Consider the following 96924-nt stretch of genomic DNA (forward strand, 5'->3'; position numbering starts at 1 on the left):
CGGTCAATGGATAGTGCGTTTCGCCGTTAATTTTGAAGAAGACGTCGTCCACATGCCACTGCCATTGTGTCAAGCATCTCGACCTTTCAACTCGTTTTCTACGGATCTCTGACGCAAAGACTGGACCGAACCTATTCCACCAAAACCGGATGGTCTCATGGCTCACGTCGATGCAGCGCTCGTGCAAAAGGTCTTCAACATTACGAATGGAAAGTGGAAATCGAACATAAAGCTCACCGCAAGGCGAATGATCTATGGGCTGGTTTTGAAATAGCGAAAAGGGGAGTGTTTGGTCATCCTGCGAAGATAAGTCACCGCACTGCCCGCCTCAAGTAATTTACTCTGACATTACCATGTTCGAGGCTTAATCCAACCTAGAAACCAAGGTTCCTACAAACCTTGACGCTGCCTGCTTTTGAAAGCAAGCAGCGATAGATATTGGAGGCTTTGACGTCACTAGACCTCAATGTCCCCGTTCAATCAGCTTCCTCGAAATGTCCACGAGCCAATCGAACACCACGTGCGTCACGCACCATGCTCAAATCGCTGTCGATCATTTCTTCAAAAGGAACCGGAGCCTCAACACCGATTAAGGTCGGTGCAACGTGGGTGTTTTGGTCTTGCATATTGAAGGAGGTAATCTGTTTCCAGCATCGTTGACTGTTGTCGCCGAAGATCATGACCAGGTCACCCAGTTCTGCCATTTTCAAACCCGCTGCAACTGCGTCCTCTTCATTTGGAATTATGAATATCTGATTGTCCGGGACGCCATTTTTGAGAAACTGCGATTTTAGCAGTTGCGGTATCTCATCGTAGCCGCGAGAGCGTCTATCATCATCTGCTTTGCAAATGTAATGGTCGAAATGTCCCGCCAGAATATGTGCAGCATCAGCAACATCGAGGTCGCGGCGGTCCCCCGGCATCGACACCACAACAATACGACGACCTTGTACGTCTAGTCGATCCGCAAGCCCAGCCATTGCAGCCAAAGCTGCAGGATTGTGGCCATAGTCCAGAATAACCTTGAAGGGGTGTTCATCAAATACATTCATGCGGCCAGGGGCTTGAAAGTAGCTGGTGTCGAAGGTGCGCAAACCGTTGCGAATGTTATCAAGATCAACGCCAAAACTATAAGCCATTGCGGCCGCAAACATAGCATTCTGAACATTGTGCACGGCCTTGCCTTCAAGGGTGGCTGGTATCAGATGCGACCACAGGACGGGCAAGTGCAATCCTTTGTCGTAGATTGTCAGCATGTCCCCACTCATGCCCTGTTCGAGCACGATAGCTTTACCACCTGCCTTGATATGCTCTTTTACCAATGTATGGCCAGGATCGATGGTTACGTAGAAAATTGATTCAACATCCGCGTAGTCTGCCATTTTCAGGCACTCGATATCATCAGCATTGAGGACAGCGGTATTTGTGGCGCTTTCTATGACCACACGTTTCACAACAGCCAACTGCTCTACTGTTTCAATTCCGCTCATACCAAGGTGATCGGCGGTTACGTTTAAACAAGCCGCAACGTCTGAATGTCGGTACCCAAGTCCACTACGCGCCAACCCACCGCGTGCGGCTTCCATAACGGCAAAATCCACCGCAGGATCCCGCAACACCATCAGAGCCGACTTAGGTCCAGTCATATCGCCTTTAACGCTAAGCTTGCCATCTACATATACGCCGTCGGTGGACGTCATGCCTACAATTTTGCCACTGGTCTTCATAATGTGGCCCAACATACGCGAAGTCGTTGTCTTACCGTTTGTACCTGTGATTGTCGCAATCGGGATTCTGCTCTGGCGCCCTAGCGGGAACAGCATGTCGATCACCTTGCCCGCAACATCGCGCGGCAGACCTTCGGATGGGGCAACGTGCATACGAAACCCGGGGGCCGCGTTCACTTCGACGATCGCACCGCCAATGTCTTTGTAGGATTTGGTGATGTCGTCAATGAGAAAATCAACACCTCCAACATCCAAACCAACCGCAATGATTGCTCGTTCTGCCATTTCGCGATTATCAGGATGCGCAACGTCCGTCAGGTCGATTGCAGTGCCACCGGTGGACAGGTTGGCCGTTGTCCGTAGATAAAACGTCACCCCAATCGGCAAAACCGTATCGGTAGTGTGCCCTGCATCCGCAATCAGTCGCTTAGCCTGATTGTCGATCTCAAGGTTGGTGAGTACTTTTTGGTGCCCAATGCCGCGGCGCGGATCCTGATTTACAATATCGACAAGTTCGGTAATCGTGTGTTTGCCGTCTCCGACGACGTGGCCAGGCACGCGTTTGGCCACTGCAATTAGCTTGTTGTTCACGACCAACATTCGATGGTCAAAGCCTGTGACGAAGCTCTCGACGAGTATAGCCGAGCTTTTTGAATGTTCCTTGGCTTCCGCAAAACCGGCTTCGACTTCCTCATCTTTGTTCAGATTGATCGATACGCCTCGCCCATGGTTGGCATCCAAAGGTTTGACCACAACGGGAAACCCCATCATGCGGGCAGCCTCTATGGCTTCGTTAGCACTGTAGACAATGCGTTGCTGCGGCACGGGTAGCCCAAGGTCATTCAACAGGTTATGTGTATCTTCCTTGTCGCAGGAGATTTCAACTGCGATGTGTCTGGTTTCGGACGTGATCGTGGCTTGAATGCGCCGCTGATTTTTTCCATATCCAAATTGCACCAAGGATCCTTCGTTCAGTCGAATCCAGGGTATGTCGCGCTCTTGGGCCGCTTTTACCAGAGACCCAGTTGAGGGGCCAAGTTCCTTGCTTTGTGCATCCAGAACGAAATCACGCAATTCCGTTTGCCAGTCAAAGGCCGGATCGAACGCATGCTCGACCTGATCCTGCAATGACTGTGGCAAAAGGTACATCAAGAGTCGGAGTGCCAGCTCGCCTGCGGCCAACCCTACTTCGCGCTGACGATAGGCATAGACCATGTTGTACTTGCCCAGTTCTCCGGTGCCGCGTGTGCGGCCAAAGCTCACATCCGTGCCAGCGACATTTTGCACTTCGATAGCACAATGCTCCAGAATGTGCCCCATCCAGGTGCCGTCATCTTCGCGCAGTCGGCGCAAAAATCCCCCGGCTTCGCCATAGGAACATCCATGGCTAGCAAGTCCTGGCAACGCAAAAATCAGTCCTTCGACAAATTCTGATCCGATTTTTGCTGAAGGCCAAGATTCCAGTATTCCCAAATCAATAACATGTCGGATTACAGGGAAACCTGACCAGATATTCGGGCCGACAAAAACATTGGTTGAGACTATTTTCACATGCCTACCTCGTTGATTGAAGATGATCCGCGCCAGTGCGGGGTTTTAGGAGAGCGGGGCTGGCAATGTCGAAACCAAAAGATGATCTTCTGGTGGAAATCCTATGCGCGTGTTCAGATCGTAGCGACACCCTTCGCCCAAAATGTCAAGGCGAAGACCAAGCAGGCTCAAAGCCTCACCCGGTTTGGCAGCCCATATCGACGAGTGGGTTATTCGGCTAGCGTCAACCATCGTAACCGTGCCGCTCCCGACCACTTCCAACACGTTGTCGGGTCCGATGAAGGCCGCCGTGTCTTCATCTATGCCCAAACCAATCAGAGAGGGATTAAAGGACGAGGCAGTCAGTAAACGCCCCAATCTATTCCGTTGGGTGAAGTGTTGATCAATGATGACCGTATTGATCAGCCCAATGCCAGGAGCCAAAGTAACAGCCCCCTCAGCCGGAGGCTCATTGCCCTGCCCGCCGGTTACCATGTGTTCTGACATGATTGAGGCCCCAGCTGACGTGCCTGCAACAGGCACCCCTTCGGCGTTGCGTTGCATGATCTTTGTTGCGACAAACGTACCGCCCAGAATCGCTGAGAGGCGCAACTGATTTCCGCCCGTAATGAATATGCCGGTAGCATTGTCCAGCATCTTGGAATACTCAGGATTTTCACAATCTGAGCGGCGCGAAATCGGAAGAAACTCAACCTTGCCTGCGCCCAGATTGGAAAAAATGCGATTATAATCCGGCCCTGTCTTATCTAGCATTGACGCCGTGGGGATTACCACAATATCGGCATTTTCACCGCCAGAAAGCTCAACAAACCTGCGATGGATTTGCATTTCCTTGAGGCGATCCTCGCCTCCACCAATGGGAATAATAAACCCTCGGTCGCGCTCATCGGCCAACGAATTTGGGCCCATATTGCAATTATATCCTTCGACTGCCTTAGCCAGATCAAGCTTTGCGATCTGCGTGCCTGCTTGTTATGGCGTATGCGTCACAAATATACTACGCTTAAGTCGAGTATTTGCGTTTATCTGGCATTGTCATGTGTGGACGCCCCCGGTTTTGCGAGAATTTATTTGGGCTAACAACGATCTCGACAGTTTTCGATCATGTGTCCGGCCTTTTTGCGCGGCACGCTTGATCGATGACCCTCCTTCTTGGGCCATTGCTGTGCAATGGGTAGTGTCGGAGGAAAATATTATACTTGGCTCGAACACCTAATAGAAATTTCATCGCCATTGAAATTCCACAGCTTTTCAGATCGCACCAATCGAACCCAAAGCCAGTTTAAGTATTTTGAATTTGGCTTTGTCACATTAAGCAACACTAGGTTGAATTTACTAGAAAATCAACAAGCTAAAACGGCAAATTTATGCCGCTCAAATCTCTCGTATAGATTGCATAGAATAATAATGTGACAATACCTCCCACCCGCACAATGGTTTGCAGCGAGAATCGTTTTTGCACTCGGCTGCTTGCATCGTTGGCCCATGAACGACCTTTGCCATAACACTCACGGCATGACGGTCCACAACGAACACACTGTTTATTTTAGGGGGGTAGGATAAGGGGTTGCAAAATTCCCTATTGCAAATAACCATTGTTTTTCAAAGTTTTAAGAAAAAACAATGGTCGGAGCGAGAGGATTCGAACCTCCGACCCTCTGGTCCCAAACCAGATGCGCTACCAGGCTGCGCTACGCTCCGACATCATTCACTCGGACAATCCAAAAGATCGCCCTGCAGCGGAATGTTGCTTAGATAGCAATAGCTTGGGACCGGAGCAAGGACAAAAGCACTAATGACGTCTATTTAGATGATTTGGGTGTGAACAATTGATGCAATAGCTGATCGCCGGGTTTGACGCCGGTTCTTTCGACGGTGCCTTTGTTGACTTCAAGAACGTATCTCACCGGCCCACCTGACCCGATAATTGATTGAGATAGTGGGGTAGTCGACTTCACCAGATGATGGATGGTTCCATCTTGTCGTACAAACAGCATATCTAGGGATATATAGGTGTTTTTCATCCACATATTGATCTGACGGCTTTCACCAAAATCGAATAGCATACCAGCATTTTCGGCCATTTTGGTGCGATACATCAACCCTTTGGTGCGCGAAGAATCGTCGTCGGCTAACTCGATTATAAAGGGGTGCTTTCTATCGGCTGTCTGAATAACGAGATGTGATGGGTCTGCAAGAAAGTCTTTCACGGCAGCATCTGTCGACATGTCGACCAATTGTGATTCCGAGTTTAAGGTAATTTGTTCTGCTTGACCCTTGGCGGGAGCCAGAGTGCTAATAGCAACAACGCAAAACAATAATGTGCAAGAAAATGACGCAACAAATTTCACGAGGTGACCAACCATATATTTCGCTCCTCACATTTCATCAATGACGCGATTGCCCGTGGAACAATGCATTAAGTCAAGTGGTTGACCGGACTCTGTCCTAACTCACACTCGCACCATAATATGACATTAGTGGGAAGACGGGATATGCGCACCGGTTGAAGGACGGATCTCTGTTGCCATTTTGCCCTTAGGACCAGGACCATAGCGGACCTGAACTTCCTGATTGGGACGCAATTCCGTCAAGCCATACAAGCGGAGGGTTTCCATGTGAACGAAAATATCATCGGTGCCCTCACCTTGCGTGAGAAATCCGAAGCCTTTTTCACGATTGAACCACTTCACTGTCGCCGTTTCCAGTTCACTGGTGGGCGTCACTTGCACATGGGTATTAGCAGGAGGGAGCTGAGAAGGATGGATTGCCGTGCTTTCATCCATAGAAAGAATGCGTAGTGCCTGCAATCCCCGGGGGCCTTGAAGAACTTCACAGACGAGACGCGCCCCTTCATAGGCGGTCCTATATCCGTCACGTCTTAAACAGGTGACATGCAACAAAATGTCTGAGCTTTCATCATCAGGAACGATAAAGCCAAAACCCTTGGCTACGTCGAACCATTTGATCTTCCCGGCAATCTGAGTGACATCTACCGCTGCGTCTTCGGTTGCATCACTTTCAAAGGGTTGCCGCTCTGGTGCAATTTTCACCCCCATTATAGTGCCTCAATACTCTGCGTAGCCTCGTTCCCGACTCAATACTATGGTCGATTCTCAACCGGAGGATAGCATTTGGAACGATCTCTGCATCAATAAAATTTTAACTTTTTCATTGCCTATCCATACATCATCATTTGCGGCGTTTTGGGAATCGAAGGATTGGTTCAATTTAGCGCCTAATGAGACCTGCGATGTCTTGATGACAGCCAATCACAAAATACTTTGCATTACCGAACCAATTTCATCCCGGATATACAGATCGGCCATCTGGTTCAGCGGGGTTGGCTCCCTGTTTATAATTACAAGCTCTGCACCGTTTTGTTTGGCTATTTGAGGCAAATCTGCTGCGGGATAAACCACCAGGGATGAGCCCAGCACGATAAAGAGGTCGCAGCTTTTGGCTAGCTGGGCTGCACGTAATAGCTCCGGCTCGGGCATTGGTTGACCGAATGAGATGGTGGCAGCCTTGATCAATCCTCCACACAGTGAACAGCGTGGTGCTTTTCCTGTTTCAGCAATCACCCTCTCTGCTTCTAAAAGGCTGGATTTTGCCGAGCAAGACAAACAAGCCCCATAGGTACTGTTTCCATGTATCTCAATAACCTGATCGGCGGGAAGTCCACTCTTTTGGTGCAGTCCATCAATATTTTGTGTGATGGTGCCGGCGAGTTTGCCGCTCCGGTTGAGACGCAGAAGCGCCTTGTGCCCCTCATTTGGTTTGGCGGCAGAAAACTCCCGGTTCATGATAAACCGGCGACGCCAGTCTTCTAGCCGGGCCGTTTCAGAAGAGACAAACTCATCAAATTGTATAGGTACCATTTTCGACCATAAACCGGTTGGTGAGCGAAAATCAGGGATGCCACTTTCGGTGCTGATGCCAGCGCCGGTGAATATTGTAATGTTGGATGCATTGTTGACCATGCTGCAAAGTGTGGTCCTTGCAGAATGTTGACTATTGTAATCCATCAATCCTTCCTTATACTTTCGTCAAACTGATACGGATGGCAGCTTCAAGGGATGATACTATGAAATTTCTCCATACTATGGTGCGCGTGAGCGATATTGACGAGTCTCTGGATTTTTATTGCAACAAGCTTGGACTGAAAGAAGTCCGTCGCAATGAGTATCCACAAGGTCGCTTTACTCTCATTTTTCTTTCTGCAGATGGTGAAGATGAAAATTGTGTCGAATTGACCTACAATTGGGACCCAGAGACCTATGACGAAGGCCGGAACTTTGGTCACCTCGCCTATCGGGTGGAAAATATTTATGCCCTTTGTCAGAAATTGATGGAAAATGGTGTGGTGATCAATCGCCCGCCTCGTGATGGTCACATGGCATTTGTCCGTTCACCAGACAATATTTCAATTGAGCTTTTGCAAGAGGGAGACCCCTTACCCCCTGCAGAACCTTGGGCATCTATGGCCAATACAGGTAAATGGTAATAATAAATCTGTAGTCCTTACAAACGGGCAGAATAATGAGCCCCTTCCAGCGCATCTATCTGGGAGGGGCTTTCTTTTTGCATAGCAGAAATGCGCTCATCTTGGCTCACTGTTATGCGCGATTGTCATAATGCCGCCAAAATTCAACTTCATTCGTTCCACACCACAGCAACAGGCATGCGTGATGCTGTTTCTTGCTGGCCTCAATATTTGGTGTTATGCGATCCAGATCATCTTAGAGAATGGTGTTGTTGCCTTCTGAGTGTCGGATCCCAAAATGGAACCCGGGCTGCTGGTGCCTGTCGACCTCTGAGTTAGAGCGGCTAAAATCCGGTTATCTTTTTAAATTTTTGTTCAATTGGTTTGGACTCTCTCTTGCCTCCTATGGGCGATGATGGAGGGCACGAACCTGATGAGTACGGCCTTTTTTCTTTGGTTTTCACCATAGGAAAATTGGCCCAATAGGGCGCAGGGCTCGTTGCCGCTGCGATAACGGAATGATGAGATTTTTGCGCTTTGGCGTTTTGGTCGGACTTACAGGTCTAATTGCCGGATGCAACACAACGGGATCAAATGGAGTCAGTAGCTCCGTCAGCACCCATATCGACATGTCCCAACGTTCTGTAATGGCCTATGCCAATGGTCTTGAAACTAAACCGGTTAAGAACAGCAAATCACGATTTCTGGTGGCGCACTCAAAAGTACAATTGGGATGTTTGAAACCAGAATTGACGAAACTCCTAGGCAAAGTAGAAAAGCACTATGGCAAGCCGGTTATTATCACATCGGGTTACCGGTCCAAGGCTTATAATCGCCGCGTGAAAGGCGCAAAAAACTCTCAACACATGAACTGTAAAGCCGCCGATATCCGGGTGCCAGGGGTGAGCAAAAATGCGCTTGCCAAATACGCACGGACCATTTCGGGAATCGGTGGGGTTGGCATTTACTGTCGGTCGTCCTATGTCCATGTGGATGTCGGTTCGAGACGTGACTGGAGCTGGGGATGTGGCAAGTCCAAAAGACGAAAAACAGCCCGCCGCTAATCCCCATACCTTCCGATCAACGAACGCCCGCCGCGATTTAATCTCGGTGGGCTTTCGTTTTTTTGACGAGCCGCCCTTCGGTTGTATCAAACCATGCCAACCTTCAGTTTGATATCCAGCGATCTTGCGTCGGTCTATAATGAAAATAGAATCAGTGTTTTCGCTGAGGGTAGTCCCGTTTTGGGCACCCCAAATTTACAAGGTTCATTTGATGTCCTCTGCAGCAGCGCCTGCTTTTTTTACTGAATCTATCGTATTTTTGAGTGCTGCTGTAATAGCGGTCCCCATAGCAAAACGATTGGGTGTCGGGTCGATCATCGGATACTTGTTCGCGGGCATGGTTATCGGGCCGTTCGGCCTTTCATTTATCCAATCTGTTGATGCCATTCGTCCCGTGGCCGAGCTTGGCGTCGTGCTGTTGCTGTTTGTATTAGGGCTGGAGCTCAAACCCGAGCGATTGTGGCGCATGAAAAGCGATATTTTTGGTTTGGGAACCAGCCAGATTATTCTCACCGGACTTGCTTTGGCAGGCGTGATGACGCTTTTGGGGTTGCCTAAACCATTACCTCTGATCGGTGGTTTTGGTATGGCGCTATCTTCAACCGCGTTCGCCGTTCAAATTTTGAATGAACGCGGGCACTTTTCTTCAGCCTATGGCCAACGGGCCTTTGGCATTTTGTTGATGCAAGATATAGCGATTGTGCCTCTATTAGCGATGGTTGATATTATGGCACCAACCGCGCATGAAGCAGCGCCAGAAAGCATAATCGAACAGATAGGTATAACGGTTGCGGCCGTTTTGGTCGTGATTATTGTCGGGCGCTATTTCCTCTCGACGGTGTTTACAATCCTATCCAATACAAAAGCCCGCGAAATTATGCTGGCTGCGGCTCTTTTGGTCGCGCTGGGCAGTGCCGAGATTATGCATTTGGCGGGGCTATCTATGGCGTTGGGTGCCTTTTTGGCTGGTATTATGTTGGCTGAATCGAGTTTCCGCCATGCATTGGAAGCTGATATTTATCCCTTTCGTTCGCTGCTCATGGGTTTGTTTTTTATGACGGTTGGTATGACTTTGGATCTGCCTGTCACGCTCTCTAATCTACCCATCATTCTAGTCGGCGTGGTTGCTGTCATGATGATCAAAGGTACCATTTTATGGCTGCTGGCAAAGGTAACCGGGTCACCCAATGTTGACGCAATCCAGATTGCCATCGCTTTGCCTCAAGCGGGTGAGTTTACATTTGTTTTGTTTGCAGCGGCAGCGGCTGCTGGTTTACAACGACCCGAATTTACCATTATGTCGGCGGTGGTGATTTTATCGATGGTTATGACGCCGTTGGTTGTTAAAGGACACGACGCGCTTGCGGCCTATTTACATAGTCGGCATCCTGATGACCCAGAGCCCGAAATTGCCAAATTCAGTGACAATAAACCACAAGTAGTCGTAATCGGATTTGGTCGATTTGGCATGGTCGTGTCTCAAATGCTAATGGCAGAAGGGCTGAATATAGTTGCAATTGACAACAATGCCCGCCGGATAGCGACTGCACGTAAATTGGGGCTGCCTGTTTATTATGGCGATGCGACACGCGAGGATATATTGCGCGCATCGGGGGCTGAGGATGCAATCATCATCGCGTTATGCGTTGAAAACGAACAAGTTATGGCTCGAGCTATCGATGTAGTGAAAGAGAATTTCCCCAAAGCTGCCATCTATTGCCGCGCGACGGATCGGGCTCACGCAATGGAATTGGCCCAGCGGCAAGTGGATTATCACATCAGGGAAACCTTCGAAAGTGGCATTACATTTGGTCGCGCTGCGTTGGATCATTTGGGTATTTCAACAGATCGTGTGCAGGACATCGAAGTTGATGTTCGTGAACAGGATTTTGAAAGACTGGTCCAGCAAGCTAATATTGATGGAGTCGAAGGCAAACATCTGCATAGGGTCACGCCCCATAAGCCGCCCGCCTCTAACTCTACACCCGACAAGTCTTGAAACGGACTAAGAGAAGTCTGTTATTCTATTTAGGAATGCTGATGGGATAGTCAGGCTGTTTGCTCCATTCGGCCATAGAACCATCATAAAGCAGCGCTTCCTTGTTGCCTAGAATCTCATGAGAGACAAACCAAGCTAAAGATGCCCTGTGACCGGAGTTGCAGAAACCGATTGCGGGGCCAGATGTGTTAATATTACGGGATTGAAAAAGAGTTTTCAGCTTGTTCACCGGCAAGAACCGGCCACCTTGGCCTTGTTCAAGAAGAAGGTCATAAGGGAGGTTTTTGGCTCCGGTTATTGTTCCGAGGCGCGTGCCTCCAACCTTGCCAAAATACTCTGCCTCGCTGCGGTAGTCTACAAGCGGTGTACCCTTTTTCCATTCTGAGAGAACATCCATGGCAGAAGGAGCCATGGCTAGGTTTGGGACAGCTGTGTAAGGAACGGATCGGACAGGAGTTTTTGCTTGGGTAAAGCTGGCCTTCGGCAGTTTACTATAGGCAATGAGGCCTCCATCCAATATGGAAACAGCCTTGTGCCCCAGAACTTTCATGCTCCAATAAATGCGGGTGGCGATTGCTATTTCGCTGGGATTGGCACCAACAGGTGTCAAAATGACATGGGTGTTATTGGAAATCCCCAGAGAACCCATCAGTTTTTCCAAATATGCAATGTCAGGAAGGGCCTGACCCTGCATTGGTTTATTCTGCCGCCAAATATTATATTGGCTGTTAATAGCGCCAGGAAGGTGGACGCGCTCATAGCCACTGGTGGGCTGCAGATCCAAGATCCGGATGTTGGGCTGAGAAAGATTTTCTTGCAGCCACTGCGCTGATACCAATGGAGCCGCTGCCTGAGCCTGCTGGCCAAATGTAATGAAGATGAACAAGAGCAAGAGGCCGAGCCGCCGAACTGACGAGAATTTGTTCTTAAGGCCAAGTTTACAACAATATAGCATCTGGTTCATCGCACTTTCATTTTAATTTACAGCATCTTGGGTGCTTAAGTCTGGGCTCTGGCCTTTGGATTAACGAAAGAAAACAAGCAGCACGAGCGCCAATATCGCCACAGCGATCCAGCCCCACATTTGTGCTCCACCTAAGAAGCCTGTAGCCGCCGCTTCTTCTGCTTCAAGCTCCAATTCAACCACAGCATTTTCAGTTTTGTTTATAGCGTCGTCCAGTTTGGAATCAGTTTTGGTCATAGCTTTGTCCTTTGGTTGAAGGGTGTCAGCGACATTATCGAAAATCTCGCTTGCCTTTGAGAAAATCTTGCTCGGATCAACAGCGCTTTCTCTGCCCATTTTACTCAATTCTATGGTCGAATGGTACGTCAGAATTGTGGCCCCCTGATCAGGTTTCAGGTATATTATGTGTCTTCCACTCAAAACGAGAGCTTCCGGTTCAACGCCCTTGAAACTCACCACGAATTGGTTGTTGTTTTCTCCTCGAGAGAAACGAAAGTGGTACTGGATTTGTTGATCTCTATTGGTCAATCGATCCATTGTCGCCAAGAACAGGTTAGTCTCCAACTCAACCATAGAATGGCAGTTCGGAACCACCTTTTCCAATAGTTTGGGATCCTGGAATTGTTGTCTAATTTTGTCCGGTGTCGATTGTATTCGGAACTCACCAGATAGATTCATAAGACCCTTCTCCCCAAAAGACCCTTTCAACTGACGTTAGCGCCATTATGTTTGTTTATTCGAACAGTATAACACAGGCTCATAGAACTGACACGTGTTCCGTTCAAACCACAGCGTAAAAACGTTGCGTTTGATAACAATTTTTGCATACGTGTAAGTGACTGGTCATTGGTCGTTTGTTTTGCTATCACTCACGCTTCATATCGTTCCAGGAGATCCCCATGACCGTCGTTTCCACCCTTCCGAGCAACAAAGCCAAATCTGAGCGCGCTCATCCAATACGCCCTGCTCGATCTGAGCTGTTGATGCCTGCCGGCAATCTCGAAAAGTTGAAAATGGCGGTACTATATGGTGCTGATGCCATTTATCTTGGTACGCCAGATATGTCCCTACGGACCAAGTCCCAAATGACTCTGGAAGATGTGGTTGAGGGTATCGAATTTGCCCATGCACATGGCAAACGGGTCTACCTGACACTCAACCTGTTTTCACATAACAAAGATATCGACAAATTGCCGCAGTATGTCGAGACCGTGCGGAAGGTGAAACCAGACGGGCTGATCGTTGCTGATCCCGGTGTTTTCATGTTCGTAAAGGAGCAAGCGCCCGAGCTGGAGCTGCATGTTTCAACGCAAGCCAATGTGTGCTCTTGGCAGTCGGTGAAATTTTGGGAAAGTCAGGGTGCCAAACTTGTGGTCATGGGGCGCGAAGTGTCTTTTGCTGAGCTGGCCGAAGTGCGTGAAAAATGTGAAGACATCAAACTAGAAGCCTTTGTGCATGGCTCGATGTGCATGACCTATTCTGGTCGCTGCCTGCTTTCCAATTTCATGTCCGAACGAGGCGCCAACCAAGGGTCCTGTTCGAACAGCTGCCGTTGGAAGTATAAAGTGCATATGAAGCTACGCGACGGCACCGTGCGCGAGTTGAAATTATCCGAAGAGAATCTCGAACTGTTTGACTTCTTTTTGGAAGAAGAGCAGCGTCCTGGCGAATTGATGCAAATTGTCGAGGATGAGCGTGGCTCTTACATTCTCAATAGTCGCGATTTGTGCATCATGCCTAAGCTAACCGATTATCTCTCCATCGGCATTGACAGTCTGAAGGTCGAAGGCCGTGGCAAGAGCCCCTATTATGTGGCGGTGGTGGCCAAGGCTTACCGCATGGCAATTGATGATTGGTATGACGATCCGGACAATTGGGATCCTGAAGCCTATATGGAAGAGCTTGCAACGGTACCAAACCGTGGCTACACCCTCGCCTTTCATGATGGTCGCCTCACCAATTATGCTCATGGTTTTGAACATACGGCGACATTTGCAGAATGGGAATTTGCAGGTGTGGTGCGAGAAGTCCGTGCGGATTGTTTCATTGTTGATGTTAAAAACAAGCTTGAAGCAGGCGACGTGATCGAATTTGTGTCACCCTATTTGCGCGCGCCAATCCCCATCCGCCTTTATGAATTTGAAGATGCCAAAAATGGCAAAATACTGGATGTGGTTAATCCCGGCACCAAGCCGGTCATTCGCATTCCCTTCTCGCTGTTTGATCATGAAGACCCGAAAACCCTGATTGAACATGTGCCTGAAATGACAGTGTTGCGCAAAGAACGCGCTCTAACACCGGCTCAATGGGAACGCCTCAAGCATGATGCCGAAGCGCACGATCTGGAGTTGGGTCGCGGTGATGAAGGGCTTTATGAACGTAAGAATGTAAAGCTTCAGGCGGCGATTGATGCCGACCAGAACAAACGGTCAATTAAAAGCCCTCGATTGGGCAAAGAAGGGTGCTGTGGTCGTGGCTGTAACGGCTGTACGATTTTCTGGTACGACGACAAATATGCCAATGCCCGCGAAAAGTTAGCAAGCAACGAACAAGGCAAATTGCTAACCAAGCAGCAGGCGCGGCAAGAAGTGATTAAACAAGTTTCCTAAATCAGATCATAGAATGGGACTGCCAACCAAGGGCAGTCCCATTTTTCATTATTCAGCCGCTTCCAGCTTTGCGGTCATGCAATGGTCGGTGTGATAGATCATATCTCCATGTTCCGCGATAGTTTCCAGCCAAGCGCGGATCATACCGGGATCATTGGGTGCGGCTTGAACCCCCGCATTTAGTTGGCCTTTCAAAATTGCTTCGGCTGCTAGACTAACTGGGATGGAAACCAAGCGGGCCATCGCGCTGTTTTGTGCAGTGCCATAACTGTCGAGACTTTTGGTCTTGTGCCAGACGACACGTCCGTCATGGGATACTTTTAAATCCACCGACAAGACAACCCGGTCCATCTCGCCTTCTTGATAGGAATGATCTGCCCACAATCGGTCGCTCAATGCTGCCAGTTCTTTATCATCGTTATCTGTGGTTTCGATGGTGTCGAACACCGACTTCCATGCATCAGACCAACCATCTAGCCGCAAAGTGCCTCTTACAAATCGGGCGATGGTCCAATCTGTTCCAAATCCATAATCCTGCATAAAGGGCAAGGAATCTCGATTGGGATAGGACTGGAACATTTCCGTCTGGTGCGGCAAGTTCAAGACGTATGGTTCAACTGCATCCCATGGCTTTTCAATTGTGACGATATGATCTTCCAAAATCGCTTTGGCGGGGCTTTTTAGAGCCTTAAGCACTCCCAACGGCGACCAACTAAATTTGTATTTAAAATCGTTAGCAACGGCAGGGAATCCTCCACAATAGGAACGAAAATCGTGGGTATTGTGAGGATCGAAATAAGGGCTTGATCGATAATCATCCATCAAAAGGTGAGCCAGTAAATGATCAACGCCGGGATCAAGGCCGACTTCATTGATGAAGGTGAGATTTTTGTCTTTCGCTTGCTGGTTAAGTGCGGCCATTTCGGAATTGATGTAGGATGACGACACAAAATGCGCGTCTTTTTCCAAACAAAGGCGGGCCATGCTGGTGTGCATATGCGTAGGCAGCATTGATATCACAATATCACCGGGGTGAATTGCGGCTTGCATTGCACCGTCGGTCGCCGCGCAAACGTCAAAATTTCCCGAAAGTCCCTTGGTTGCCAAATATGCTTTGCTTACATCTCGCTCCCAGATTTTGAGAGTATGTTCCTTGGCAATCAATCGCTTTATACCGGGGACAGAAGCGAGACCCGCCCCGACCCAGTGAAATGTCTTGGATTCCGCTTTCATACAGTATTCTCCGGCAATATGTGATCACAGGACAGCTTAAAAACTGTCTTCTAATCAAAGCTTTGCTGGATGTTGGCATGATGGCAAGTGGGTGTAGCACCGTGTTCGGCAGATTGCTGGAGACCGTCCGGTAATTTGAATTTGGTTGGCTTGCCACGAGACACAATGCTGGGCAAACTTGTGTATGACGTGGCTCGACATCTTGGCAGGCATTAAAAAAGCCCGGCAAAACCGGGCCCTTTTGATTTGGTCAAATAAAGGATATCACCAATTTGAGCTGAAGGCCTATCATTCAGCGTGAATTGTCAGATGAAACTGATCACCAATTTTTGTCAGCTCTTTGAACCATGGCAAGATGATTTCAGGGTCGGACGGGGCAGCCTGAACCCCTGGCAACAATTTATCATCCAGAATAGATTCGACTGCGAGACTAACCGGAATCGAAACAAGGCGGGCCATTGCGGAGAAGTCTTCGCTCCCTCTGGCGTCCAGCGCGTAATTTTTATGCCAAACGGTTTGTCCGTCATGGTTGACTTTCAAATCAACAACCAGCACCACCCGATCAGGCTCTTCTTCATCATAAGCATGATCAGTCCAGAGCTGTTCGCTCATTTTGGCCAACTTAGCTTCGCCGTCTTCCCCTGATACTTCATGCTCTACAAAATGGAAAATATCGGCCCATGCATCGGACCAGCCATCCAGTCGCAAGGTTCCGCGTACGAATGTGTGCATGTTCCAATCACTGCCAAAACCGTAGTGCGACATGAAAGGCAAAGAATCGCGGTTTGGATAGGATTGGAAGGTTTCGGCTCCACCGGGCAATGTGACGGAGTAATCTGAAATGGCGTCCCAAGGTTTTTGGGTTTCAACCACTTTGCCATCCAGAATGGCTTTGGCAGGACTCTTGAGGGCCTTCAAAACGCCCAAAGGTGACCAGCTGAATTTGTACCGGAAGGCGTTTGCCACAGCGGGGAACCCACCGCAATAGGACCGGAATTCGTGGCTGTTGTTTGGATCGAAAGCATCACTTTTTTTGTAGTCGGCCATCAACAAATGAGCAAGCAAGTGGTCCAACCCTGGGTCGAGTCCAACCTCGTTAACGAAACAAAGACCGGATGCTTTCGCTTCTTCGTTGAGTCCAGCCATTTCTGGACTGACATAGGAAGAAGAGACAAAATGCGCTTTTGCCTCGAGGCACAATTGGGCGATTTCCAAGTGCATCGTTGCAGGTAGCATGGAAACAACCACATCGCCTGCTTTCAATTCGGCCTTCAGGGCATCGATTGAAAAAGTTCTTACGTAGAAATCACCCAAAAGCCCAACGGTGGCTGCTTCTGCTTTTCTCAGGGTTCTGTTCCACAATGTGACGGGACGTTCGTTATTGATCAGGCGGCGAATACCAGGGACAGAGGACAGCCCAGCGCCAAGCCAATGAATATGTGCCATGTTTATGCTTCCTTTTGTTGATCCTCATATACCAGCATTTGGGCATCAAACAAGGCCGGAATGTATCGTGTTTCCTGTGGTTGGCTGGTTTTTTCTTTTCATTTTGGTGTTATGCACGAGGTAAGGTCTATTTCCTTGTTATGAAGATCAATATCATTAAACATCAATCCATTAGACAGTACGAGTTGAAGGCAGGAAAACAGATGGCGACGGATATAGAAATTGCGCGAGCAGCCACGCTAAAACCGATTGTGGAAATTGGCGCATCCCTGGGCATTCCTGCCACTCATCTTGTTCCCTACGGTCACGACAAAGCAAAATTATCAGCTGGGTTTCTCAAGAGCCTTGCTGATCGTCCTGATGGAAAGCTGATATTAGTAACGGCCATTACACCAACCAGCGCAGGCGAAGGTAAAACCACCACCACAGTGGGGCTGGGAGATGCTCTTAACGCCATTGGCAAAAAGGCATCGATTTGCATTCGCGAAGCTTCTCTAGGGCCCTGCTTTGGCATGAAGGGTGGAGCTGCTGGTGGTGGCTATGCCCAGATTGTACCGATGGAAGACATGAATCTGCATTTTACTGGTGATTTTCATGCAGTCACTTCCGCCAACAATCTGCTTGCAGCAATGATAGACAATCATATTTACTGGGAGAATACACAGAATATTGATGTCCGTCGGATTGTCTGGCGTCGTGTGGCCGACATGAATGATCGCTCGTTGCGACAAATCACCACCTCTCTAGGTGGCGTTAGCAATGGGTTTCCGGCAGAAACCGGCTTCGATATAACCGTTGCATCCGAGGTTATGGCTATTCTCTGCTTATCTGAGGATCTCACCGATCTTCAAAAGAGATTGGGTGATATTATCATTGCCTATCGACGCGATCGCAGCCCCGTCTTCTGCCGCGATATCGGAGCGGATGGTGCGATGACCGTTCTTTTAAAAAATGCCATGCAGCCCAATTTGGTTCAGACGTTGGAAAATAATCCTGCCTTTGTGCATGGTGGTCCCTTTGCCAACATCGCGCATGGCTGCAACTCGGTCGTGGCCACCAAGGCTGCGCTCAAGCTGTCGGATTATGTCGTTACCGAAGCTGGGTTTGGCGCTGATTTGGGGGCTGAGAAGTTCTTTGATATCAAATGCAGAAAAGCTGGCCTTACGCCCGATGCTGCGGTGGTTGTGGCGACCATTCGGGCACTAAAGCTCAATGGCGGAGCGGCAAAAGATCAGCTAGACCAACCCGATTTGGCAAGGCTCACATCGGGCTGTGCCAATTTGGGCCGTCACATCGAGAATGTAAAACAGTTTGGCGTGCCGGTTGTGGTGGCCATCAATCACTTCACCTCTGACAGCGAGGAGGAAATCGCGGCGATCAAAGCCTATGTGGAGGCGACCGGCACAGAGGTTGTGGTTTGCACACATTGGGCTGACGGCTCCAAGGGTGCCTTGGAATTGGCTGAAAAAGTCGTCACGTTGGCAAATGAAGGCAATTCACAATTTGCCCCGCTCTATTCGGATGATCTTGGTCTGTTTGACAAGATCGAAACCATTGCCAAACGGATCTATCGTGCTGAAGATGTTTTGGCTGACACGAAAATTCGCTCACAATTGGACCAATGGGAGCAACAGGGTTATGGCCATTTGCCCATTTGCATCGCCAAGACCCCTTATAGTTTTTCCGCGGATCCTGAGTTGCGAGGAGCCCCCAATGGCCACTCAATCCCGATCCGGGAGGTTCGTCTAAGTGCCGGAGCTGGATTTATTGTGGTTATTTGCGGGGAAATCATGACCATGCCGGGCTTGCCGAGCAAGCCAGCGGCGTTATCAATCCACCTTAATGAAAAGGGTGAGATTGAAGGCCTGTTCTAACCGGTTTATAGGTGTTGTCAGAATCGCAACAAAACGCCCTCAAAATTGCTCCTATCACGACAAGGGAAACACATGACCGCAACAAGAATTGACGGAAAGGCCATTGCTGGAGAACTCAGAGCCAAAATTGCAGTGGAAGCCGAAAAACTTATCAATGAAACAAAGGTTGTACCTGGACTTGCTGTGATAATCGTTGGCGAAGACCCGGCCAGTCAGGTTTATGTGGCATCCAAAGGCCGTGCTGCTAATGAGTGCAATTTTCATTCTGTTCAGCACACATTGGCAGTGGATACCAGTGAAGAGGCTCTGTTGTCTCTTGTCGACGAGCTGAACAATGACATCGCCATTCATGGCATTCTTGTTCAGTTGCCCCTGCCCGATCACATTGACGAGTCCAAAGTACTCAACTTGATTCGTCCTGATAAGGATGTCGATGGCTTCCATCCGATCAACGTTGGTCTATTGACCGCGGGCGAACGGGATAAAGCGATGGTGCCGTGCACACCGGCTGGATCGCTCATTTTGACAAAACGTGTTCTTGGCGATTTGTCGGGCAAGACGGCCGTTGTGGTTGGTCGCTCTAACATCGTCGGCAAACCAATGGCGGCATTGCTTTTAGCGGAGAGTTGCACTGTAACAATCGCTCACAGCCGCACCAAGGATTTGCCTGCCGTGGTGCGCGGTGCTGATATCGTGGTTGCAGCTGTTGGACGACCGCAAATGGTCAAAGGCGATTGGATCAAGGAAGGTGCTTGTGTGATCGATGTGGGGATCAACCGCATTCCTGCGCCAGAACGGGGCGAAGGCAAAACGCGTTTGGTCGGTGATGTTGACTATGACAGTGCAGTTGAACGCGCCGGATTTATTACGCCCGTACCCGGTGGCGTCGGCCCCATGACCATTGCCCTCTTGATGGCAAACACACTGACGGCTGCACGTAGAACTGCTGGTTTGGATGATCTGGACTATGCTTCCCTGTTGGGATGATGTTGGAATTGTGTTGATTGAAATTTGCAAGCTTTGATCCTATAATAATAGAAGGATCAAACCGGTCTGATGGAGTGAATTATGTCCAAGAACGATGTCACTGAATATCTTATCGCCAAGATTAAAACTGATGGTCTGCTAGACGGCTATAAACGGGCTCGCAAGCCCAAACCACCCAAACAGAGCGATGACACCTTCATGAAAGCCGGTTACAGAATTTTGGAAGAAACCGGTGCTCTTCCGCGTGAAATCGAGCTGAAAAAAGCGATTGCCGAACAGTATGAAGCTCTGCATGCGGCTCAAACCGCAGAAGAAAAAGAAGAGCAGTTCCGTAAGCTTGCTGAATTGCAAATGGTGCTTGGCGTTGAACAGGATGCCCGCCGTAAATTTTACACGGACTAGACTTTCTCGCACTGTATCTATTTTTGACCCCGCCTTTTTACAAAAGGCGGGGTTTCTTTTATGCTTGTTCGTCTGTGCTGATAAATTCCCTCATCGCGTCAAGTATATAAGAGGCGCAATAGTCCGCAAATGAGCTGCGTACAAACAGGTAAAACTCCGGCTGTTTGGATCTTTGCCAAAAGATCACTTGGCAGCGACCATACAGTGAGGAAGCGCATTGGCCCTTATGCCAATGACGCGGGTGGAAGTCCAGCATGGCCCCTTTGTTCAGAACTGCCCAGCTATCAGCTCCCGACAAAGACAGGACTGTTCGGTTGTCCGAAACATCAACAACCGTGAACACCACATCTGACAGCATAACTTTCAACGTGGATATAAGACGGTGAGACTCTGTTTCTTTTGAAACAATCAGCCACTCATCAGGCCCTAGCCACAAAGCGGCGATATCACCTTTTTCAGCAACGCTGTTTGGTTTGGTTGGTAAGGCAATGCCGATTGCTTTTTTGGTGCCAGCCAGAAAAGCCTTGTCGTTGCCATCGCCGCGTAAATTCAATTGCGTGAGGTTTGGTATCTCGGCCAGCAAAATACGATCGCTCGAGGCGGCCAAAAAATCTTGCGCTTTATGCTGCAGCGGAGACTGTGCCGTCAATATTTCTGTCGTGGGCTCAGCCATCGCGCTGCACTCCTTCTTTGTCGTAAAAGATCGGGTCGACCACTGTCACTTTTTGCCAGTTGCCTAGAGAATAGCTGTGCAATTGTTCGCCCTTACGTTTGAAGCCATCTTTGATGACAGCCAACGCGATTGAATGACCAAGAGCGGCACTCCAGTAGCTGGATGTGACATGGCCGAGCATCGGAATGGGTGTTGCTGCGTCCGGATTTAATAAAATTTGCGCGCCTTCATCGAGCACAAAAGTGGGATCTTCGGTCATCAAGCCCACGAGCTGTTTTCGATCGGTGCGCACAGTGTCTGGGCGTGAATGAGATCGCTTGCCAATGAAGTCTTTTTTCTTTTTGGATACGATCCAATCCATGTCCATATCTTGTGGCGTCATCGAGCCATCGGTGTCTTGACCAACGATGATAAACCCTTTTTCTGCCCGAAGAACATGCATCGCCTCGGTACCATAGGGCGTGATGTCAAATGGTTTGCCAGCTTGGAGAACCCTATGCCAAAGAGCCAGCCCGAAACGGGCGGGTACGTTGATCTCAAACGCCAACTCTCCGGTGAAGGAAATGCGGAATATTCTCGCTTCGATGCCACATATAGTCATCTGCCTGAAGGCCATAAAGGGGAAAGCTTCCGATGACCAGTCGGCATCGGGCTTGAGCGCCTTCATAACATCACGCGCCATTGGACCATTGATAGCGATTGTCGCCCATTGTTCCGTCACCGATGTGCAATAGACTTCAAGCTCGGGCCATTCTGTCTGAAGATAGTCCTCCAGATGGTCCATCACATGGGCTGCGCCACCGGTTGTTGTGGTCATGTGGAAATGATGATCGGCAAGGCGTGCCGTGACGCCATCATCCATGATCATGCCATCCTCACCGCACATAATGCCATAACGGCACTTGCCAACACCGAGTTGTAAAAAGGCATTTGTATAGAGGCGATTGATGAACTCGGCAGCGTCTGGCCCTTGGATATCGATTTTGCCCAAGGTTGACGCGTCCATCATGCCAACACCATTGCGCACTGCAAGGCATTCTCGATTAACGGCAGCCTTCATGTCTTCCTCGCCTTGAGCATAGAACCAAGGTCGTTTCCATTGGCCGACATTTTCAAATGTGGCACCCATTGACACATGGGCCTTGTGAAGGGGTGTTGTGCGCACGGGGTCAGACAATTCACCAATATTGCGACCGGCAAGAGCGCCGAAGGTGACAGGTGTATAGGGAGGACGGAAAGTGGTGGTGCCTGTTTCCGGTATGGTCGCGTTGGCGGTGTGTGCCAAAATTGCGAGACCGTTGATGTTGCTGGTTTTGCCTTGATCAGTCCCAAACCCTGTCAGCGTATAGCGCTTCATATGTTCGACGGATTCAAAGCCCTCACGGGCTGCAAGTTGAATATCGGAGGCAGTTGTATCGTTTTGGAAGTCGACAAAGTGCTTTTCTTTGCCCTGCCCCACCGGCATTTCGGATGGCACCAGCCAGCAGGCTTGGGGCAAGTCGAGTTGTGGTTCAACGACAGCATAGCGACGCGCAGATTTGCGCGTTGCAAAACCGGTTTCTAGCGCCGCCTTGACGCCTTCCCGACTGGCCGAACGCAGTGTTTCAGCAAGGGAAAACTCCCCATTGGCAGCGCCAATGCAAACGCTGTCTTTCTGCGTATAACGATCAGGAATGAATGCCGCTTTATCATCACTAAATTCCAGTTTTCCACCTGATTGGCTAAACAGATGAACCACGGGGCTCCAACCACCAGACATCATCAGGATATCGGCTTCAAGTCGCTGGGGTTTTCCGGTCAATAGTTCACCGTCCCAAGTGGCAACATCGACACCCTTAAAGTGTTTTGCTCCGTGGGTTTTGGTGACAACGCAGCCTGAGAGCAATCGAATGCCTGCTTCATAGACCTCACGCACCAATGGCCCTTCTGGGGATTGTCGCGTGTCTATAACTGCGACCAAATCTCCTCCGGCCTTACGGTAATCAAGTGCGGCTTCATACGCTGCGTCGTTGTTAGCAAACAGAATGGCGCTCTTTCCCGGCAAAACAGCATACCGATTGACATAGGTCTGCACTGCTCCCGCCAACATAATTCCGGGGCGATCATTATCTGCAAAGACCAAGGGGCGCTCGTGCGCTCCTGTTGCCAAAATGACCTTTGAGGCACGGATGTGCCAAAGACGTTGGCGCGTGTTGGATGGACTGGAGGCATCTGACAGATGATCCAGTCGTTTTTCAATCGCCATCAGGTAATTTTGATCAAAATAGCCGAACACAGTGGTGTTTGGCAAAAGCGTAGTCTCTTTGTTCTGGGCAAGCTCTGCACCCACATCCTGTAGCCATGCTGCCGATTGTTTGCCATTTATGGCCCTGTTGTGGCTAAGCAGTGATCCACCCATTTCACTTTGTGCATCAGCGAGGAGGACGCGTGCCCCGTTGGCGGCAGCGTCCCGCGCAGCAGCTAGTCCTGCAGGACCGGCACCAACCACAAGCACATCAACATGTTTGTGAATATGGTCATAGTGATCGGGATCTGGTGCCGTTGGTGCTTTGCCTAGGCCCGCCGCGTTGCGGATCAGTGGCTCAAAAAAATGGTGCCAGAGAGTTCGGGATCCGAACATGGTTTTATAATAAAAGCCCGCCGCCATAAATCGATTCAAAAGACCATTGATTGATTTTAAATCATAATTCAGCGACGGCCAGGCATTGACAGAATGGGCAATCAGCCCGGGATGCAGCACAACTTCGGTTGCTTTTGGGTTTGGTTCAGTCCTATTCGCGACATGGAGCTGCACAATTGCGTTTGGCTCTTCTGGGCCCGCCGTCATGATGCCACGCGGTCGTGCATATTTAAACGATCTGGCTACCAAGTGAATGTCATTGGCCAACATCGCCGATGCCAGAGTGTCCCCTTCATATCCATAATAATAGGAACCATCGAAGCGAAAACGTATGGGACGTTCACGGTTGATGCGGCCACCCTTTGGAAGTCGATTGATAGTCATATGTCACGGCCTCCGGATTTTCGCTTCTTGAGATCGTTCAACGTGGGTTGTTCGCCGACTTTATAGGAGCCAAGAATGGTGTGATCGGCGGTGTTGCGCACGACGTTAAACCAACGCCTGCAGCCTTGAGCATGCAACCAGCGTTCGCGCGATGCCCCCTTTTTGTTTGAACGCATAAAAAGGAAATCGGCCCATTGCTCATCAGACAGAGCATGAGGGTCTTCCGGTCTGGCGCGGTGCGCCTCGCCACCGTAAGAAAACTCGGTCTCGTCACGTTCGCCGCAATAAGGACATTTGATCTTCAGCATTTAAATCCCTTTCCTAATGTGCGACGCCAGCTGCGCCATGCTCGTCGATCAGATGGCCGGTGGTGAAACGATCGATTGAGAATGCGGCATTTAATGGGTGCGGCTCGTCCTTTGCTATTGTGTGTGCATAGACGAGGCCTGAAGCTGGAATAGCCTTGAAGCCGCCTGTTCCCCAGCCGCCATTGAGATAGAGGTTTTGCACTGGCGTTTTAGAGATGATGGGGCAGGCATCAGGACATGTATCGACAATGCCACCCCAAGTACGCATCAGCTTAAGCCTTGAGAAGATGGGAAATAATTCTAAAAGTGCCCCGATTTGATGCTCGATGACGTGGAATGACCCTCGCTGGGCATAGGAATGATAGGCGTCGATGCCAGCACCGAGCACCAGCTCGCCTTTGTCGGATTGACTGACATAAACATGCACGGCATTGGACATAACCACCGTATCTAGCACGGGCTTGATTGGCTCTGACACCATGGCTTGCAACGGATGGCTCTCGATAGGCAATCGCAAACCGGCCATATCGGCTAACACAGAAGAATGGCCAGCCACGCAAATGGCTACTTTTCCTGCGTTGATTGTGCCTTTGGTGGTTTCGACTCCGGTGACGCGGCCTTTATCTCGGTTGATACCTGTCACTTCGCAATTCTGGATGATATCGACACCTTTGGTATCAGCTGCTCTTGCATAGGCCCAAGCAATGGCATCATGCCGGGCGGTTCCGCCGCGTTTTTGCAAAGATGCGCCCAGAACAGGATAGCGGGTGTCTTTGGATGTGTTAATGATAGGACAAAAGTCTTTGACCTCATCGGCGTCAAGCCAGTCAGCGTCAATGCCGTTTAGCTTGTTGGCATTGATGCGCCTTTTTGTGTCCCTGACATCCTGAAGCGTGTGCGCCAAATTCATCACACCGCGTTGGCTGAGCATAATGTTGTAATTGAGGTCTTTGGACAGGCCTTCATAAAGTTGAAGCGATTTTTCATATAGGTGGGCGGCTTCATCCCATAGATAATTGGAGCGTATAATCGTGGTGTTTCGACCGGTATTGCCTCCCCCTAACCAGCCTTTTTCTAAAACAGCAACATTTGTAATGCCGTGTTCCTTTGCCAGATAGTAGGCCGTGGCAAGTCCATGGCCACCACCTCCAATGACAATGACATCATACTGTTTCTTCGGCGCGGGGCTGCGCCATTGGCGGGGCCAGTCGCGATTGAAATTTAGGGCATTTCTGGCAAGGGAGACAACAGAAAATCGCATAATTACTTCCACGGGTTGATTGCAGAACCGTCTTTGGGCGGTTTTATGTAGAATCGCATATTGAGCATGTTCAATATCCACTATCGAAACGGAGCATAGCGACAAAATCAAGTCAGTCTGTACCGAATTCAGCTCTTTTGGTTGATACTGCAAAGCTAGATTGACAAGCGAGATGCAATCGCGCACAAATGTGGCTCGATTGGTTCTGCTCTGACAAGCTGTTGGAGAAGATGAAAAGGGAACATGGTGCGGATGACCCAACTCGGGGCCAAAACCATGGCTGCCCCCGCAACTGTAAGCGGATTGCCTCTTTGATTGACCACTGAACATACTGTTCGGGAAGGTGAAGAGGTGTCAAACCGTGAGCCAGGAGACCTGCCAAGCGACAATTTTCACGACCGGTCGGGGTGTATCGGAAGGTGTTGCAAGCTTATTTGCTTCCCCTATTGCTATGCTCCCACCGCACTGTCATTTGCAGAAGGCCCAACATAGGCCGCTTTCTGTTCAGGGAGATTTCATGGTTGAAAAGACTGGTGTTCTACAGGTTTGTGTAACATGCAAACGAGTCCCCCTTCCCGGCCAAGAGGTTCCAGATGGCCCGCCTGATGGACAAGCCTTGTTTGAAGCCCTACAAGACGCCTGCGCCAAACGCCCCGACCTTGATGGGCAAATCGCAATCACTCCCGTTGAATGCATGAATGGCTGTCAGTTGGCCTGCACCGTGGCAATCCGAGCCGATAACAAATATAATTTTGTTATCGGAAAACTGGATTCAAGTGCAGAAAAAATTGATGACCTGCTGAACTTTGCACAAAGCTTTGTAGACTCAGAAAATGGCTTGCCCCCTTGGCGCGACAGGCCCGTACACATCCGAAAAAACACGTTGGTGCGCCTGCATCCCGTTTCCTCCCAATCCATCATCCAAGACTAAGGCTTGTCATGACTTTTACTCCTCCCTCCGTTGGTAAAAAAATTCCGGCAACTGTGGTGACCGGCTTTTTAGGTGCTGGTAAAACAACGCTCATTCGTAATCTTATCGCGCAGGCCGGTGACAAGAAAATCGCCCTCATCGTCAATGAATTTGGCGATATGGGATTTGACGGTGACTTGCTAAGCGATTGTGGCAATCCTAACTGCACCGAAGACGATGTTGTTGAACTTAAAAATGGCTGTATTTGTTGTACTGTGGCGGATGAGTTTTTGCCAACGATGGAAATGCTGATCGCTCGTGAACCTCGTCCGGATCACATTGTCATTGAAACCTCAGGCCTTGCGCTGCCTCAACCTCTGGTTCAGGCTTTCCAGTGGCCCAGTGTGCGTGCGTCCGTTACAGTGGACGGTGTGGTGACGATTGCCGATGCATCGGCGTTGAGCGAAGGGCATTATAGCCAAAATGAAGATGCCATCGCCAAACAACGCGCGCTGGATGACAATTTAGACCATGAAAGCCCCATTGATGAATTGTTTGCTGATCAACTAAAATGTGCTGACATGGTTGTTATCTCCAAAGCAGACTTGGTCGATGCAGATGGCATTGCCCGCGTTGAAGCACTGATTGGTGAACATGCGCGTAAAGGCGTCAAGCTGATCCATTCCAGCAATGGTAATGTGTCCGCAGCCGTCCTTCTGGGGTTAGACTCTGAAGCGGAACAAGATTTAGATAGTCGCAAAGCAGCCCATGACCACCATCATCACGACGATGAGGAAGACGATCACGACCATGACCATAATCACCACCATGATGATTTTCATTCGGTTGTGGTAATGCCACGTATCTTTGCTTCTATGGATGAAATGAAATCTTCAGTCGAATCCTGTCTGGCACAAGCAGGTATTTTACGTGTCAAAGGGTATGCGGCGATCGAAGGCAAAAAGGCACGCGTCGTGGTGCAAGCCGTGGGCCGTCGTGTGGACTGTTGGTTTGACACCGCTAGCAATGATGCAACGGGGCTTGTTGTGATTGGCCTGAAGGATTTTGATCAGTCCGCCGTTGAATACAAACTGGTGTAACAGAGCAAGGTCTCTCTTTTTCATGCACATTCTCGCTCCACAAGCTGGCAGGATAGACGACGGACAAGAAGCGATTGATTTGGGGCAATCCCCCGGAGATATTTTAATCTTGTCGGCCGCAGATAGTGAGCTTTCTGCGCTTTCAGCGTCAGCCCGCGCGCGAAAACCAACTGATACCAGTTTGCGTCTTGCAAACCTAATGGGGCTCAATCACCCCTATTCGGTTGACCTCTATGTTGAGCAGACAGCCCGCCACGCAAAATTGATAATCTTGCGAATTTTGGGCGGGGTCGAATATTGGCAATATGGCTTGGAGCAGATGAAAAAGCTGTCCCGCGGGTTTGGCATCAAGCTGCTTGTAATGCCAGGGGACGACAAATGGGACGAAACGCTGGCGGCATGGTCCAGTGAGGACCTGTCTATTGTGCGCAGGGTATGGCGGTATTTTGTCGAAGGTGGTCAGGAGAATTTGACCAACGCCCTGAATTATGCCGGCTCGCTTGTCGGCGAAGATACAGGTGAGGTTCCGCAACCATTGCCTTTGCCTCGCGTCGGCATTCTGCATGAAGGCCAAAGCTTTAGCGACGAAGGAGCCATCAACGACTATCTTACCACGTGTGTACCGCGCCCTGCCCGTCCCATTGTTCCGATCTTTTTTTATCGTTCTTATGTACAAAGTGCGATGACCGCACCCATCGATGCGCTCTGTGCTTCATTGGAACAACGGGGCCTGCATCCGGTTGCTGTCTTTCTTCCCAGCCTTAAAGATGCAGAAGCCCAAGCTTTTATCACGTCACTTTTTGCTAGACTTTCCCCTTCTGTTTTCCTCAATTGTACAGCCTTTGCGTTGTCCAAAGCCGGGCACGCCTATGAAGCAACCATACTAGATCCTTACGATTGCCCGATATTGCAAGTAATCCTGTCCGGTTCCAGCCGCGAAGCCTGGGACGAGAGCCCGCGTGGTTTGTCGGCCCGTGACTTGGCGATGCATGTGGTGCTGCCGGAACTAGATGGGCGGATATTGAGCCGCGCCATTGCCTTCAAGGAAGAAGGGCAATTGGATGCAGCAACCGAATATAAACCAGTACGGCTAGAGCCATCCCTTGATCGTGTGGATTTTGTTGCATCCCTTGCTGACGGCTGGGCCAAATTGCGACAAGCCCCGTCAGAGCAACGCAAACTTGCGATTGTCCTGGCCAATTATCCCAACAAGGATGGCCGTATTGCAAATGGTGTTGGGTTGGACAGTCCAGCGTCAGTGGTGGGCATGCTCAACGCATTGCGTGATGAGGGATATCAAACTGGATCTATTCCTGCGGACTCAGATGCCCTCATGCAGGCGGTTTTGGCTGGACCAACCAACGCTTTGGGTGTTGCGGAGCGCAAAAGCGACATACAGCTTGATGTCTCATTCTATGAACAAATGTTTGCTGACCTGCCAAAGGCATTGCGCAACCAAGTAACCGAGCGTTGGGGGGCTCCGAACTCCGATCCGATGGTACGCGAGGATGCGTTCCAACTCGCAGTTTTGACATTTGGCAATGTAGCCATTGGGGTTCAACCTGCGCGTGGCTATAACATTGACCCTAAAGCCACTTATCACGATCCCGCTTTGGTGCCGCCACACAATTATTTTGCCTTCTATTTTTGGCTGCGCAAAAGCTTTGGCATACACGCCATCATTCACGCAGGTAAACATGGCAATTTGGAGTGGCTACCGGGTAAAGCGCTAGCGCTGAGCAATAGCTGTTATCCGGAAGCCGCGTTGGGTCCTGTGCCACATCTCTATCCCTTCATTGTCAATGATCCCGGTGAAGGCTGTCAGGCCAAGCGCCGAACGGGTGCTGTTATTATCGACCATTTAACACCGCCTCTCGCGCGGGCAGAAAGTCATGGAGCCGGTGAAGAGCTGGAATCCTTGGTCGATGAATTTTATACCGCGCAAGGTGTCGATCCACGTCGCTCGGCCAAATTGCTCGAAGAAATCCGGTTCTTGGCCAGCCGCACTGGTCTGGATAAGGATGCAGGCGTTGGCTCTGATGATGATAATGAGCAAGCATTGCAACAGCTTGATGCACATTTATGCGATATAAAAGAGCTACAAATTCGCGATGGCTTGCACATTTTAGGGCAGTCACCTGAGGGCAGCCTGCTTGAAAATCTTTTGGTAGCAATTGCGCGCGTACCGCGTGGCAATGATGCGCGTGAGCAATCCCTGCATAGGTCCATCAGTGAAGACCTGGGACTTGTCGTTGCCAATGAAACATTCAATCCTCTGGACTGTGATTTTTCTCTTGCTTGGGATGGCGAACGCCCTGCTGAGTTGACTGACCTTTCATCTGAGCTATGGCGTCACTGCGGCGACACCGTAGAGCGCATTGAAATTGCAGCAGAAAAACTCGTTTCGCATGAGATGAAATGTCCTGTTGACTGGCCTAAAACACAGGCTGTTCTGAATTGGATTTGGCAAGATCTGCAGCCGATTGTTGAGTCTTGTGGCACAGAAGAATTCAAACATCTCCTTGCTGGTCTGGATGGTCGTTTTGTGCCTCCGGGGCCATCAGGTGCGCCAACGCGAGGTAGACCCGACGTGCTGCCTACAGGGCGGAATTTCTTTGCTGTAGATGTGCGTTCGGTTCCGTCAAAAACAGCTTGGACAATTGGAGAATTGTCAGCGCAGCGTTTGGTGGAGCGACATTTTCAAGACGAGGGAGAATGGCTGCAAGCGATCGTTTTGACCTGTTGGGGCACGGCCAATATGCGCACTGGTGGTGATGACATCGCGCAGGCACTAGCGCTGCTTGGTGTCCGACCTGTTTGGGAGACAGCCTCCGGTCGCGTGACTGGTATTGAGGTCATCCGGTTGTCCGATTTGCAACGCCCCCGCGTTGATGTCACTTTGCGGATTTCGGGGTTTTTTCGCGATGCATTTCCGCATCAAATTGACCTGTTTGATGCTGCGGTACGACAAGTGGCAGAACTGGATGAACCCCAAGACGCCAATCCACTGGCGGCTCGGGTTCGAGCAGAAAGAGCAAAAGCAGAAGAACAGGGCTTGTCCACTGAAATGGCACAAAGACAAGCAACATTTCGTGTATTTGGTTCCATGCCAGGAGCCTATGGTGCAGGCCTACAAGCCTTGATCGATGAAAAAATCTGGGACAAACGCTCTGACTTTGCCGAGGCATTTGTGGCTTGGGGCGGGTTTGCCTATGGTGCAGGACAATATGGCGATAAGGCAACGGACAGCCTAAAAACACGCCTTTCTCACGTCGATGCTGTGGTTCAAAACCAGGACAACCGTGAGCATGACTTGCTCGATTCAGATGACTATTACCAATTTGAAGGCGGGCTAGCAGCCAGCGTCGAAACCTTGAAGGGTACCGCACCCAAGGTCTACCACAACGACCATTCCCGCGCAGAACGGCCTGTTATTCGCACGTTGGATGAAGAAATCGCGCGTGTCGTGCGTGGTCGTGCAGCCAACCCCAAATGGATCGCAGGTGTAATGCGGCATGGTTACAAGGGTGCGTTTGAGATGGCTGCGACGTTGGATTATCTGTTTGCCTTTGCTGCCACGACCAATGCCGTTGGAGATCACCATTTTGACCAGCTTTATGAAGCTTATCTGGAAGACAAAACTGTATCGGATTTTCTGAAAGACAAAAACAAACCCGCCTATGATGATATGGTGGACCGGTTTATCGAAGCCATTGACCGTGGGCTTTGGGCCCCAAGGTCCAACAGCGCAGCCTTTCACTTGAAAGAAAGTCAGCAGAATCGCAGCAATCATAATGAGGAGATGATTTCATGACTAAAGACATGAATGAAGAGGCGCAAAACGCCCGTCATGCCGAAAAGATGAAGAAAAAGAAAGTGGCACGCGACAAGATACTTGCTACCAAAACCATAGAAAAAGGCCTGATCATTGTCCATACAGGCAAAGGCAAGGGAAAATCTACCGCTGCCTTTGGAATGGCCTTTCGATCCCTTGGTCATGGCCACAAAATCGCAATCATCCAATTTGTCAAAGGCGCATGGAACTCGGGTGAAAAGCAAGTGCTTGAAAAATTCCCCGAGCTTGTAACCATTCGTTCGATGGGTGAAGGGTTTACCTGGGAAACGCAGGATCGTCAGAAAGATATCGATAACGCCCGATCTGCTTGGGAAACGGCAAAAGAGCTCATTCTGGACCCCAGTATTCGTTTCGTATTGATGGATGAATTGAACATCGTCTTGCGTTACGACTATCTGCCTATCGAAGAAGTGGTTGCCTTCTTGAAAGATGAAAAACCAGATGACACCCATGTTGTCATTACCGGTCGCAACGCCAAAGAAGAATTGATCGAAATTGCCGATTTGGTAACAGATATGACTCAGATCAAGCATCCGTTCCGTTCTGGTGTTAAAGCTCAGGAAGGCATTGAATTCTAATTCCAAAAGAAACATCAAATTTGCCAAATTTGAGCTGAAATCTCTCTGCATCATTTTGGCAAGTTGACTTGTGAAACTCTAGTCCTTATGGACTATAAGCATGATGGTTTTCCTCGCACGAGCGTTGCGGGGAAATGAAAAGGGAACATGGTGTGGTGTACCCATCAGGGACCGAATCCATGGCTGCCCCCGCAACTGTAGTCGGCGAGCTGCCGTCCTTAATAGACCACTGGTTTCTTGTATGAAATCGGGAAGGTGTGGACGGATAAGTGATGACCCGTGAGCCAGGAGACCTGCCATCAGGCCGTTAGACGCATGACTTTCATGCGGATGACACCTCTAAACAAGACGCCGGGGTGTGCGTTTGGTGGAGAGAGGACTGGCGGCTCGTGATAAAGTTTGTCAGACGTCCCTTCCCAATATTCACAATTCCTTATGCGTCTCCAGCATTGGCAGAGTTTGCCATAGGAGATAATAAGTGACTAATTTTCTAACAAAAGTCGTCGTGGCGAGCAGTTTGCTGCTTTCAACGGCAGCGCAAGCCCATTTTCAATTGGTTTTTACACCGCAGGTCATTTTTGAACGCACCAGCGACGTTCCGCTAAAATTGCTTTTTTGGCATCCTTTTGAAAATGGCCACGTCATGGATATGGTGACGCCCCAATCCTTTTATGCCGTTCATAAAGGCAAAAAAATTGACCTGATGAACAGCCTGAAGCCAATGCGCTTCAAAGGATCGAGCAACGAAGGCGATGGCTTTGACGCCTCAATCAAACTCAAGCGCAATGGTGACTATATTCTCGTTGTTGAGCCGACTCCCTATTTTGAGGGCAGTGAAGACATGTTTATTCAGCAGATCACCAAGAGCTATTTGAATAAGGGTGGTGTTCCTTCTGGCTGGGAAGAGCCTGTGGGACTCGTCGCTGAAATTATACCCCTCAATAAACCAACCAATGTTATCGCCGGTTCAACCTTTACGGGGCGCGTGCTGTCTGAAGGCAAACCAGTCGCGGGTGCCGAGATTGAAGTCGAATATCTCGCAGCTACCCCAGACATGGACACCAATTCCCCAACCTCCACCACCGCTACTCCCCCAGCTGGCGGTACGATTGTCGCTTTGTCCGATGCCAATGGCTATTTCACATTTGGCATCCCAAAAGCTGGTTTTTGGGGTTTTGCTGCCTTGGGTGTTGGGCCTGCAACCGAATATGAAGGCAAGGCGCTTTCGCAGGACGCGGTGATATGGATAAAAGCACATGACATCGACTAGACAAAGCCTATCGCTCCAAGCGAGGTGCTTACATGCATATTATTGATGGTGCTCTGAGCAATGAAGTTGCGATTGCCGGGGTTGTTATGACCGTTGGTGGATTGGCAATAGGGTTACGCAAACTCGACATGGAGCTGATTCCTGCCGCCGGTGTACTCAGCGCCACCTTTTTTGTTGCGTCTCTCATTCATGTGCCGCTTGGTGTTTCAAGTGTGCATTTGATCATGAATGGCCTAGCCGGGATTATTCTCGGCTGGGCGGCTTTCCCTGCGTTGTTTGTGGGGTTGTTGTTGCAAGCGATCTTTTTTGCGTTTGGTGGAATTTCGGTACTGGGTGTCAACGCCGTCAATATCGCCGGTCCTGCCGTGATCGTCGGCCTTATAGCACGCCCCTTCATAGTAAATTCCACATCCACACGAAAAGTGGCAATTATTGGCGGAATCGCTGGTGGATTAGCCGTTTCTATGACGACTTTGTTTGTTGCTATCGCTTTGGCTTTGTCCGGTGAAAATTTTGTGGCCGCTGCGAAACTCGTGTTCATCGCCCACATTCCAGTCATGGTCATTGAGGGGCTTTTAACCGCTGCGGCGCTGTATCTTATCCATCGGGTTAAACCGGAGCTTTTCCATGTCATGAGCAGAAAGGTATCGCAATGAACAAGTCAATTGCTGCAATATTTAGCGGCTTGTTGCTGCTGGTTGGGTTGTCCTTGCCTGCTTACGCCCACAAGGTCATCGTGTCTGCCTATGCTGAAGGGGCACTCATTGAAGGCGAAATCGGATTTTCGGGTGGCGATGCGTCGGCCAACACCATCGTTGACGTATTGGACGATGCTGGAAATAAAATAGGAGAAACCAAAACGAATGAAGACGGTATTTTCCAATTCACTCCGACACAACACATCCCGCACACCTTTCGTGCGAACCTAGGTCAAGGTCATATCGCGATTTATCGATTAGACATTGATGAATTACCCGAAGGTTTGGCAACGAAAGATGCAAAGGGTCCCGTTGAAGAAGGCATCAAAGAACCGGTAAGAGCCCCGGCTACACGGGCCAATGAAAATCCTGTTAGCCTCGATCAAGAGGCTTTGCAGGAAATCATTCGCAACAGCGTAAAAGCGGAACTGGCGGCCTTTCAGCCCGAGATTGCTTCTGCAATTCGAAAAGAAACAAAACCTGTTTGGAAGGAAATTGCGGCCTACAAAGAAAAGAATGATTTTCAGACCATTCTTGGAGGTATTGGCTATATTTTGGGTCTGTTCGGGGTTGGCTTTTATTTTGCCGCAAGACGCGAGCGGAAGAAAGCAGAAGCAGGCAGCAACCCCGCAAAAGGAAATACCGAATGAGTGAATTGCTAGAACAGGCAGGACAAGCCCGACCCGACCGGATGTCTCAAGATGATGTCTCTGTGATTACATCAAACAAGATGTGGATCCGGATGCTTGATCCTCGGGTTCGCATTGTCAGCGTTGTTGCGTTTGCTGTGACGATCGTACAATTGTCCAGCCTGCCTCTTCTGGCCGTTTCTCTTGGGCTTGCGTTTTTTCTTATGACGCAAGCTCGCTTGCCCTTTTGGCCGACAGCCAAACGGGTTGCCATGATGGACGGATTTATCGTCTTTTTGCTTATCATGCTGCCCTTTACGACACCAGGCCAAGCCATGTTCCATATTTTGGGTTTTGCTGCCAGTTTCGAAGGGTTGCAAAAGGCAATCATCATTCTGTTCAAGGCCAATGCGATCGTCATGACCACATTGTCCCTATTAGGAACGCTCGAAGCTGTGACGCTCGGCCATGCGCTCGCTCGCCTCAAAGTTCCAGACAGTCTAGTGCATTTGTTGTTGTTCACAGTGCGCTATATAGAAGTTCTGCATGCGGAATATCGCCGTCTTAGAACTGCAATGAAATGTCGTGGCTTCAGTCCCTCCAACAGCTGGCACACCTACCGCAGTGTCGGATATCTTGTTGGTATGCTGTTGATCCGGTCCTTTGAGCGCTCAGAGCGTATTCTTCAAGCCATGAAATGTCGCGGTTTTCAGGGGCAGTTTCATATTCTCGATAGCATCGAGTTTACACGGCGCGACGCCGTTTTTTCCAGTTTTGCAAGCCTCGTCATGCTGACGCTGGTCGCACTTGAGGTTATGTATGGCCCTGTTGCTTGAAACCGAAGATCTGCATTTTTCCTATCATGGCTTTGAGCCCTGTCTGAGCGGCGTAACGATGGCGGTGAATGCAGGTGAGCGCATTGGACTGGTCGGTCATAACGGTGCGGGCAAAAGCACGCTGCTACATTTACTTGTTGGATTGAACAAGCCTTCTTCCGGGCGGATTGCTGCTTTTGGTCGCGATTATCAAAGCGAAGAGGATTTTCGCCTGTTGCGGCGGCGGGTGGGGCTTGTCTTCCAAGATCCTGACGATCAGCTTTTCTGCCCTACTGTCGCTGAAGATGTGGCGTTTGGGCCACTCAATCTAGGCTACAGCATCCAAGACGCAATGTGTATCGTTGACGAAACTCTGGCCTCGTTGGGGCTATCTGAATTCCGCGAGCGGATCACACATAAATTGTCAGGCGGGCAAAAGCGATTGGTATCGCTGGCGACCGTGTTGGCCATGAAACCGGACATATTGTTGTTGGATGAACCAACCAACGCTTTGGATGAAAAAACCACGCGCAGTTTGATCGATATCCTTGTCAACCTTCCGCAAGCCATGGTTATTGTCTCACATGATCGGGCTTTCCGAGAGGAAGTGGTAACCCGTACTATTCTGATGGAGGGTGGACAGATCCGCTAAAGCGCTTTTCCTTGGTGTGCTAGCGAGTTAGTCTCACCCTACACTATTCGCAGTGCTTCCCGATGAGACTTGTCCACCGTAGTAGGACAATGAATGATGGAAGCTGAAAACCATGTCAGTGCGGTTGATCCAATCAGGAGACCAAGACTGACCTGCAGGATTGAACAGGACGTTCTTGCCCTTGATGGTAGGCACGCCACTTTCCCCTGCTCCATTGTTATTTCACAACTGCCGATGCAGTTGCTTGAACATTTGAACCGATAGGGGATCAGACGTGACCAATTCTGGACCAAAAGAAGAAAAACTTGGCGTGATGATTTGTGGCCACGGTAGCCGCAATAAAGAGGCCGTCAATCAATTTGCCAAACTCTCAGAGAGATTGCGTCCACGCTTTCCCGACTATCCCGTTGACTATGGGTATTTGGAGTTTGCCAATCCGGTCATTTCCAATGGCCTTGATAATTTGGTGGCGCAAGGCTGCACACGCATTCTCGCTGTTCCCGGCATGTTGTTTGCTGCTGGCCATGCCAAAAACGACATTCCCTCTGTGCTCAATGCCTATCAGGCCAAAACCCCCGGCGTGACCATCGAATATGGCCGTGAGTTGGGGCTTGATTTGAAAATGATCAAGGCCGCTGGCGCACGGGTTCAAGAGGCTGTTGATGCAGCCAATGCCGAGTATGGTGACTTGCCATTGACCGAGACCATGTTGATGGTGGTTGGCCGAGGTGCCTCTGACCCTGATGCCAATTCCAACGTCAACAAACTGATGCGCCTTCTTTGGGAAGGCATGGGCTTTGGCTGGGGAGAAGTTTGTTATTCGGGCGTCACCTTTCCATTAGTGGAACCGGGTTTGGAGCACGCAGCCAAACTTGGATACAAACGCATCATCGTATTCCCTTACTTCCTGTTCACCGGCATTCTGGTGCGGCGCATCTATAACTTCACTGATGAAGTTGCTGCGCGCCATCCGGACATGCAGTTTGTTAAAGCCGGATATCTCAACGATCAGGATTATGTGATTGAAACCTTTGAAGACCGCGTGCAGGAAATCCTTGAAGGCACCAACAATATGAACTGCCAACTGTGCAAATATCGTGCGCAGGTTCTGGGGTTTGAGAAAGAAGTCGGTCTGAAGCAAGAAAGCCATCATCACCATGTTGAAGGTGTTGAAACTGCAGACTGTGAATATTGCGTGGATAACAAGTGCACAAACGAGTGCTTGAAACACAAGCCATCCACAGGTCATCAACATAATCACAGTCACGATCATGGCCATACACATGCCCACGGCGATGAACATACACATGATCACGGGCACGAACACAAACATGAGCACGGGCATTCGCACGATGACAAAGCCCATGATCACCATCATCACCCCTATCCGCATGCCGATCATCCCCACGGTCCGAACAGCATGTATAAAAAGGATTGAACGGGTTTGATTGTGCATTATGGCATTTGACTATGAGAAAGACCCCGCAGCGATTTATGCAAAATCATTTCAGATAATACGAAGTGAATCTGCTGAATCTCTGGCACAAATTCCAGAGTCAGTCGAACCCTTGGCGGTCCGATTGATGCATGCGGTTGGCATGACTGATCTGGTACCCGATCTACGGTTTAGCACACGGTGTATGGCAGCTGGCATCGCCGCCATACAGCAAGGCAATCCGATTTTGGTTGACACACAAATGGTGGCGGGCGGCATAACACGCCGCTTTCTATCAGTTGATCACGGCGGCGCGGGCAACGATGTTTTGGTGACACTCAATGATCCGTTAGTTCCGCACTTGGCGGCCGAAATAGGCACGACACGAACAGCAGCAGCGATGGAGCTTTGGCGTCCCCATTTGGACGGCGCGGTTGTGGCAATTGGCAACGCGCCGACGGCGCTTTTTCGATTGTTGGAAATGATACGAGACGGCGAAAGCAAACCGGCGTTGGTGCTCGGGTTTCCGGTTGGTTTTGTCGGGGCGGCTGAATCCAAACAATGTTTGGTCGACGAAGCAGATGCATTGGATCTGGACTATGTTGCCCTGTTGGGCCGTCGTGGCGGAACGCCTTTGGCCAGCGCTGCGGTCAATGCCTTGTCCATCGCGGCACTTGGCAAAGGGGATCAGCCTGCTGATCCAAAGCCGAATGAGAGAAATAGATGACAGACGAACTGAATGAACCGTGGCTCAATATTATCGGTATTGGTGAAGGCGGAACGGATGATGTGAGCGATCTTGGGTGGTCGTTGATTGCTCAGAGCAAGACTATTATTGGCGGACAGCGTCATTTGGCCATGATAGCTGATGATTTGACACCCGATGCGGAACGCATTGTCTGGCCATCGCCTTTTTCTAAAATTTATGCGGAACTCGAAAAAATTCGCGGACAGCAAGTCGTAATTTTGGCCAGCGGGGACCCGATGTGTTTTGGCATTGGTGGGACACTTACCCGCCATTTTGATAGGTCCGAAATGCGCGTATTGCCTGCGCCCAGTTCATTCAGTCTGGCCGCCAGTCGCCTCGGTTGGCCGCTTAACAAAACATCACAATTGACCATTCATGGGCGCAATCCGGCTTCTTTGCTCCCGCATTATACGCCCGGAGCGCGGTTATTTATTCTGTCCAAGGACAGCACATCCCCTTCATTGGTTGCAAAGCAATTATGCAATCAAGGGATTGAAAACGCTTCAATCACCGTGCTTGAGCACTTGGGTGGTGACAAAGAAAAAATCATCGAAAGTGACGCGCGCACGATCAAAAACGGCGGTGAAACTTTGCGTTTTGCGGATCTGAATGTGCTGGCTGTTGCTCTGCCCGATCAATTGCCGCATTGGCTGCCCACCATTGCAGGCTTGCCGGATGATGCTTTTGAACATGATGGCAAAATGACCAAGCGGGATATCCGCGCGAGTGCTCTGGCTAAGCTTGCCCCACACCCCAATGCCCTACTGTGGGACGTTGGTACCGGCTGCGGTTCCATTGCTATTGAATGGATGCGCAGCCACGCCAGTTGCCGCGCAGTTGGCATTGAACCACAAGAAAAGCGCAGAGTATTTGCCGAGCATAACGCACAGCAATTGGGTACTCCCGGTTTGCGATTGTTGGCAAGCCAAGCGCCAGATGGATTGCGCGGAGAGGAAGCGCCTGACGCGATCTTTATTGGCGGCGGTTTATCCGTTGATGTGGTCAATTTTTGCCTCAGGGCCCTTAAACCTCGGGGCCGTCTGGTCGCCCACGCAGTGACTTTAGGATCGGAGCGCTTGCTGCTCGAAATGTTTGAACGCCACGGCGGTGACTTGACCCGCCTGTCCATTGCCAAAGCGTCCCCTGTAGGGCCGCATTTCGGGTGGAAAACCTCGATGCCTGTCACCCAATGGGCGTTTGTAAAAGACGCATAGCCCTCACAAATTATGACTCAGAGACAAAATATGAAAACTGAAAATCAAGGCACTCTTTATGGTGTCGGTGTTGGCCCCGGAGATCCAGAACTTCTAAGCTTGAAAGCTGCGCGCCTTATTGGCAACGCCGCAGTTATTGCATATCCCGCACCGGAAGGCGGCGAAAGCTTTGCCCGATCCATCGCCAGCGCATTCATTCCCAATCAATGTATCGAAATCGCCATGCCGGTACCCATGCGCACTGAGCGTTTTGCGGCACAATCGGTTTATGATGATGGCGCAAAAGATATTGCCGACCATCTCAGGGCGGGTCGCGATGTCGTTGTGTTGTGTGAAGGCGATCCGTTCTTTTATGGCAGCTTCATGTATCTGCACAATCGCCTTGCCGATCAATTCAACGTCGAAATCGTATCAGGGGTTTCATCACTTGTTGCCTGCGCCGGTCGTTTGGCTCAACCGCTTGCCGGACGCAATGATGTGCTGACCATATTAACCGGCCCTATGGACGATGACGCATTGGAACAACGCCTTTTATTGGGCGGATCCTTTGTGATCATGAAAGTGGGGCGTCATTTGCCTCGACTTCGGGCACTTTTGGATAAATTGGGCCTGTTGTCCAATTCTGGTTATGTCGAGCGAGCAACACTGCCAACCGAGAAAGTCATGCCGTTGGCTGATGTTGATGAAAGCTGCGTTCCCTATTTTTCAATGATCCTTATTTATGACGGAGATGAAGCATGGAAGAAATGAACCGATCCATCGCGATTGTTTGCCCGTCAAAAGCAGCCATAAGACTCGCCAATCAAATCAAGTCAGTCCTCGTTGAGCATGGCCGTTCCGTTGTTGTGCATGCCAAATCCGATGTGACAGACGCGGACGTTCCATTTACGGATACCATCAGTCATATCCGCGACCTATTTACTGGCGGAAAAGACATCGTTGCACTTTGTGCTAGCGGCATCGTCATCCGCGCATTGGCTCCGGTGCTGGATAGCAAATTTAACGAACCAGCTGTTCTGGCTGTATCGCGCGACGCGTTATCTGTGGTGCCATTGCTGGGTGGGCATCATGGTGCGAATGATCTGGCCCGTTTGATCGCTAAGGGGCTGGATGCCCATGCTGCGGTGACCACGGCTGGCGACTGCCGGTTCCGGTTGGCGCTTGATAATCCTCCAGCAGGTTGGAAGCTACAAAACCCGCGTTCTGCTGGCCCTGTGATGGCGAAAATCGTCGATGGGACTGCCGTTCAGGTGGATGATAGTCTTGACTGGATCAAGGATGGCAAGCTTGTCATTTCAAATGAAGCAGATATCAAGCTCATCTCCTCAATCGAAATGGCATCTCCTGAAAAGTCTGAGACCGCACTGGTTTACAGTCCCCAACGATTGGCCGTTGGCGTTGGGTGTGAAAGAGGTGTTTCGCCCGATCACTTGATTGCCCATATTGAGGCGACCCTTGCGAGTGCCAATCTGTCTCGCGAAGCTATTGGCATGATTGCTTCTGTTGATTTGAAAATGGATGAAGCTGCCATTCATCACGCAGCAGCACATTTTGGTGTATCCGCACGGTTCTTTTCGGTGTCAGAATTAGAAGCGCAAAAAGATAAACTTCAAACCCCGTCAGACGTTGTTTTTGCTGAAGTTGGTTGCCACGGCGTTGCTGAAGGCGCTGCACTGGCCGCTGCGGGAGTGTCTGGCTCTTTGCTAGTCGCCAAGGTCAAATCCGACAAAGCCACTTGCGCAATTGGCCTTGCTGCAGAGCCTTTTTCAAGTGCCCTGCCCGGTCAAAAGCGCGGACACTTATCAGTGGTCGGCATTGGTCCGGGGCAATCGGAATGGCGTACACCAGAAGCCAGCAATCGGATTGCCGAAGCCGAGGAATTGGTCGGCTATGGTCTCTATATTGACTTGCTTGGATCTTTAGCTGACGGCAAAACCCGCAGTGACTTCCCATTGGGTGGCGAAGAAGATCGGTGCCGCTATGCGCTTGAACAAGCAGGAAAGGGACATAATGTTGCTTTGATCTGCTCGGGCGATGCTGGCATATATGCCATGGGTGCTTTGGTAATGGAGTTGCTCGATCGATCTGAAGATGCTGGAGGCGTATCCGCTGCCGCCAAACGGATCGAACTCACCCATGTGCCTGGGGTTTCTGCCTTGCAGGCCGCATCCGCAAGGTTTGGCGCTCTGCTGGGGCATGACTTCTGCACGATCTCGCTTTCAGATTTGCTGACACCTTGGGAGACCATAGTTCAACGTCTGGAAGCCGCCGCGCAAGGTGACTTTGTCGTGGCCTTTTATAATCCGGTCTCAAAAAAGAGACGAACACAACTCGCGCGTGCCAAAGAGATATTGCTGGCCCATCGCCCACCAGAAACCCCCGTCTTGCTAGCTTCCAATTTGGGCCGAGAAACCGAAAATCTGCGCATCAGGACATTGTCTGAACTGGAAGTGGATGAGGTTGATATGTTGACGGTTGTTCTGGTCGGTTCGTCTCAATCTAGGAAAATACAATCAGGTGATCGCTCTGTTGGGGACAATGGCTGGCAAGCCTACACCCCGCGCGGTTATGCGAAACGAATTGATGCCGAGAAAAGCTGAATTGAAGTGCAATAAAATGCGCTTCACCACGAGCGCGGTTACAAAGGAAATGAAATGACAGTCTATTTTATCGGCGCAGGCCCTGGTGCTCCGGATTTAATCACTGTACGCGGCCTCAAATTGATACAACGTTGCCCCGTTTGTCTTTATGCAGGATCCCTGGTGCCAGAGGCGATTGTCGTCGAGGCTCCCGAGACTGCTTTGGTCAAAGACACCGCGCCTATGCATCTTGATGAAATAATCGAGGACATCCGGATTGCCCATGAGAATGGCCATGACGTTGCACGAGTGCATTCTGGTGATCCTTCCATCTATGGTGCCATTGCTGAACAGATGCGACGCCTTAAAGTCTTGGGCATCGACTATGAAGTGGTGCCCGGCGTTCCGGCCTTTGCTGCAGCTGCCGCCGCTATTGGTGCTGAACTGACGGTTCCCGGCATTGCACAGACAATCATTTTAACGCGAACTGCGATGAAATCCTCCTCGATGCCGGAAGGCGAAAGCCTTGATATATTGGGAAGATCAGGCGCGACACTTGCCATTCATCTATCTATTCGCAACATTCCGCAAATCGAGCGAGAGCTAACACCTCATTATGGCGCAGATTGCCCCGTCGTGGTCGCCTATCGTGTTGGCTGGCCCGATCAGGCATTCATTCATGGTACGCTTTCAACCATTCGGCAAAAGGTTCGCGCCGAGAAAATCACGCGCACAGCACTCATTTTGGTGGGGCCGGCCATGGCCGCGCAAGAGTTTGAGGATTCCAAACTCTATGATTCCGAGTTTTCACATGTTTTGCGGATTGGGGCAAAAGGGGAAGTCGGGCCTGAAGCCACAGAAGTGTGAGTCCGATTAACCGCCTTACGCAGGTGCAATAATATGGGCAAAGGATCCATGGACGCTGCCGATCCTTTGTCCCATTGCACCCAAATCTTTCCCTGCGGCTGAATGAGCATTAAAGAGCGGTTCGCATATGCCCTGCCATGTGACCGTGGCATAGTGGAATTCGTGCGCAGTTAGGCTTTCGCCCCAAGGCAAAGTTGAACTATGGGTAAGTTTCCTATACCCCAATTTTAACTTAGTGTCTTGAAAGCTAGTCGTTACGGGCAGCAAATTCAGCATGGCATATTCACACCCTTGCTTTGATAGGATAGACCGGCCAAGCACCATATAACCACCGCATTCAGCAAAAATACATTTTGAACGCGCCGCTGCATCCTCCATCCGTTGCCGGAACGTAGTTGCTTGCTGTAACGCATCCAGATGCAATTCTGGATAACCTCCCGGCAAATAGATCGCATCGGCATCAAGTGATGGCGCCTCGTCTTGCAGAGGTGAGAAAAACGATAGTTCGGCCCCCTGCTCTTGCCAGTCTGATAGCAAATGCGGATAAATGAATGTAAAGGCTTCATCCCGTGCAATCGCAATGCGTTGCCCGATCGGCTTCAGTTTGAATGGGGAGTTTAATGCCCCTGAGTGGTTTTCAGTTGTATTTGTGTGAGAATTTGCCAACTGTATGATCGCATCAAGATCTACATATTGACCAACATGATCTGCAATATCATCTATTCTATCAGACAGTTCGCTGTGTTCATTCGCCTGTATCAATCCGAGATGTCGAGACGGCAGAACCAGCTTTTCTGAAGAACGCACCACACCCATTACCGGCAAATTGATTTTAGCAAATGCCTCTCGCAATAACATTTCATGCGCAACCGATCCAACCCGATTGAGAAGCACACCGCCTATAGATATATCAAAATCAAACCTGCGAAGCCCCTGAGCTATAGCCGCCGCGGTTTGGGCTTGTCCTTTGACATCCAACACCAAAAGGACAGGAAGCTTCAGTATGCGGGCAAGATTTGCCGTTGACCCCTGCCCACCGGCAGCCCCGTCAAACAACCCCATGACCCCTTCTACGAACAGGAATTCACTTTGAAATGCGTGGCTTTCACTGCGAGACAAGATATCAACTGGACGCATAGCCCATGGATCGAGATTGATAGATGTGGCACCAGATGCCACGGCGTGAAACGCTGGATCAATATAATCGGGACCACATTTTGCCGGTGCAACGACCAGCCCTCGCCGCGTTAACAAGCGCTGCAAACCCAATGAAAGCGTTGTTTTCCCCGAATTGGAGCTGCTGGCCGCCAATATCAGGCCGGTTTGCACGTGCGTGGAGGATTGAACTGCCATAATAACGTTGCGCTAACTGATCAGGAACGACTGAATGAAAGAGGATCGGAAATGAGCTTTTTGTTATGCGTGACATAGCCCAACCAATCGAGCCCTTCACGCATGCGCACAACATCGCCGACAACAAACAGGGCTGGCGGCGCGAGGCCCGACTTTTCTGTTTCTTCTGCAATGCGGTCCAGATCAGACACCAGAACCGCTTGTTTCGGCGTTGTGGCATTGCAGATGATAGCGGCGCCCTCTTTCGGATTTCGGCCGGCTTTGAGCAGTTTTTCCGTAATAGATTTCAAATGCTTCATTGCCATATACATCACAATCACTTGCGAGCCTTTGGCTATAGCATCCCAATTGAGTGCGGTCGGCATTGAGCCGGTCTGGTCGTGGCCGGTCAGGAATGTGACGGACTGATTGATGTCACGATGGGTTGCTGGAATGCCTGCATAACACAAACCTCCGATGCCCGCAGTGATGCCAGGAACGATGCGAAACGGAATGTCTGCTGCGACCAACCCCAAAGCTTCTTCACCACCACGTCCAAAAATAAACGGGTCGCCGCCTTTTAGGCGCAATACACGCTTGCCTTTTTGCGCCTGTTCGATAAGTCGCAGGTTAATGTCTTGCTGCTTGGGAGAAGGCCGCCCGCCCCGCTTGCCTGCGAACTCCACCACGACGTCGGCCTTTGCGAAGGACAGTATCGCGGCATCTACTAAGGCATCATAGACGATCAGATCGGCCTGCCGGATCGCATTGACCGCATGAAGTGTAAGCAGTCCCCGATCTCCGGGTCCACCACCAACCAACCACACCCAACCGGGAAGGAACTCGGGTAGTCCGTCAAACAGAGTTTTGCTGTAGGTGTCATCAGCCGGAATGGTAGACATGTTTTTTCCTGTTGTTACGTCTTTCGTATGGCATATCAGTCTTGTGCGTTATATATCTGACCTATGTCAGATCATACAGAAAAATCGGATAAAAATGTGCCCCTAAGGCGTGGCTGGACAACGGGAGCCTGTTCGACCGCGGCCACCAAGGCAGCGCTGACTGCGCTTGTTACCGGAGAGTTTCCAGATCCGGTGACGATTACACTACCAAAGGGACAAACTCCTGCCTTCGCACTGGCGTTTGAGCGATTGGAAGATCAGCATGCCGAAGCTGGAATCATCAAAGATGCAGGAGATGATCCCGACGTAACGCACGGTGCTTTGATCAAAGTAAAAGTAGCCTTTGGGCAACCTGAAAGCGGTGTTCGGTTCATTGCCGGAGAAGGCGTAGGAATGGTGACGCGCCCTGGTTTGCCGATTCCTGTTGGAGAACCGGCAATCAATCCTATGCCGCGCCAAATGATGCAGACTGTGGTGCAGGAGTTGTCCCGAAGCTATGGGTTTTCGCCTGATGTGGATATCACCATTTCTGTACGTAACGGTGAAAAACTAGCGCAGAAGACATGGAATCCGCGCCTCGGTATCATGGGCGGTCTATCGATTTTGGGCACGACCGGCATTGTAATCCCCTTTTCCTGTTCAGCATGGATCCATTCCATTCATCGCGGCATTGATGTAGCCCGAGCGGGCGGTCACGACCATGTCGCAGGCTGCACCGGATCAACCTCCGAAAAGCGGGTCAAGGACCTATATGGTTTGCAGGATTTCTCCATGTTGGATATGGGGGACTTTGTTGGCGGCATGCTAAAATACTTACGCAAAAACCCCGTTCCGCGTGTGACCATCGGCGGCGGTTTTGCCAAACTGTCTAAGTTGGCCCAAGGGCATATGGATCTTCACTCCGGGCGTAGTCAGGTGGACTTTGACTGGATGGCCGAGCAATTATTCGAGCTAGGCGCAGATTCGGGGCTTTTGGCCCGAGCGCGGCAAGCCAACAGTGCATTGGCCCTGCTGGAGGATGCCCAACGCGAGTGTGTAGACATCGCCGGTGCGATTGCTTCTAAAGCACAACAACAAGCCTTATTGATGCTAAGACAGGCTCCTATCAAAGTTGATGTTGTTGTTGTTGGTCGCGATGGCAAACTGCTCGCGCGCACTCAGCCTCTGAATGCCGAGGATCAATGACTGTGGGATTGCGTATTCTTCTACTGGGCGGAACACGTGAAGCGCGGTTACTGTTAGAACGACTCATCGCCCAGAAAAATCTCGACATAACCCTTTCTCTATCAGGGGCTTTGGGTAAAGACGCTACCTCTGCCTTTCGCAAAAGGATGTCGCAAAAGGATGGGATAGGCTTCAAAATCAGGACTGGCGGGTTTGGCGGTATTGATGGCTTGGTTGAGTTTATCACTGAACATAAGTTCAACTTGATCATCGACGCCACGCATCCCTTTGCAATATCTATGAGTCAGAATGCCGTTGCTGCCGCGGATAATTTGGCCTGCCCTATCATTCGCTTTGCACGTCCAGCGTGGTTTCCGCAGACCGGCGATAATTGGATCCATGTTGACAGTCTTCAAGCAAGTTCCGAAGTTCTTGCGCAAGGCGCACGCGCCTTTTTGGCTATAGGAAAGCAGTCTGCATTTCATTTTTCTCACCGTACAGACTGTCGGTTCCTCATTCGTAGCATCGAGGCCATGGATACGTCGATATTCCACAGTCCAGTTGACTGCATACAATCGATGCCTGAGGAAAGCGTGGCAGCAGAAATAGCTCTGATGAAGCGATATGAAATTGACTGTCTTGTCACAAAAAACTCTGGCGCAGCACAAGCCTACTACAAGGTTGAAGCTGCTCGTCTGCTGGGGATCGAAGTGGTCATGATCGACCGCCCTACGTTGCCACCTTGTCCTGAATTTTGCGCTTTTGATGAAACCATATCGTGGATCAATTGCCTTTCATAAAAGCTCGAACCCACTTTTATTCACCGATGAACATATGGGCAGTTTTAAGGCAACCAACGAGTGAGCAGCGCCTCATCCATAAGCAAATCGCATCAAAACGGACTTCAAACACCAATCCGCAGAGTGGTTGTCAAACAGTGAATATATCTATATTTCATAGCACTAGCTTAGTTTTTGGCATTGCCAATATAAGTGGCAATATAACAGTCATATGAAATTTCTTTAACGCAACAAATCTATTCTTTCGAATTTTATGCTTATGATGTAATCTTTTTTTGTTGGTTTTCTGAAGCGTCAGGCGCGCATGCTCTTTAAGATGGTTTCACCAATCCAGACGATGATGATGACGACCCCCTTTCGTATATGAGGTGCGGCGGGGACAAGACCCTAAAGTCAAAGGAAATTGAAGATGGCAACCGGAACTGTTAAGTGGTTTAACCCAACCAAAGGATTTGGCTTCATCGAGCCCTCCGAAGGTGGAACAGACGCTTTTGTTCATATTTCAGCGGTTGAGCGTTCTGGTCTGACGACCCTTACAGAAGGTCAGCAGGTCGAATATGAGATGGTTGAAGGCCGTAACGGCAAGGAAAATGCGGACAATCTGAAAGTTGTTGGCTGATTGCCTGTTCGTGACCATTAAAAGCTCCAATAAAAATCGAAAACCCTGGTGCACTGCATCGGGGTTTTTGCTTGCCTTTGAGGCTCTCCAATCACCTAGACCCATGATAATATGCATCGGATTGGTGAGAGCTTGGGATAAATATCAAACTATTCAAAAATCTCGACTTTGCGGCTTGCGCTTTGTTCTAAAGCTTCCTATAAACCGCTTCACCAATAGCGAGTGCCCTTCGTCTAGCGGTTAGGACGCTGCCCTTTCACGGCGGTAACACGGGTTCGAGTCCCGTAGGGCATGCCATTGGTTACTTAAAGCCCTTGCAACTTAACTAGTTGCGAGGGCTTTTGTCTAACTATTGGCGGGGTTGGACAAATTCTCGAACTTGGCCATGCCACTATCTCCCAACCTAGTCCTGTTCGCTTTCTGAACATATTTTCGCGCTTCTTGCTGTGTTCGGTGTCCCAAATAGGCCATCACAGCAGCAGATCCTTTGTCATGGTGTGTTTCGAACCTGTCAATCTCGACGTCAGTCCATGTGTGATAACCGTCCGGATTATCTTTAAACCTCGTCACGCCTTTGGTTGGGTCGTTCATGATCAGCTCTATCTTTATTGCGTACCGGCAAAGGCGTCCGATTAGTTTCAGCAGTTTGTTGGCTGCCCAAGGGGGCGCGTGCTTTTGGCCGATCAGTGCCTCTACATGCTTGAACTTGAGGCTGGCAACCTGAACCGCGCCGGGATTGCCGGAGGCTGATTTGTCTTAGTTACGCGGCCAGTTCCGATCTTTCCATTGCAGCATAGAAGTTTTCCTCTGCTTCAGCAGGCGGAATGTTGCCGATAGGTTCTAGCAAACGATGGTTGTTAAACCAATCCACCCATTCCAATGTGGCATATTCAATAGCTTCAAAGTTGCGCCATGGACCGCGGTGGTTGACCTGCTCCCCAATTCTCTACCAGTTTCAGGGAGAATCCGAGAGTTGGTTTTGGCTTTATGCCACCATCAATTTTAAGGCTGATTTGGCGGCATATTCAATTGGTGTGAGGTTACCCAAAGAAGCATGGGGTCTTTCACTATTGTAGTCGTCTTTCCATGCTTTGATCTCTGTTCTGGCCTGACCTGGCGATGAGAAAAGGGTCTCTTTCAAGCACTCATCCCTGAAGCTGCCGTTGAAGCTTTCGACAAAGCCGTTTTACATTGGCTTGCTAGGAGCTATGTAATGCCACCTGATGTCTGTTTTTTAGCACCACTTCAGGATGGCCATCGAAGTGAACTCTGTTCCATTGTCACTAACAATGGTCTTGGGCTTTCCTCTCTGTTTGATCAGTTCATCCAACTCACGGGCCACTCGGTAGCCTGACAAGGATGTATCGGCCACCAAAGCCAAACATTCGCGAGAGAAATCATCGATGACAGCCAGAACACGAAACCTGCGACTATCTGTGAAAGCATCAGAGGCAAAATCCAACGACCATAGTTCGTTCACCCGGTCTGGCACAACAATAGGCTTTCTAGTGCCCAGAGCACGTTTACGGCCACCCGTTGACCGGCAGGCAAGCGAAGCGCCGCCGAGAGGGGGGAGAATCTGATAATCGAGACACCGGCAGATGTTTCTTTAGGAAGGGACAGAGCTATTCTAAGTCAGCGAGAAATTATCAAACAGGAAACACTCGAAACAAGGCGCAAGCTTTACCGCAAAGCCGTTGCGTAATATAAAAACCAGATGAGACAAAGTCTTTATTCTTGTTAAGACACCTTGGCTCCAGTTTATTTAATGACGAACACTATACAAATTATACGCCGATCTACATTTTATTATTTAGTACAGCCATTGTAGTTTGGTTAAAAATTTGCTTCCCTAGAAAAACTTAAATTCTAAAAATGTTTATTTTGACGATTGTTGGTTCGAAACTGTCCGGATATTTATCCAATTTACGACACAACCGACCGGGTTGTGCTTGGTGGGGGAGAAAAAATTATGGAATTTGCATTGAGAAAAGCGATCGATCGCACTGGTACCGTGCTGGCCATATGTGCTTGCTCGGTTTTCGCCACGCATGCGACGCTCAGCCCGGCCTTTGCCGAAAACCGGATAATGGGTCCGGCCAAGGGTCGCTTCGCGCAACAGCTCCCCACCCCGCGTTGCGATGGTTTTGAAGACTATATGAGGGACGCTGGCAATTTTGTGGTTGACGGTGTCGAATATCTTGGCGAGAAAACCATCAAATCAACCATTGGGATGGGAAAGCTGCTTGCCGGCAATCCCTCTGCTCTGATCGATGAAATTGACGGCACTTTCAAAGATTTAGGAACAGCTGCCGCGACATTATCAAAATACACGCCGTTGGCTTTGATCAGCGTTATCGTCGATGAATTACCCCCCGGTGGCTTTACCAGTTTTTTGAAGTCCGGTGTTCGATTTCAGGATCAATTGCGAGAAGGTGTAGCCATGGGAATGGCGCAGAATCTCAATCCGCTCAAACAAGTGAGAACCATCTATAGTGATGGCACAGAAGTCTTTGGCGATATTGGCAAGGTGTTGATCAATCTCGATGACCCTTTGGCAGCGGGTAACGAGTTTTTGAAACTCAATCAGAAATGGACCGGTGCTGGTGCACTGACCTATATGTTGACCGAAAAAGACCCCATGACAGGCCTGAAAAAAGCCCTGAATGCCATGCACCGACAGATCGAGTTGGTGACCAACCACGCCGGACCAAACGGCAAGGTCGCGTCGGCTGTTTTTGACTATGCTATGGGGGAGAGCAAGAAGCTTATCAACAAGATCCCCGACCCAAAGGACAAACAGGTTGCGGCGCTTCTGGCAGCTACGTTTGCAACGACATTCAAGCAAACCCTCAAGGATCCCAATTACAAGCGCAATGGCTACAATGTCTCACGCCATCCTTTCTATTTCGCCGACATCAGAGAGCTTCCCACCGAATGGATGGGCAACGACCACAATTCAGGCGGCAAATACGATTGGGGCATGGATCGCGCCAGAGTCGAAGACTATCCCGGTTGCATAAGTCTGGGTGACTATGCATATACCGACAAACACAGGAAAACGATTCCGGCCGTTTGTGGTGTCGAAAATGGGCGCAACAAATGGTGGTCACGGCCAATAGACTACAAGCTGGTCTGGGGTGACAATTGCAGCGGCGGGACTCATGATCGAAGCGTTTGGCAACCGGTTTGCAAACAAGGTTATATAAGCGTTGGTTTTGTCGCAGGGCGTGGTTCGTGGAAAAAACCAAAACCCAACCGGATCGCTTGCGTCAAGAACGACCCGCATTTGTTCACGGTTGTGAATGGCATATCCGCGGGTCTCAAATTCACCGCGAATGACAAGAATTCTGGAGCTAAATTTGATATCACCACATATGACCGCACATTTGAAGGTCTTAAGCTAACCCACGCTGTGCCATTCGCTCGGAATAAAGGCGATCAGCGTTTCGTACAGTCGTTGCGCGTTGCTGTAGTCGTTCCCGGAATTGCTCCCAGTGGTAAAAACTCTCATTGCGCCCAGTTTTATGCTGAATCGGGTTACCGCGGACGAACAACACGGGTTTGCGCCACAGGTCGACGGAACTATAAAAAAAGCCTCGCTGGCGGCAATGGACAAATGCGTCGCGGGTTCAAGTCCTTCCATTGCGGCTTGGGTGTCGCTGCGCTGAAATTCTATAAAGGCAGCAGAGACCAGAACCCTCGCATCAGGCCTTGCGATATTTCAAACAGCAACAGGATACCGTTGGCTGATTACAGAGGGATCACCCATGTCGAAGTGTTGGCACACTATTTCGATCCGGACGATCCCAAGCGTGAGTTTTTCTCACCTGAGCATCAGCAGGTTCGTTTGGAGCTTGAAAAAGCGTGCAACACCGGCACCAATCCCCAAGCCTGTTTGAATTTGGCCCAGAGCTCAACCCGTCGTCATGATTGGACACAGGCATACGGCGCCATCGATGCGGTAAGACGATTTGGACTGGCCTGCGAAGGCAATGTCAAAGGGGCGTGCAAGGCGTATAGACAGACCGCCAGCAGTCTTTGTAAGGCAGGCGAAAGCAAAGCCTGTGGTCTCAGTCAGAATGCCGACAGGCTCACCCAATTGACCGGACTTCGTGCCGATCTGGATGCCAAACGCCTTGCCTGCAATGCAGGGTCGCCCCAGTCTTGCGCCGACTTTGGCCAAAGCCTTTTCAGGATCGGTGGGGCCTCTGTTCAAGGTGGTACAAACCAGCCGCCCGAGTGGACAGAAGGGGGCGCTGTTTATCAAAAATTGTGCGATGCCAATTTCAATGACAGTTGCCAACAGCTCAAGCAATTGGCTGGCAATATGTGCATTAGCAAAATGGGCAAGGGCTGCACAATCACCGGACAATTCCGGATCAAAGATGCGCCCAAGGGCTATGAAGCAGCCAACAGGAAGGCCGCCATCAAGGACTATGAAAAGGGCTGCAATTGGGGTGATGAAGAAGGCTGTCAGGAATTCGCCCGAACACGGGTTCAGGATGCCTACAGCGATCCTAAATCTTCCAAACGCCGGCTTGCTGCGCTACAGGGCGCCAACCAGTCAACCCTAGACGGCACGCAGTCCAAAACGCCCACGAACAATCGCGCCAAGGACAGCGCTGTTCAAACGTTGCTTGAAAGTTGTCAACGGGGAAACCAGAGATCTTGCGATATGCACGAGGGCTATTTGGGGGAATTGAATTCCGAACTACAGAGCGACTATTTCAAGTGCGTCGGATTGGGTGAGACCAAGTCTTGCACTGCATATGGCATTGCCGTTGAAGGGGCCGAGAAAGGAACCATCACCAAAAATCCGGTCTCAACAAAAGATGGAAGCTCCACCTATTTTTATAAAGAAGCGTGCCAGGGGGTGTTTGTATCCGGGGCCATGACCAAAGGAGACGGCGAAGCCTGCATGATCCTTGGCAATAAGACCCTGAGTGGCGAAGATGGAACGCCTGCCAACAAAAGGGAAGCAAACTCAATTGGCAATTTTGTATTGGGTTGCGAAACACTGGGGCATGCTGAAAGCTGTCTGATGGCTGCGAAAGTGATTGTCGGGCCAACAATGCCGCAATCGCAAAAATACTATGCGGTCATCTATGAAAGGAAGGCTTGTGAAGCTGGCAGCCAATCAGCTTGTGACATGTTGCTGGCAAGAACTGTGGACCTGAACAATGCAGGACAAAAGCCCGGAGACACCCGCGCGACCGCGGAGTCTTGTGCCCTTCGGACCACATTCACTGATTTTGATGCCTCAAGCCAGTTGGATCTGGAACCGGGCAAGCTGAAAACCAAGTTTTCAAACTCCGGATCAAGCCCGTTGACCCTGAAATTCCGTGTGAACCAGTCAACCGAGAGCGAATGGGCGATCATTCAGCCGCGTGAGTCAATCGAGATCGAGGATTATAAAAACAGGACTTACGTCTTGCTGGATGCGAACCAACAATGCGTTGGTGCGGCCAAGCTGGTCAGTGACAACCAGCACCTTACCTATGCAGCTGCCGCAGATGTCGTTCATCAGACCGCCCCCAACGGCAATTCTGGCAAATCCGCCAACAACACAGCACCGGTTAAGCCGCCCAAATCAGGGGCAATTAAGGTAACGCTGGATGCCGCACAGAATTGCCATTTGCACGGATCTCTGGCCTCAAACGACACGGGTGTTGCTGCAATGACCACGTTTGAAAACACTGGCATGGAGCCGCTGTATGTCTACTGGTTGGATGAAAAAGGCCAAGACTCCGATTACCAACGCACGGGCAATGCACTGGCCATTGTCGAGCCGGGGACAGCAACGTCAATTCAAACAGGTATAGGATTGGCTTATTCCGTGTTCTCTACTGCGAATGGACAAACCAATTGTGTGGGCATCACATCGATAGAAGATGTCAACACGCATGTCACAATGAACGGCGATAATGGCACCGTGAACGCCAACACTCCAGCCAATACGACTGGCAAGGTAGCCAATCAAAACAACCCTTCAATCACGGGCGTATCCGGCGCCCAGCAGCTTGGGTCTTGCGCACAAAACGGAACGATGGTGTCCGCCAGCACGGGAGATCCGGCGAATATGACGCTCACCAACACGGGTGCAGACGATCTTTATGTCTACTGGATCAATCAAAATGGGGATCATGGTGACTACAACGGCGACAATACGCCTATCAGTCTCGTGGCGGCGGGTCATTCGGCTGAATTGCAGGTCCAAATCGGCGATGCCTATGCGGTCTATGACGCCGCTTCCAATTGCATCGGAGTGACCCCCCAGTTGAGTGCGGCCAGTGCCTTTACAGCCAGCAGTGCTGCTGGCAGTGCCAATAGCCAGTCAAAGACTCCTCAACCGACGGCTGCCCCGCAAGACACCGCGACGCTCAACCAGACCCAGCCAACTGCCAATCAAGCGGGCAATCAAGACCAACTGACCATTGGAACGGGAAACAGCTGCAAAATGCGCGGCTCTGTTGTCTCCGAACTTTCTGGGCAAAGCGCGTCGGTGTCTTTTGCCAACAATGGTTCCGAGACGATTTATGTTTATTGGCTGGATGAAAACGGAACTGACACTGACTATGATTATTCGGGAAATCCGGTGGCGGCCATTGCACCGGGCGACAGTCAAACCCTCAAAGCAAGTGTCGGTTTTGCCTATTCGATCTTTTCAAATGTCAACGGCCAGATCGAATGTGTCGGTGTTACTCAACTAAAAAGTACTGATACGCTGGTTTCCGTGATCGCTGGCGGAAATACTCATACCGCTGATGATGACGAAATTTTGACCCCATCTCAAGATTCACAGCAAGATCAAAGTGATGCAAATATCAGTGACAACCTAGCGCACTTAACGCTGCGGTCAGGCGAGAATTGTCATTACCGTGGCAGCGTGGATTCCAGCGATGCAGGCAACGAAGCGCAAGTCTCATTTACCAATCGGGGGGCTGATGTCGCGTATGTGTATTGGGTGGATGAAAGTGGTGCCGAGACGGATTATGACTACTCGGGCAATCCACTGGCCGCCATCGAACCGGGCGGCTCACAGGCTTTTGAGTCCAGAGAAGGATTTATCTATTCGGCTTTCTCAGTGGTCAATGGCGAGACCGTTTGCATCGGGATGACTGAAGTCGAGGCTCCGTCGGTATCCATTGAAATTTATGACACTGATGGCAATTAGATTTTTTAGTGAAGCAACCAAGATAATTTCTAACAGGCAGGTGTATACCCATTTGTTATGAACGTCTGGAATTTTGTGTTGCATCGATCCGTTCTGTCCGCCCCGCATTGTTTAAGTTTGGTATGGCTCAAATGCTGCATCATTTGCGAATGGCCGGTAATGGGATGTTGCGACGCGGTGTCTATTGGTCTGCGAACGTCGGCTCAGGGCCGTCTATTCTAATTGGATTTACATCTGATTAGCCAGCATAGCATTGTCAGATAAACCTAGATCTAACCCAAGAGGTCCATCGGCACTGTCTGGTATACCGCATAAAGATCGTGGTGCCACTCAGTAAGAGTGGCGTTGTCGGTTCAACTTGAAGTTTTTCTATACCCCAAAATTAATTTTCCTGATTGCAATTAATGTAGATTGAAGAATGAATGGCAACGAATTTCTGCAAAGGTCGCATTTGACTGAAACGTATCATCGCCTATTCCCTTAGCCAGAACGGAAGGTGCAAATTCTTAGCCCTGTTGTTCCGCCAGCGACCAGTTTCCTGTCGATCAATGTTGCCTTTCTCATTCATCGCAGCGCAGTAGGATCGTAACTTGTCTGCTACTATCGAAAACGGGTACCCATGGCGTTTCATAGTTTTCTGGATGAATTTCAATGCTGCCTTGCGATCGCGGTACTTGGTCACATTGGCTTCCAGTACTTAGCCTCGTAATCAAAGTGAATAGCCCCTAGAATTGTAGACACCTTGGTGCTTCAAATTTTCTGTCGCTCGTATTCTATGGGCGACAGCATTATCATGGCAATTGCCACGTCTGCTCATGCTGTGTTCCATATTGTGTTGACGAAGGAATGCAGCCCAATCGATGTTTGTAAATTGCTCAAGGGCTGCTTCAGTCAGGAATAGAAACCAATGGGATGGATGGACAAGCACCGCTACATAGTGCGGGTTCTGGAGCATTCGGCCGATGCTGGGCGACGAAGGCGTACTTCATTTTACATCCTTTGCGAAGTTCACCGTTATCCTTTTTAGAATATCTCGCTCCTGGGTGACCCTAGCCAGTTCCTGCTTCAGGCGTCTAATCTCGATAGCTTGCGCATCGGTCGCCTTGATCTCTGGGCTTGCCATACCGCTTCTTCCACGCATAAAGCGAGCGGGTGCTATCACCGAGACGATGCGATACATATGCGACGGAGTACCCGCGTTCGGTGATTTGTTTTATCGCCTCAATCTTGAATTCTTCTGTGAAATGCAAATTGGGCATCATAGTCTCCTTGCCTCATTTTCAGGGGACAAGGTGTCTACAATTCTAGGGGCAATTCAAGGAGCCTTCATCGAGCAGGCCTTCGGCAAACTCAAGAGCTTCAAACGCGTTGCCCTCAGGCGCGAGAAAACCCAACAGAAATGCAGGTCAATCATCTCGCTCGCAGCCGTATTCATCTTGAACAAATCCGTCCACACCGCCTATGGTTTCTGAGGACTCGTGCTAGCCCACAATTATGCTTACTTACGCTTTTTGCGCATCGCCAAGATCTCTGAGCATCAGCTTTTGTCTGATGCCAATAAAAAGCAAACCATAAAGCGGCTATGCAGCTTAAAGGACATCCTCCTTCAACTGCTCGATAATTTCTCGCGCCCGCTCCAGATCCGTCTCCCACCATTTGCTTTTCAATATTGCAGCCCTTTGCACCTCATTAAACCGAAATCCGATCAAACGTGCTGGAGAACCAACCACAATGCCAAAATCAGGCACATCAGCATTCACAAAAGAGTTTGCTCCAACAACCGCCCCTATCCCTATGGAAACGCCCCGGCGAATGATGGCATCCACTCCCACCCATGCATCGCCACCCAAGATGCAGTCTCCTTGGGTTAACTCGACATAAGGATCATCATAAAACAGACTACTGGTGGAGATGTTGGTCAAATGGTGCTCACCGGAACCAATCGAAACATTATTGGCAATTGAAACATAGTTGCCAATGGTCGCCTTGGTTATGTCGCTATAGTTGCCGACATAGCAGTATTTCCCCATCTGGCTATCATCGCTTATGCGAGCACTCGCACTAACTTTGGTTGACTCGTGAAAGCGCTTGCGAGACTTCTTTTTTGATCGCCAAAAAATCATTACTGTAGGTTCCAATATCCATTCCACATCATCGCGGAAATCTTCTCTTTCGACCAGAATCCATGCTTTGATCTTATCACGCAGAACGCAATGGGCAAGCAATCCAGAGCATATTCCTCTCGACCAACCGCTAGATCAGAACGGCTTGAAGCCATACCGAAAAGCGCAGGACGGGTTGGTCTTGAGGGCAAAATGCACAGCCTTCATTGTTAGCCCGCGAAGCCTGAGTCGTTTGGCTACTTGCGTGATGTGGTGGGCAAGCACTTGCCGCACTTTGGCGCTGTCAAAGAAAGATCGACTCTTCAACCCTTTAAGCAAAGCGTCAAGATCCTGTGAGACAAGCTTCCCTATGCCCTTGCGGGTTAGTATGCGACCTATCAGATGATAATAGCGAAAGAGTGCCACCAAATCCGCCGGCGCATCCCGGTGCTGAGGCGAGCCTGTATCCCAATCGAATTCGGGCACCATACGATCGCGGACCAACGGCTTTTGGTTGCCCTTCGTGATCCAAAACCACCCGTACAGCACGCTCGCGTACCTTAGCTGAATATTTGTTCGATGTTTTGCTCGTAATGCTCCATCCTGCTCAAGAGTTGGAGCCTCCGGCAATCCCGGTGCGGCTCAATGGCAATCTTTGAATATATCAATGGCTTCCAAAATTCGCGCCGAAGGCACTCAACATTGGGATGGAAAAGTCCCTTGGCTTTCGAAAAAATGCTGCCTAAACGCGCACTCGGAGCGGCACGAAACCGTGACAGGTTCAAATGGAAAAAGCACTGCTGCAGGACGCCCTTCACGCGGCGGCGTTGAGAATCTTGTATTTTCTTCACAGGAAAATGGAACACGTAGTATCACCTACAGACATCAGGGTGAGGACTACTACATCCGCTACACACCAGCAGAGACATCCGGTTGTTTTCAGTTTGAAACAAAAACGGCCTCGCTTGCGAGACCGTCATTGTTTAACGTTTGCTGATATAACAGTCACAAATGGTGTGGCTTTGTGAACGGTAGTCTATTTGAAGAAGTTTGGTAACGTAGTCGAAATTGCAGGAACCATGGTTATCACCAACAAGGCAGCGATCAACGCCAACAAGTAGGGTGTCGTTGCTTTCATAACCTTCTCGAGTGGAACCTTGGTAATCGCGCTAGCAACAAACAAATCCAGTCCTACCGGTGGTGTTATGCAACCAATGGCAAGGTTTACCACCATAATAACACCAAAATGAATGGGATCGATTCCCATACTCAATGCAACCGGCAGGAAGATCGGCGTAAGGATCACGACGGCAGCCGAGGCGTTGACCAATGTTCCAAGCACCAGAAGCAGAACGTTCATGATCAGAAGGAAGACGACTGCTGAGCTGGTAGCATGTGTCACCGCCTCGCCGATCATATGCGGGATCTGCAGGTTGGTCATCAACCAGCCAAAGACTTTGGCCGCACCAACAAGAAACATGATCAGAGTTGTCCCAATTACAGCCTTGAAGACAATCTGCGGAAAGTCTTTGATTTCAAGCTCGCGATAAACGAACAGGCCAACAACGATGCCATAAACTGCAGCCACTGCGGCGGCTTCAGTCGGAGTAAAAATGCCGCTATAGATGCCACCAATGATAATGGCAGGAGTGAGCAGAGCCCAGAAAGCATCCTTAAGAGCTAACGCCAAACGTTTGCAGGAAAAAGAGCCATCGGGGGGGATATGACCTTTCTTGGCCAAATACCAGCCCATACCACACATCACGCCCCCCATAAGAAGGCCGGGGAATACGCCAGCCATGAATAGGTCGCCGATCGACACGTTTGCGATAACGCCATAGACGACAAAGGTAATGGATGGTGGGATTACGATGCCGACTGTACCGGCAGCTGCAACGATACCCGTTGCCATTTCGCGCTTGTAGCCCTTTCGCTCCATTTCATTGACCATGGTAGAACCAATGGCGGCGGTGGTCGCAGCTGACGACCCTGAAATGGCAGCAAAGAACATGCCTGCTACGGCTACGGCCTGAGCCAGTCCACCTGTAAATGAACCGACCATCGCTTGAGCCACATTGACAAGACGGGAGGTAACACCTCCTGCTGACATAAAGGCACCAGCCAACATGAAGAAAGGCACAGCCATGAAGGAGAAGGAATCAATGCCTGAAAACAGGTTGTTGACGATTAGAACCTGTGGCAATTCCATGTAGAAGAAAAGGATGCCAGATACGGACAGAGCCAAAGCATAAGCGACGGGAACGCCAATCAAAGCCATGACGACAAAAGAGACAATAAGTGCAGTTTCCATGAGTGTATCTCCTTTTAATCCGCCGAGATGATCGGTTGCTGGTCGACTGTTTTGGGGTCAGATCGGCCGTGAGTGAAGTGGCGGAAAATGCTGATCGTATCCTTGACGTGATACATCAGCATCAAAATGCCGGAGACTGGCATGATGGCATAAACATAGCTCATGCTTATCCCGAGGCCAGGAGATGTCTGGAAAGTCATGGTCGTGGTCATTTTCCAGCCCTGAATGATCAGGAGGAAGATGAACACATAACCACAGGCATTGATGAATAAGCTCAAAAGTATACCCGGTGTCTTGTCTTTAAGTAGGCGGGGCAACAATTCTACAGCCAAATGCCCGTCTTCACCCATAATCAGCGCTGATCCAAGGAAAACGACCCAGACGAACAAGAAGCGCGCCAACTCTTCAGTCCACTCAAACGAGAAACCGAAAATGTAGCGAGTGACCACTTGAGCAAAAATGATTGTCAACATGACAAGCATGGCGGCGACGGAAATTCCAAAAAGGAACTTTCGCAGAAATTTAAAGATGGCTTCCATGATGAGAGACCTTTTGGGGTGTGGTCTGAGAAAGCGAGCCGCAGTCGCCCAATCTCAAACCTCGAGATCACATCTCTTTATGACATGATATCAAAATCGGGGGGACATTGGCCGGTTTAGAAGCCCGATGGCAAACCGAAGTCTGGATCAATTGCGCCGGAGTGACCGAGAGTTCAGGGAACATGGCCTGCTCCCGCGCAATTTTCAAATCCAATCCATTGGGCTTCATGGGTGTCGGTGGTTACTCAGCCAGAGCGTTGATCTTGTCAATATTGTCCTGACCAACTGTTTTAGCGAACATCTCAATCACCGGAGCTGTGGCTTCCTTGAATTTGGCGCGATCAACGTCAATAACTTCCATTTTTCCGGTGGCAATAATCTGTTCCCAATATTTGTTGTCTTGGTCTTCAGACACTTGACGCTGCCAATCAATGGCTTCCTTAGCGGCTTCTTCGATGATCGCTTTTTGCTCATCATTCAGTTTGGACCAACTGATCATAGAAATGATGATTGGTTCTGGAGAATAAGCGTGAGCGGTTTTGGAAGCATATTTCTGTACTTCATAGAAGCGTTTGGTGAAGATATGCGCGGAAGGGTTTTCTTGGCCATCAACAGCACCCTGCTGCATAGCAGAATACAACTCACTAAAGGCCATCGGGGTTGGAGATGCTCCAAGAGACTTCATCATTTCAACAAAGATCTTGTTGGTCATGACGCGAATTTTAAGGCCGTCCATATCGGCTGGCTCTTTGATCGGACGCACATTGTTGGTGACATGACGGATACCATTTTCCATATAGCCGAGTAGTTTGATACCACGGCCTTCAAGCTCTTTGCCGAGCTCCATGCCGACTGTATCAAGTGATTTATAGGCATGCTGACGATCGTTGAACAGGAAAGGCAGGTCGAAGATTGAAATCTGCGGCTGGAACTGACCCAGAACAGCGGTACCAACCAGAGCCATGTCAACAGCACCAAACACCATGCCTTCGATGAGGTCTTTCTGCCCGCCTAGCTGAGAGCTAGGGAAGACTTTAACTTCGATGGATCCACCACTCTTCTCAGCAACGAGCTTTGCGAACTGATCGGCTCCCTTACCGTAGGGATGATCAGGTACGGCAATATGGCCAAGTTTGAGCGTAACATCTGCGGCCCAAGTGGGTGTGGTTAGAGACAGAGCCATAAGGCCCGCACCAAGAATACTTACAAGACGGTTCATAATTACCTCCCTACCTTGCTATTTTAAAGTCTGATCAAGACGTTTCGCCCAATACAGTCAAAAGCGATATTCTTCCCAAACGGTGAGCTGCATACCGAAGAAACAATATGCAGTGTGTCCAAAGACGCAAACAGCGCAAAAGGGGGAGCTAGCCCTGTCCGCGTTTTGGTTTGATAGGGCATAGAACGCAATCTCTATGCCAACAATGAACCGACCGCTTGATTAATTGATGGTTTGTTTGGTGGGTCTTCAAGAGAACATGGAGTTTGATTGGCTTAAATAACTGAAAAATATAGATTATTATTTTTTTAACCATCACATTCGTCAAGGCGATGAAGATTTTTAATATTATCTTTCGAGAAAGGCTTGTTGACTTTACGTGTAAATACGTTTGATTTTATGTGATAGCGAATTGGTTATTTTCGCTTGGAATGGAGCTTTGTGCGGATTTCCATCCAAGTGGCCTTGAGGTGCGTCACAATTCTCGCACAAGTATTTCTGAATTAGTCCGGCGCTTCAGATGTCAAACAGACATGAGTCAAAGCCATGCCCGTCTGTTTGAGGGTAATAAACTAGTGTTGCCTTGCATAAAAAAGGCTGGACGAGAAAAGGGACTGAAAAGAACCTAGCTAAACTAGGGTTGCGGTTCCGTTTGATCCGTATCTAAATCAGGTGCCTGACGTCAGGAAGCACCAAGCCAGCGGTGTTAAGTTTATGAGCGAGATGGATATTTCTGTTATCTATATTGAAGACGACAAGAGCGTGCAGTTTGCTTATATGCAATCCATGACCATGTCGGGCTTCACCGTCGTTTCTGCGGATAACGCCGAGGACGGCCTAGAACTCGTAAAAAAGGATCGCTCATCAATCGTTGTCACGGACATACGACTACCCGGCATGTCAGGTATTGAACTCATGCACAAAGTTCATAAGCTCGATGATGGCATCCCAGTGGTGCTGGTTACCGGTCATGGCGATGTTGAGATGGCCGTCAATGCGATGAAGATCGGTGCTTATGATTTCATAGAGAAACCCTGCAACAATGAACGGCTGACTGAAGTCCTGAAAAGAGCAGTAGAGAAGCGCCGACTGGTTCTTGAAAATCTCAAACTCCGGCTGGAACAAAAAACGGCCAACGGTCCGGTGATGATTGGTCAAAGCAAGGCTATGAAGCGCATTCGAGATACCTTATTAAATATCTCCGATACGGATGCCGATATATTAATTGAAGGGGAAACCGGAACCGGCAAAGAGGTTGTCGCCAATAGCATTCATGCATGGAGCAGCCGCCGGAATGGCAATTTTGTGCCGCTCAATTGCGCCGCTTTCCCGGACAGCCTGTTCGAAAGCGAGATGTTCGGGCATGAAGCAGGCTCCTTTACAGGGGCGACAAAAAAACGCATTGGCAAGATCGAGCATGCTAACAAAGGTACGCTTTTTTTGGACGAAATAGAAAGCATGCCACTGGATATTCAGGCGAAATTTCTGCGCGTATTACAAGAACGGAGCGTGGAACGTCTTGGTGACAACAAAATCATACCAGTCGATTGCAGGGTGGTTGCTGCTACCAAGGAAAATCTACTTGATCTTAGCCAAAATAAAGAATTCAGGCTCGATCTTTATTATCGTCTCAATGTTGTGACTATCCATCTGCCTCCGCTGCGTGACAAACGTGATGATATTCCGGAGCTTTTCTATCACTTTGCAACGATGGCAGCGCAACATTATCGTCGCCCTGTCCCTGACATCAAACCGGAACTCATCATTTGGCTCCAAACGCAAGACTGGCCTGGTAATGTCAGAGAGTTGAAACACACGGCCGAACGGTATGTGTTGGGCCTCTTTGCTCCGGATTTTGGTGATTTTCCAATCTCAGAAGATCATCGGATGAGCCTCTCTGACTCGCTGGACACTTTTGAAAAAAGGTTGATCGAAGACGCGCTTAAAAAGAATGATGGCCATGTCAGTTCAGCGGCCAAGCAACTTCTCCTGCCGCGAAAAACCCTTTATGACAAGATCAAGCGCCATAGCATCAAGCCTGACTCCTATCGCTCAGACTGCTGACAGATTTCACATTTGATTTGGCATCACAGTTAATTTGGTGTCTCTGTCGAATCGGCTTGCTCTTCTCGCCACTCCGACCAACTTACGGTGAATTCGGCTCCTCCTTTGGGATGATTCCGAACCGAGATCGTGCCGTCCGAATTCTCGACAATACCATTCACAATCGCCAACCCTAATCCTGTGCCTCGCTGCTTGGTTGAATAAAAGCTTTCAAAGATTTTAGTAGGATCAGGAATACCGCAACCATTGTCGCGTACTTTGACAATCACTCGGCCTTTGACCCTTACAATCATAATAACAATGACCTTATCCGACTGATCGCCCATGGCCTCCAGAGCATTGGTGATCAAGTTGCTAAAGATCTGTTCAAGGCCGATTTCATTGCAGGGCACCTGGATGTCATCATGGCGGACCTGAAGGAACAATTTCACATTGTGCTTCTTGAGAGTCAGTTGAAACAATCGAATGGAAGCGTTTGCGGCAGACACGATGTTGGCTTTGCCACGGGGAACACGATGGCGACTAGCAAATCCTTTGAGCTCAGAAATTTGCTGCGTCAACTTCTCGATGTGTGACGATATCAGCACTAGATTGTCATCAACGTCATGATACCTCTTGCGCTTCAACAACAGCCTTGACGTATCGAGCAGCATGTAGATCGCGGACAAAGGCTGATTAAACTCATGCGCCACCTCTGTTGCCATTTGCCCGATTGCGGCCAATTTGCTGTTTTCAAGCAACTGGTTTCTTATCTTCTGGATGCTTCTATTGTATTTGTTTGTGATATTTCTGTAGAGGAAGATCAGTGTGAGATAGAGCAACACCGATATAGAGACGATTAGCGCTACCGAATTATAGATATATCGCGCGCTTTGAATTGAATGGATGGTCCAGCCGAACTCTACAATCTCTTCTTTTAACGAAAGTTTTTCTGGAAAAATGCAAGAAAACAGCGGGTTCTTATAAAATGTAATGTCACCGATTCTATAGCATATTTTTTGCGCGATTGGATTTGTCACACCATTATTAAAGCGATCTAAAGCAGCAGGATTATCATCAATGCTGGCACCTGATTTGCCAAACGACTTGTGTTTCCAGCTTTCATTTGAACTCAAGAAAATCACGTCATTTACATCGGAAACCAGGATATCATCCGGACCGGAGCGCCAGACAGTTTCGAGATCCGTTAGGTGGATCTCGATTGCGACAGCTCCAATGATTGTGTCGTCCGATTTCAGGCCATAGGCAATAAAAAAACCTGGCGTTGAGGAAACAATACCAATGCCATAAAATTGCCCAAGCCTTCCCGCCATTGCCTCCTTGAAATAGGGCCTAAATCCGAAATTTTTCCCAGTATAGCTTTCGGGATCATGCCAATTGCTGGAAGCGACGGCCCGACCATTCTTATCAAGAACGTAAATAGTCGAAACATTGGTCGCATATTTTATTCTTTGCAGGAAATAGCCGCTTGATACCGGATCAAATTCACCGCTGAGCATTTTATTGATTTTATCATTTTGAGAAAGGATGAAGGGTAGAAACTTATAGCGTGAAATTTCCGATTCTAAACTCGATCTGTACATGTTGAGCAACAGCTCGCTCGAAGCGACCTTGTTCTTCAATTCAGAGAAAAATGGAACGGCAACAAATAGACCGATGATCAAGACCAATAGAAAATGAATGGTTGCGACCTTCAATTTGGAAAAGACTTTTCGTAGCATTACCTGTTTCCGTTGAAGATCTTCCTTGTGGGCACTAGGCCAAAAGCAAATCTACGTGCGCTTTGAAGGAACGATTTAATAAAAATCCGGATGCAGTCTAGACCATTCTTTATTCCGAATATAGTCGAACCATAACCGACAGCCGAATGCGTTTTTTTGTAAGACATGCGCCAGTTGCGAAATAGGTACGGCAAGTCGCGTATTATCTTTCCACCAACAGTTCCCTCAACCTATTCGGCAGAAACAAAAGCGGTACGTCACAGACAACGGTATGTTTGCTTGTTCGACCGATATTTGTTGTGCATGGATGAATGGCAGTGTTGGCCAATCTGGTAATATTTCATGTGCCAGATAGAAATGATTTATGCCGTGACTTCGGCTGCGTCAATGATGCGTAGCTGTACGGTAGGCCTGCCTTGCCAATGATCCAAGGACAATGTTCCCGCTATATGCAGGCTTTGCCCGCGGTGATCGAGGAGCAACTTGCCAATCGGTTCATCTGCGGCCCTAAAGCAAATACCTTTTAATTTACCGCCGGAATTGTTGCTGATGGTGCAGCGGATATGCCCCCCCTGCCCGACAACATCTGCGAAAGCAATTTTGTGCGCAGGAAAAACAAAGACAGGCTCTGGATTGCCTGCTCCAAAGGGGCCTGCTTTTTCCAGAAGATTTACTAATTCTTCTGTTGCGCCGGTGGCGGACAAAGCGGCATCAATTTTTAGATCATCAAGTGCGCGGGCTTCTTTGACCTGCTCACTCAGCCGTTCATTGAGAAATTGCCGAAAGGCCGGAATGTCTTTTTCCAAAATGGTCAAGCCCGCCGCCATAGAGTGCCCGCCGCCCTTTACGAGCAACTTGTCTGCACAGGCGGCACGAACCGCAGAGCCAAGATCAGAACCGAGTATCGAACGGCCGGAGCCTGTTCCTTCGTGATTTGCATTGATGGCAATAGCAAACGCAGGACGGCGAAATCGTTCTTTCAAGCGTGAGGCCAAAAGGCCAACGATACCCGCATGCCAATCAGGACTGGATGTGACCAAAGCCACGCAATCAGGATCTTCCATAACCTGTCTGTCCGCCTGAGCGGTTGCTTCTTCCAGCATGATCTGCTCAAGCGCCTGACGCTCTTTATTCAGGCGTTCAAGTTCTGCAGCAAGATGTTCGGATTCCTCTTGATCATTGCACGTCAACAGCCGAGCACCCAATGCGGCATCCCCAATGCGCCCGCCAGCATTAATGCGAGGCCCGAGCATAAACCCCAGATGATAGGGACTGACAGGCCCGGATACCCTCGAAACGGTTTGCAGCGCCGACATACCAAGATTGCGGTGGGCGCGAATGACCATCAGCCCTTTGACCACAAAGGCACGGTTCAACCCCTGTAGTGGAACAACATCACACACAGTGCCTAGCGCGACCAAATCCAGCCATGCTAATAGATCCGGTGGTGTGCATTTGCCTTTTTTGTAAAAATCAGATTTCCGCAACAGTCTGTTTACAGCCACCAACGCCATGAAAGTGACACCAACGGCGGCAAGATGCCCCAACTGGCTGAGATCATCATGCCGGTTAGGATTGACCAAAGCCACGCAGGGGGGAAGTTCTTCACCAACCTGATGGTGATCAAGCACCACGACATCTGTTTCGCGCGCCTGAGCCTGCTCTAGAGCTGCAAAAGACGTTGCCCCGCAATCAACCGTGATAATCAGAGTATGCTTTTGATCAATCAGTTGATCGATAGCATCGGGATTGGGGCCATAGCCCTCAAAAATACGATCCGGAATATAGATATTGGCCTCACAGCCACAATGACGCAGGAAAAGCGTCATAAGAGCACTGGAAGTGGCACCGTCGACATCATAATCGCCAAAAACTGCGATCTTCTCGCCTTTAACAATGGCGCTTACAATGCGCTCCGCGGCTTTGTCCATGTCGGTCATGGTTGATGGGTCTGGCATCAACCGTTTTAAACTCGGGTCAAGATAGTCTTCTGCAGTATCCATATCTTGCCCACGGGCGACCAACACCCTCGCCACCAAATCAGGAATGCCTTGTGATTGAGCGATTGCTCCAGCGAGCTCTACCCCGCGCACGTCAAGTTGCTCGATCCAACGCCGTTCTTTAGCGGACCGAGTAACACCTAGATAGGCTTTTGAATGGGAGGAATTGGAGATCATTTACAAGCTTTATGCAGGGACGATACAGAATCAATGGTTGGTGACAATTTAGCACGCTGACATCCGCGCAGACATGAAAAAGGCGGGCATTTGTTGGCCCGCCTTGGATTATTATGTAGGATGGCACACGGCCTTAGTCGCGGATCCTATCAATCAAGATGGAACTTTTCAAATTCACGGTGCTCGGTTTTAACCCAACGGACGGTGCCCGTTGTAGAGCGCATCACAACGGTTTCTGTTTTGATCACACCACGTCCAAACTTAACGCCAGACAGCATGTTGCCATCTGTGACACCTGTTGCTGCGAAAGTCACATCACCGCCAGCCATTTCGATCATCTCGAATTTTTTACTAGGGTCCGTAACGCCCATACGGATTGCGCGTTCGCGTTGTTCTTCGTTGTTGATCACCAAGCGACCCTGCATTTGGCCACCAATACAGCGCAATGCGGACGCGGCAAGCACGCCTTCTGGTGCGCCGCCAATGCCCATATAGATATCAATGCCGGTTTCATCTGGGTCTGTGGTGTGAATCACCCCTTGCACGTCGCCATCCCCGATCAAACGGATGGCCGCTCCAGTGGTGCGCACCTCTTCGATCAAGTTCGCATGGCGAGGACGATCGAGAATACAGACATTGATCTCGTTGATCGGCACTCCCTTGGCCTTGGCTAGTGCTGTCAGGTTTTCAATCGCCGTGCGGTCCAGATCTACCAGCCCCTCAGGATAACCCGGTCCGATGGCGATTTTATCCATATAGACGTCAGGTGCATTAAGGAGACTGCCTTCATCGGCAATGGAGATCACAGCCAGAGAATTGGGCTGGTTTTTGGCACAAAGGGTGGTGCCTTCTAGCGGATCTAACGCGATGTCAACTTTGGGACCATTTTTGTTACCGACTTCTTCTCCGATATAAAGCATCGGGGCTTCATCACGTTCACCCTCACCGATCACAACCGTGCCCTGGATGGGCAGTTGGTTCAACTCGCGGCGCATGGCATCAACTGCGGCCTGATCGGCATCTTTTTCATTACCCATCCCGCGCAAGCGGGCCGCTGAAACAGCTGCACGCTCAACCACACGAACGATTTCAAGGGTAAGGATCCGATCCAATACCGCGGCTTCTCTAATTTCACTCATGTAATTTCCCCGTGAACCCGTACTGCAAAATTGTGTCGCCTTAGGTAAATGGAAGGTAAGGCTAGAGTCTTTCTATTCTAATCATCTGGGGGGATGCTACGATGTGGCCATCTTTTTTTATCGCTTGAAGCGCTTTACGCACAGCTTCCTCGGTTGTCTCATACGTTAGAAGTACGACATCTTGCGGTTTTTCCTGTCGGGAGGCACTAGAACGCGCTTCTTCCCGATGGGATCGTCCTTTGCGCTGAACGATACTTTCCAGTGAAATATCGCGTTCTGCCATGCGCTGAGCAATGGACGCAAAAGCTCCGGGACGGTCATTAACCGTCAAGCGTATGTAATATCCACCTTCGTGCGCGCGCATTTTGGCACGCACATAGGGCTGCAATTCGCCAACGGGACGGCCAAGAGGGTTGATGAACAATCCGCGGGCGATATCGATGATATCTGCAACAACAGCAGAAGCGGTTGCGTCGCCCCCTGCTCCGGGGCCAGCAAGAGTGATCGAGCCTACCGCGTCACCATCGATTGCAACCGCATTGGTTACGCCAGAAATTTGGGCGATTTCAGACGTTTTGGGCACCATGGTTGGATGCACGCGTTGCTCTATGCCGGTATCGGTTTTTTGAGATACACCAAGCAATTTGATGCGATAGCCCAGTTCATCAGCGGCGGCAATGTCGGCCTTGGTGATAGTCGTAATGCCTTCTAGAAAAATTGAATCCGCTTCGATTTCGGTGCCGAATGCAAGGCTGGTCAGAATGGCCAGTTTATGGGCGGTGTCATTGCCTTCCACATCAAAAGTGGGATCTGCTTCAGCATATCCAAGGCGTTGGGCATCCTCGAGGCATTCAGCAAAGGTCAGGCCGTCATCTTCCATACGAGTCAGGATGTAGTTGCACGTACCGTTCAAAATGCCATAGACGCGTGTGATCTGGTTGGACGACAGTCCTTCCCTGATGGTCTTAATGACTGGAATACCACCGGCAACGGCGGCTTCAAAATTGATACTGACGTTGTTTTCTTCTGCCAATCGCGCCAATTCATTACCATGTTTGGCAAGCAGCGCTTTGTTGGCTGTCACAACATGTTTACCCGCTATAATAGCCGCACGTACAGCCTCTTCAGCCGGACCACTGTCTCCGCCGATGAGTTCGACGAACACATCAATGTCGGCATCCTTGGCCAAAGCGACAGGATCATCAAACCAGCGATACGAAGACAGGTCCACTCCGCGATCTTTGTTACGACTGCGGGCAGTAATTGCATCGACCCGAGTGGCACGGCCGGCTTTCATCGCCAGTTCATTTTCCATCATGCCAAGGCGTTTCAAAACAGAAACACCAACTGTTCCAAGGCCTGCGAGGCCAAGCTTAAGCGGATCGCCCATCAATCGATTGTCCAGTCTTTTGTTTTGTTGTCTTTATGCCGAGGCAGAATAAATAAGTTGAACAACCGTCAAATTACAAACCAACCAAACGCATACAGATCCAAAATAATTATGTATGCCCAGTCTGTCCGCAACACCCATTCGATCATAGCAGATCGTCATGGTGCATTGCGGACAGGATTATTGCTGCGGTTTTTGCATGTTTTATTGGGCAGATGCAAGAAAGCGCTTGATGTTTCTCGCCGCTTGCCGAATGCGCTGTTCATTCTCTACGAAGGCAAGGCGCACATGGTCGTCGCCATATTCGCCAAATCCAATCCCAGGAGCAACGGCAACATGGGCTTCTTCAACCAACCGTGTTGCGAATTCAAGTGACCCTGCTTCACGGAATTTTTCCGGTATTGGAACCCAAGCAAACATGGTTGCTTCAGGGCTCGGGATTTCCCAGCCCGCGCGACCAAAGCTTTCAACCATAACATCCCTGCGTGTTTTGTAGATATCGCAGGCTTCTTGAATGCAGTTGTCAGATCCATTCAAAGCGGCGGCGGCAGCAACCTGAATGGGCGTAAAGGCACCATAGTCGAGATAGGATTTCACGCGGCTCAAGGCCTTAATCATATGCTCATTGCCAACAGCAAACCCCATGCGCCAACCCGGCATGGAAAATGTTTTGGACAAGGATGTGAATTCAACCGCAATATCCTTGGCACCATCCACTTCGAGAATAGATGGTGGCGGGGTCGTGCCAAAGTAGATCTCGGCATAAGCGAGATCGCTTAACACCATAATGTTATGCTGTTTGGCGACCCGAACCACTTCTTTATAGAAGTGCAAATCGACGGTGTAAGCTGTCGGATTTGAAGGATAGTTGACAATCAGAGCTATCGGCTTGGGAATTGAATGTCGCACAGCACGATCAATTGCCCGGAAGAATTCTTCATTGGGCTCTGCGGGCATGGAGCGGACGACGCCCCCTGACATGATAAAGCCGAATGAGTGGATTGGATAAGTTGGGTTGGGCACCAGCACAACGTCACCGGGACTGGTGATGGCTTGTGCCATGTTGGCAAAACCTTCTTTAGATCCCAGTGTTGCGACGATCTCTGTCTCGGGATTAAGCTTCACTCCGAAGCGGCGCTGATAATATGCAGCTTGTGCTTTTCTCAAGCCCGGTATACCGCGAGATGTGGAATAGCGATGCGTACGCGGGTCTAATACAGTCTCAGTCAGTTTATCAACGATATGTTTGGGAGTGGGCAAATCAGGGTTGCCCATAGCCAGATCGATGATATCCGCGCCCGCCGCTCGCGCCTTCGCTTTAATCCGGTTGACCGGTTCAAAAACGTAAGGTGGGAGACGGCGGATTTTATGGAACTCATCCATTGCTTAGGCTCCTAATTAGCAAGCAGGATCAATGTTGGTGGCCGAAGCCGGTGAAATGATAGCGAAAATGGCTTCAAACGCTGCGTTATGCCAGATCAATTTGAGTTTTTGCACATCCCATTTGAATGAGAAAGCGCATTTATCGATCAACAAGCTCGCATCGGTTGTGAAGCCTTTGGAAACGAACCTGACTTTATGGCAGTCTATTTACTGTTTTTTGATGACAAAATGCGCAATTCCTCTTCGATACGTTTGCGCTCTTCCTCGGTTTTGAGGGCGAGAACCGGGGCCTCTATATCTGCGATTTGCGGATAGTCCCCCTCTGCCGGTTCGGCATTCAGCATTTGAAGCGAATAACTGACCTGCGAAGGTACATTGCTGTTAACATAATCATTCACAACCTTTCCCTCCTCCAGCAATTTGTCATCTTTTGCAGCGAGGCTGGTTGTCGGTTTGGCCGCCACTGGCACATCGGCCGGTGTCATGGCTGATTGTGGCACCGGCGATCCTGTGGCGATACAACCGACAAGCACCATTGGCGCAAGAACCACCCCCCCCCCCCGCTGTAACGCAGTTCCGAACAATCTACACAATGACACCACGATGCAGCCTATTGTGGGTATCGATATGCTACGGGTCATCGGTGTCATTATAGTCCCTTTGGGGTATCCAATTTCAATAGCCATAGTCACGAAGCAAGTTGAGAGACAACCCGCGTCTTTTCCCTTCAAAGACTCACCTTTGCTTGAGGCTGTCTACTGAGTCTTTGCAGCAAGTCGATTTAATATAGTCACGAAGAGACGAAGGCTCAATCAAGCGCGTCCCATTTGTTTGAATATTGCGACTCTGGACCGAGAGGATACAATGCTTATTGGCCCATCGTGCTCAAATTATGGAATCCCGTGTTCAATTTCGCACCTTTGTACAAGGCGTTTTGTGTAAGCCAATTTTGAATTAGTCTAAATAGCTAGCGATTTCCCGATTGTTATGTCTTGTCAGTGGGACGCAAACCGATCCTAATAGGTAAGTACAGAGCGAACAGAGCAACAGGATGTCCGGACTAGTCTGGGTCTAACTTCGGACAAATCTGAAAAGACATGTATACTATTGCTGGCAAATGCATTTGGATTTGATTGGGACATTATGGCCAACGACAAGAAAAATCAGGACAAGCCTTCGACACCGGAGCAAGCCGGCATTGATCCCGATGCGGTACCCGCACCCAATTTCGTCCAGTATATGGTTCATGATCCAGAGAAATTTGTTACAAATTTTGCCCGCGTTGTAGAGGAAGCCGGCAAAGCCGCTTCGGCCTATTTGAAACCACGCGAGAATGGCAAAGCGGATAATTCGACCGAAACAGTCAACCAGATGGTACGCACTTTTGGTCAAATTGGAGAGTATTGGACCTCTGACCCACAACGGGCATTGGATGCCCAATCCCGTTTATGGGGCCGTTATATAGACCTTTGGGGCCAATCCGTTCGCAAGATGGCTGGCGCTCATGAGAACGATATCGAGCCGCCGTCCCAAACAGACAAGCGCTTCAAAGATCCGGAATGGGAAACCAACCCCTTTTTTGACTTCGTCAAACAGCTATATCTCATCACCTCAAATTGGGCTCATGACATGGTGGATGAAGCAGATGAAGTCGACGAACACACCCGACATAAAGCCCAGTTTTATCTGGATCAGATTGTCAACGCGATTTCTCCGTCGAACTATGTCATCACCAATCCCGAACTGCTGCGTGAAACGATGCAGAATGATGGCGAGAATCTGATCAAGGGCATGCGGATGCTGGCTGAAGACATTCAAGCTGGTGGTGGTGATTTGGTCATTAGGCAATCTGACAATTCGGTTTTTGAGCTTGGGAAGAATATCGCTGTCACGGAAGGCAAAGTGGTTGCCCAAAATGATCTCTGCCAGTTGATTCAATATGAAGCCAAAACTGATAAAGTACTCAAAACACCACTTCTCATTTGTCCTCCATGGATCAACAAATTCTATATTCTCGATCTAAACGAGAAAAAAAGCTTCATCAAATGGTGTGTAGAACAAGGCCATACCGTGTTTGTCATTTCGTGGGCAAATCCGAACGAAAAACTAAAAGACAAGGATTTCTTTGACTATATCCAGGAAGGCGTTTTATTTTCTCTGGATGCCATTCAAAAGGCCACAGGAGAGCGCAAAGTCAATGCAATCGGCTATTGTGTCGGAGGAACACTGCTGGCAACGGCAATGGCTTATATGGCCTCAAAACGCACGTCTCGCATTGCAACCTGCACCTTTTTCACCACGCAAGTTGATTTTACTCATGCTGGTGATTTGAAAGTCTTTGTTGATGAAGACCAGCTCGTTGAGTTGGAAGAACAAATGAACCGCGTTGGCTATCTTGATGGCAAGTCCATGGCTGGAGCATTCAATATGCTGCGGTCTAACGATTTGATATGGCCTTATTTTATCAACAATTACATGCGTGGCAAAGAGCCCTTTCCGTTTGATCTTTTATATTGGAACTCAGACTCCACACGCATGACCGCCGCCAACCACGCGTTTTATCTCCGCAATTGCTATTTGAACAATAGCCTCGCCAAAGGGGAGATGGAGATTGACGGATGCAAAATGGATTTGGGCAAAATCAAAGTCCCAATCTACAATCTGGCCGCAAAAGAAGATCACATTGCCCCTGCGCAATCTGTCTTTTTAGGTAGCAAGCTCTTTGGCGGGCCTGTTGATTTTGTGTTGTCCGGTTCAGGGCATATCGCGGGGATCGTCAATCCACCCGACAAACAAAAATACCAATTTTGGCGCGGCGGTCCGACCGAAGGTACTTTTGAAGACTGGAAAGACAAGGCCATCGAAACAGCGGGGTCTTGGTGGCCTGATTGGCAAAAATGGATTGAGGACCATGGTAAAGCACAGGTCGATGCGCGCGCCATAGGCGGCACCAACCTGGAACCCATTGAGGATGCGCCAGGTAGCTACGTCAAGAAACGCTACTAATATGGAAAACCGTAGATAACAATAGACACGCAGTCCTATTGCGTTTGAGTCAGTCGCCTCAAACAAAGAGGGTCTTTGATTTGATTTTTGCACTTGTAGTGATTGCACCCGTTTATCAGCATCCCTGACATCTTTGCCTTGGACATTCCTTTCTCTGCCCTATCGGTTCCCTGATCCACATCCTCCAAGCCCTTTGCTTTGCTATGCCGGTAAATTTGAGGCGCAAAAAACAACCTCGGTCTCGTAATTACGTGATCAAGACCTATGCTGACTGTGGCTTTTTGACGCAACAAACCATCAGAATTCACCGAATGCACGCAACATTAAAACAGAAACAATTGTATTTAATTCACGGAGGAGAAGAAACAATTGCGCAAAAAGAGTCAAATATTGGCCATTTTTTGCAAAATCTATCCGGTTTTTCCTGTAAAGCGCTTGACGGTTCAGTGCTTAGCATTTACGCACAACTGCAGTTCTGAAATCTATTTTCTCGGCATTCACATCCTAAAGGAGGTATGTCCGGGATTTCTGCGCCCCAAAACGTTAGAGTTGAGGCTCTATTGTGTGAAAATTTGGCTCATCGTTGCCTGTTTTTGCCTTAGGCCTAATTGGCGCAAGCGCCAGAGTGGCGCAAAGTGGCAAAAGAGCTGTCGGGCATTATGCTCGTCGTCATAACGGACAAGTCACTTTGTCCGGTTTCGATAAAAGACCGCGGTTTCACCTTTTTGGCCAGATAAGTTTGGTCCAGAATAGCGGACCGCACACCTGAAAAAAGTGAGGACTACAGTTTGGAACAGTCTCAGCATCAACATGGCCTTTATGACCACAGCTTTGAGAAAAGCAGTTGCGGTGTCGGTTTCATGACCTACAAATCCGGCGTACAAACCCATGATGTTTTGGACAAAGGTCATGAAGCTCTTTGCACCATTCCTCATCGCGGTGGGATGAGCGCGGAAGGTGTAGGCGACGGCGCAGGCGTATGCATTGACTTGTCTTTGTCCTTCTTTCGCAAGATCACCGGCATGCAAAAACTGGAGATCGGCGAGTTTGGGGTCGGCAACTTCTTCTTGCCCGAGAATAAAAAACACTGGGATGATGCAGACAAGCTGATCAAACAAAGTTTAGAGAAGCACGACCTACGCTTGATTCTGGTGCGTGACGCCCCCGTAAACAATGCTGTTATTCGTCCAGCTGCACTCAAATTTATGCTGACTGTCCATCAGGTGGTTTTCATTAAGCCTGAAGGCGTTGACGATAAAGAATTTGATCGCAAAATCCACGATGCCCTGATGGATATTGAGGCTGTTGCCTATCTTGAGCCAAAGCTAAAGGGCCTCTATCCCGTTTCCATGTCTGCGCACACGCAGGTATATAAAGGGCGATTGAACTCAAACGAGATCATTCCCTATTTTATTGATCTTATGGATCCTGATCATAAGATTCACTCCATGTTTTTCCATACGCGCTTTTCAACCAACACCGAGCCGCAGCCTTCTATGGCGCAGCCGTTCCGTTTGATGGCGCATAATGGTGAGTTGAATACCGACAAGAAAAACCGGCTCTCTGAGGCTGCCATTGCGCAGATGAAGAACCAGCAGATCTATTCTCCTCCGGGACAATCGGATTCGGCTCGTCTTGACCAAACACTCGAGCGCCGTCTGATTGAAGACGATCTAGATCTGATCACTGCAGTGGTGGCGATGATGCCTCCTGCGTGGGAAAATGACCATCGTTTCTCTGACAGCGTGAAAGTGATGCTGGAGTATTTCTCTTTATATGAAGAGAAGAATGATGGACCGGCTGCTTTGATCTTTGGCAACGGCACCGTTATCGGTGCACGCCTTGACCGTCTGGGTCTGCGGCCTTTGCGGTCTGTTGAAACAGATGACTATCTTTGTGTTACGTCAGAAGCGGGGCAAATCGATTTTGATCCCGACAGCATTATCCGGCGCGGCCGCATTGAAGCTGGCGGTATGCTCTATTTTGACCATTCGACCGGCCAATCATATACTTCCAATGAAGCGCTCGAAATGCTCGCCAGCAAGCGGGACTATCGCGCTCTGCTCGAAGAAACCCGCAACAATCTGGCCGATTTGCCAACTGTTGATGGCAAGACCGAAGTTGCTGACGCATTCAGTGACGCACAGCGGTCCGTGGCTTATGGACTGAATCAGGAAAGCTACAAGTTCTTGTTAGACCCGATGATGCAGTCCGGGTCTGAAAAAATTTCAGCCATGGGTTACGGCGTTGCGATCAATGCCCTAACCGACCAAGAAGGCGGTATGGCAAAATATTTCTCGCAACGGTTTGCGCAGGTAACCAACCCTCCGCTGGATAGCCTGCGTGAGGCCGATGGTATGACGCTTCGGGTAGCATTGGGTGCACGTCCTCATTTCAACAAAGGCGCAACCAAACAACTGGTTGTTCAGTCGCCTATTTTATCTCCTGACGATCTGGCCACCATACGCGACCAAAAAGACGTTCTTGTCACTGAAGTTGCGACCGTTTATGAGATTGATCATAAAGCAGATTCAAAGAAGGCTCAGTCTGATCTCATTGCTGCAGTCGATGCTGTTTGTAAAAAAGTAGAGATTGCCGCACGCGAAAAAGGCGGCATCATTGTGCTGTCCGATGCATCGGTTGATCCAACCCATGCTGCAATCCCCTTGCCGCTGATCGTATCGGCGGCCAATCAGCGTTTGATTGAACAAGGCTTGCGTTTCCGAGCTTCTTTGATCGCCGAGAGCGGCCAAATCGCTTCTGCCCATCAGGTTGCAACGACACTGGGTTTTGGTGCATCTGCTTTGATGCCAATCGCCGTCGAAGCACGCGCAATAGAATTTGCTAAAGGTGACAAAGCAGAAACCAAAGCTGCCATAGGACGTTACATTAAGGCTGCCAACAAATCGCTCATGAAAACCATGGGTAAAGTCGGCTTGTGTACGGCTGAAAGCTATATTGGCGGTGAGTTCTTTGAGCCCAACTTCCTCGACACTGACGAAGCGGTGCTAAAACGCTATTTCCCCAACATGCGTAATACCGTTGGTGGCGTGGATTTCGCCGCCATTGCTCATAACGTTACCGAATGGCATGAGCGGGCCTGCTCCATCACCAACGAAGGTGAGATCCCACTTCTTGGGTTGTTCAAGGAACGCTCGGAAGGTGCGGGACACTCCTATGGTACAGCTGCTGTGCGCGGGTTTGTCGAAATGACCGAAGAGCCCATTCAGTCAGGAAAACCCGTTGCGCAAGGCGGCGATGCTGACGAAACTGACCTGCGTCTTTTGCCGGTTGCCAAGCTGACGGATGCTTATGGTGCCGACTCAGACGCCTATCGGCATACAAGCTTTAGTCGGCGGACGCCTGAAGAAATTGACGCCTTCAAAATCACCAAAAACTATCGCAAGTTTGCCATGGATTTGAACAAAGAACGCGAAGTGCGCCCAGCTGCTTTGCGCGATGTTCTCGCTTTTCCTGCTGATGTCAGTTGGGCAAAATCCGCTGACGAATTCGGACACGAGTTGTTCAAGCATGATTTGGTTGGCAACAATAATTTCATCGTGCGCGGCATGCGTGTTAAAACCGGTAAAGAGGGTCATTTTGTCATTAGCCTTACCGGCAAGTCCAACCACGATCGGACCGTCGCTTTATCTGTGGCGCTAAAAAACAAGTTTGGCGACGAGATTGTAGGGCTTGAAACCGAGGGCACCGATATTGTCCTGACGGCTAAAGGCGTCGCATTGTTCTATTTGACCAATGTGAAGCAAGCCAAAGCAAAATTGGCATTAAAAGCTGTTCAGCCAGCATCCGAGATCACATCGACTCTGGCGTCTGGCGCCATGTCGCACGGTGCTCTTGTCGGCCCTGCGCATGAAGCGGTGGCACACGGCACCAATATGGCCGGTGGTTTTTCCAACTCTGGAGAGGGTGGCGAGCATTATTCTCGTTATGGCACGATCCGTTCCAGCCGCATCAAACAGTTGGCATCAGGCCGGTTTGGTGTCTGGACTGGATATCTTGCAGACCCCACATTGGAGGAGCTCGAAATCAAGATTGCGCAGGGTGCAAAACCAGGCGAAGGCGGCCAGCTGCCCGGCAAAAAAGTTACCGTTGAAATTGCAGCAGCACGTGGTGGTACACCTGGTGTGGAGTTGATCTCCCCTCCTCCCCATCATGACACTTATTCGATTGAAGATCTGGCTCAGCTTATCCATGATGCCAAAGCTGCGCGTGTGCGCGTGGTCGTCAAGCTTGTGTCGTCCGAAGGGATCGGTACGATCGCGGTTGGTGTGGCCAAGGCTGGTGCTGACGTCATCAATATCGCTGGCAACACCGGTGGTACAGGTGCCGCTGCGGTGACATCTTTGAAAAACACAGGACGCGCCGCAGAAATCGGGCTGGCTGAAGTGCATCAAGCCTTGTGTGTCAACGGACTGCGCGACAAAGTCATCTTGCGCTGTTCGGGTGCCCACCAGACCGCATCTGACGTGATCAAGTCTTGCCTGTTGGGTGGTGACAGTTTTGAGTTCGGGACAACCGCACTGATGATGCTGAAATGCGTTATGGCCAAAAACTGTAACGTCAAATGTCCTGCGGGATTGACCACAAACTCAGAAGTGTTTGATGGCGATCCACGTGCATTGGCTCAATATCTGATGAACATCGCCCACGAAGCACGTGAAATACTTGCATCCCTCGGATTCAGGAGCATGAGAGAGGCACGCGGCCGGTCTGACTATCTGCATTTGGTCAAGCATAAGCGCTCGATCGGTCAGATGGACCTACGCAATATGCTCAAGGTGGTTGAAGAGGTTCACATCAAGGAACCGGTTTATCTTGAAGCCAATTTCGAGATTGATGACAAGTTGCTAAAGCAGTTCAAGAACGAAGCTGTTCAGCGGCATCAGCGTCGTGCCAAATTGGTTGTGTCAAGAAAACTGGATAACCGACATAAAACGGTTGGCGGCCAGTTTGCTATCGATATCGAGCGGATGCTGCAGCATGAGTTGTCAGAGAGACACCTCAACTCCATGCCTATGGTTTACACCGATGATCGAGGTCGCAACCTCATCAAACCAGAAACACTAGAAATCCATACCCACGGATCTGCGGGTCAGTCTTATGCTGCCTTTTGTAACTCTGGCATGGTCTTCCACCACACGGGGACTTGTAATGATGGTGTTGGCAAGGGTGCTTCTGGCGGCAATATCGCTGTACACACTCCCGGCGGTGGTGACAAAGAAAATGTCCTGATTGGTAACTTTGCCTTGTTTGGCGCATCAGGTTCGTCGCTGTTTGTTGAAGGCGGTGCTGGCGACCGGTTCGGCGTTCGCAACTCTGGCGCGACCGCCGTTGTTGAAGGCGTCGGCGATTTCTGCGGCGAGTATATGACCAACGGCGCTATTATGAACCTTGGTGGCTTCGGTAAAGGTTTCTGTAACGGCATGTCCGGTGGTGTGGCTTATCAGTATGATCCGTACAATCAACTGGAAACGCTCTACAGTGCCGATTCAGTCAAACTGCATCAGCTTGACGGGGACAATGATCGCGCAGCTTTGCACCGCGAGGCCGTCAAAGCCTTGCTGGAGCGACACATCAAGTTCACCGGATCGAGCAAAGCCAAATTCATTCTGGAAAATTTCAAAACTGAAGTGTCTAACTTCAAATTTGCCACTCCTCTGGCGCTCGAAACCTATCAGAATTATGAGGCAATCCTGAAAGCCAATACGCCTAAAGAGCTGAAAGAAGAGCTTGCACAGGCATTGGTTTCGTATCAGATCCGCAAATTCAAGGTAGCCTATCGTGACGGCACGGTAATTGCTGGTGGCGCTATCCCACAACAGGGTGAAACAGACACCCAGCTAATGTATGAGCTGATCAACAATTTCAGCGTAATCAACATGGCTCAACAGATTGTCAGAACTCGGTATCGTGGTGTCGATGTTGATGACGAGACGCTGCATGGTGGTGTTCGCAAGTTGATCTTGACGGAAGACTTCGGTCTGATGACAAAACTGTCTGCCATTGCTCGCGAGGCTCTGTCCGGCTATTCCGACATGGAAATCGCAGTGATGGTCTCTGACAAACGCATGAGAGACTATAAAACAGCGTTATCCAACCGCAATGTCCGCCTAATGGATTCTATCGGAACCTATGGTTGGATCCTGCTTCAAGACCGGTTGAACCGCGCCGCTATGGGTACCTTGCCAGATTTTGAAGCTCTATTTGCTTCAACATCCAGTATGGAACTAATCAAACAGGTGTCTTAAAGCATCTGTTTGCACCGCCTTGTCCTGTGTTTGGCGCCGGTTTTGGCGCATTAAATACGCCAAGTGTTTGCTTCTGTGCATGTCTTTATTTAATGCCAGTCATTGAATACAGACATGCCGAAGTAGCCAATTCTAAAAGACGGATCTAATTGATATGAAAGCCCCGTTTCTTCCTGATGACGCGCCCTTCTCAGATGACCAAAAATCATGGTTGGCTGGGTTTTATGCCGGATTACAAACGCAAATGCTGCAAGGCCAAAAGTCGGCAGCATCTGAAGCACAGGCTACATTAACCGCTCATGTGCTCTACGGAACCCAGACCGGCAATTCCGAAGGCGTTGCGGAGGATCTCAGCGCGGCGATGCGCGCTCAGGGTATCAATGCTATTTTGGCTTCGCTTGATGAAATCGAAGTCGATGCATTGTTAAAAATGGACTATGTTTTCATTGTTTCCTCGACCTATGGCGAAGGCGAAATGCCGGACAATGCTGAATTGTTCTGGGATGCGCTGATAGCCTCTGATGCACCGCGACTGGAGCATATGAGTTTCTCGGTGCTGTCTCTTGGTGATACCGCTTATGACGAATTCTGCGAAGCGGGCAAACAATTTGACTTGCGGCTCGAGCAACTCGGTGCAAAGCGCATGGTTCCGCGTGTCGATTGTGATGTTGACTATGAAGAAGATGCCGAGACCTGGAGCGCTGGAGTTTTAGAAGAATTGGTTCTTCGAAAACCGGAAGGCAGTGGTGATGTTGCTGTGCCGAATGGAACTGCCCCAAAAGCCGCCAAGTCCAAATGGAGCCGCAAAACACCTTTTCATGCGCCCGTTACGGTCAATCGCCTACTCTCGGGAGATGAGTCTGCAAAAGAAATTCGTCACTATGAGTTTGATCTATCCAATGATGGCCCCTCTTACGTGGCCGGCGATGCGCTCGGTGTGATTCCAACAAACGACCCAGCTCTTGTGTCAGCCTGGCTCCAGCGCCTTGGTGTTTCTGGAGACACCGCGGTTGCTGGCAAAGATCAGTCGTTAGAAGACATTCTGTTAAACAATCTCGAGATTTCTTCACCTTCAAATGAATTTGTCAAAGCCGTTGCAGAACGGGCAGATGATGATCACCTAAAGCATATCGTTGACCATGGTGACAAAGATTCTCTTGAGGCTTATCTTTGGTCGAAAGACGCCCTTGATGTGATGTTGTTGCACCCCAATGTGCAATTCTCCGTTGACGAGATTCTAGGCTTGTTCAAACCTCTTCAGCATCGTGCCTATTCAATATCCTCAAGCTCAAAAGCCTTCACAAACAGCGTTCATTTGACCATCGCGTCGGTTCGTTACGATAGTCATGGACGCTCTCATGGTGGTGTTGCGTCTTGTTTCCTTGCCGATCGAGTAGGCAACGCCGCTTCTAAAGTTTTTGTAGCACCAAACAAGAGCTTCCGTATTCCAGAAAACAATGATGTGCCAATGATCATGGTTGGTCCTGGCACCGGCATTGCGCCTTTCCGCGCATTTCTGCAAGAACGCCAAGCGATTGGCTCGAAAGGAACCAACTGGCTGTTCTTTGGTGATCAACACGAGAAATGTGACTTCATCTACAAAGATGAGCTGACTGAGATGCAGTCCGCTGGTGTTCTGCACCGTATGGATTTGGCCTTTTCTCGCGATCAAAAAGAGAAAATCTATGTCCAAACGCGCATGAAAGAAAATGCCAAGGACCTCTATGCGGCTTTGGAAGAAGGTGGCCATTTTTATGTTTGCGGCGACGCCTCACGGATGGCCAAAGATGTGGATCGCACCTTGCATGAAATAATTGCTGAACAAAGCGGCCGAAATGACGACGCTACGACGGATTATGTCAATCGGTTGAAGAAAGACAAACGATACGTGCGCGACGTTTACTAATTATACAGCCTGCCAAGCAAACTCAAACCGGCCTCTTCTGGCCGGTTTTTTTGTGTACGCTAAATGCCGGATGGCCTTAACGTCCTAGTATATCGGTTTGATTGCGGACGATCAGACATGGGTGTATTATTTTTATGTGATATTCGAATTGAACGGCAAACTGCCTGTTGCGGGCATTAGCCATCACATAAGTACCCATGTCATATGGGCGCGAGAACGTCCGTTGGCATGATGATCGGGGAGATTAATCATGACAAGACTTCGTTCCTTCGGGCTAGCTCTTCTTTTCACCTCTGGATTTATGCTGGCATCACCGCTGTTTTCTGAATTGGGCAGCGGAGTTGGTTTTATCGGCAAAGCACAAGCACAGAACTACCAATATATGAGCTGCGGTGAGCTGTGGTATGCACGAAATGCAATTTACGCCTCGCGTGGCTATTGCTTCAAAACGCGTCGTGCTCGCAATGCTTTCGGAGCTCGGTGTTATGCTCCTTGGGGCAGACTGACCGCGTCACAGCAGAGGCGTGTCAATCGCATCGTGTCTTGGGAGCGCCGGATGGGATGCCGGTAGTTACAGACCATATACCAAATGCCCGCGCCTTTCAGGCGCGGGCATTTAAAGCATAATGAGAGCCCTTCTTCAACTCTCAGGCGAGGCATTGTCTGCTAATTGTTTGAGATTTCGACCTGCGTCGTCCATCGTTTTGGAAATAACCTCAAAGGCAGGGTCTGATCTCAACTCATCGACCGTGAGCGGACATTTGCGGCGCCAATTGGGATGATCATCGATCGTTCCGGGCAAATTCTGAGCTTCTTCTTGAGCGAGAACATCATCCAGTTGAACAGAGATCATTGCGACCTGAGAAGCGGCAAGAGTACCATGCACAACGTCAAACAAATGATCAAATCCTTCAGCACCATCTGTATGATCTGAAAGTCGAGCAAGTGCGGAAACATCTCGTTCGCGGTGTTCTAACGCCTCATGTGAGATACGCCCCTCAATTTTACTCAGTTTATCCCGCCACTTAATATCCCGTCCGGTAAGATAGCCCTTCAGTGTTGGTGTATCGTGCGTACTAAAGCAGGCCAAACTAAACTGGCGTAGATCATTTGGATGCTTAAAATTGCCGTCAGGCCATTTTTCATATTGCAGCACAGAATAGCCATAGATACCGCGCGCTTGGACCTTTTCACGAAATCCATCTGGCACAAGACCAAGATCTTCACCAATGATTGCGGTCTTTGTGGTGTTGGATTCGATAGATAATATGGCCAACAATGTATCAAGCGGCTTGGAAACATAGGCGCCTGGACTGCCATCCTCTGGTATCCAGAAGCTCCGATTGAGACCCAAAACGTGATCAATTCTCAAAATACCGGCATGGCGCATGGCCGCACGATAGATATGACGTAACGACTTGTATTTATTGGCAGCTAGCTTTCTTGGCGCGTAAGTCATCAACCCCCAATTTTGCCCATCAGGGCCGAGTTGGTCCGGTGGAGCCCCAAGAGAAACACCATGAGCGACACTCTCGGACTCACACCAGCTTTCAGCCCCACCGTGGCGCGCACCCACAGCAAGATCCAGATACAACCCCATACCAGCGCCATCTGCTTTGGCGCGGTCTTGGGCATATTCGAGCTGGCTATTTGCGACCCATTGCAACCACGCATGAAACCTTATACGGGCTTCAAGCCTTTCACTTTCTCGCTCAATGGCATCGGGTTCTTTGTTTTGCAGTTCGATTGGCCAATCACGCCAGTCTTGTCCAAATTGCTCCGCCAGCGCTTCAAACAAAGCAAAGCGTTGAAGATAGGCCCCACGTTGTTCTACGAATTCCTGAAACTGCTGATGCGCTGTCAGCTCAGCATGCTGAAGGAAGAGCGTATAATAATCGCGCAACGCAGCGTTGTGACAAGTGCGGTGTTGGATATATTCCACTTGCTCGCTATTTCGCAATTCTGCCCACTGAACGGCTACCGCCTGCATGATTGAACGTGCTTGTGGCGTATTTGTCAGGCCAGGAATACGATCGGTCGCAATGTGCTGGGTATTGAAAAATCCACGATGACTAGGCGAATAAGGGCTGATCGCATGAGGCTCGGCAAAGCCCAGCGCATGAACGGGGTTGATACCCACAAAACTGCCACCCAATTCGTGAGTGAATTCGGCCAAATTCGCCAGATCTTCGTAATCACCGAGACCAGAATTTCGTGCAGAACGCATCCCATACAATGCAGTATTGAGTCCCCAAATGCGTCGTTTTCCACCAAAGGATTCAATCGAAGGGGCTTGTAGAGGGGCACAAATAATGGTTACGGTCTCGATACGATCCCCGACTTCACATATTAAATCGTGAATACCTGCGGGCAAAGGCGGAAGTGAAATATGGGTGTCTGCAACACCGGACAAGGCCCCTGAAGAAAAGGATAATTTCTCTTCCTCCGAGACTCTTTCGTCGAGCTCTATGCTCCAACGTGCGCCGAGACCAAAGTTACACTCATAACCAAACCCCATTCCGGTTATCAGTTCTCGTGGGTACCAACGATCATTTTCCGCTGCAACATATGCCTCAAGCGCCTCGGCGATCATGGCGTCATTGTCAAGTTGCAGGCCATTTGCACGAAGCAATGCGAGCTGTGTTTCTACGGACGTGTGGATCAGATTGCCGTCAAAATCATTATAGGAATGATGAATTCCAAAATGTCCAGCAAGGGCATTGAGACTTTCAATATTCATGACGAAGCATTATCCGGTTGGAGGATCAGGGCGACGACGGATGAGCCAGACACTTCTGTCGCTTCCTTACGCGTTTCGCGGCTGGGATATTGAACTTGTTGGGCCGTATCAAGACTTCGGACCCAATGGTAGCCTTTGGGGTGTTTAGGCAAAACAACATCAGCGGCGACGTTGCTACGGTTGAAAATAATGAAAACAACATCGTTGTCTTGTTGGTATATTGGCGCTTCAGCGGAACAACGAAGGGTCAAACAGAAACTCGACATGCCGGGATCCCGCCAACGCAGCGGGAAACCACCAAAGTCAGTCCATTCCACATCAGGCTGATCGTCTTGTTCGCGTTTGGCACCGTGCAGAAAACGATCCTGCCTCAAGGCTTTATGTGCCTTTCGGAACGCCGACAGATAGGTAACAAAATCGTTGAGTTCTGTGTCTGCCTGATCCCAATTCACCCAACCGATGTCGTTGTCCTGACAATAGGCATTGTTGTTGCCCGATTGGCTATTCCCTATCTCATCCCCAGCCAGAAGCATCGGCGTGCCTTGTGAGAGGAACAGTGTGGCCAACAAATTTCTCTGCCGACGGTGACGACGCGCACGCACAACCGGATCATCAGTGTCACCTTCATGGCCGCAGTTGTCACTAAAATTTGCTCCGTGGCCGTCCATATTATTCTCGCCATTGGCAAGATTATGGCGGTTGTTGTAACGAGAAATATCGGCCAACGTGAAACCATCATGTGAAGACACAAAGTTGACCGAAGACCAAGCTCGCCGCCCTGCCCGGTCAAATTTATCGGCTGATCCCAAGAGACGCGAAGCCAAATCTGGTGTGGTTTGTGGGTCACATTTCCAATATCTGCGCGACGTGTCGCGGTATCCATCATTCCATTCGGAGAATTCTGGAGGGAACCCGCCGAGTCGGTATCCACCCGGACCGATATCCCACGGCTCGGCGATGAGTTTGACTTGGGACAGAACAGGATCTTGCCGGATAGCATCCAGAAAACCACCATGGGGATCAAATCCATGATCTTCACGGCATACGGTGGTTGCCAGGTCAAACCGGAACCCATCAACCCCCATACATTGCACCCAATAACGCAAGGAATCGAGCACCATACGCAAAACAAATGGATGGGAAACATTGACGGTATTGCCACAACCGGTGTCATTCACATAATAGCGAGGTTGACCGGCAATCAGGCGATAATAGGAAGCATTGTCCAAGCCACGGAAAGACAGTGTGGGGCCGTTTTGGTCGCCTTCTGCTGTATGGTTATATACCACATCAAGATAAACCTTGATGCCCGCTGCTTTTAGCTTTTGGATCATAGCGCGGAAGCCCACGATCCCTTCAGGACCAAAATAGCGCGGCTCCAGAGCAAAAAAGCCGATGGTGTTATAGCCCCAATAATTGCGCAGACCTTTGTTTTGAAGAAACTCGTCATCCAAAAAAGAATGCACGGGCATCAATTCAATGGCGGACACATTAAGAGACAAAAGATGATCGATGACCGCATCAGAGGCAAGACCCTCATAGGTTCCCTGTAACGCTTTTGGCACGCCGGGATGCAACTTTGTCAGGCCTTTGGTATGTGCCTCATAGATGAGATCGCGATCCCGGAACTTGGGTGCTTCTTGTTGAAGAAACTCATTCAACCGAGGGTCTGAAACTACTGATTTTGGCATGCAATCGGCACTGTCTGCGGCACCAAACGTCAAATCGGCACCTTTAGCGCCTTTTTGATAGCCAAACACCGTGGCCGAAGGCGTCCAGTTGCCGTGCAGCTCACGCGTGTAAGGGTCCAACAACAGCTTGTTGGAATTGAAGCGGTGCCCTTGCTCTGGTGCATAAATGCCGTGTGCACGATAGCCATACAGAGCACCGGGTTTGACCCCGTCGACATACCCATGCCAGACGGGCCCGGTTCTTTCAGGCAACGAAACACGGTCGATTTCCTTTTTCCCATCGGGTGAGAAAAAACAAAGATCGATTTGACTCGCATTTTCTGAAAAGACCGCAAAATTGGTCCCTTCACCATCAAAAAATGCACCGAGTTGATGCGAGCTACCGCTCGAAATTCTATATTTCATTGAGTGGTTGGTCCTAGTCGGCTCGCTCTTCAATCAGTGATGAAAACAGCTGTTTGTACAATTTGGCAGAATGATCCCAGCCTACTTCTTGCTCCATTGCGCGGCGCATCATGACACGCCAATGCTTGGGCTCTTTGAATAAATCACAGGTTCTATTAATCGCTTTTTCCAGTGTTTCAATTGTAATGGGAGAAAATTGAATACCTGTAGCGCAAGAGGCTGTGAGAGCGGCCGAATTTGCATCAATCACCGTATCCGCAAGACCTCCAGTGCGCGCAACAACAGGAATGGTGCCATAGCGTAGGCCGTAAAGCTGTGTCAGTCCGCACGGTTCAAAACGAGAAGGGATCAATATCGCGTCTGAGCCACCTTGTAGCATGTGGGATAGCTCTTCGTCATAGCCGATTTCAACACTAACAGACTCAGGAAACCGATCTGCCATCGCCCGATAATCGTCTTCCAGTTTTTTATCACCCGTCCCCAAAACCGCTAAACGTGCACCGCGTTTAATCAGTGTTGGTATCGATTTTAGCAACAAATCGAGACCCTTCTGGGTCGTAAGTCGCGAAATCACACAGAACAAGGGTGCGTCTGGGTTGGATGCAAGCCCAAACTTCTCTTCAACCCGTGTGCGATTAGCCGCTTTGCGTTTCAGGGTTTTGGCAGTAAAGGTTTTTGTCAGGGCTTTATCTGTTTCAGGATTCCAGATATCCAAATCGATACCGTTCAAAATACCCGTCAAATCAGATTGCCGACTGCGAAGCAACCCTTCGAGTCCCATCCCAAATTCTGGAGTCAGCAACTCCTCAGCGTAGGTTGGGCTTACCGTAGTGATTTTGTCGGCCATCGCGATGCCACCTTTGAGGTAGCCGATATGACCCCAATATTCAAACCCATCAGGAGTGAATAGCCCAGATGACAGTCCGAGAGGACCACGCAAAGCCCCATCAAACAGCCCCTGGAACGCGATGTTATGAATTGTCATAACAACAGGAGGTGCTTTGCGGCCTGATTGCCGCAAATATACGGGCACCAAACCGGCTTGCCAATCATGGGCATTGATGACATCTGGCTTCCATCCACCGATGCCATCCAGGCCGATTTTGGCACCGATTAGGGAAAGAGCGCCAAAACGAATGGCGTTGTCCTCCCAATCGTAACCTTCCTCATCGAGATAGATTGTCCCTTTACGATCGAAAAGATGTGCTGCCTCCAGCAGCAACAAATTCAACCCTTTCGCACGCACAGAATAAACGCGAGCGGGTCCACCAAACAAATCTTCCAATTCTAACAGAAGATCGCCATGCTTGATCCAGTCTTTAAGCGCAGGATAGGCCGGAATCAAGATTTTGACAGTGTTATCAAGCTGTTCCAAAGCTTTTGGAACAGACCCAATAACATCGGCAAGACCGCCAGTTTTGACAAAGGGTGCGCATTCGGAGGCAACAAATAGTACGTTCATTTATAGATCCAGTTTGTTGATCATGGATTGGGTGATCAGACAAATGCCGCTATCAGTACGGCGGAAGCGCTGAGCGTCAAGCACGGGATCCTGACCGACCACAAGGCCTGCCGGGATTTTTACATCGCGGTCAATGACCACATTTTTTAACTCAGCGTTACGATTAATCTCTGCGTGAGGAAGCGCAACAACGCCTTCCATTGAAGAGAAAGAGTGGGCTTTTACACCTGTGAACAACAAGCAACGATTAAGGGACGACCCTGAAATGATACATCCACCAGAGACCATAGAAGACACAGCCTGTCCGCGGCGTCCTTCTTCATCGTGGATAAATTTCGCTGGAGGCTGAAGCTCCTGATGGGTCCAGATTGGCCAATCGTTATCATAGATGTCCAACTCGGGTACAAAATCCGTCAGATCAATGTTGGCTTCCCAAAAAGCGTCAATGGTTCCTACATCACGCCAATAAGGCTTTTTTTCCAACCCGGACCGGATGCATGAATGGCTGAAGGGATGAGCCACTGCTTTGCCGTGCTTGACCAAGTAAGGAATGATATCTTTGCCAAAGTCGTTTTGAGTATCGGGATTATCAGCATCCTGACGAAGCATATCGTAGAGCAGTTTGGATTCAAAAACATAGATACCCATAGACGCAAGGGCGCGCGTTGGGTCACCCGGCATAGAAGGTGGGTTTTCCGGTTTTTCGACAAATTCCAGAATATTGTCGTTTTCATCCACTTTCATGACACCAAAGGCACTGGCCTCCTCAATAGGGACCTCGATGGAGCCAATGGTCACGTCTGCGCCGGTCTCAACATGTTGTCGGACCATCAATCCATAGTCTTGTTTGTAGATGTGGTCGCCAGCCAAAATGACCATGTATTTCGGACCGTAACTCTCCAAGATATCGATATTTTGATAAATTGCGTCTGAGGTGCCCTTATACCAAACCTCGTTATCCATACGCTGGGAAGCGGGCAGAATATCCAGATATTCGTTGCGCTCTTCGCGGAAAAAACTCCACCCACGTTGCAAGTGACGAATAAGGCTGTGCGCCTTATATTGGGTTGCTACGCCGATACGGCGAATGCCTGAGTTTACGGCATTTGAAAGTGCGAAGTCGATAATGCGGCTTTTACCACCAAAATACATGGCGGGCTTGGAGCGTTTTTCGGTCAACTCCTGCAATCGGCTTCCTTTGCCACCAGCCAAGATGAACGCCATCGACTGATTTGCAAGTCTCGAAGTTTCACGATCAAGTTTCATAGCAACCTCCCTTCTATTGGATGACCACAAGTGATCAATGAGATCTTATACACGTTCCAACTGGAAATAGAGCGTGGATAGTGGTGGCAGCGTCAAAGACAAAGATACATCGCGTCCATCGGATGCGATTTCTTCGGTTTGTGATGCGCCAAGATTGCCTCGGCCGCCGCCCGCATAAAGACTGGAATCGGTATTTAGGATTTCAAGCCAACGCCCAGCTTCAGGCACGCCAACCCTATAATGTTGCCGTTCGACCGGCGTCATATTGCTCACCACAAGTACGGGTGCTTCACCATTTTTGCCTTTTCGGACCCATGAGAAGACAGAATCCGCATGCGCATTGGAATTGATCCACTCAAATCCTTCAGGCCTCGTATCAAGCTGGTGCAAAGCAGGAACATCGTGATAAATGCGGTTCAAGTCGCGCACAAGGGACTGCACACCGCGCTGAAAATCATGACCGAGCAGATGCCAATCAAGGCTTTGATTGTGGTTCCACTCTTGGCCCTGAGCAAATTCCCCACCCATAAACAGTAATTTCTTGCCAGGATGCCCCCACATAAAGCCATAGTAAGCCCGCAAATTGGCAAATTGGTCAGCAGGATATCCCGGCATCCGGTTGAGAAGAGACCCCTTCCCATGCACCACTTCATCGTGACTTAAAGGCAGGATGAAGTTTTCCGAGAAGGCATAATGCAACCCGAAAGTCATGTTGTGGTGATGATATTTGCGGTGTACCGGGTCTTGTGACATGTAACGCAGGGTGTCATTCATCCACCCCATATTCCATTTGTATCCGAAGCCGAGGCCACCATAATTTGTTGGAGCACTGACACCGGGAAATGCCGTTGATTCTTCGGCAACCGTCATGATCCCGTTGACTTCTCCATAAGCCATTTCATTCATGTTCCGAAGGAAGTCAATCGCTTCGTAATTTTCTCGGCCACCGTCTTTATTGGGGATCCACTCGCCTTCTTTGCGCGAGTAATCACGATACAACATGGATGCAACGGCATCGACGCGCAGACCGTCGACGTGAAACTCCTTGAGCCAATAAAGGGCATTAGCCGATAGAAAATTGGTTACTTCCTTGCGGCCATAATTATAAACCAGCGTATTCCAATCAGGATGGAAGCCTTCGCGGCGATCTTCATGCTCATAAAGAGCCGTGCCATCGAATTTGCCTAAGCCATGCACATCTTCTGGGAAATGCCCAGGAACCCAATCGATCAACACACCGATTTCGGCTTCGTGACAGGCATCAATAAAGTCCCTAAATTCTTCAAGCGTTCCATGCCGAATGGTCGGAGCAAACAGACCAACGGGCTGATAGCCCCAAGAGCCATCAAACGGGAACTCAGAAATTGGCATCAACTCAATGTGCGTAAAGCCCATATCTTTGACGTAGCGAACCAGATCACGCGCCAATTCATGATAGGAAAGAGGTCTGTTACCCTCGTCCTGCACCCTTTTCCATGACCCCAAATGCACTTCATAGATGGAAATGGGTTGATCAATCCGGCTCAACAATTCGCGCTTTGACATCCATCCGGCGTCTTTCCACTCATGGCAGTCTAGGCGACGGACAATGGACGCGGTGCGCGGGGCATGCTCTGATCCAAACCCAACAGGATCGGCCTTAAGTGGCAACAAGTTACCCTGTCTGTTAAGCAGCTCATATTTATAGGGTTCACCGTCATCAATGCCCGGAATGAAAATCTCCCAAACACCGGTTGCACCGCGTTGTCGCATCTGGTGACGACGGCCGTCCCATCCGTTAAAATTGCCAACAACTGAAGCACGACGAGCATTGGGAGCCCAAACAGCAAAATGCGTACCGGCTACACCCTCATGCGTCATCACATGGGCGCCCAGAACCTTCCAAAGCTCATGGTGAGTGCCCTCACCCAATAGATATTCATCCAGTTCACCAATCACAGGGCCAAATCTGTAAGTGTCTTCTGTGACCCAAACATGATCACCCATGGTGATGCGAAATTTGTAGGGAAAACGCTCGGTTGCGTTTTCAATGATGTTTGTAAAGATATCCTGAGCCGATTCATCCCGAATGAGGGCAGTGATCAGTTCGCCGGTTTCATGGTTGAGAACTTCGACTTTCCCTGCACCGGGGAAAAAGGCTCGAATGACTAGCTTGTCCTTCCACTCATGAAGCCCCAGAACCGAGAATGGATCGCTGTGCACCCCATTTTGAATGGACTGTGCGTCACGTCGGGAGATGTATGTCATAGCTCTGCCTTTCCCCTCAATTTAATCTTTAGGCTAGAGCAAGTCTAAGATAATTGAAACCATTAGACTCGCTCTATCTTATTGTATTGACATAAATTACGATCCGAGAGGGGCATTCTACGGATCAACAAAGCAAGGACTAGACCTTTGAATCGCAAAAGTCATCGTGCCAAAACTCGGCGACTAGCTTTTGGAATAGGTCGCCGAATAATTTGATTGATCTCCCTTAATAAAGAGATTTTGTATGCCAAATATCTTTGGCATAGCCTTTGATGGTCCGATCCGATGAGAACCAGCCAACATTGGCCGTGTTAAGAATCGCCATTTTGGTCCACAGCTTGGTATCTTTATAAGCCTCATCGACCTTACGCTGAGTATCAAAATAGGAATCAAAATCACACGTAACCAAGAAGTAGTCGCTCTCATACATCATCTGAACGATCGACCCGTAGCGATGAGTTTCTTCTGGTGAAAACACACCACTAGCGATTTGATTGAGGACCCTATAAAGGCGTGGGCTCGCTTCAATTGCACGTCTGGCATAGTCAGGCTCATTGCGCCGTTCAACCACTTCCGATGCCGTTAGGCCAAACAAGAAGAAGTTTTCTGCGCCAACATGCTCGCGAATTTCCACATTAGCCCCGTCAAGAGTGCCAATAGTGAGCGCTCCGTTAAGAGCAAACTTCATATTGCCAGTGCCCGATGCTTCTTTGCCTGCTGTTGAGATTTGTTCGGACAAATCCGATGCAGGAATCAAAATCTCGGCCATGGAAACATTGTAGTTTGGCGGGAAAATGATCTGCAAATAGTCTTTAGTGACCGGGTCATTGTTGATGACTTTTGCAACATCATTAATCAGGTGAATGATTTGTTTTGCGACCTCATAACCTGGAGCCGCTTTGCCGCCAAAGACCTTGACTCTTGGGGTCCAGTCTTTGGTTGGATTTTCCTTGATTTCATTCCAGTAAGCAATGGTTTCCAGCAAGTTCATCAGCTGACGTTTATACTCATGGATACGTTTGACCTGAACATCAAGCATGGCATCTGGATTGAAAGTGACACCATTGCGTTCATTCAACCAGGAGATAAGACGTTCTTTGTTTTGTCGTTTGGCTGCACGGAACTCGCCTTGGAAAGACGCATCATCGGCATGTTTTGCCAGTCTTTTCAGGCGTTCGAGATTATCAGGCCACTTGGTGCCAATGGTGGAATTAATCAATTCACGCAATGGCTTATTACAGGAATAGAGCCACCGGCGCGGGGTGATACCGTTGGTCTCATTGACGATACGTTTTGGATAAACCTTATGCAGGTCACCAAAGACAGTTTCTTTCACCAATTCAGTGTGCAGCGCCGAAACTCCGTTGACATGATGAGCCATGATAAAGGCCAATTCGCCCATATTCACGTTGCCATGGTCAATGATGCGTATATTGGAGCCAGTTTCTTTAAGATGCTGATCCTGAATAATTTCAATAATGCGGTAGTGACGCGGCAGGATCCGGGCAAACAGATGCTCAGGCCAACGTTCCAGCGCTTCAGGCAACAAGGTATGGTTGGTATAACCCAGACACTTGCGCGTAATGTCAATAGCTTCAAATATTTCAATATCATGGACATCGGTTAGCAGGCGGATAAGCTCAGGCCCAGCAATCGCGGGATGGGTATCGTTGAGCTGAATGGCCGCTTTGTCTGGCAAATTGCGCAGATCGTCGTTGGTGGAAAGAAAGCGACGGATCAAATCCTGAATGGAAGCAGATGTGAAGAAATACTCCTGCTTCAGGCGCAATTCTTTACCAATTTCGGTGGTGTCATCGGGATATAGGACGCGAGAGATAGTCCGAGCCAATGCCTCTGGCGCACTGGCACCGAGGAAATCTCCGCGATTGAAGCTTTCCAAGTCAAATTTGCGCGTTGGCTTGGCTGCCCAAAGGCGAAGCGTGTTACACCATTTGGCTTGCCAACCCAGAGTTGGTGCATCATAGGCCTGAGCCCGCACCGTCTCTGCTGGGTGCCAGACCGTACGGCCATCGCTCTCGCTTACATGACCACCAAATCCGATTGGATAGGATACTTCTGGACGTTCAAATTCCCAAACGTTGCGCTGCGCCAACCAGCCTTCAGCGGTTTCAATCTGTTGACCATTTTCAAAATGCTGTTCAAACAAGCCGTGCTCGTAGCGAATACCATAGCCATATGCAGGAATTCCGAGTGTTGAAAGCGAGTCGAGAAAACAAGCTGCAAGGCGACCGAGCCCCCCATTGCCCAAGGCTGCATCGGGTTCGTTGGCCACAATCCTGGAATAATCCTGCCCCAGTTCTCGCATGGTTTCGCGCGCCACGTCCTCAAAACCGAGATTGATTGCCACATCCTCAATAAGACGGCCAATCAGAAATTCCATTGATAGATAATAGACCCGCTTGGCATTTGCCTCATAAGTTTTGCGCGTACTATCGAACCAAGGGTCCACCACCATATCGCGCATTGCCAACGACAACGCCATGCGCCAATCATAAGGGGTTGAGTGGCCCTGATCTTTGCCTAGTGAGTATTTAAGGTGACGGAGAATTTCTTGTTTCAGTTTGATTTGAAATATTTTCGTATTCATATCCGAACATCCGATTTTTGCACGTAAAGCAAAGACTTGCCAACTGCGAATGAATTTGGCGTATCCAAATGATAGTTTGATCCTGGTTCACCAATAACGCAAAAATCTTTGCGTCTGGTATACGACGGCTAAATGGCGCGCTCGCAGTATAGCCTTCAGATTCATCGCCCCACTTATTCAGTTTTTAGAGCAATTATAAACTTTCGTCCAATAGTTCATGAAACACAAGGCCAGCAACGCGCGCCGAGTTGCCCCGAAATGGCTGTTTTATCTATCTGCGCGCCCACTATTTGCCCAATTAATAGGCATTTAGTTCCAAATCTCTCTCTAAGTATGACGCCGTTTTTAGCGTTTTAAACCGTGTATAACACCAAGCAAACGCCTCTAAGGTTCATTCACAAACAGAAATTATCCGCATTATTTCCCGAACCAACAGCTCAGTTGGTTTGAAACCACATAATGAAGATGATGCGTAAACAAGACCGCACGTGCATATTTCTACATGCCACACACAAAATTGCGCAATGTTGCTATTGGCTGGGTGTTTTTGAAAGTCTAAAATCCAATGCATTCAAAGCATGGGATGCTCCATATGTATTGGCGGCTGTGTCACTCGGGACAGTGGCTATTAGCGAACCCTTTAAAGCTCACCATTAACGTAGGCTTCATTTGATGAAGTGCGAACCGCTAATACAAATTTGCACATTTCATTGGCAAAAACGAAGAATCCGACCAACCACAAAGCAACAAAGGGCCACCCAAGATATTCCAAGCCTAAAGCAAACCCAAGCCCGTATAGGACAAGAAAACCGACAAAATACATATTTCTATCCCGATTTAGGGTTAATCGAACGCTCCTGTAAGCTACTTATATCTGCATTATATTTTTATTTATTTCAGTGGTTGCAAATAATTCTAAGCCTAGATCCCAATGTGCTCTGCAAAAAGTTGAGACTAAATGATAAAAACACAATTGGATCAACGCTGAGGGTCAGAGAACGGCCCGGTGCAATGGACTCCGATTTATCTAAGTCAGCAGCTCTAAAGATCTTGATCCATCATTTGAAATTATTGTTTTAAATAATCGGGCCCTTGGGGCATCCATAACCAATTTGATGCTTTACTATGAATCGATCTCATGTAAGGCGTTTGACGAGTAAGTTTGGGAGAAAAATCCAAGAAAAAAACGACAAATTGAAGCAGAACCAAGCCGCAATTGCGATCTGAATCCCTGTCGATATACCCAATGGAGAAGTAAGGAGACCGATAAGGCAAACTGCACCAAAAAGTATGGCTGAAATTGCCATAGAAAAGCTGCCCTTCAATTGGCTGGTAACCAACCCATAGATGATTGATACTTCGATAAGTCCCATATTCATCTCCCGTACGATAATGATACCTTAAGAATCCCTAATGAATTCTTATTGAATCTCAACACGTGAAAGCCATGAGATAGATCGTACCTGGCTTCACCGTGTGGGTATCAAATCAAACAATTCAATATCATTTTCAAATGCCTACTTGTCCGCACCGAAAGGTGGGGACAACAAGGCACGGTTATTTCAATAGTAACGAGACCCATTTTTTTGGGTTTGCTGTCGCCATTTTGAGATATTTGTAGCCAGTTTTACTGCGGGTGCGGATGGAACTACGGCGGTTGTCGAGTACCAAGTCACCACGATTTGTACGAACAACCAGAACCGCATGCCCGATACCGGAACGAGTTTTGACCACTGCCATACGCAAAGAGCTGGCAGGAACACCCTTCCGGATCAGTTCGGATCGTTTGGTCAAAGCATAATCTTCACAATCACCAAACGGTGTGTTGATGGACCATGTTTCACCACGGTCATTGCGATAACGAATTTTGCGGTTTACAGCGCGGTTGGTTTCATAAAGTGTTGCGATCAGTTTTTTGTTGTAGCGTACCGAACTTGAGCCCCCTCCCCGACATTCACGCGCATGTTTGCGGCAGAATACCTGATAGGCCAAGGGAGGACGGTTTTTGTTCCGCTCCTTCAACTGGATCAATTGAGATTGAAGGCTCTTAAGCTGAGCTACCGCATCCGTATTGGGTCTGGCTTGCAGTGGTGCGGAAAATAACAGCGCAAAGACTGAAAGAGCAAATGTTGCTTTTTTGAATAATGTCTTGGTCATTGTTTGCATCCCTGAGCGTCGATCCCAAGACTCCTTTCACGGAGCTTCTTGATAGGACCCAGTTATATCCGATAGTGATTTGGCTTCCCCTAAGGGAATAGTTCAAATTTTAATCAACCGGCATTTTAGGTCCAAACATGACATACGGCACTAATACAGCTCCATCATCTCTATTATCTATGGTTGTAA

68 protein-coding genes, 2 tRNA genes, 3 pseudogenes and 2 riboswitches are annotated in these 96924 nt (G+C 49.5%); of the genes and pseudogenes, 34 read left to right on the top strand and 39 right to left on the bottom strand.

Going from position 1 to position 96924, the window contains the following annotated elements:
- Positions 1-476: 476 nt before the first annotated feature.
- The 6 genes from cphA to C0081_RS03195 form a co-directional block, all read right to left on the bottom strand.
- Entirely contained in the window at positions 477-3278 is a 2802-nt protein-coding gene (gene cphA, locus C0081_RS03170) for a cyanophycin synthetase (RefSeq protein WP_101532369.1), read from the bottom strand.
- Positions 3279-3323: 45 nt separating this feature from the next.
- Entirely contained in the window at positions 3324-4187 is an 864-nt protein-coding gene (locus C0081_RS03175) for a cyanophycinase (RefSeq protein ID WP_101532370.1), read from the bottom strand.
- 715 nt (positions 4188-4902) lie between these two features.
- A tRNA-Pro gene (locus tag C0081_RS03180) sits at positions 4903-4979 on the bottom strand.
- 101 nt (positions 4980-5080) lie between these two features.
- Positions 5081-5644, bottom strand: a complete 564-nt coding sequence (locus tag C0081_RS03185) for a DUF192 domain-containing protein (protein ID WP_101532371.1) — start codon at positions 5642-5644, stop codon at positions 5081-5083.
- Positions 5645-5755: 111 nt separating this feature from the next.
- A complete protein-coding gene (locus tag C0081_RS23645; RefSeq protein ID WP_101532372.1) occupies positions 5756-6337 on the bottom strand; it encodes a cold-shock protein in 582 nt (193 codons plus the stop codon).
- 213 nt (positions 6338-6550) lie between these two features.
- Positions 6551-7306, bottom strand: coding sequence for an SIR2 family NAD-dependent protein deacylase (locus tag C0081_RS03195; RefSeq protein ID WP_101532373.1), 756 nt, complete (start codon positions 7304-7306; stop codon positions 6551-6553).
- Positions 7307-7365: 59 nt separating this feature from the next.
- On the opposite strand from C0081_RS03195, the gene C0081_RS03200 reads away from it, so the two are divergent.
- From C0081_RS03200 to C0081_RS03210, 3 genes are all read left to right on the top strand, one after another.
- Complete coding sequence (locus C0081_RS03200; protein WP_101532374.1) at positions 7366-7785, top strand: VOC family protein; 420 nt, start codon at positions 7366-7368, stop codon at positions 7783-7785.
- Positions 7786-8282: 497 nt separating this feature from the next.
- Positions 8283-8828, top strand: a complete 546-nt coding sequence (locus C0081_RS03205) for a YcbK family protein (protein WP_101532375.1) — start codon at positions 8283-8285, stop codon at positions 8826-8828.
- Positions 8829-9039: 211 nt separating this feature from the next.
- On the top strand, positions 9040-10827 hold the full coding sequence (locus tag C0081_RS03210; protein WP_101532436.1) for a monovalent cation:proton antiporter-2 (CPA2) family protein: 1788 nt from the start codon (positions 9040-9042) through the stop codon (positions 10825-10827).
- Positions 10828-10852: 25 nt separating this feature from the next.
- Here C0081_RS03210 and C0081_RS03215 read toward each other — a convergent pair whose 3' ends face one another.
- Complete coding sequence (locus C0081_RS03215; protein ID WP_101532376.1) at positions 10853-11791, bottom strand: sulfurtransferase; 939 nt, start codon at positions 11789-11791, stop codon at positions 10853-10855.
- Positions 11792-11851: 60 nt separating this feature from the next.
- The gene (locus tag C0081_RS03220; protein WP_101532377.1) at positions 11852-12469 is read right to left on the bottom strand and encodes an SRPBCC domain-containing protein; all 618 of its coding nucleotides are present in this window, start codon (positions 12467-12469) and stop codon (positions 11852-11854) included.
- A 221-nt stretch (positions 12470-12690) separates the two neighbouring features.
- Here C0081_RS03220 and C0081_RS03225 point away from each other — a divergent pair, with 221 nt between their 5' ends.
- Entirely contained in the window at positions 12691-14400 is a 1710-nt protein-coding gene (locus C0081_RS03225) for a peptidase U32 family protein (RefSeq protein WP_101532378.1), read from the top strand.
- 48 nt (positions 14401-14448) lie between these two features.
- Here the strand turns inward: C0081_RS03225 and C0081_RS03230 are convergent, their stop codons facing one another.
- The gene (locus C0081_RS03230; protein ID WP_101532379.1) at positions 14449-15633 is read right to left on the bottom strand and encodes a saccharopine dehydrogenase C-terminal domain-containing protein; all 1185 of its coding nucleotides are present in this window, start codon (positions 15631-15633) and stop codon (positions 14449-14451) included.
- Between the two features lie 288 nt (positions 15634-15921).
- On the bottom strand, positions 15922-17079 hold the full coding sequence (locus tag C0081_RS03235; protein ID WP_101532380.1) for a saccharopine dehydrogenase family protein: 1158 nt from the start codon (positions 17077-17079) through the stop codon (positions 15922-15924).
- A 203-nt stretch (positions 17080-17282) separates the two neighbouring features.
- Between C0081_RS03235 and C0081_RS03240 the strand changes: the two genes are divergently transcribed.
- The 3 genes from C0081_RS03240 (at position 17283) to C0081_RS03250 (ending at position 20342) form a co-directional block, all read left to right on the top strand.
- Positions 17283-18953: a formate--tetrahydrofolate ligase gene (locus C0081_RS03240; protein ID WP_101532381.1), complete on the top strand. Its 1671-nt coding sequence runs from the start codon at positions 17283-17285 to the stop codon at positions 18951-18953.
- A gap of 72 nt (positions 18954-19025) precedes the next feature.
- A complete protein-coding gene (gene folD, locus C0081_RS03245; protein WP_101532382.1) occupies positions 19026-19940 on the top strand; it encodes a bifunctional methylenetetrahydrofolate dehydrogenase/methenyltetrahydrofolate cyclohydrolase FolD in 915 nt (304 codons plus the stop codon).
- Positions 19941-20021: 81 nt separating this feature from the next.
- Positions 20022-20342: a DnaJ family domain-containing protein gene (locus C0081_RS03250; protein WP_101532383.1), complete on the top strand. Its 321-nt coding sequence runs from the start codon at positions 20022-20024 to the stop codon at positions 20340-20342.
- A 58-nt stretch (positions 20343-20400) separates the two neighbouring features.
- Here C0081_RS03250 and C0081_RS03255 read toward each other — a convergent pair whose 3' ends face one another.
- From C0081_RS03255 to C0081_RS03270, 4 genes are read right to left on the bottom strand one after another with little or no spacing between them, the layout of a single operon-like run.
- The gene (locus tag C0081_RS03255) at positions 20401-21015 is read right to left on the bottom strand and encodes a sarcosine oxidase subunit gamma (protein ID WP_101532384.1); all 615 of its coding nucleotides are present in this window, start codon (positions 21013-21015) and stop codon (positions 20401-20403) included.
- On the bottom strand, positions 21008-24019 hold the full coding sequence (locus C0081_RS03260) for a sarcosine oxidase subunit alpha family protein (RefSeq protein ID WP_101532385.1): 3012 nt from the start codon (positions 24017-24019) through the stop codon (positions 21008-21010). Before C0081_RS03260 ends, C0081_RS03255 begins: the two co-directional genes overlap by 8 nt.
- Positions 24016-24327 carry a sarcosine oxidase subunit delta gene (locus C0081_RS03265; protein ID WP_101532386.1) on the bottom strand — a complete coding sequence of 104 codons (312 nt, stop codon included), beginning with the start codon at positions 24325-24327 and terminating at the stop codon, positions 24016-24018. Before C0081_RS03265 ends, C0081_RS03260 begins: the two co-directional genes overlap by 4 nt.
- A 13-nt stretch (positions 24328-24340) precedes the next feature.
- The gene (locus tag C0081_RS03270) at positions 24341-25591 is read right to left on the bottom strand and encodes a sarcosine oxidase subunit beta family protein (RefSeq protein ID WP_101532437.1); all 1251 of its coding nucleotides are present in this window, start codon (positions 25589-25591) and stop codon (positions 24341-24343) included.
- Positions 25592-25771: 180 nt separating this feature from the next.
- A riboswitch (cobalamin riboswitch) is annotated at positions 25772-25985 on the top strand.
- 120 nt (positions 25986-26105) lie between these two features.
- Here C0081_RS03270 and C0081_RS03275 point away from each other — a divergent pair.
- The 15 genes from C0081_RS03275 to cobM all read left to right on the top strand — a co-directional run bounded on the left by C0081_RS03275 (position 26106) and on the right by cobM (position 42939).
- Positions 26106-26519, top strand: a complete 414-nt coding sequence (locus tag C0081_RS03275; RefSeq protein WP_180966743.1) for a DUF1636 family protein — start codon at positions 26106-26108, stop codon at positions 26517-26519.
- Between the two features lie 8 nt (positions 26520-26527).
- Positions 26528-27598, top strand: coding sequence for a cobalamin biosynthesis protein CobW (gene cobW / locus C0081_RS03280; RefSeq protein ID WP_101532388.1), 1071 nt, complete (start codon positions 26528-26530; stop codon positions 27596-27598).
- A 22-nt stretch (positions 27599-27620) separates the two neighbouring features.
- Positions 27621-31412, top strand: a complete 3792-nt coding sequence (cobN, locus tag C0081_RS03285; protein ID WP_101532389.1) for a cobaltochelatase subunit CobN — start codon at positions 27621-27623, stop codon at positions 31410-31412.
- Positions 31409-32032 (top strand): cob(I)yrinic acid a,c-diamide adenosyltransferase, encoded by a 624-nt coding sequence (gene cobO, locus C0081_RS03290; RefSeq protein WP_245417845.1) that lies wholly within the window; start codon positions 31409-31411, stop codon positions 32030-32032. Before cobN ends, cobO begins: the two co-directional genes overlap by 4 nt.
- Before the next feature lie 87 nt (positions 32033-32119).
- Positions 32120-32347: riboswitch (cobalamin riboswitch) on the top strand.
- A gap of 163 nt (positions 32348-32510) precedes the next feature.
- Complete coding sequence (locus C0081_RS03295; RefSeq protein WP_101532390.1) at positions 32511-33302, top strand: DUF4198 domain-containing protein; 792 nt, start codon at positions 32511-32513, stop codon at positions 33300-33302.
- 32 nt (positions 33303-33334) lie between these two features.
- Entirely contained in the window at positions 33335-33958 is a 624-nt protein-coding gene (gene cbiM / locus C0081_RS03300) for a cobalt transporter CbiM (protein WP_101532391.1), read from the top strand.
- Positions 33955-34650, top strand: coding sequence for a cobalt ABC transporter permease (locus tag C0081_RS03305; RefSeq protein WP_101532392.1), 696 nt, complete (start codon positions 33955-33957; stop codon positions 34648-34650). Before cbiM ends, C0081_RS03305 begins: the two co-directional genes overlap by 4 nt.
- Positions 34647-35465, top strand: coding sequence for a cobalt ECF transporter T component CbiQ (gene cbiQ, locus C0081_RS03310; protein ID WP_245417846.1), 819 nt, complete (start codon positions 34647-34649; stop codon positions 35463-35465). Before C0081_RS03305 ends, cbiQ begins: the two co-directional genes overlap by 4 nt.
- Positions 35449-36096, top strand: a complete 648-nt coding sequence (locus C0081_RS03315; RefSeq protein WP_101532393.1) for an energy-coupling factor ABC transporter ATP-binding protein — start codon at positions 35449-35451, stop codon at positions 36094-36096. Before cbiQ ends, C0081_RS03315 begins: the two co-directional genes overlap by 17 nt.
- Positions 36097-36409: 313 nt before the next feature.
- Positions 36410-37534 (top strand): sirohydrochlorin chelatase, encoded by a 1125-nt coding sequence (locus C0081_RS03320; protein ID WP_101532440.1) that lies wholly within the window; start codon positions 36410-36412, stop codon positions 37532-37534.
- Between the two features lie 19 nt (positions 37535-37553).
- Complete coding sequence (locus tag C0081_RS03325) at positions 37554-38258, top strand: precorrin-8X methylmutase (RefSeq protein WP_101532394.1); 705 nt, start codon at positions 37554-37556, stop codon at positions 38256-38258.
- Entirely contained in the window at positions 38255-39493 is a 1239-nt protein-coding gene (gene cbiE / locus C0081_RS03330; protein ID WP_101532395.1) for a precorrin-6y C5,15-methyltransferase (decarboxylating) subunit CbiE, read from the top strand. Before C0081_RS03325 ends, cbiE begins: the two co-directional genes overlap by 4 nt.
- A gap of 30 nt (positions 39494-39523) precedes the next feature.
- Positions 39524-40243: a precorrin-2 C(20)-methyltransferase gene (cobI, locus tag C0081_RS03335; RefSeq protein WP_101532396.1), complete on the top strand. Its 720-nt coding sequence runs from the start codon at positions 39524-39526 to the stop codon at positions 40241-40243.
- Positions 40231-42093 carry a precorrin-3B C(17)-methyltransferase gene (cobJ, locus tag C0081_RS03340; protein ID WP_245417847.1) on the top strand — a complete coding sequence of 621 codons (1863 nt, stop codon included), beginning with the start codon at positions 40231-40233 and terminating at the stop codon, positions 42091-42093. The genes cobI and cobJ overlap by 13 nt, the downstream gene beginning before the upstream one ends.
- Before the next feature lie 54 nt (positions 42094-42147).
- Positions 42148-42939 carry a precorrin-4 C(11)-methyltransferase gene (gene cobM / locus C0081_RS03345; RefSeq protein ID WP_101532397.1) on the top strand — a complete coding sequence of 264 codons (792 nt, stop codon included), beginning with the start codon at positions 42148-42150 and terminating at the stop codon, positions 42937-42939.
- A gap of 15 nt (positions 42940-42954) precedes the next feature.
- Here the strand turns inward: cobM and C0081_RS03350 are convergent, their stop codons facing one another.
- A complete protein-coding gene (locus C0081_RS03350) occupies positions 42955-44292 on the bottom strand; it encodes a cobyrinic acid a,c-diamide synthase CobB (RefSeq protein ID WP_101532398.1) in 1338 nt (445 codons plus the stop codon).
- A gap of 20 nt (positions 44293-44312) precedes the next feature.
- A complete protein-coding gene (cobA, locus tag C0081_RS03355) occupies positions 44313-45173 on the bottom strand; it encodes a uroporphyrinogen-III C-methyltransferase (RefSeq protein ID WP_101532399.1) in 861 nt (286 codons plus the stop codon).
- A 63-nt stretch (positions 45174-45236) separates the two neighbouring features.
- Here cobA and C0081_RS03360 point away from each other — a divergent pair, with 63 nt between their 5' ends.
- From C0081_RS03360 to C0081_RS03375, 4 genes are all read left to right on the top strand, one after another.
- A complete protein-coding gene (locus C0081_RS03360; protein ID WP_101532400.1) occupies positions 45237-46358 on the top strand; it encodes a cobalt-precorrin-5B (C(1))-methyltransferase in 1122 nt (373 codons plus the stop codon).
- Positions 46355-47137, top strand: coding sequence for a cobalt-precorrin-6A reductase (locus tag C0081_RS03365; protein WP_101532401.1), 783 nt, complete (start codon positions 46355-46357; stop codon positions 47135-47137). Before C0081_RS03360 ends, C0081_RS03365 begins: the two co-directional genes overlap by 4 nt.
- 409 nt (positions 47138-47546) lie before the next feature.
- On the top strand, positions 47547-47756 hold the full coding sequence (locus C0081_RS03370; RefSeq protein ID WP_101532402.1) for a cold-shock protein: 210 nt from the start codon (positions 47547-47549) through the stop codon (positions 47754-47756).
- Between the two features lie 222 nt (positions 47757-47978).
- Positions 47979-48053 (top strand) — tRNA-Glu (locus C0081_RS03375).
- A gap of 48 nt (positions 48054-48101) precedes the next feature.
- Here C0081_RS03375 and C0081_RS03380 read toward each other — a convergent pair.
- The 3 genes and pseudogenes from C0081_RS03380 to C0081_RS23490 form a co-directional block, all read right to left on the bottom strand.
- Complete coding sequence (locus tag C0081_RS03380; RefSeq protein ID WP_101532403.1) at positions 48102-48347, bottom strand: hypothetical protein; 246 nt, start codon at positions 48345-48347, stop codon at positions 48102-48104.
- A gap of 169 nt (positions 48348-48516) precedes the next feature.
- A pseudogene (locus C0081_RS03385) lies at positions 48517-48693 on the bottom strand (IS3 family transposase); the annotation flags it as partial.
- A 48-nt stretch (positions 48694-48741) separates the two neighbouring features.
- A pseudogene (locus tag C0081_RS23490) lies at positions 48742-49308 on the bottom strand (integrase core domain-containing protein); the annotation flags it as partial.
- A gap of 420 nt (positions 49309-49728) precedes the next feature.
- Between C0081_RS23490 and C0081_RS03400 the strand changes: the two are divergent.
- Entirely contained in the window at positions 49729-54933 is a 5205-nt protein-coding gene (locus C0081_RS03400; RefSeq protein ID WP_101532406.1) for a Vps62-related protein, read from the top strand.
- Between the two features lie 472 nt (positions 54934-55405).
- Here the strand turns inward: C0081_RS03400 and C0081_RS23825 are convergent, their stop codons facing one another.
- Positions 55406-55627 (bottom strand): DDE-type integrase/transposase/recombinase, encoded by a 222-nt coding sequence (locus C0081_RS23825; protein WP_101532407.1) that lies wholly within the window; start codon positions 55625-55627, stop codon positions 55406-55408.
- Between the two features lie 268 nt (positions 55628-55895).
- Between C0081_RS23825 and C0081_RS23495 the strand changes: the two genes are divergently transcribed.
- A complete protein-coding gene (locus C0081_RS23495) occupies positions 55896-56405 on the top strand; it encodes a hypothetical protein (protein WP_245417848.1) in 510 nt (169 codons plus the stop codon).
- A gap of 117 nt (positions 56406-56522) precedes the next feature.
- Here C0081_RS23495 and C0081_RS03425 read toward each other — a convergent pair whose 3' ends face one another.
- Together C0081_RS03425 and C0081_RS03430 are read right to left on the bottom strand one after the other, a co-directional pair.
- A complete protein-coding gene (locus tag C0081_RS03425; RefSeq protein ID WP_101532411.1) occupies positions 56523-57158 on the bottom strand; it encodes a CatB-related O-acetyltransferase in 636 nt (211 codons plus the stop codon).
- A 33-nt stretch (positions 57159-57191) separates the two neighbouring features.
- The gene (locus C0081_RS03430) at positions 57192-57584 is read right to left on the bottom strand and encodes a hypothetical protein (protein WP_146006396.1); all 393 of its coding nucleotides are present in this window, start codon (positions 57582-57584) and stop codon (positions 57192-57194) included.
- A gap of 66 nt (positions 57585-57650) precedes the next feature.
- Here C0081_RS03430 and C0081_RS23765 point away from each other — a divergent pair.
- A pseudogene (locus C0081_RS23765) lies at positions 57651-57779 on the top strand (IS3 family transposase); the annotation flags it as partial.
- Between the two features lie 292 nt (positions 57780-58071).
- Here C0081_RS23765 and C0081_RS03440 read toward each other — a convergent pair.
- The 3 genes from C0081_RS03440 to C0081_RS03450 all read right to left on the bottom strand — a co-directional run bounded on the left by C0081_RS03440 (position 58072) and on the right by C0081_RS03450 (position 61104).
- Entirely contained in the window at positions 58072-59346 is a 1275-nt protein-coding gene (locus C0081_RS03440) for a TRAP transporter large permease (protein ID WP_101532414.1), read from the bottom strand.
- A gap of 14 nt (positions 59347-59360) precedes the next feature.
- Complete coding sequence (locus C0081_RS03445; protein WP_101532415.1) at positions 59361-59885, bottom strand: TRAP transporter small permease; 525 nt, start codon at positions 59883-59885, stop codon at positions 59361-59363.
- 241 nt (positions 59886-60126) lie between these two features.
- Positions 60127-61104, bottom strand: coding sequence for a TRAP transporter substrate-binding protein (locus tag C0081_RS03450; RefSeq protein ID WP_101532416.1), 978 nt, complete (start codon positions 61102-61104; stop codon positions 60127-60129).
- A gap of 714 nt (positions 61105-61818) precedes the next feature.
- On the opposite strand from C0081_RS03450, the gene C0081_RS03455 reads away from it, so the two are divergent.
- Entirely contained in the window at positions 61819-63168 is a 1350-nt protein-coding gene (locus C0081_RS03455) for a sigma-54-dependent transcriptional regulator (protein ID WP_101532417.1), read from the top strand.
- A gap of 29 nt (positions 63169-63197) precedes the next feature.
- Here the strand turns inward: C0081_RS03455 and C0081_RS03460 are convergent, their stop codons facing one another.
- From C0081_RS03460 to C0081_RS03485, 6 genes are all read right to left on the bottom strand, one after another.
- Positions 63198-64889: an ATP-binding protein gene (locus tag C0081_RS03460; RefSeq protein ID WP_101532418.1), complete on the bottom strand. Its 1692-nt coding sequence runs from the start codon at positions 64887-64889 to the stop codon at positions 63198-63200.
- A 362-nt stretch (positions 64890-65251) separates the two neighbouring features.
- Positions 65252-67066 (bottom strand): single-stranded-DNA-specific exonuclease RecJ, encoded by a 1815-nt coding sequence (recJ, locus tag C0081_RS03465; RefSeq protein ID WP_101532419.1) that lies wholly within the window; start codon positions 67064-67066, stop codon positions 65252-65254.
- Between the two features lie 149 nt (positions 67067-67215).
- The gene (glpX, locus tag C0081_RS03470) at positions 67216-68205 is read right to left on the bottom strand and encodes a class II fructose-bisphosphatase (protein WP_101532420.1); all 990 of its coding nucleotides are present in this window, start codon (positions 68203-68205) and stop codon (positions 67216-67218) included.
- Between the two features lie 61 nt (positions 68206-68266).
- Positions 68267-69595, bottom strand: coding sequence for a homoserine dehydrogenase (locus C0081_RS03475; RefSeq protein WP_101532421.1), 1329 nt, complete (start codon positions 69593-69595; stop codon positions 68267-68269).
- A 204-nt stretch (positions 69596-69799) separates the two neighbouring features.
- On the bottom strand, positions 69800-70978 hold the full coding sequence (locus C0081_RS03480) for an LL-diaminopimelate aminotransferase (protein ID WP_101532422.1): 1179 nt from the start codon (positions 70976-70978) through the stop codon (positions 69800-69802).
- Between the two features lie 203 nt (positions 70979-71181).
- Positions 71182-71628, bottom strand: a complete 447-nt coding sequence (locus C0081_RS03485; RefSeq protein ID WP_146006397.1) for a hypothetical protein — start codon at positions 71626-71628, stop codon at positions 71182-71184.
- A 493-nt stretch (positions 71629-72121) separates the two neighbouring features.
- Between C0081_RS03485 and C0081_RS03490 the strand changes: the two genes are divergently transcribed.
- The 4 genes from C0081_RS03490 to C0081_RS03510 all read left to right on the top strand — a co-directional run bounded on the left by C0081_RS03490 (position 72122) and on the right by C0081_RS03510 (position 82730).
- Positions 72122-73984: a PHA/PHB synthase family protein gene (locus tag C0081_RS03490; RefSeq protein ID WP_101532442.1), complete on the top strand. Its 1863-nt coding sequence runs from the start codon at positions 72122-72124 to the stop codon at positions 73982-73984.
- Between the two features lie 788 nt (positions 73985-74772).
- Positions 74773-80253, top strand: a complete 5481-nt coding sequence (locus C0081_RS03500) for a glutamate synthase-related protein (RefSeq protein WP_210200374.1) — start codon at positions 74773-74775, stop codon at positions 80251-80253.
- Positions 80254-80407: 154 nt separating this feature from the next.
- Entirely contained in the window at positions 80408-82159 is a 1752-nt protein-coding gene (locus tag C0081_RS03505; protein ID WP_101532425.1) for a diflavin oxidoreductase, read from the top strand.
- Between the two features lie 250 nt (positions 82160-82409).
- The gene (locus C0081_RS03510) at positions 82410-82730 is read left to right on the top strand and encodes a YARHG domain-containing protein (RefSeq protein WP_245417849.1); all 321 of its coding nucleotides are present in this window, start codon (positions 82410-82412) and stop codon (positions 82728-82730) included.
- Between the two features lie 69 nt (positions 82731-82799).
- Here the strand turns inward: C0081_RS03510 and malQ are convergent, their stop codons facing one another.
- From malQ to C0081_RS03560, 8 genes are all read right to left on the bottom strand, one after another.
- The gene (malQ, locus tag C0081_RS03515) at positions 82800-84899 is read right to left on the bottom strand and encodes a 4-alpha-glucanotransferase (protein ID WP_101532426.1); all 2100 of its coding nucleotides are present in this window, start codon (positions 84897-84899) and stop codon (positions 82800-82802) included.
- Positions 84896-86995 (bottom strand): glycogen debranching protein GlgX, encoded by a 2100-nt coding sequence (glgX, locus tag C0081_RS03520; protein ID WP_101532427.1) that lies wholly within the window; start codon positions 86993-86995, stop codon positions 84896-84898. Before glgX ends, malQ begins: the two co-directional genes overlap by 4 nt.
- A gap of 13 nt (positions 86996-87008) precedes the next feature.
- The gene (gene glgA, locus C0081_RS03525; protein ID WP_101532428.1) at positions 87009-88457 is read right to left on the bottom strand and encodes a glycogen synthase GlgA; all 1449 of its coding nucleotides are present in this window, start codon (positions 88455-88457) and stop codon (positions 87009-87011) included.
- On the bottom strand, positions 88458-89723 hold the full coding sequence (gene glgC, locus C0081_RS03530; RefSeq protein ID WP_101532429.1) for a glucose-1-phosphate adenylyltransferase: 1266 nt from the start codon (positions 89721-89723) through the stop codon (positions 88458-88460). It abuts the gene before it with no gap.
- Between the two features lie 45 nt (positions 89724-89768).
- Complete coding sequence (gene glgB / locus C0081_RS03535) at positions 89769-91970, bottom strand: 1,4-alpha-glucan branching protein GlgB (RefSeq protein WP_101532430.1); 2202 nt, start codon at positions 91968-91970, stop codon at positions 89769-89771.
- A 226-nt stretch (positions 91971-92196) separates the two neighbouring features.
- Positions 92197-94578 carry a glycogen/starch/alpha-glucan phosphorylase gene (locus C0081_RS03540; RefSeq protein WP_101532431.1) on the bottom strand — a complete coding sequence of 794 codons (2382 nt, stop codon included), beginning with the start codon at positions 94576-94578 and terminating at the stop codon, positions 92197-92199.
- Positions 94579-95218: 640 nt separating this feature from the next.
- Complete coding sequence (locus tag C0081_RS03550) at positions 95219-95401, bottom strand: hypothetical protein (RefSeq protein WP_101532433.1); 183 nt, start codon at positions 95399-95401, stop codon at positions 95219-95221.
- A gap of 734 nt (positions 95402-96135) precedes the next feature.
- Positions 96136-96735 carry a transglutaminase-like cysteine peptidase gene (locus C0081_RS03560; RefSeq protein WP_180966748.1) on the bottom strand — a complete coding sequence of 200 codons (600 nt, stop codon included), beginning with the start codon at positions 96733-96735 and terminating at the stop codon, positions 96136-96138.
- Positions 96736-96924: the final 189 nt, after the last annotated feature.

It is taken from the genome of Cohaesibacter celericrescens, from assembly GCF_002866925.1.
GTDB classification, from domain to species: Bacteria; Pseudomonadota; Alphaproteobacteria; order Rhizobiales; family Cohaesibacteraceae; genus Cohaesibacter; species Cohaesibacter celericrescens.

Coding starts and splice junctions, on each gene's coding strand:
- glgC (WP_101532429.1), bottom strand. CDS start 89,723: ATGAAACTTGATCGTGAAACTTCGAGACTTGCAAATCAGTCGATGGCG.
- C0081_RS03230 (WP_101532379.1), bottom strand. CDS start 15,633: ATGAAAGCGGAATCCAAGACATTTCACTGGGTCGGGGCGGGTCTCGCT.
- cbiE (WP_101532395.1), top strand. CDS start 38,255: ATGACAGACGAACTGAATGAACCGTGGCTCAATATTATCGGTATTGGT.
- glgX (WP_101532427.1), bottom strand. CDS start 86,995: ATGAAATATAGAATTTCGAGCGGTAGCTCGCATCAACTCGGTGCATTT.
- C0081_RS03195 (WP_101532373.1), bottom strand. CDS start 7,306: ATGGATTACAATAGTCAACATTCTGCAAGGACCACACTTTGCAGCATG.
- C0081_RS03325 (WP_101532394.1), top strand. CDS start 37,554: ATGGCATTTGACTATGAGAAAGACCCCGCAGCGATTTATGCAAAATCA.
- C0081_RS03210 (WP_101532436.1), top strand. CDS start 9,040: ATGTCCTCTGCAGCAGCGCCTGCTTTTTTTACTGAATCTATCGTATTT.
- C0081_RS03510 (WP_245417849.1), top strand. CDS start 82,410: ATGACAAGACTTCGTTCCTTCGGGCTAGCTCTTCTTTTCACCTCTGGA.
- C0081_RS03255 (WP_101532384.1), bottom strand. CDS start 21,015: ATGGCTGAGCCCACGACAGAAATATTGACGGCACAGTCTCCGCTGCAG.
- C0081_RS03225 (WP_101532378.1), top strand. CDS start 12,691: ATGACCGTCGTTTCCACCCTTCCGAGCAACAAAGCCAAATCTGAGCGC.
- C0081_RS03360 (WP_101532400.1), top strand. CDS start 45,237: ATGTCAGATCATACAGAAAAATCGGATAAAAATGTGCCCCTAAGGCGT.
- C0081_RS03450 (WP_101532416.1), bottom strand. CDS start 61,104: ATGAACCGTCTTGTAAGTATTCTTGGTGCGGGCCTTATGGCTCTGTCT.
- C0081_RS03215 (WP_101532376.1), bottom strand. CDS start 11,791: ATGAACCAGATGCTATATTGTTGTAAACTTGGCCTTAAGAACAAATTC.
- C0081_RS03175 (WP_101532370.1), bottom strand. CDS start 4,187: ATGGGCCCAAATTCGTTGGCCGATGAGCGCGACCGAGGGTTTATTATT.
- C0081_RS03540 (WP_101532431.1), bottom strand. CDS start 94,578: ATGAATACGAAAATATTTCAAATCAAACTGAAACAAGAAATTCTCCGT.
- C0081_RS03455 (WP_101532417.1), top strand. CDS start 61,819: ATGAGCGAGATGGATATTTCTGTTATCTATATTGAAGACGACAAGAGC.
- C0081_RS03205 (WP_101532375.1), top strand. CDS start 8,283: ATGATGAGATTTTTGCGCTTTGGCGTTTTGGTCGGACTTACAGGTCTA.
- C0081_RS23645 (WP_101532372.1), bottom strand. CDS start 6,337: ATGGGGGTGAAAATTGCACCAGAGCGGCAACCCTTTGAAAGTGATGCA.
- malQ (WP_101532426.1), bottom strand. CDS start 84,899: ATGAATATTGAAAGTCTCAATGCCCTTGCTGGACATTTTGGAATTCAT.
- glpX (WP_101532420.1), bottom strand. CDS start 68,205: ATGAGTGAAATTAGAGAAGCCGCGGTATTGGATCGGATCCTTACCCTT.
- recJ (WP_101532419.1), bottom strand. CDS start 67,066: ATGATCTCCAATTCCTCCCATTCAAAAGCCTATCTAGGTGTTACTCGG.
- C0081_RS03275 (WP_180966743.1), top strand. CDS start 26,106: ATGGTTGAAAAGACTGGTGTTCTACAGGTTTGTGTAACATGCAAACGA.
- C0081_RS03350 (WP_101532398.1), bottom strand. CDS start 44,292: ATGGCAGTTCAATCCTCCACGCACGTGCAAACCGGCCTGATATTGGCG.
- glgA (WP_101532428.1), bottom strand. CDS start 88,457: ATGAACGTACTATTTGTTGCCTCCGAATGCGCACCCTTTGTCAAAACT.
- C0081_RS23495 (WP_245417848.1), top strand. CDS start 55,896: ATGCTGGGCGACGAAGGCGTACTTCATTTTACATCCTTTGCGAAGTTC.
- cobI (WP_101532396.1), top strand. CDS start 39,524: ATGAAAACTGAAAATCAAGGCACTCTTTATGGTGTCGGTGTTGGCCCC.
- C0081_RS03550 (WP_101532433.1), bottom strand. CDS start 95,401: ATGTATTTTGTCGGTTTTCTTGTCCTATACGGGCTTGGGTTTGCTTTA.
- C0081_RS03365 (WP_101532401.1), top strand. CDS start 46,355: ATGACTGTGGGATTGCGTATTCTTCTACTGGGCGGAACACGTGAAGCG.
- C0081_RS03315 (WP_101532393.1), top strand. CDS start 35,449: ATGGCCCTGTTGCTTGAAACCGAAGATCTGCATTTTTCCTATCATGGC.
- cobJ (WP_245417847.1), top strand. CDS start 40,231: ATGGAAGAAATGAACCGATCCATCGCGATTGTTTGCCCGTCAAAAGCA.
- C0081_RS03370 (WP_101532402.1), top strand. CDS start 47,547: ATGGCAACCGGAACTGTTAAGTGGTTTAACCCAACCAAAGGATTTGGC.
- C0081_RS03260 (WP_101532385.1), bottom strand. CDS start 24,019: ATGACTATCAATCGACTTCCAAAGGGTGGCCGCATCAACCGTGAACGT.
- C0081_RS03250 (WP_101532383.1), top strand. CDS start 20,022: ATGTCCAAGAACGATGTCACTGAATATCTTATCGCCAAGATTAAAACT.
- C0081_RS03475 (WP_101532421.1), bottom strand. CDS start 69,595: ATGGGCGATCCGCTTAAGCTTGGCCTCGCAGGCCTTGGAACAGTTGGT.
- C0081_RS03460 (WP_101532418.1), bottom strand. CDS start 64,889: ATGCTACGAAAAGTCTTTTCCAAATTGAAGGTCGCAACCATTCATTTT.
- C0081_RS03400 (WP_101532406.1), top strand. CDS start 49,729: ATGGAATTTGCATTGAGAAAAGCGATCGATCGCACTGGTACCGTGCTG.
- cobO (WP_245417845.1), top strand. CDS start 31,409: ATGACTAAAGACATGAATGAAGAGGCGCAAAACGCCCGTCATGCCGAA.
- C0081_RS03240 (WP_101532381.1), top strand. CDS start 17,283: ATGGCGACGGATATAGAAATTGCGCGAGCAGCCACGCTAAAACCGATT.
- folD (WP_101532382.1), top strand. CDS start 19,026: ATGACCGCAACAAGAATTGACGGAAAGGCCATTGCTGGAGAACTCAGA.
- glgB (WP_101532430.1), bottom strand. CDS start 91,970: ATGACATACATCTCCCGACGTGACGCACAGTCCATTCAAAATGGGGTG.
- cobM (WP_101532397.1), top strand. CDS start 42,148: ATGACAGTCTATTTTATCGGCGCAGGCCCTGGTGCTCCGGATTTAATC.
- C0081_RS03485 (WP_146006397.1), bottom strand. CDS start 71,628: ATGACACCGATGACCCGTAGCATATCGATACCCACAATAGGCTGCATC.
- C0081_RS03560 (WP_180966748.1), bottom strand. CDS start 96,735: ATGACCAAGACATTATTCAAAAAAGCAACATTTGCTCTTTCAGTCTTT.
- C0081_RS03305 (WP_101532392.1), top strand. CDS start 33,955: ATGAACAAGTCAATTGCTGCAATATTTAGCGGCTTGTTGCTGCTGGTT.
- C0081_RS03320 (WP_101532440.1), top strand. CDS start 36,410: ATGATTTGTGGCCACGGTAGCCGCAATAAAGAGGCCGTCAATCAATTT.
- C0081_RS03265 (WP_101532386.1), bottom strand. CDS start 24,327: ATGCTGAAGATCAAATGTCCTTATTGCGGCGAACGTGACGAGACCGAG.
- cobA (WP_101532399.1), bottom strand. CDS start 45,173: ATGTCTACCATTCCGGCTGATGACACCTACAGCAAAACTCTGTTTGAC.
- C0081_RS03185 (WP_101532371.1), bottom strand. CDS start 5,644: ATGGTTGGTCACCTCGTGAAATTTGTTGCGTCATTTTCTTGCACATTA.
- C0081_RS03505 (WP_101532425.1), top strand. CDS start 80,408: ATGAAAGCCCCGTTTCTTCCTGATGACGCGCCCTTCTCAGATGACCAA.
- C0081_RS03445 (WP_101532415.1), bottom strand. CDS start 59,885: ATGGAAGCCATCTTTAAATTTCTGCGAAAGTTCCTTTTTGGAATTTCC.
- cobN (WP_101532389.1), top strand. CDS start 27,621: ATGCACATTCTCGCTCCACAAGCTGGCAGGATAGACGACGGACAAGAA.
- C0081_RS03440 (WP_101532414.1), bottom strand. CDS start 59,346: ATGGAAACTGCACTTATTGTCTCTTTTGTCGTCATGGCTTTGATTGGC.
- C0081_RS03480 (WP_101532422.1), bottom strand. CDS start 70,978: ATGGATGAGTTCCATAAAATCCGCCGTCTCCCACCTTACGTTTTTGAA.
- C0081_RS03235 (WP_101532380.1), bottom strand. CDS start 17,079: ATGGCACATATTCATTGGCTTGGCGCTGGGCTGTCCTCTGTCCCTGGT.
- cobW (WP_101532388.1), top strand. CDS start 26,528: ATGACTTTTACTCCTCCCTCCGTTGGTAAAAAAATTCCGGCAACTGTG.
- C0081_RS03200 (WP_101532374.1), top strand. CDS start 7,366: ATGAAATTTCTCCATACTATGGTGCGCGTGAGCGATATTGACGAGTCT.
- cbiQ (WP_245417846.1), top strand. CDS start 34,647: ATGAGTGAATTGCTAGAACAGGCAGGACAAGCCCGACCCGACCGGATG.
- cbiM (WP_101532391.1), top strand. CDS start 33,335: ATGCATATTATTGATGGTGCTCTGAGCAATGAAGTTGCGATTGCCGGG.
- C0081_RS03220 (WP_101532377.1), bottom strand. CDS start 12,469: ATGAATCTATCTGGTGAGTTCCGAATACAATCGACACCGGACAAAATT.
- C0081_RS03490 (WP_101532442.1), top strand. CDS start 72,122: ATGGCCAACGACAAGAAAAATCAGGACAAGCCTTCGACACCGGAGCAA.
- C0081_RS03380 (WP_101532403.1), bottom strand. CDS start 48,347: ATGAACGACCCAACCAAAGGCGTGACGAGGTTTAAAGATAATCCGGAC.